Origin of the sequence: Actinomadura vinacea, assembly GCF_039532545.1 — a bacterium.
Lineage (GTDB): Bacteria > Actinomycetota > Actinomycetes > Streptosporangiales > Streptosporangiaceae > Spirillospora > Spirillospora vinacea.
This window is the reverse complement of record NZ_BAAARW010000016.1, coordinates 1-109,296: the sequence shown is the minus strand read 5'-3', so window position 1 is coordinate 109,296 and position 109,296 is coordinate 1. Positions and strand designations below refer to the sequence as shown.

The window sequence follows — 109,296 nt, the reverse complement described above, 5'->3', positions numbered from 1 at the left end:
GCTTACGGACCTTGTGGTCGCGACAGCGGACAAGGACCCGGTGGTGGGCTTGGACGCCGTGGCCCGGATCCGCGCGGAGATGGAGCGGACGGAGGCGGTGCTCGTCCGCCGGGCGCGCAATGCCGGTGCGACATGGGTGGACATCGCCGCCGTCTTGGGGGTTTCCAAACAAGCGGTCCACAAGAAGTACCGGGGTCGTCAGGTGTTCGGCGGCCGATCGTGACGGCGGTGTACGGCGACGGCGGGCTCGCCACGAGGATCGGCGAACTGCTCGGCGCCCGGCACCCTGTGGCGGCCGCCGCCCTGGTCTCCTACCGTGGGGTGACGGCGGCCGGCCGGGGCGCTGACCTCGATGAGGCGGACTTCGAGGTCGGGTCGATCTCGAAGGCGGTCACCGGGCTGCTGTACGCCGACGCGCTGGACCGGGGGGAGATCAGGCATGACTCGACCCTGGGCGAGCTGCTGCCGCTCGGCGATGTCCCCGCCGCGGAAGTGACGCTGGCCTCGCTCAGCACCCATCGGTCGGGGCTGCCCAGGCTGCCCAAGTCGGCGCACCCGCTGCGGCGGACCGTCGCCCTATGGCGGCACGGCACAAATCCTTACGGTGACGACCTCCAGCAGCTCCTCGCCCAAGCCCGAAGCGTGCGAGTGGGCAGGCCACGGACGCGCTACTCCAATTTCGGGTTCGAGCTGCTCGGCCATGCGATCGCCGGTGCGGCCGGAATGCCTTACGCGGATCTCGTGCACGAGCGCATCGCCGGTCCACTGGGACTCGACCGCTTCTACCTGCCCGCGACGGCCGACGAGGTCCGGCCGACCGCCCTCGTCGGCCGCAGCCGACGAGGGCGGCGACGGGAACCGTGGACCGGAGAGGCGATCGGGCCGGCGGGCGGCATCCGAGCCTCCATCTCGGACATGGCCCGCCTCGTGACCGCGCTGCTCGACGGCTCCGTTCCCGGCATGCCCGCCCTCGATCCGGTCGCCCCGTTTGGCAGGGGAGCGCGGATCGGCGCCGGCTGGATCACCATCGATGTCAGAGGGCGTCCGATCACCTGGCACAACGGCGGCACCGGCGGCTTCCGGTCCTGGGTCGGACTCGACCGTGACAACGGCACCGGCGCCGTCATCCTGTCCGCCACCTCGGCCTCGGTCGATCGGCACGGCTTCTCGCTGCTGACCGAGCACACGCGGCAGATGAGCTCCACCAGCCGATAAGGATCAGGCGGGCCGGACGTGGCCGCAAACCGCGCGGGGCTGCTCAGTCGACACCGACGGTCTGTCGCTCGGGCTCGATCACGACCACGACCACGACGCGCTCTTGCCGTCGGGCGAGTACGCGGCGCAGATCGATCTCCCTTTTCAGAGGTGCCCGTGTCATGACAAGGGCGTCCGGCGGTGACCGTCCTGCGGCCTGTCCGCCGCGCAACCAGCCGTGGTGTCGCCGTCGCGGCGGCGCTTGGCGGGCTTCTGGTCGCTCCGGCCATGACGTCGGCCTGTCGGGGCGTCAGTGGCGGCAGGACCTGGGCGGCCAAGGGAGCCGGCGGGTCCTCGAAAGAGGCGGGCCCCGTGGTCGCAACCACGGGGCCGGCCGTTACCGGGGGACCGGCCTGGTAGGCCGGTCCCTGTTGAACACCCCGCAGCCGTCAGGCGGCCCCGCGGGCGCGCTTCTTGGCACGCCGACGGCGGACGACCCTGGCGAGGACGACGCCGTAGAGGATGCCGAGGAAGGTGCCGATGGGGAAACCGCCGACGGCGAGGAGGCCGCCGGCGACGAAGCCGTCGAAGCCGCCCGTGTCCTCGACGGCGTTGGTGACGGCGCTGACGGCGACGACGGCGATGCCGCCGCAGAGGACGGCGGCGCCGGTGTTGGCCAAGACCCTGGCCTTGCCCCTGATGAACCAGCCGTACTCCGCGTCGGCCTCCACGACGGCGAAGGTGCCGCCGAGGATGGCGGCGCCGGCGCCGGCGACGACACCGGTGTAACCGCCGCCGAAGACGCCGCCGATGACGCCGCCGATGACGCCGGCGATGCCACCGAGGACGACGCCGAGCACGACGTCGGGGATAACTAAGTGAGGTTTCATGGGGGTCGGTCTCCTTTTTCATAAGTGCTCGTGCCTTTACACGAGGCTTCCGGAGGTGACCGTCCTGCGGCCTGCCCGCCGCGCAACCGGCCGGCCGGGAGCTTTCGGTGGTGTCGCCGTCGCGGCGGCGCTTGGCGGGCTTCTGGTCGCTCCGGCCATGACGTCGGCCTGTCGGGGCGTCAGTGGCGGCAGGACCTGGGCGGCCAAGGGAGCCGGCGGGTCCTCGAAAGAGGCGGGCCCCGTGGTCGCAACCACGGGGCCGGCCGTTACCGGGGGACCGGCCTGGTAGGCCGGTCCCCTGTCGCACACCCCGCAGCCGTCAGGGCCCCAGGGCGAGCTATTTGTCGCCGCGCTGAAGGCGTCGGCTGACGCGGAGGACGACGATGTTGAAGGCGACACAGCGGACGAGGCCGCCGAAGGCACGGCGGACGAGGCCGCCGAAGGCACCACCGATGAGGCCGCCGATGACGCCGCCGATGTATCCGCCGCCGACGGTGCGGACGATGTTGTGGACGAAAACGTCGCCGCCGCCGACGTCGCCCATGGCGGCGCTGGCGTTGGTGATGGCGCTGGCGGCGACGACGGCCAGGGCGCCACCGAGGACGCAAGCGGCCGTGTTGACGATGGCCTTGGCCTTGCCGCTGACGAGGTCGCCATCGTCCCCGTCGGCGAAGTAGAAGGCGCCGAGGCCGCCGAGGATGGCGGCGGTGGCGCCGGCGAGCATGCCGACGGGACCGTTGCCGATGTAGCCACCGAGGACGCCGCCGACGACACCACCGAGGGCGACACCGGGGGCGACGAGGTTTTGTTTCATGGGGAACTCCTTTGCGTAGGCGCTGTGCCGTTTACACAGGCGTCAGGCGGTGACCGTCCTGAGGCCTGCCTGCCGTGCAACCACCCAGCCAGGAGTTTGCCGGGTGAGGCTCTTCTTCATCGCGGGGCCACCAGCACGCGCCGGCGGAGCCGTGAACCCACAGGCCTGCGAACAACGGCTTCCGCCAGTCTCAACCGCGGATAGGCCCTCCACTCGGGACCGTGCGCTCAGATGAGAAGTAGCTTCGCGTGATAACGGGAACGGCGCAGGGCGGCGGGGGTACGCCCTGGGCGGCTCGGAACTCTTCGGGGAACGGGCTTTTCAGCCCGGGAATTCGAGGTCGGCGGATCCTGTCATTCGAAAGCCGTCGGCGTTGGCTGGTCAGGCTGCAGGCACAACGCGGCATAGCCCAGGCGTCCCGCAGCGGCCGGCTTGATCACCTGAGTACGCGACGTGGGGTTGAGACGTCGGGCCGAAAAGTCCGCCTCGTGACTGGAATGGGTGTACGCAGTCGGGAGGGGTCCCGACCGGAATATCTACAATGGCAGACGGTGGCGGCTTGTCTTCGTACCCGGGAGCATGCGGCTGCGTTTTCGCAGGTCAGGTACTCAACGCTGACGGCAGGGGAAGGTGCGGCACATGCCAGACGACGTCGACTACACCATGAGGGACATGGCTCGCCACGGTGGCGTCGTCCTCAAGTTCGGCGTCGTCGTGCTCGTCGTCGGCCTCGTCCTCGGCCTCATGTACGTGTTCGGCTGGGGGTTCTTCGCCCAGACCACGGCGCCGTGGCGCGGCGCGACCGAGAAGCGGGAGCGGGTCGAGGGCAGCGGGAGTTACCGGATCGCCGCGTACAACCATTTTTTCGACCTCTGCGCCCAAGTGCAGTCCGACGAGGCCTCGGTGCGGAACCTGCGGCGTGAGTTGACATCGAACCCGAAGCCCGGCGATGAGCGTGCGATGCAGATCAACGCGTCGATCACGGCGCTGGAGAACAACCGGGCCGAGAACATCAACCAGTACAACGCCGATGCCGCGAAGAAGTACACCGAGGGGCAGTTTCGGAGCTCGGGGCTGCCGTACCGGCTCGTTTTGAGTACCAAGGAGACACAATGCACGTCGAGTTCACCGTCACCCGCACACACGTGAAGCGCGTCCTCGGCTTGTTGGCCACCGCGGTCGTGACCATGATCGCTCTCGGCAGTTGCACGGACAGCTCCGGCAAGCAGGAGCAGGACCGTACCCTGGGCGGGTACTCGCAACTGGTCGCGCGGCAGCCTAGCCAGACCATGAACTACTCACCGACCCGCAACACGGCCAACTTCTGGATCAATACCTGGAACAAGCCCGGGAAACTGAGCTACGTCTACCTGCAGAACAGTGACGGCGAAATACTCGGCTACTACGTCTTCAAGGGCCTTCCGGTCCCCTACTGCGTCAGCCTCACACCACCTGACCAGGTCAACGGGAGCGGCAACAACTACGGCGTCGTGCGTAAGGCGCCGGCCGTTGACGGTGTTTACTACGGCGAGGGTGACTGCTCCCGCTATTTCGGCATGGATGCGACGACCGGCGCGTACGTCGAGTACACCGCTGGTCTCGGGATCAACGTGCTGCTCTACGACCAGCCACTGCCGAACAACCCGAATGTGAAGCCGCTCGGACGCACCCGGATCGACAAGGACGGCAAGCCGGTCACGCAGTGAACCAGTGCCCCGTCATGCAACGTTGATATCGATCCAGGCGCAGATTACCGAGTCGGGGGTCAAGCCCGCATCGGGGGCTGAGGCTGACAGGCGCAAAAGGCGGTGGAAGCAGGCTTGGGCCCGCTTCCACCGCGAATCGCGATGATATGCGGGTGAGGGAAAACGCTCCTGCGATCGCCCCCGCGCTGGCTCTCCTTTGTCCGATCGGTACCTGACCGTGTTGGCCAGGCGAAGGAGGCCGTCCTGGGCGAACCCCAGGACGGCCTTCACCTTGCGTTCGGGAGCCCGGTACTCCCTGCTCCCGCCCCGCAGGGTTCGCTTCTACTGCGGACCGCATCGTCGCTCCCTCTGAACAGGGCTTTTGGCACTGGACTTCGACCCGGCCGTTCCCGGATGAAGTCCCCGGCCTGCTTTCGGGCCTCCTGGCGGTCCCCGTCCTGCTGGGCGCGCCAAGAACCCCGGTTGCGGCATCACCCTTCTCCCGGACAGTAAAAATCACCTCGAACACGAGGGGTAGGTGTTTGACGCAATCAAAAGAGGCTTAAATGTGCGACAAATTCAGGCGTCTCGTCGCCGAGACTGATCCCGGAATCGTAACCAAGATGCTCGCGGCCGACCCGGCTCTAGTCCACCGACTGCGTGGAGCCGCCACTTCGTCGGAGGCTCCTGCCTTCAGTGGATCGTCAAACCGAATGGTGCGAGTCGGGAATCTCCTGGTGCGTTTCTCTAGTGCGGACCGGGACAGGTTGGATCTGCGGCTTCTTCGTGAGGTTGACGTGTTGTATGCAATACGGCCTCATCTCGGAGAAATGGCAAGCCGCCTCGTGTATGTGGGGCTTGGCTGGTCCGTGCACATGTTCGAGGAGGGGTGTTTGCTGCTCGACATTGCACCGCGAGGTCAACCAGTGCCGCGATTCCTGTTCGCACAGCTCGCTGACTTTTTCAGCGAATTGTCCAAGGTGTCGCACCGTGGTCTTCTGCGGCTTCGCGAATGGCCATCGAACGGCGATACGGCGGCCGTCGGGCGCTGCCTTGGCGCCTATGCGGCGAGGTTCAACAGGCCTGAATTCCGTGACCTCGGCATTCCGGCTGAACCGCTGCGGCCGATTCGCTTCGAAAAACTCACTCGCCGACCGTTCCAGCTTCTTCACGGCGACCTGCACCGCGGGAATGTAATTATTCGCCCCACCGGTTTGGTCGTGGTGGACTGGGAGTTGGCTCTGATCGGGGACGCCGTGTACGACATGGCAACACACCTGCACCTCATGGGCTATTCCGAAGAAGAGGAAGAGGCCATCCTGGGGTCCTGGGTCGAAAGAATGCCACCTTGGTCAATCGCGGGGTGGCAGTCGGATCTGCCGACCTACCGGCAGTTCGGGCGAGTCAAATCAGCGATCGTCGACACCATCCGCGTCATCAAAAAATTCAGAAAGGGGGGAATGTCGCCTGGTGAGGAGGCGGACCTGATCGTTGGGTTGACCTCTACACTGAACGCCGCCGGTTGTTCCATCTGGGGCTGGAAGGCTCCGCTCGCTCCCGACCAAGTGGCCACTATCACTCGGAGGCTCTGTTGAGTCGGTGAGTAGAGTAACGGAGACAAAGGAAACATGCGCTCGCGCTGGCTCGCTGATTAAGGATCATTGGGCCCCGTCCGGCATATCCTGTGGACCATCGCTTGCACATATCTGCGAGCGATGGTCCATTTCTTGATTACCGTACCGACCGCCGTCCGGTCCACACGATCCGCATCAACTGCGCCCTTGGCTAGAAGTTCTTGATGGCCTTGGTAAGCCGCTCAAAATTGTCACGGTGGATGCGGAATTGGGGGCCGTGGGGGTCTTTGCTGTCGCGAATGACAATGAGGTCTGCGGTAGCTGCCATCAACTCTATGCAGGCGCCACCGTTCTCGCCACTCATACTTGGTTTCCGCCACGCGATCCGCATCGGCCTAGAGTCCCTTGATGGCCCGGGCCAGTTGCTGGAAGGTGTTGCGGGGCAGTTGAAGTTGGGGCCCGTCAGGGTCCTTGCTGTCGCGGATGGCGATGGTGGTGGGGAGGTCGGCGACCTCGATGCAGTTGCCGCCGTTTCCGCCGCTGTAGCTGGACTTGCGCCACACGGTGTGTTTCAGCTCCATCTTTCTTCCGCCGTTCTTTGAATCAGATCGATGGACATATTCAACGGTAGGGCGATCGATCGAACGTCCATCAGTGATCTCGATATGGCTGCGAGATCGTCCGGATCACTCATGGTAAGCCCGCGAGCGGACGTCTCTACGTACGCCACCTCTGTGCGGTCCTCCAAGGTTGCGATGGTGAATGATCCGAGTGTACCGAGATGGGCTGTGGCGGGAACGATCTGTACTGTCAGTCGCGGTCCGATGCGGCTGACTAGGTATTCGAGCTGGTCCCGCAAGACCTCGGGGCCGCCCACATCCCGATAGAGGACATTCTCGTCAAGGAGGACTGCCATTGATGGTGACGGTGGTTGCTCCCTGGTGAGGATGCTTTGGCGCTTGATCCGCGCGGCGACCGCCTCCTTGTCGCCGTAGAGCACCGTCGAGGCGTAGGCAGGGGTCTGTAGTAGGCCAGGCAGGACCGTGACCTCGAAGGCGTCCAGGTGGGTGGCCTCGGCCTCGACCGGGGGCCAGTCGAACCAGACGGGGAAGGCAGCGTCGGTGACGAGGTCGTCCCAGAGCTCGACGAGCTCGCCGCCCGCGTTGAGTTCGCGGTCCATCGTCTCGGCGAACTCGCGGGTGCAGCGGGTCTTGCCTGCCTCCACCTGCGAGATGTACTGGCCCGTTACGCCCTTGCCCGCATTGGCCCTTGTGCCTGCGCGTTCCTGAGAGAGGCCCGCTGCTTCACGGAGACGCTTGAACCTCCGGCCGAAGGCTTGCAGGGCCGGTGACACATTGGCGCGCTTCTGTCGAGGGGCCACGGCTTCATCATCTCCCAACTGCTCGAAAGTGGCCAGCAAACCTAGTGCTGTGACCACGTTGAGTTCGGCACCACTAGCTCTACTTACTACGGAGTGTAAGGCTCTGGTCACTTAAATGTCAGTCGAATCACCGAAACGAGGCACGCCTCAGGAGTCGCACCGTGATCGATATTCGTACGGCCGTCGGCGGGGCTGATATTCAAGATCGGGGATGTGCGGGTTCTGACCCTCGAATCCACCGATCGGGCGCCCTCGCGGGCGCGCGGATTTACCGCCACGATCTTCACTGAGTGGGGCATTCGGGATCATTACCTGGCGCGCCTGGTCGTCTCGGAGCTGGTCACCAACGCCTATATGCACGGCGAGGGCGTGATCATTCTTCGGCTCTCGGTCGCCGGGGACGGGCTCCCGCTCGTGGAGGTCTACGACGAGGGGGACGGGCTCCCGGCCGTGCTGCCGGAGAACCATGCAGCCACCAACGGGCGGGGCCTGCCGACGATCGCGGACGTCACGGCCGCCTGGGGTGCGCACCCGGTCGAGGATGGCGGCAAGGTGGTGTGGGCCAAGCTCGCAGGCTGACACGAGCCGACCCCCGGATCTCTGATCCGGGGGTCTTCATATTTGCGGATAAACGTCGGCGCTTTGATTGATCGGTGGCTGAGTGGCGGCGCCTGGATGCGGGCCGCAGGCTGAAGCGTGTATTTACCGCCTGAGTGAAAGGACTCCAAATGCGGTGTTTCACGTCCGGCCGTCTAGTCATGATGGGTGCCGCCGCCGCGTTCGCCGCCGGCATGGTCACCGCTGGTGCTGAGCCTGCTTCCGCCGCTCAATGCCAGGCGGTCAGCGTCATCTCCGCCCGTGGCACCACCGAGCCGCAGGACGGAAGCTTCCTGCAGAAGCCGATGGGAGATCTGATCCTCCGGGAATTCCCGGGCCGGTCGAAGTACACCGAGCTGACCTATCCCGCCTCGATTCCGTTCGACGGCAGTGCGCCGGTGGGTGTCGGCAACCTGATCAACACGCTCAATACCGAGGCGCGGCAGTGCCCGGACCAGAAGTACATCCTGCTGGGCTACTCGCAGGGCGCGGGTGTGGTCGGGGACGCGCTCGCGGCGAGTTCCGCGCGGATCTGGGGTGCGGACAAGGGCACGGTCGGCGCCGCCGCGAGCAGCAGGATCGCCGCCGTCGTGATGTTCGGCGACATCCGCTTCCGGGCGGGGGAACCGTACAACGTCGGCACCTTCGAGCCGGGCAAGCAGTCGGGGGATCCCCCGCCTCGTCCGCTGGGCGCGCTGAGCACCTACGCGTCCCGTATCCAGAACTATTGCGTGAAGGACGACTTCGTCTGCCAGGGCAGCACGGGCAACTTCATCGCGCACCTGGCGTACTTCGTCAACGGAATGCCCTCTCAGGGCGTGCAGTTCGCCGTGGCGAAAGCGCGCGCTTGAGGGCGAGGCGGCGTGCCGGGACCTGCCCGGCACGCCGCTGTCTCAGGTGGACGGTTCGCGCTGGAAGAGGATGAACAGCCAGATCATCGACGGGACGAGGATCAGCGCGCCCACGCCTAGGGCCACGAAGACCGTCTCCAGGACGGCGTCCTGCGCGACTGTGGACTCCAGGTCCAGGCCGCTCATCCCGGCGGCGCCCCACAGCACTGTGACGACCGCCAGGGCGCCGCTCGCGCGTACGGCCAGGTAGGAGCGGCGGACGAGGAGGGCCAGGGAGACCAGGCCGGAGGCGGCCGACACGAGGATCAGCGGGGAGTGCACGCCCAGCGCCGCGGCGCCGGGCAGGGCCAGGACGCCGATCACGGCGCCGGAGATCAGGGCGTAGCCGCGGAAGCGGAGGGAGCTGTCCCGGTCGCCGAGGCGCAGGGCGTCCCAGATCAGGTAGACGGCGGCGAGGTAGGCGCAGAGCGCTGTGGTGAGGGCGCCGCCGTACACGCCGGTGAGGCCGAGCCAGGACGAGCCGCCGGTGGCGATGGTGGCGGCGACGGCGCCCAGGCAGTACGGGGTGAGGATCGAGGAGACGCCGAACGTCCAGGCGTACCAGCCCCGGTCGGGGACGGCCTTGCTGAACACGAAGGTGCTGCCGCGGGCGACGATGCCGAGCGCGGCCAGGGACAGCGGTATCCAGTGGGTGCTCATCACGTCGGCGAACAGGGGCGGGAACGCCGTCCAGGTCATCACCATGACGAAGATCAGCCAGACGTGGTTGGCCTCCCACAGCGGGCCCATGGCGTGCTCGATGACCTCCTTGTCGGAGCGCCGCCGGGAGATGAGGTGCCAGAGGCCGGCGCCGAAGTCGGCGCCGCCGAACAGCAGGTAGGCGGACAGGCCGAGCAGGATCAGGCCGAGGGCGATGTCGCCGTGGCTCATGAGGGGCTCCCGACTTCGCGGCGCATGCGGCGCAGGACGCTGATGGTGGCGACGGTGAGGACGGCGTACACGACCAGGACGACGTAGAGGCCGAAGCGCAGTCCTGGGTTCGGGTTGACGGCTTCCTCGGTGCGCATGACGCCGTAGACGATCCAGGGCTGGCGGCCGACCTCGGTGGTGGTCCAGCCCGCCTCCATGGCGATGGCGGCGGCGACGCCGGCGAGGGCGGCGGCGCGCAGGAACCAGGGGTGCCAGGGCAGGTCGCGGCGGGCCGGGCGGCGGCGCAGCCACCAGGACAGGGCCCACCAGGCGGCCAGGACGAGCAGCGCCGTCCCGATCGCGATCATGATCTCGAAGGAGATCTTGACGACCTCGGCGGGCGGGTGCAGGTCCGCGGGGAAGGAGTCGAGGCCGCGCAGGGTGGCGTTTGCGTCGAACTTCAGCATCAGGGAGAGGGCGTTCGGGATCTCGAGGACCGCGAACCGGAACGGGACGCCGGCCTCGGTGTGCTCGACGCCCTCCATCGCGGCGAACTTGATCGGCTGGTTGTCGTGGACGAACCGGACCGCCCAGTCCCCGACGAGCACCTGCAGGGGCGCGCAGACGGCGCCGAGGGAGAACGGGATCGCGAAGCCGAGCCTGTGGTAGCGGTCGACGCGTCCGGCCTTGCGGTCGCGCAGGAGCGCGACGGCGTAGACGGACGCGACGGTGAAGCCGCAGACCATGAGCGAGGCCAGGATCAGGTGGACGGCCTGCACGGGCGTGGCGGGGTTGAACATCGCGGCGAGCGGGTCGACGTCGGTGACCTTGCCGTTCTCCAGGCGGAAGCCGCGCGGCTGGTTCATCCAGGAGTTCACGGTGACGACGAACGAGGCCGACAGCAGCCCGGCGATGACCACCGGGATGCCGGTGACGAAGTGCGCGCGGGGTGAGAGCCGGTCCCATCCGTACAGGTAGATGCCCATGAAGATGGCCTCGATGAAGAAGGCGATCCCTTCGAGGGCGAACGCGGAGCCGAAGACCTGGCCGTACTTGTCCATGAAGCCGGGCCACAGGGTGCCCATCTCGAACGACAGCACGGTGCCGGAGACGGCGCCGACCGCGAACAGCACGCCGGCGGCCTTCATCCAGCGGCGGGCCAGTTCGGCGTAGACGGTGTCGCCGGTGCGCAGGGATCGCCATTCGGCGAGCAGCGTGATCGCCGGGAGGCCGATCCCGATGGAGGCCAGGATGATGTGGAAGCCGAGGGTGAAGGCCATCTGCTGGCGTGCGGCCATGAAGTCGGCGGGGGTCGCGGCGCCGTTGGCCGCGTCGGTGAGGAGAGCGACGGTGCTCATAGGACAAACTGTAGTACTACGAGCTGTAGTACTACGGCCAGTGGTACTACCCGCCGTGGTGACGTTCCTCTCGATCGAATACCCTGGTCGTCGTGAAGGGTCTGGGAGAGCTTGAACGCACGGTCATGGAGGTCCTCTGGGCAAGGGAGGACTCCGGCGTCGCCGCTGCCACCGCACGCGATGTCAGCCGGGCCCTGGCCGGCGACCGCGATCTGGCGCACACCACCGTGATGACCGTTCTCGACCGGCTGGCCAAGAAGGGCTTCCTCAAGCGCAAGCGGGACGGCCGCGCCTGGCGGTACAGTCCTGTCGCCAGCCGCGAGCGCTACGTCACCGAGCTGATGCTCGGCGCTCTTGCCGAGACCGGCGACCGCGACGCCGCACTGGTGCACTTCGTGCAGTCCGTCTCCGAGGACGAGGCCGCCGTGATCCGTGCGGCGCTCGCGGGCCTAACAGCCGTCAAGGAGCCACCGGCATGACCGGCACCGCCCTGCTCGCACTGATCTCGCTCGGGACCATCGGCGGGGCGCACCTGCTCTCGCGGGCCAGGTGGACCTGGTATGCCCCCCGCACCGGAATCCTGCTCTGGCAGGCCCTCGGCCTCGGCTGGGGCGTCGCCACCATCGGCGCCCTCCTCGGCCTGGCCCTGCTGCCCTACGGCAAGGGCATCCTGCGCGGCCTGCCCGGCCTGGTCCACGACGGGGCCGGCCGGCTCGGCGCCGCGCACCTCGCCGCCCTGCTCGCCGCCGTCAGCCTCACCGCCGTGCTGCTGGCCATGCTCGGGTACGCGGTCGTCCGGGTCGTCCGGGCCCGGCACCGGCACCGGGCGCTGCTCGCGCTGGTCTCCCGCAGCGACTCGGCCGTGCCGAGCGGCACCCTCGTGCTCGACCACCCCACGGCCGCCGCGTACTGCGTTCCGGGCGTGCGCTCGTCCAAGGTCGTGGTGAGCGCCGGGACGCTGGAGCTGCTCGACCCCGACGAGCTGGCCGCGGTGCTGGCGCACGAGCGCGCGCACGCCCGCGAGCGGCACGATCTGGTGCTGCTGCCGTTCACCTCGCTGCGCCAGGTGTTCCCGCAGATCCGGCTGGTCGGACGCTGCCTGGACGCGGTCGAGCTGCTGATCGAGATGGCCGCCGACGACCGGGCCCGGCGGCACCGTCCGCCGCGCGAGCTGGCCACGGCGCTGCTGCGGTTCGCCGCGGCCCGTCCCGCCGCCGCGCCGTCGGGCACGCTCGGCGTCGCCAACCGCGACGACATCCCGGTGATGGCGCGGGTGAACCGGCTGCTCGAACCGGTTCCGGTGGGACGCTCCACCCGGTTCGCGGCGATCATCGCGGTGCCCCTCCTGGCGGGGGTGCCGCTCCTGCTGTACGCGCTGCCGCACTGACGACCGCCGAGCCCCGCGCGAGCGCGCGGGGCTTTCGCATGCCCATTGACCTCGGCGGTGCCGCTCCCTACGCTAACGCGAATCTCCTTCATATCGCGGAGGGCGCCGATGGCCGCACGGGACCGCCGGGCACGGCTCTCGGTCAACGCCGCGTTCGCCGTCCAGGGGCTGTGCTTCGCCTCGCTGGTGACGCGGGTGCCGCAGGTCCAGGACGCGCACGACCTCAGCGACGGGACGCTCGCGCTCGTCCTGCTGCTGGTCCCGCTGATCGCCGGTGCGGGCAGCGTCCTGGCGGGCGTGCTGTTCGCCCGCCTCGGCGCCGCCCCGGTGCTGCGGGTCGCGCAGCCCGGCGTGTGCGCCGCGATGACACTGGTCGGCCTGACCGGCGGCGGGCTGGTCCGGCTGTACGCGGCGGTGGCGCTGTTCGGGTTGTTCGTCGGCGCGGTGGACGCGGCGATGAACGCGCAGGCGGTGGCCGTCGAACGGCGCTACGGGATGAGCCTGCTCACCGGCTTCTACGCGGTGTGGAGCGTCGCCGGGATCCTCGGCGGCCTCTGGGCCGCGCTGGCCAACCGGCTGGACCTGGCACTGCTGCCCGGCTTCGCCGTCCCCGCCGCCCTGGGCGCGGCGGTATCGCTCGCGACCGGGCGCGGGCTGTACCGCAAGGACGAGGAGGCGCCCGAGCCCAGCGCCGAGGAGCTCAAGGCCGCTGCCCGGCGGGTGCCCTGGCGCCCGGTGCTGATCGTGGGCACCGCCCTGGGCCTGTTCTACCTGGCCGACGCCGCCGTTTCGAGCTACAGCGCCAAGTACCTCCAGGACGAGCTGGACGCCGGTGACTTCGCCGCCCCGCTGGGCTACGTGGCGTACCAGGTCGCCATGGTGGCGGCCCGGGCGGCGGCCGACCTCGGGGTGCGGCGGCGCGGGGGCGTCCAGGTCGTCCGGCTGGGCGGGATCGTGGGGGCGGCCGGGCTGGCCTGCGCGGCGGCCGCGCCCAGCGCCCCGGCCGCGATCGCCGCGTTCGCCGTGGCGGGGCTGGGGCTCAGCGTCATCGCCCCGGTGGCGTTCTCGGCCGCCGGACGGGTCGACCCGACCGGGCTCGGGGTCGCGGTGGCGCGGCTGAACGTCTTCAACTACGTCGGGTTCGTGCTAGGCGCGGCGATCGCCGGGGCGCTCGCGCCGATCGGCGGGACGGACGGCCTGCGGCTGGTCTTCGCCGTCCCGGCCGCGCTGACGGCCGTCGTCATCGTGCTGGCGCGCGGGTTCGCGCCGCGGCCGGCGACCGCGGCGCGAACGGCGCCTAGGCGTCCTGAAGCTCCTTCGGCAGGTCCAGGGCCATCCCGTACAGGCGGTCGGCCCGGAGCCTGATCACCACGCGCCGGTCGGCCACCTGCGCCTGGAGGAACCGCTCCTGCTCGGCCGGGTCGATGACGTCCAGCGCCATGGCCAGCAGCTCGCGACCGGCCGCGTCGCCCGGCTCGGTCGTCTCCGCGATCTCGGCCGTGCCCTCGACCACGACGTAGGCCATGTGGTCGGGGCTGGAGACGTGGAGCGCGGCGCGCGGGTCGTTCCGGAGCTGCCGCACCTTCAGCCGGTCCGCGGTGGACGAGATGCGCGCGACCCGTTCGACGGGGTCCCACCGGTACAGGACGGTGGACAGGTGCGGGTGCCCGCTGCGCTTGTTGGCGGCGAGGGCTCCGAAGACCTGTTCGCTCAGCAGGGCGGACAGATCGCCGTCGGTGAGGACCTTGGGACCGGGGCCCCGGCCGGGGCCGTGCTCGTTCTGCTCGTTCATGATGTTCGCTCCTTCAGACGGTCGTGGCGGGAGTGGCGGTCGGCTCGGTCTTCGGTGCCGGCTCCCCGGCCTGGACGCCGGGGCGGCGGAGGACGACGAGCGCGACCAGGAACGCGGCGACCAGCAGCCCGGCGCCGACCTCGTACCCGAGCCGGAAGCCGCCGGTCAGCGCGGCCGCCTCGGACGCGCCGCCGTCCGCCAGCGCGTCGGCGCGGGACGCGGCCAGCGTGGACAGGACCGCGACGCCCAGCGCGACGCCGATCTGCTGCGTGGTGTTGAAGAGCCCGGACACCACTCCGGCGTCGCCGGGACGGGCGCCCGACATGCCCAGCGTGGTGAGCGCGGGCAGGGCCAGGCCGAAGCCGCCCACCAGCAGGATCGGGGGCAGCAGGTCGGTGGCGTAGGCGCCGTCCACCGGTGTCCGGATCAGCAGCAGCCGACCGATGACCAGCAGCGCCAGCCCCGCCAGCAGCACGTTCCGCTCGCCGAAGCGGCCGTTGAGGCGGGCGGAGAGGCCGAGCGAGAGCCCGCCGATCACGACCGCGGCCGGCAGCAGCGCCAGCCCGCTCGCGGTCGCCCCGTAACCGAGGACCTGCTGCATGTAGAGGGCGATGTGGACCTGGAAGCCGAACATCGCGCCCACCGCCAGGAGCTGCACCAGGTTGGCGCCCGCGACGCTACGCGACCGCAGGACCCGCAGCGGCAGCAGCGGCTCGGCGGCGGTGGCCTGCCGCACGACGAACCCGGCGAGCAGCAGCAGCGACACCGCGCCCAGCGCGAGCGTCCGGCCCGAGGTCCAGCCGCCGCGCTCGGCCCCGACGATGGAGTAGACGCCGAGCATCACGCCGGAGGTGGCCAGGACGGCGCCCAGCACGTCGATGCCGCCGCGCAGGCCGGACCCGCGGTCGTCGTTCAGGAGGCGCGGCGCCAGCACGATCGCGGCGACGCCGATCGGCACGTTGATGAAGAAGTTCCAGTTCCAGCTCAGCGCGTCGGTGAGGATCCCGCCGAGCACCTGGCCGATGGACGCGCCGGCCGCGCCGGTGAAGGCGAACGCGCCGATCGCGCGGGCCCGCTCGGCCGGGTCGGTGAACAGCGTCACGATCATGCCCAGGCTGACCGCGGAGGCCAGCGCGCCGCCGACGCCCTGCAGGAACCGCGCGGCGATCAGCATCCCGGGACCGGTGGCGATCCCGCACAGCGCGGAGGCGATGGTGAAGACGGCCAGTCCGGCGACGAACACCCGGCGCCGTCCGGCCAGGTCGCCGAGCCGGCCGCCGAGGAGCAGCAGCCCGCCGAAGGCGATGGTGTAGGCGTTGATCGTCCAGCTGAGGGCGGACGGGGTGAAGCCGAGGTCGGCCTGGATGGCCGGCAGCGCCACCGTCACGATGCTGCCGTCCAGGATGATCATCAGCATTCCCGCGCACAGCACGGCCAGCGCGAGCCAGCGTGAGCGGGGCGCGGCGATATCGGACATGGTCTCTCCTCGTTGGAAGCCGATGGAGAGACCGTAGCAGATAGTTTTGTTAGAGACGATCCTGCTCGGATCTAAATCCTTACACGTTGCGCTGCCGCGCCCGCCGCACCGGGGTCGGGCACTCCACCGGCTCGGCGAGATGCCCGCCGGCCAGCCGGTCCAGCGCACGGACGAAGACCGCCCGCTCGTCCTCCGGCAGCGCCTCGAGCACCTCGCCGTGGACCCGGTCGACGACCTTCCGGGTGCGCTCGGCGATCTCCGCGCCCTCCTTGGTGACCGCGATGATCCGGGCCCGCCGGTCCTTGCCGGACGGGCGCCGCTCGGCGTATCCGGCCTTCTCCAGGGCGTCCATCGTCACGACCATCGTGGTCTTGTCCATGTCGCCGATCTCGGCGAGCTGGATCTGGGTGCGCTCCTCCTCCAGGGCGTGCACCAGCACGCAGTGCATGCGCGGTGTCAGCCCGAACTCGGCGAGCGCGGCCGTCATCCGCGTGTGCAGGACGTGGCTGGTGTGCTGGAGCAGGAACGACAGGTCGGGGACGGTCGCGGGCCGTGTGCGGGTGGTCATGCCCCCACGTTACAACTTCATCCGGAACCGGATTATCTGTCCGATGACCTATCACCCGCACGGGGGAGACGGAGATCGCGAAGCGGTCCGCGCGGGGGAGTCGCCGCGGGCGCCGCGCGGCGAGCATCGGGACACCGGCCCATCCAGGGGCCGGACGATGCCCAGGAGAACGACGATGCCCATCACCAAGCCCGTCACTCTCGCCGCGGCCGTCGCCGTCGCCGCGACCACCGTGGCCGCCGTCGCGGCCGGAACGACCGCGGCCGAGGCCGCCCCCAAGACCGCCCGGGTCACCGGAACCGCCGACGTCCGACTCACCTACTGGCCCGACAAGGACGTCCGCACCTTCTCCTTCGACGCCGTGAGCGCCCCGTTCACCCAGCCCAAGAACGGGGCGCCCGACGGCCTGCCCACCGACGCGCGCGGCACCGTCAAGGTCTCCCACTGGGTCGCCGACGAGAACGTCACCGTCCGGTTCACCGCCGAGGTCGACTGCCTGGCCACCAGCCCGGGCAACGCCGCGCTCACCGCCGTGGTGAAGGAGGCGGACGGGCCGGTCGCGGACTGGGTCGGCAAGCGGCTGGGCTTCAGCGTCCAGCGCGACCGTGTCGGCTTCTCCTGGTCGGTCGTCAACGGCGTCCAGAACGACAAGGGCGAATGGGAGGAGGCCAAGACCGGCACCTGCATGGCCCCGGCCGCCTTCGCGCCCGCCACCCGCGGCGGCTACAAGATCAGGCACGCCGAACTGCAGCCCTTCCCCCAGAAGTGAGGCTGACGCGCGGACGCCTCCCCGGTACCCTGAGGGCATGAAGCTTCACGCGTGCCAGAGCTGGCGGCCGTCCTAGGACGGCCGCTCACCTTCGCACGACCACAAGGGCCGTCCCATCCTTGGGTTCACGCGGTCGCCGCCGAGATCGGGAACGGCGGCGCCGCCCGCCTCAAAAGCGTCGTCACCGAGTCGGTCAACGAGTTCCTGCGGCCGATCCGCGAGCGCCGCGCCGAACTCGACCGCGGCCACCTGCGCCGCGTCCTGGAACGCGGGAACGAACGCGCCAACGCCGTCGCCGAACGCACCCTCGACCAGGTGCGGGCGGTCATGGCCTGATGCCCGCCAGCAGCGCCGCGACCAGGTCGTCCACGTCGCGCTCCGGCTCGGTCCCGCTGAACAGCAGCGACAGGACGGCCTCGTGGCAGACCCCGACGACCATGGCGGCGGCGGCCTCCACCCGGGCGTCCGGCGCGAGCCTGCCCAGCTCGCGTTCGGCGCGCAGGTAGGCCAGCAGCCGGTCGCGCCAGTCCTCGCCGGTCTCGCCCGCCGCGGCGAACCTGGCGAGGACCTCGGGCCGGCCGATCAGCCCGGCCATCGCGGGCAGGATCGCGCGGTGCATCGCCAGCCCGTGCGAAACGTACGCGGCCAGGTTCGCCCGCACCGAACCGGTGCCCGGCTCGGGCAGCGGACCGAGCCCCGCCTCCACCGACCGCACGTGCGCCCGGAACGCCTGGGCGAGCAGCTCCTCCTTGTCGGCGAAATGGTTGTAGAGCACGCCGTCGGCGACCCCGGCCTCCCGCGCGATGCCGCGCACGGTCAGGCCCGCCGTCCCGCCCTCGGAGATCATGCGCTCGGCGGTGGCGATGAGGTGGTCGCGCAGGCTCAGGTCGTCGTCCCGCAGCGCCGCGGCTCGTCTGGGTGACATCACGGTGAATCGTATGCGCGGCCCGCTCAGGGCGCCGTGCGTTCCCAGCCGTCCGGCGGCCCGTCCAGGAGCTCGCCGTTCGTCTCCTTGCTCAACGACGCCGCCGTCGCCAGGGCGTCGTCGCCGTGCACCGCCGCGACGTCGTGCCCCAGGGCGGTGTGCCGGACGATGTGAATGGCGGTGCGCCCGTCCCGGGAGGTGTAGATCGCCTCCGACCACGGGGAATCCTCGCGGGTGAAGAGGACCCGCATGTCCAGGTTCGTGTCCCAGATCCAGGATTCCGCGTCGTCGGCGGCCACCCGCAGCCAGATGACGGGACGGGGGACCGCCCGCTCCGGGACGCCCGCCCGTACCGTCACCCAGTTCTGCTCACCGTCCACGGGCGCGGCGGGACGCAGCGCCCACGCCAGCTCTCCTCGCGGCTCCTCGCGCATCACCATGGGCGGGTTGAGGAGCTCCTTGGCGACCTTCTCGGCGTAGTCGGCGGCCTCCCTGACACCCTCGTCGGCGTGCTCCTGGCATTCGCGGAGCAGCTCGAGGGTCTCCCGCTCGGCCGGGCCGCCGCCGAGCGCCATCATCATCGCGACCAGCGTCCAGGCGCCGTCCGGCAGCGCCCCGCGGACCTGGTCGCGCAGGATCCGCTCCGTCCAGACCTGCTGGAAATGGTCGCCGACGATCTCGCGGAGCGCGACCGCCCGCTCCACCGACCCGGCCCAGATCATCATCGTCTTGACGCCCAGCTCGGGGATCGCGGCCTCGATCAGGAGATCGTCGCCTGCGCCGTAGACGTCCGCGACGGCCTCGGCGCCGAAGCCGCCGTTCCCGATGAAGGCGAAACCGTCGAGCCGTTCCAGCAGCGCGTCGTCCACCTCGGCACCGGGCCGCACCACCAGCCCGCACCGGACCTCGCCGCCGTCCACCACCGTCATCATCGCCCCGGCCTCCATCCAAGATCAGCTGAAGTCGCGCCACCCTAGCGTGCCATCAAGGTCGAAACCGTAGGTTGACAGCTCGCGCAGGAAGGCGCCCGGCTCGACGACCCGGTCGAGGGCGTGCACGCCCGCCGGCATGTCCGGGAGGCTCCGCAGCACCAGCGCCGCCGCCAGCCCCGTCGCCCTGCTCTGGCTGCGGCCGCCGAACGAGACGGTGCGGCCGTCCGGCGCGGTGGCGACGACGGCGAACCGGTCGCCGCCGGCATGGACCCGGGTCAGCACGCCCAGCGCGGCGGCACGTCCCTTCCGCGTCCGCGCGAGCCGCGCCACCGGGCCCGTGAACAGCGCCGTGAGGACGCGGGAGTCCAGGCACAGGCCCGTCCGGACGCCCGCGGCGCCGAGCGAGGGGAACGGGAAGCGGTGGACGGTGCGCCTCCCGAACGGCCCGGGGAACCGCATGCGCCACGACGGTCCGACCTCCCGCAACGCGTCCAGCGTCCATTCGACGGCCGCGCGCCCGTGCCGTTCGCCCGTTCCGAGCAGCACCCCGACGTCGACCTCAGCCCCGCCGCACAGCCGTGCCAGCAGGTTCGTGACGCCCGGTGCCAGGCCCACGCCCAGCACGGCGGTGGCGTCCGCCGATCCGAGGCGCCCGACCCGCGCGAGCACGTCCTCCGAAGCGGACACGTCGACGTAGTGCACGCCCCTTTCCAGGCACGCCTCGGCGACCAGCGCGTTGCCCTCGTCGACGCACATCAGCACGGCATCGGCCCCGTCCAGGGCCCGCCACATCCCGCCGTCGTCGCGCAGATCGACGCGCATCGGGACCGCGCCCGGGACGGCCCGCGCCTTCGCCAGGTCGCGCCCCGCGACCACGATCTCGGGAAACCACACCGCCAGGACCTTGGCCGCCTCCCGTCCCACGGCCCCGTACCCGCCGAAGATCACGACCCGCTTCAGCATCGCGCCGTCACCAGCCACGCCGTGCCGCGCGTCCGGACGGCGCCGTCCCGCTCGAAACCCTCCAGGACCCGCGCCAGGGCCTCGCGCGCCTTCGCCGCCGACTCCGGATCGACGAGGCCGAGGTGGTACTTGACCGGGCCCCAGGCGCCGAGGAACCCGACCGCGTCCGCGACGTCCCGTCCCCAGACCTGCTCGGCCTCCACGTACGTGCTCGTGACGTCCCGGAACCCGGCCTCGCCGAGCACCTCCCCGGTCCTCGCCGGGTCGGCGAACGAGGTCGGGCCGGTCCCGTCCTCGCCGGTCGGAGTCGGCAGGTGCGGGGCCATCGCTCCGAACATCGTGCCCAGGTCGGTGCCCTGGTGCGAGGTCATGCACACGAACGCCAGCCGGCCGCCGTCCCCGAGCGCCGACCGGACGTTGCCGAAGGCCGCGACCGGATCGGCGAAGAACATGATCCCGAACCGGCTGAGCGCCACGTCGAACCCGCCCGGCTCGAAGGGGAAGACCTGCGCGTCCCCCTGCTCGAACCGGACGTTCCCGACGCCCTCCTCGCGCGCCCGCTCCCGGGCCCTTTCCAGCATGGGCAGCGAGAGGTCGACGCCCATCGCCGCCCCGGCCCGCCGGGCCGCCTGGCGGGTGAGCTGGCCGTTGCCGCACCCGATGTCGAGCACCCGGTCCCGCCCGCCGATCCCCGCCGCGTCCAGGACGAACTCGTTGAAACCGCTGTTGACGGCGTCGTAGCGGGCGTCGTGGTCGGCCCAGTGCCGCCCCTCGTACCCGTTCCAGGCCGCCGCCTGCCCCTCGTTCACCACTTGATATGAACACATGTTCATGAACATACGTTCATGTGGGGTCGTCCGTCAACGCCCCGGATCGGCGATGATGAGCGCATGGACCTGGCGGCGCCTCAGACAACGACTGAACCGGTGCTCGGAAGGCGGGCGCTCAATCGGGCGCTGCTGGCACGGCAGATGCTGTTGCGGCGGCACCGGCTGCCCGCGCTGGAAGCGATCGAGCGCCTGGTCGGCCTGCAGTCGCAGGCGCCCAACCCGCCGTACGTCGGCCTGTGGAGCCGCCTGGAGGACTTCGCGTTCGGCGAGCTGGCCGAGCTGACGACCGAGCGGCGGGCGCTGCGGACGGTGCTCATGCGGGGCACCCTGCACCTGGTCAGCGCCCGCGACGCGGCGGCGATCCGCCCGCTGATCCAGCCGGTCCTCGACCGCTACCTGCTGAGCGGGCGGGGCGGCGCGATCAAGAACGTGGACCTGGAGCCCGTACAGGACGCCGCGCGCCGCTTCCTGGAGGAGGAGCCCCGTACCGACAAGGAGCTGCGGGCGATGCTGGCCGAGCGCTGGCCGGACCCCGAGCTGCTCGCCTGGGCCGTCCGCCTCAGGCTCCCGCTGGTCCAGGTGCCGCCGCGCGGCATCTGGGGCGCGAGCGGGATCGCCCGGCACACGACCCTGGAGACCTGGCTGGGCCGTCCACTGGACGCCGAACCGTCGGTGGACGGGCTGGTGCTGCGCTACCTGGCGGCGTTCGGGCCGGCGACCGTCCAGGACGCGCAGCACTGGTCCGGGCTGACCCGCCTTGGCGAGGTGGTGGAACGGCTCGGCGCCGAGCTCGTCACGTTCCGCGATGAGAACGGCCGGACCCTCTACGACCTGCCCGGGGCGCCGCGTCCCGACCCCTCGGTGCCGGCGCCCGTCCGGTACGTCCCGGACTTCGACAACCTGCTGCTCTCGCACGCCGACCGGGCGCGGATCATCACCGCGGAGCACCGCGCGCGGGTCTTCACGGTGAACGGGATCATCCGCGCGACCGTGCTGGTGGACGGCTTCGTCCACGGCATGTGGAAGATGGAGCGGAAGCGCCGCGCGGTGACGCTGCGCGTCGACCTCTTCGCCCCGGCCCCGGAGGCCGAGCTGGTCGAGGAGGGCGAGCGACTGATGGCCGCCGCCCATCCGGACGCCGACTCGCGCGAGGTCGTCGTCTCAGGCGGCGGGTCGTGAGGCCCGCACGTAGGCCAGCATGACCGGCAGGTCGCCCTTGTCATGGACCTGGAATCCGGCTTCGGGGATCAGGTCGCCGAGCAGGTCCTGGGGGCTGTGCCGCATCGCCGGGCCCGACAGGAGCGCTACCAGGCGGGTGAGCAGGGGATTGGCCGGTGGGCGGAATTCGGCGATCAGCAGCCGGCCGCCCGGTCGCAGCACCCGGAACATCTCCCGCATGGCGGTGCCGCGCGCGGCGGACGGCATGTGGTGCACGGCCAGGCTGGACACCACCACGTCGAAGGCGGCGTCGGGCAGTTCGAGCGCCTGGCCCTCTCCCACCAGGTAGGAGCAGTTGCCCGGGGCGCGCCGCCGGGCGTACTCGATCATCGGCGTGGACGGGTCGATGCCGGTCGCCCGCCCGGCCGGGCCGACGACCGGGGCCATGATCCGGGTCAGGTAGCCGGTGCCGCAGCCGACGTCCAGCACCTGGTGGCCCGGCCGTACCCCCGACAGCGCGGCCAGCCGGGTGAAGACCTCCCGGCGGCGCCCGAGGTAGCCGATCTCCGCCATGAGCTCGTAGGCGCGCGGGTGATCGATCGTCCCGCCGGCGTCGGTGTGAGCGTGCAGCAGCCTGCCCAGTCCCATCACAGCTCCTTTCAACAACCTGTTCGGTCGTGAATGATCTGTTCGCCAGGGTCGACAACCGACTTCTGCCCGGCCGGGCGGTGCTGGAACTCCGGGGCGCGTCTCCGCCGCCCCCGGCTCGACGTGCCGGCCTACGCGCCTGACATGCCAGTGGTGCGGGGCGTGAACCGTACGAATGGGATGCGTCGGCCGACCTCGCGGTAATCGTCCACGCCGCCGTCGACCGCGAAGCCCATGAGCTTGCACAGCCGCCGGACCGCGACCGGGTGGCGCGACGCGTACGTCGCCATGATCTCGGCGCCCACGTCGGTCGGGATCGGCGTGGCGGTCGCCTTGAGGATCTTCCCGCCGATCTGGACGGTGACGTCGGGGTCGGTCATGACGTTGCGGTACCAGTCCGCGCGCGGCCCGAACCCGGAGGCCGCCACGTAGCCGTGTTCGTCGCGCTGGACGACCTCGATGACGACCTGGCGCCGCCGGCCCGAGACGCGGCCGGTGTGGGTGAGAAGCATGATGCGGCGTCCCAGCACCGGTCCCAGCCCCATGCGGTACAGCCGGATGGGGAGCCGCCACAGCGTGCGGCGCAGCCCGGTCGGCGGGCCGGTCTTCTTGACGATCTCCAAGGCTCGGTCCTTCCTAGGTGGTGGACTCGCCGAAGATGTCTGGGGTTTGACCGTCCGGGTCCAGTTTGGCCAGGAGGGTCTTGAGGGTCTCCCTCAGCTGGAGGACCTCCTGGCGGGTCAGCGGGTCGAACAGGTGGCGGCGGACTTCCGCCACGTGGCCGGGGGCGGTTTCCTCCAGGAGGGCGAAGCCCGCGTCGGTCAGTTCGGCGATGGTGGTGCGGCGGTCGTTCGGCGGCTTGACGCGGCGGACGCGGCCGGATTCCTCCAGGCGGGCGACGGCGTGTGACAGGCGGCTCGGGGACGAGCGGGTCATCGCGGCCAGCTCGGTCATGGTCATCGCGCGCCCGGGGGCCTCCGACAGCATCGCCAGGATCACGTAGTAGGTGTGCGGCATGCCCGAGTCGCGCTGGAGTTGGCGGTCCAGGGCCTCGGTCAGGAGCCGGGAGGTCCACAGGAACGCGCGCCAGGTCTGCTGCTCTTCGTCGTCCAGCCAGCGGGTCATGGCACCCAGTCTAGCGAATTATTGAATGCTCAAGTATCATGGACTCTTGAACTTTCAATCGTTGGAGGTGCGATGAGCCGGATGCCGGTGCTCTACCTCAGCCACGGGGCGCCGCCCCTGGCCGACGACGCCGTGTGGACGCGCCAGCTGGCCCGCTGGTCCGCCGGGCTGCCCAGGCCCGCCGCGATCCTCATGGTGTCGGCGCACTGGGAGGAGGCGCCGCTCAGCATCGGCGCCACCCGGCCCGTCCCGCTGGTGTACGACTTCTGGGGCTTCGAGCGCCGGTACTACGAAGTCCGGTACGACGCCCCCGGAGCCCCCGAGCTGGCCGACGACCTGCGCAGACTCATCCCCGGGCTGCACCAGGACGAGCAGCGCGGACTCGACCACGGCGCCTACGTCCCGCTGGCCGAGATGTACCCCGAGGCCGACATCCCCGTGCTGCAGATGTCGATGCCCACGCTGGAACCCCAGCGCCTGTACGACCTCGGCCGCGGCCTGGCCCCGCTGCGCGACCAGGGCGTCCTCGTCGTCGGCAGCGGCTTCACCACCCACAATCTGAGCGCGATCGGTCCCAGCCCCGACGCACCCCCGCCCGGGTGGTCGGCCGAGTTCGACGAGTGGGCCGACCAGGCCGTGCGCTCAGGGGACGTGGACGCGCTGCTCGACTTCCGCGCCAAGGCGCCCGCCGCCCAGATCGCGCACCCCCGCACCGAGCACTTCGCCCCGCTGTTCGTCGCGCTGGGCGCCGCCGACGGCGAGGAGCGGCGAGCCGTCATCGACGGCTTCTGGCACGGCCTTGCCAAGCGGTCGTTCCAGCTCTCCTGACTCAGCCCATGTCCGCGAAGCCGGTGCGCCAGGACGGCACCTGCGGCTTCCACCCCAGGCTCAGCGCCTTGGCGTTCGACACCGGACGGCCGATGGTGGCCGCGTGCCGCCCCGCGCCCGGCATGGGCGCGCCCAGGGCCGCGCTGTAGACCGGCAGCCAGTCGGCCGTCATGGCGGGCTCGTCGTCGACGATGTTGACCGGCCCGGCCGGCCAGTCCAGCGCTGCCAGCGCCGCCGAGGCCGCGTCGTCGGCGTGCACGAAGGACGTCCACGACGGCGCCGGGCGCAGGCTGCCCGCGCGCACCCGCTCGGCGATCGCCCCGTCCGGCGCGTACCACGTGCCCGGACCGTAAAGCGCTCCATAGCGGAGCACGACGCCGCGCGGCATCCTCGCGACGGTCTCCTCCAGCGCGCTGATCCCCTCGTACGGGGGCAGCGTGGTGTCCAGCGGGTCGCTCTCCACCGCGGGCCGCTCGCCGGGGACGTAGCACCAGGCGATGCTCTGCGCGATCATCAGCTCCACCCCGGCCTTCCCGGCCGCCTCCACCAGGTTGCGGGTGCCGTGCACGCGCAACTTGGAGTTGGCCGCGAAGTCCTCGTCGGCCAGGTCGGTGAGCTGGTGGATGACCGCGTCCGGCCGCGCGGCGGCGACCACCTTGCGCACCGCCTTCGCGTTGAGCATGTCGACGACCACGGGCCGGGCGTTCTGGTCGGCGATGGACCCGGCGCGCTCGGCATGGCGGGTCGTCCCGGCGACCTCGTGGCCCGCCTGGACGAGCAACGGGACCAGCCGGCGTCCCACCACGCCGGTCGCTCCGGCGACGAGAATCTTCAAGGGGGGTACCTCCACGATTTGCACACCATTGTGGTCGTCCCAACTGGCAGCTTAGGCAGACTTCCGGCGAGTTCGACGTGCACTCGCCGGTTCCAGTGGACCACGGACGGTCATCGATGTCCCACTCTTCGTGGTACAGCCTTCAATCAAATAGCGGCAGCCGCACCTCGAAGAGCGCTCCCCCTTCGGGGGCCTCACCCACCGCGAGCGTACCCCCTTGGGCCCGAACCAGGTCACGCGCTATGGCGAGGCCGAGGCCCGCACCGCCCTCATCGCGTGCGCGGGCGTCGTCCAGACGGACGAATCGCTCGAAGATCCGCTCCCGATCCGCCGCCGGCACACCGGGTCCGTCGTCCTCGACCCGCAGCACCGCCCGCCCGTCCCGCTCCGTCAATGTGAGGAGGACAACACCCGCGGCGTGCCGTTCCGCGTTGTCGAGCAGGTTCCCCAGGACGCGCCCGACCCGCCCGCGGGGACCCGGCGTGCGCGGCTCGGCCGTCACCTCCGCCGTGACCGTGGCGCGCCTCGCCGCTTCCTCGCGGACGAGGTCGGCCAGCTCCACGGGCCGGCCCGACTCGGCCGGGGACGGCCGGTCGCCCGCGTCCAGCCGCGCCAGCAGCAGCAGGTCGGCGGCCAGATGCTGGAGCCGCACGACGTCGTCGGTCAGCCCGGGCAAGTCCAGCAGCTCGGGATGCGCGGTGGCCACCTCCAGCTGCGTCCGCAGCGAAGCGATCGGGCTGCGCAGCTCGTGCGAGGCGTCGGCGACGAAGCCGCGCTGCCGCGCCACCGACTCCTCCAGCGTGGCGAGGGTGGCGTTTGTGGTGGCCGCCAGATCGGCCACCTCGTCCCGCGAGCCCGGCTCCGGGACGCGGCGGGCCAGGTCGCCGGAGGAGGTGATCGCGGCCATCTCGGCGCGGATCGCCTCGACCGGGCGCAGCGCGCGCCGGGTGACCAGCCAGGTGACCGCGGCGACCACGGCCAGCAGGGCGGGCAGGCCGAACAGCATCGCGCGGGCGACCGTCCCGACCGCCTCCCGGCTGGTGGACAGTCCCGCGCCCGCCCGCACCGTCACCGTCTCGCCGCCGGGCGTGGACACCCGCAGGTAGGCGAAGCGGTAGTCGCCGGTGCCGTCGTCGACGGTCGCCGTCCCGGTGGCGTGCCCGATGTCGCGCTCGTCATCGTCGTCGCCGTCCGGCGTGGCGGCGTGGACGGCCCGCAGATCGTCGCCGGCGGCGCGGACGCGGCCACGGGAGTCGATCACCTGGACCGGGTGCTCCTCGGCGTCGGGAAGCTCCAGCCGGTCGTAGGACGTGCCGGCGGCCAGTTGCGCGGCCACCTCGCGCGCGGCCACCTCGGCCTGGAGACCGGCCTGCCCGGCCAGGTTGGCGCGCAGCAGCAGCACCACGGCCAGCCCCGCGACGATCAGCGCGCCCGCGACCACGGCGGTGGCGCCCGCCGTCGTGCGCGCCCGGACCGATCGCACCCCGATCACCTCCGTCCGCCGTCGGCGGCCAGGCGGTAGCCGGCGCCGCGCACGGTGACGATGGAGCGGCGCCCGAACGGCGCGTCGATCTTGCGCCGCAGCGCGCTCACGTACACCTCGACGATGTTCGGGTCGCCGTCGTAGGCGAAGTCCCAGACATGCTCGATGATCTGCGCCTTGGACACCACCTGGCCCGCGTTGGCCGCCAGGTGCTCCAGCACCGCGAACTCCTTGGCGGTCAGCTCCACCTCCGCCTCCCCGCGCCGGGCCCGCCGGGACGCCGGGTCGACGGTCAGGTCGCCCAGCACGATCGCGGGTCGCGCGTCGCCCCGCGCCCGGCAAGGTCACCTCGGTCGAGTTCGAGGACGGCCGTTACTGGGAGGTCGACGTGACCGAATCGGGCGGCGGGCAGCGCGGGCTGAACGTGGACGCCGCCACCGGCAAGATCCTCGCCGACACCGATCACAACGACTGAGCGGGGCTCGCCGACCGCGCCCTGACCACGGTGCGACGAACGGGTTTACGCCGCGCTGTCGCAGAGCAGGCTTCAGCATTGCCAGGGTTCGGCCGACAGAAGGACACCGGGTATGCGGATAAGTCTCGTCCAGGGCGACATCACCGAGCAGGAGGTGGACGCGGTGGTCAACGCGGCCAACTCCACGCTGCTCGGTGGGGGCGGCGTCGACGGCGCCATCCACCGCAAGGGCGGCCCGGAGATCCTGGACGACTGCCGCAAGCTCCGCGCGTCCCACTACGGGGGCGGCCTGCCGACCGGGCAGGCGGTGGCGACCACGGCCGGGCGGCTGCCCGCCCGCTGGGTGATCCACACCGTCGGCCCGGTCTACTCCGCCGCCGAGGACCGTTCCGACCAGCTGGCCTCCTGCTACCGCGAGGCGCTGCGGATCGCCGACGAGCTGGGCATCGAGTCGATCGCGTTCCCTGCGGTGTCGGCGGGGATCTACGGGTGGCCGGTGGACGACGCGGCGCGGATAGCGGTGCACACCGTCCGGTCCACCCCCACGAAAATCAACGACGCCCGGTTCGTGCTGTTCACCCAGGACGCCTACGAGGCATTCGAGCAGGCCATCACAACCTGACTAGCGGTGGCGGGGCGGGACGACGAGCACGGGGCGGCGCGCGTGGTGCAGCACGCGGTGCGACACGCTGCCGAGCAGCAGCGACCCGATCGCCGACAGACCGCGCGAGCCGAGCACGACCAGGGAGGCGTCCAGCTCCTCGGCGACGTCCACGACGGTCGCCCAGACCGGGCCGGCGCCGGGTTCGGCGCGTGCGGTCGCCTCGGGCAGCCCGGCGGCGATCGCCAGGTCGGCGCCCTGCTGCGCCACGCCCGTGGCCTGCCGGTCCTCCTCCAACTGCTCGCCCTCGTCCGGCAGCGGCACCGCCTCCATGGCGATCACCGACGAGGCCAGCCGGGTCAGCGGCGGCTCCCAGACGGTGACCACGACGGCCGGTTCCGGCCGGACGTGGGCCCCCGCGTAGGCGATGGCGGCGCGGGCGTCCTCCGACCCGTCGTAGGCGATGAGGATCGTCATGCCCATGACATGTCCGTGGGCGCCGGAGGCTAACGCCAAAATGCGGTCAACCCCTCGGCGGCCGTCCGCCGCCGGGCGGGCCGGCGAAGGCCTGGGCCACCTCGAGCCAGCGGACGGCGTCCGGGCCATGGGCGGTGACGGCCAGGTCGGCGCGGTTGCGGCGCTGCGTCACCAGCAGGCAGAAGTCCAGCGCGGGCCCGGTGACCGACTGCGCGGCGCCGTCCGGCCCCCAGGTCCACTCCTCGCCGCCCGGCCCGGCCAGCGCCACCCGGAACTCCTCGGCCGGGGGCTCCAGGCGGCGGTTGCGGAACGCGAAGTCGCGGGCCCGGACCCCGATGTGCGCGACGTGCCGCAGCCGCGCCGTCGGCTCCCGGACGGCCTCCAGCGCGTCGGCCACGTCCTGGCCGTGCGCCCAGGTCTCCATGATCCGCGCCGTGGCCATGGACGCCGCGCTCATCGGCGGCCCGAACCAGGGCAGCCGCGTCCCGGACGGCACCGCGGCCAGCGCCGAGATGATCTCGCGACGGCCGGCGCGCCAGCGTTCCAGCAGGTCGGCGGGCTTCTCCGCGGCGCCCGCGGCGGCGCTCTCGTCGACAAGGCGCGCGGTCGCTCCGGCGAGGAGCTCGCCGAACGCGTCCGGATCGGTGGCCGCGACGACGGCCTGCCGGTCCGTCCAGGCCAGGTGGGCGATCTGGTGCGCGATCGTCCAGCCTTCGGCGGGCGTCGGGACGGTCCAGTCGGGCGCCGCGGCCGCCAACTCGTCAAGGGACTCGCCCTCGGCGGTCAGGTCGGCGAGCAGGGAACTCAGGTCCGGCATAGGGCAATGATCTCCTGCGCCGCGGTGTAGTCCGCCTTGCCGTTGGGGAGGCGCAGCGACCGGTCGGTCCGCGCGAACACCTTCGGGATCTTGTAGCGGGCCAGCCGCTCCGCGCACGCGGCCCGCAGGTCGTCGTCGCCGGGCGCGGCCGCGGGCCGCAGCACCGCCACCACCTCCGACCCCCAGCGTTCGCTGGGACGGCCCACGACCAGCGCGTCGGCCACCCCGGGCAGGGCGCGCAGCACCGCCTCGACCTCCTCGGCGAACACCTTCTCGCCACCGGTGTTGATCACGGTCGCCTCGCGGCCGAGCACCTCGACCATGCCGTCCGCCAGCAGCCGGGCGCGGTCGCCCGCGATCACCAGCCGCTCGCCGTCCACCACACGGAAGGTGGCGGCGGAGCGCTCGGCGTCGCCGAGGTAGCCGAGCGGGATCGCGCCGCCCTTGGCCAGCCAGCCCACCTCCGCCTCACCCGGCTCCAGCCGCCGGGTGAGGTCGGCGTTGAGGACGGTCGTCCCGTCCGCGGGCCGGAACGGGCGGTTCCCGGTGCCGCGCCGGGTGACCTGGAAGCCCGACTCGGACGAGCCCAGCACGTCGGTGATCCGGGCGTTGGGCATCCCGGCCAGCAGCCGCCGCTCCACGCCCGGGTCGATCGCCGCCGCGGAGTTGACCATCGTGCGGAGCGCGGTCAGATCGTGGTCGCCGCGCTCCACCGCGTCCGCGAGCGGCCGCGCGAACGCGTCGCCGACCAGCGGCATCCTGGTGGCGCGCTCGCGGGCCGCGGTGGTCAGCAGGTCGTCGGGATCCAGGCCGTCCACCCGGTCGGGGAAGATCACGCACGCCCCGGCGCACCAGCCGCCGAGCGCCGACCAGGTGCCCACGCCGTGCATGAGCGGCGGCCCGATCAGCACTCGGCCGTCGGCCTCGGCGGCCGCCCGCACGGCGGCGCCGAGATCGTCCTCACGGAGGGCGAGCGGACCGGCGATCAGGTCACCGATCCGCCACAGCACGCCCTTGGGCAGGCCGGTGGTTCCGCCGGTGTAGAGGATGTGCAGGTCGTCCGGACAAGGGTGGACGCCGTCCAGAGGTTCTTCGGGAGCCTCGGCCAGGGCGGTCTCGTAGTCGAGCACGCCGGGCGGCGGCTCGTGCCCGGAGTCGTCGGCGACCTGGATGAGCAGCGGCGCCGGGTCGAGCAGGCGCGCCACCCGGCCGATCACGTCGGCGAAACGGGCGTGGTACAGAACGGCCCGGGGCCGGGAGTCGCGGAACAGCTGCGCCAGCTCGTCGTCCACGTACCGGTAGTTGACATTGAACGCGGCCACTCGGGCCTTGTGCGCGCCGAGCAGCCCTTCCAGGTATTCCGGGCCGTTGTGCAGGTAGAGCGCCATATGGTCGTGCGGCGACTCCCAGGGCCGGGCCGCGGCCGGGTCGCCGTGCACCCCCAGGCCGTGGGAGTGCAGGACGTGCGCCAGCCGCCGGGTCCGTTCGGTGACCTCGCGCCAGGTCATCCTGCGGTCCCGCCAGATCAGGCATTCACGGTCGGGCACGGCGGCGGCGATCGCCTCGTGCAGTGTCGCCAGGTCGAGCTGCGCCATCCGGTATTCCTCCCGGGATCGGACACCTGAGAGCACCGTAAAGGACCCCGAACCGAATCCCGTTCACCGGGTGGCGCCAAGCCCGCTGAACCGAACACCGGGGCTTCCGTATGCGGGAGTGCGGCCCACCCGCGACATCTGTCCGAACACCGCAAAGCGGCACATGTCCGACCATTCGGTGAGCGCTGGCGCGCGGCGCCCGTGCCGTCCATGGTGACTCCGCGGTCCCGGGTCGGTGGGGCTTCCCGGGACCGCGGGTTTGAACGTCGTACGGTCGCCCGCTCCCAGGGAGCGCGCCCTCAGCCTTGCCGCCAGGTCCTCGGGGACGTGTAGGCGGAGCCTCCGGGGGCGGGGGAGGCGGGGGGAGGCTCGGCCCCGCCCCCGGAGGAGATCGGCCCTCTGGAAGCAGGGCGCGGGCGTTGTTCCACCGCCGCCTTCCTGGAGCGGCTTGAAGGGATTCCATGGCGGCCCGGATGGCAGCGATGTAGCCTCGAATGGAACCAAGCGCCGACCAGGCCACCTGCGAACGAGAACCCAGCAGCCAGGGCGATCATCCACACAATGCCCTCAATGAGAGCGGTTCCCCAGGGCCTCACGGGGTCGGGCTCCGGTACGAGTGATGCGGCGACAGCCCGTCGGCCTTGTCGTCCTGCTCGCGGATCTTCTCCCTGACCTCTTCCCCGGTGTCGCCGAAGACGTTCCGGGTCAGCCCGGCCCCGCTCTCGGCGGCGGTCAGGGGATGGCGCCGCCAGGCCGTCCAGACCGACTGCCCGCCCCTGTAGGTGATGAACGGCGCTCCCCACCGTCCTGTGGGCTCGGGCATCTCCGGCAGCGGGTCCTGCGGGCTGATGAACGGCACCCTCTCGTTCCGGTAATCCTTCGGAGTCATCTCGTTACTCCCCGTTCTGTGGTCTGCGCCACAGACTGCCCCGCCAAGCCTTAGCTTGTGAAGGTGAATTCAAGAAATTCACCTTCTCCGAGAACAGGAGGGTCCATGTCCGGCAACGCGAGAATTCTCGACCCCGACCGCAACATGTTCGACTGGGCCGCCATTGAGCTGCAGAAACAGTGAAAGGCGCGCGAAGCCAGCCACAGGGACGTCGCCGAGCTCCTCGGAAAGGATCGCTCGTTGATCTCGAAAATCGAGGCAGGTGAATCGAAGCTCCAGGAGAAGGACGCGGACAAGATCGATCGAGCCTGGGAGCTCGGGGACCACCTCGGGCGCATCATCCGGCTGGCCAAATCGCGCCACGACTCCGACTGGGGCGAAAAGATCAACGCCATCGCCGAGGTCGCGACCCAGGCCCGCATCTGGTCGCTCGGCTGGGTGCCCGCGCTCTTCCAGACTTCCGAGTACGCCCGAGCGGCCTTCCTCGCGGCCAAGAGGGCGGATGCAGAGGAGGCGGTCCAGGCACGGATCAGGCGCCAGGAGATGCTCCAGCGGACACCGCCCCCACTCGTGCGCGCCATCATCGACCGTTCCGCCCTGGAACTGCCCGTGGGCGGTCCTGAGGTGCACCGTGCCCAGTTGGAGCGCCTGATCGCTATGGCCGCCGACTTCACGATTCGCGTGGTGGAGTTGAGGGCGGGCCCGCACGACGGCCGCGACGGATCGTTCCTGATCTACACGACTCCGGACGGGCTGGATCACCCGTACACATCGACCGTGGGGCCTGGCAGACTGATCGAAGACCCCGGAGAGATAGCTGGGTACCGTACAAGCTTCGACCGGATCAGCGACAAGGCCCTGAACGAGGTCGATTCGCTGGCCGTGCTCCACAAAATCAGAGAGGGCATCGATGGCTGAGTGGCGTAAGTCGTCGTACACCGACAACGAGCAAGGGGCATGCGTCGAGGTGGCCAAGCTGGAAGCCCGCGTTGGCGTACGTGACTCCAAGGATCCGGCGGGGCCGAAGCTGGCTTTTCCTGCGGAGTCCTTCGCGGGCCTGCTGCGCGAGGTCAAGGCCGGCAAGCTCGACCTGTAGGTCGGTACCGCTCCCTGGCCGCCGTCGCCCGCGTGGCCCGTCGTAACCAGATGGGACGAGCTGCGCGGGCATGTGCCCGGGTTCCGTGTCGACCCGGAGGTCGGACGACCCGAAACCCTCAGACAGCCGTCTGCCTGTGTGGCCCAGATCGGAGTCGGCGCCTGTCTCGGCCGGTGCGCCCGGCCTGAGCCCCGCATGCCCGGTGTCGGGGGCAGCACATGAGCGACGCTGAACTCCTGGAGACGCTTGGCCTGGCGCTCGTCGGCGAGGGCTGGCGCGTCGTTCGGCCTCGGGGAACATCGGTACAGCGGTTATCGGTGAGAACGATCATGGTCGGGGCCGGGTGGACATCGGCGGAGCCTCGTGGCTTTGTCGGTCAGAACCGACCGACACCATTTGTCGATGAGGTTCGACAGCAGGAGAGATCCATACAGCGGCATGTCGGCCGGTTTCGACACCGGTGGTGTGACGACGTGGTTCTGACAGGCGCGGGCCTAGCTTGTGGGGGAAGGGGCCACGCATGCGGCGAGGTCCTCACGTAGTCGGAGCTGCTGCTCCCGGGACAAGGGTGAGAACAGCTGCTTTTCGACGGCGCGGGCGGCCACGCTGGCCTTGCGCAGTATCGTCTGGCCGTCCTGGGTGAGTTCGGTGGGCAGCGCTCGCCCATGGGGTGCCTGATCAGGACGGGTGAGCAGGCCGCGCTCTTGTAGCCGGCGTAGGACGAGGTTCATCGACTGGCGGGTGACGAAGGCGCGGCGGGCGAGTTCGGAGTTGGACAGCCCGGGGTTCTGGCCGAGCAGCTCGAGGCACGCGTATTGGGGAACGGTCAGGTCCAGTGGCCGCAGGGCTTCGTCCATCGCGGTGCGCAGTGAGGCGTGCACCTGTTTGAGGACGTAGCCCACAGATAGCTCTAGATCGCCGACTGTCTCTTGCTCCATGTCAGTAGTCTGACATAACGTGGATGTCAGCATACTGACATGAGGAGCCAAGTCATGAGCGGAAACGTCACGTACTTCGAGGTGCCGAGCAGTGACATCGCGGCGACCCGGCGGTTCTGGGGCTCGCTGTTCGGCTGGACGTTCTACGAGGGCAACTTCCCGGGCTACTCGATGATCCAGGGGCCCGAGCCGATGGGCGGCGCACCGCACGATGATTCGTCGCGACACCCGCGGATCTTCTTCGCCGTCGATGACATCGAAGCCGCTGTCGCTCGGGTGCGCGCACTTGGCGGTACGGCAGAGGAACCCGTGACGATCCCGTCCGGTGCGTACGCCCATTGCACCGATGATCAGGACGTGGAGTTCAGCCTGTCCCAAGAGGCAGGAGACCACGCTTGAGTCGCATCGATACCGGAGAATCAGGTCCACAGGGGTCCCGGCACCTCGTGCGGCCGCTGCTTCCGCTGGCGCTGGCCACCTTCGCGGTCGGTACCGACGCCTTCGTGATGGCCGGGCTCTTGCCGGCCATCGCCGCCGACCTTGACGTGAGCATCCCTGCGGCCGGGCAGTTGGTGACGGTGTTCGCGTTGACACTTGCTGTCGCGGCGCCGGTGTTGAGCTGGCTGCTGAGCCCGCTGGATCGCCGCAAGGCTCTGCAACTGGCGCTGATCGTGTTCGTCCTCGGCAACGTCGCGACCGCGCTCAGCCCGAACTATCCGATCGTGCTGTCAGCTCGGATTCTCGCCGCCCTCGGTGCCGCTACGATCACGGCCTCCGCCTCGAGCGCAGCTGTCGCGATCACGCCCGAAGAACGCCGGGGCCGTGCGATGGCGCTGGTCATCGGTGGATTGACCCTGTCCACCGCGCTGGGCATGCCACTGGGCAACTTGATCGGCAGCGTCGATTGGCGCCTCACACTGTGGGCCGTCGCCGCCCTGGGCGTCGTTGCCGCCATCGGTATCTCGGTGTCGTTGCCCAAGGTGGCGTTGCCTGCGACGAGCCTGACCGCACGTCTGGCTCCGCTGCGCCAGACCAAGGTGCTCATCATCTTGGTGGCGACGCTGCTGGTGATGGCCGGCCACTACGCCGTCTACACCTACATCGGCGCGATGACCGCTGAAGCCACGACAGGATCGTTCCCTCAGGCGCTCACCGTGATCCTGCTCGCCTGGGGTGCCGGAGTCCTGGCCGGCAACTTCCTCTCCGGCTACCTGGTGGACAAGCTTCCAGCGCTTGGAGTCTCGCTCGCCGCACTCGTCGGCGGCACCGTGCTGCTCGCGATCAGCCCGCTCACCGTCAGCCACCTGATCACCGCCACCGTCTGGGCCGCCATCTGGGGAGCCACCGACGGAATGGCGTCGGTGGTGCAGCAACACCGGCTGGTGACGATCGCGCCCGCCTCAGCACCATTGCTCTTTGGCCTCAACTCCTCCGCGATCTACGTCGGCGTCGCGATAGGAGGCGTACTCGGCGGTCTGTCCCAAGACCGGCTCTCGATCACCCTGCTCGGCGTTCCCGCCGCCGTCCTGGCGCTGCTCGCCACCACGGTCACCTTCGCCGAGGGGCGAGCCGACAACCAGACGAAAGTCTCGGCCGTCGAACCCGAGTATTCCCAGTAAGAAATAACCTCGCAGTTCCCGCGTCAACTGGCGGTCCGGCTGCACCCCTTCTCACCTGTGACCTGGTCTTCTCTCTGCTCCCCGATTGCGGGAGCACGGGGACTTCAGGAAGCGTGAAGGTTCCTCTTCGTCGCCGATGTCTTCGCCGAAGTGATGAAGACGAGGGTGACCGTGCCGACTGGGCGACGGGTCAGGCCTTCCCAGCTGACGACGGGCCGGTGTGGCCGCCGTAGGTGGCGATCTTGTATTCGGTCGCCGCCAGCGACAGGGTCAGCTCCTTGAGCTGCCGGCGGATCGTGTCGCGGTGTTCGAGCAGCAGGTCAAGGCGCTCGGGGACGGTGTCGTCGCCCTCGTCGGCCAGCCGCACGTAGTGCTGAAGGTCGCGAATGGCCATCCCGGACAGGCGCATGCGGGTCAGGAACACCAGTCTCCGTACCGCCTCCGCGTCGTAGCTGCGGTGGCCGCTGGCGTCGCGGCCCACCTCGACCAGCCCGATCCGCTCGTAGTAGCGCAGCGTGTGCGGCGACATGTCGAGCAGGTCGGCGACCTCCCTGATGGTCATGGGGTCGGCGGCGGCGCTGACGTCGACGAGGCGGTGGATTACCTCGACCGACATCGGGCCGTCGACCTCGTCGAGGGCGGTGAGCGCCTTCGACATCAGATCGTCGGTGGCCATGGCGACACTCTAGATCGGCCGGGCGGATGCGGTGGCGCCGGGGAAGTCGGCGGCACGCGCGGTAGGGGCCCAGCGTTCGAGCTCCTCCAGGTTCTGCCGGTAGGACCTTCCGATGCGCTCGACCGCCTCACGCCCGAGCGGAAGGCGCAGCGGCAACTCGTCACCGGCGACCAGGTCCACGATGATCTCCGCGGCCCGTACTGGATCGCCCTCCTGAATCCCGTCGGCGCTCGCCATGTCGTTGCGGACGGCCCCCAGCAGCTCGGTGTACGCGGCGCCGGCGTCGGCGAACCCGAGCACGTCGGGCGCGTTGAACGAGGTGCGGAACCGGCTCGGCTCGACGATCATCACCCGGACCCCGAACGGCGCGACCTCGCCGGCCAGCGCCTCCGACCAGCCTTCGAGCGCGAACTTGCCGGCCGAGTACGCGCCGACACCGGGGAAGGAGATGCGCCCGCCCTGGCTGCTCATCTGCACGATCGTGCCCGCCCCCTGCTCGCGAAAGTACGGCAGGACGGCCCGCACGAGCGCCGCCGGACCCAGCAGGTGCAGTTCCAAAGACGCGCGAAGCTCCTCCTCGCCGACCTCCTCGGCCGCGCCGATGACCCCGCGGCCGGCGTTGTTCACCAGCACGTCCACCCGATCGAACCGGTCGACCGCCGACCATACGACGTCCCCGGCGCGCCCGGTGTCACGCACGTCGAGCTCGGCGACCAGCACCTGGTCGCGGTGGGCGTCCGCGAGGTCGGCCACCGACCCGGGCCGCCGCACGACCAGCACCACGTTGTCGCCCCGCCCGACCGCGCACTCGGCGATGGCACGGCCGAAGCCCGCCGACGCGCCGGTGATGATCCATGTCCGCTGAGTCCCTGGTTGAGATGTCATGCCGGCGACGCTAGGAGTTCGAGCGCGCTCGAACGCAAGCGCGGCGTCCGCCGCTGCTCGTCGACGGTCTCCCTGCCGATGCGTTCACTGCCCCCGGTCGGCCTGCCGAGCCGTACGTCGTCCCTTGGTTTCGCCGCGAACCCAAGTCCTCGGGGAGATGTAGGCGATGAGAGGGAACAACCGGCGGGCTTCAATTGGCGTCCAGGAAGGCGGCGAGGTCGGCGGCGACCTCCTGGGGGTGCTCGCCGTTGATCGCGTGTGAGGCGTTCGGGTAGATCTTCACTGTCCCGTTCTGGAGCACACGCTCGGCGACCTTGCGGGAGTCGCCGACGTCGTGCATCACCGACTTGCCGGCCAGGATCGCCAGCACCGGCATCTTCAGACGGCCCAGCGGTCCTTCGCCGATGAGCTTGGGCTGCGGCAGGCGCAGCGTGTAGTTCTTCATCCCGGACTCGATCATGTCCGCCACCGGCACGTCCTCCACGGGGGCGCCGCCGGCGGTGTAGGAGTTGAACGAGTCGCGCCAGGACTTCGGCAGCCACGGCACGGAGGCGGGGATGGCGCGGATCGCCGTGCCGACCGGGATGTTCGAGAACGTGTACGCGGGGTCGATCAGTGTCAGGGTGGCGACGTGCCGCGGTTTGTGGACGGCGAGGTTCGTGGCCGTCCAGCCGCCGATCGACAGCCCGACCACGTGGAAGGACTTCTCCGGCAGTTGGGCGAGCACCTGGTCCAGCCACGCCGCCTGGTCGGTGGCGGAGGTGATCGGCGCCTCCTGCACGCTCTTGCCCGGCTCGCCCAGTAGATCGATCGTGTAGACGTCGCCGAGCTTGAGCAGGTGCGGCAGGTTGTCCGCCCACACCGGCGACGCGGACGCCCGCCCGGGCAGCAGCACCAGCGGCTCGGTCCGGTCGGAGGCGCCCTCGTACCGGTAGGCCCGCACGAATCCGAAACCGGTGCGCACGTCGATCGTCTGGGCGGGCTTCGGCATGTCCGCCATCGCCTTGTCGTAGGCGGCCATGAAGTCCGCGTGGCCCGCGGCGCCGCTCCAGTGCCCCACCGCTGACGGCCTGCGCAGGGCGAAGGCCAGAACGACGACCGCCACGACGAGGATGCCGACCGTGATCTTCAACATGCGGCGCTTCTTCGCGGGCGGCTGCGCCGCTTGCTCGACATCATCCATCGAATCCCTCCTGCTGAACGTCGGTCAGTTTTTTGATCTGTGGTCAGGATACGCGTAGGTGGGGTACCTTCGTCGCATGGCAGCGAGGCGTGCGGCGCCGGGCACCGGGGAGAAGCCGCTCAGCTTCATCGAGCAGGCACGGCGCGGCCAGCTCATCGAGATCACGATCGGCCTGGTGGCCGAGCGCGGATACGCCGCCACGTCGCTGGCGTCGATCGCGCAGGCCGCGGGGATCACCAAGGGTGCGGTGCTCTACCACTTCGCCTCCAAGGACGCGGTCATGGCGGCGGCTCACGCGCACGTGCTGAGCGCGCTCGTGGCCGACGTCGGGGCGGCGGTCGACGCGGCGCCGGCCGACCAGGCTCCGGCCGCCTACGTGCGGCGGATGGTCGGGCACATGGCCGACCGCCCGGACCACGCCCGCGTCCTCATCGAGGCGATGATCAACGACGACCGTCCCGATTCAGGAGCCCGCTGGAAGCCGCTCGCCGCCATCCTCCAGGACGCCCGCAAGGCCCGCGGACAAGATCCGGGGACGGACCCGCGCACGCTCGCGCTCATCGTCGGCGGGGCGATCGACGCGATCATCGGCGAGCGACTGCAGGACGCCGACTATGACGTTGAGGCCGGAGCCGAGTCACTCATCGCGATGCTGGAAGCCGCGACCTTCGCCTGAGTTCGTAACTCTGCACGTCATCAGGGCGCAGAGGCTTGGCATGGCGCGGGTTCGAAGCATTTCGGCACCAGGAATCTACGAAGCCGTCTGCTCAGACGGCGCGGGCGCAGAGGTTGCCGCCGCGGAAGTCCCAGGAGCGGGAGCGGCGGGGCGTCAGTAGTGGTATCGCGCCTGGACGATGATCAACTCGTCGTCGGTCGGCTTGTACACGAGTCGATGCGTGTCATCGATTCTCCGGGACCAGTAGCCCGACAGGTCGCCCTTCAAGGGCTCCGGCTTACCGATGCCCTTGAAGGGATCGCGCATCGTGTCGTCGATCAGCTTGTTGACGCGCTTGACCGTCTTGCGGTCGTTTTCGGCCCAGTAGGTGTAGTCCTCCCAGGCGTGCGACGTGAACGAGATCTTCACGCACGCTCCGCGTCGGGGTCGATCAGTTCATGCCGCTGGGCCTTGCCGACTTCCGCCTGGGCGATGGAGTCGAGCAGGCGCCGGGCGTTCTTCGGGGAGCGCAGCAGGTGCACTGTCTCCGTCCAGGAGTTGAAGTCCTCTTCGGACATCAGGACGGCGTTCCCCCTGCGGGAGGTGATGTGTACCGGAGCGTGGTCCTCATTGACCTGCTCGATCAGTGGGAACAGGTTCTGGCGTGCTTCGCTGGCGGTAATGGACATGGTTGCCGCCCCCTCCCTTGACTCGTACAAGATATCGTACGATAGCGTCCGGGGGCCCTGCGAGGCGGTCCCTCAGACGGCGCGGGCGCAGAGGTTGCCGTCGCGGAAGTCCCAGGAAAGGGAGCCGCTGGGGCAGCGACCGCTGGTGAGCGCGGTGACCTGGAGGACGTGGTCGAACTTCTTCGGGAGGGTGTTCTTACCGCAGTCCCACGAGGTCATCAGACCGTGGCGGGTGATGTAGATGCGGCCCTCCCGCTCGCCTTTCTCGCCCAGGAAGCACTCGCCCACGCGGAACTGCCGCTCCAGGCAGAGGTAGATCCGATCACCGCCGCCGGAGTAGCCCCACTGATCTTCCCCCTCCAGGTCGTCGGCGTCGCACTCGCCGAGGCTGCGGTGCACCCCGGTCACCCGGACGTAGGCGTCGCTCCGGTCGCAGTCGACCACGTTCGGAAGGTCCCTCCACTCCAAGAAGTCGTACGGGTCCGCGTACGCGTCCAGGCAGTCGCCGGACGAGACCTCGTCGAACGCCTCATAGGTGGGATCGGGGGCCGGGGTGCTCGGCTCGGTGGCGGACGGGCGCGGTGAGGACACCTGGGCGGTGGCCGGCGAGTCCGGCTTGTCCTGGTTATTGGCGATCGCCCAGATGAGGGCGACGACCAGCAGGACCCCCACCACCACGGCCGTCCCGGTGTTCTGCGAGGACTTCGGCCCAGGCCGGCCGCGACCAGTGGGAGCAGCGACGGGAGCGGCTTCAGCCTGTCGCCCGACACCCCGTACGCCTCCCGTGCCCGTGATCAGAAATGACTTTTGCACACGGACGGGACCGGAAACAGCGGAAAATTCACTACTTCGCGGACATTGTCGACAGGCTGGGACGGCCCTCGTCGACGCGGAAGGTGCGCAGCGTCAGGAGGCGCGGCGTCTCGGCGGTGCGGATCGACCGGACGGCCTTCATCGTGGCCGTGATCCCCGACGGCGTCACGTCCATCACCACGTAGCCGTGGGCGGCGGAGTTGAAGTACTCCAGGTGCGGGTTGCTGCCGCGCAGCGCCCATGTGAGGTCCGACTCCGGCGGGACGATCAGCCCGCCCTGCCCGAAGGTCGCCATCTCGACGAAGTTCGCCGAGGTCACCGAGCCGCCCAGCAGGCTCACCCCGACCGGCGCCTGGAGCGGGTCGTCGAAGTCGGGCCGCAGGTACCCGGCGCCGAACGAGTGCAGGTCACCGGTGATCGTGACCAGGTTCCGCACCTTCCGGAACGCGCTCAGCAGCCGGGCCCGCTCGGCCGGGAAACCGTCCCACTGGTCGAGGGTGAGGAACACCGAGAAGCGCCCGTCCTGGCGCGCGGCGGGCAGGTCGGGGAACAGCTGCTCGAGGTAGATGTCGATCAGCTTGAGCTGCATGCACATCACCTCGTTCCCCCACACCTTCCAGGTGGCGGTGGACGAGGTCATCTGGTCGGTGAACCAGGCGCGCTGCTCGGCGCCGAGCATGGTCCGCTCCGGGTTCAGCCGTTCGGGGCAGCCCGCGGTCGCGTACATGTCGAGCAGCCCGAGCCCGCACGGCGGCTTGCTGCGGTAGGTGCGCTCGTCGGTCAGGACCAGGTCCATCAGCCCGCCGAAACTCAGCTTCCGGTAGACGGTCAGCGCCCCGGTCGGCCCGCCGGACGGGTCGAAGCGCGCACCCGCCGTCGAGTACTCCGACCAGGCCCGCACGGAGGCCAGCTTCCGCTCCGGCGCGTGGTTGGCGGCCTCGTCCTCGGTGTCGGTGTCGTAGGCGCCGTAGGAGTCGTTGGCGAACTCGTGGTCGTCCCAGATCTGGATCATCGCGAACCGCTCGTGCAGCCGCTGCAGGTCCGGGTCGGAGCGGTAGACCTTGTAGAGCGCGCGGTAGTCGTCCAGGCTCTCGGCGGTGGTCCGGCCGCTCGGCAGCGTGATCTCCCGTATCTGGGCGCCCTGGAAGCCGTCGTCGGCGGTGGTCTCGTAGATGTAGTCGCCGAGGTGGACGACGAAGTCGAGGTCCTCCTCCGCCAGGTGCCGCAGCGCGGTGTAGTGGCCGTTCGTGTAGTCCTGGCAGGAGATGTAGCCGAAGCGCAGGCCGGACAGGGTCGCGCCGGGCGCGGGGAGCGTGCGGAAGCGGCCGGTTCGGCTGGCGGTGCCGCCGACGATGAAGCGGTAGCGGTAGGTCGTCCAGGGGCGCAGCGCCTGCGCCGCGACCCGCACCTTCACGGTGTGGTCGCGGTCGGCCTCGGCGGCGGTGACGCCGCGGACCAGCGGGGTGCCGAAGGACTCGTCGGCGGCGATCTCGTACGCGACCTGCCCGGCCACCTCGGGGGCGACCCTCGTCCACAGGACGGCACCGTCGGGGCTCGGGTCGCCGGACGCCACGCTCTGCGGGAACACCTGCGGCGCCCGGCGGACGCCCCGCACCTGGAAGAGGCGGGCGACCTCGTCCGGCGATCCGGCCGAGGCGGGCACCGCCTCGCCGACCGACCAGGTCACCGCGGCGGCGAACGACAGGCCCAGGAACGTGCGGCGGGACACCTCGGACACGGGGGGCCTCCGGGGGAACTGAGGATCTTGTCCGGTGCAACCCTGACGGTGACGGACGGTGCCCCGGTTGGCAACGGGCGTCCCGAGGGTGACCGGAAGCGGCAAGCGTCGGCGACAATCGCACTGTGGGCCGTACGCATGAGAAACCCCGGGGAGAGGTCACCCGGGGGACCACCGCGCCCAACCGGCTGCGGCGTGTCGATCGGTGGATCGCCGCCACACAGGCCGCCGGGCCGTTGCGGGACGCGCGGCCGCTCGCCGTCGACCTCGGCTACGGGGCGTCTCCCATCACCACCGTCGAGTTCTACGCGCGGCTGCGCGCCGTCTGGCCGGGGCTGGAGGTCGTCGGCATCGAGATCGAACCCGCACGGGTCGCGGCCGGGCAGGCCGTCACGGCGGACGGCGCGTACGCCGGGCTGTCGTTCCGGCGCGGCGGCTTCGAACTCCCCGTCGACCGGCCGCCCGCGCTGGTCCGGGCGTTCAACGTGCTGCGGCAGTACGAGGAGCCGGCCGCCTGGCGCGCCTGGGACGAGCTGTGCGCCCGGCTCGCGCCCGGGGGCGTCCTGATCGAAGGGACCTGCGACGAGATCGGCCGCCGTGCCGTCTGGGTCGCCCTGAGCGCGGACGGCGTCCCCCGGACGATCACGTTCGCCGCCCGCCTCGCCACGCTGGAGCGCCCGTCCGACCTCGCCGAACGCCTCCCCAAGACCCTCATCCACCGCAACGTGCCCGGCGAGCGCGTGCACGCCCTCCTCGCCGACTTCGACCGCTGCTGGGCGATGGCCGCACCGCACTCGGTGTTCGGCCCCCGCGCGCGCTGGATCGAGGCGGTGTCGCTGCTGGCCCGCGCCCATCCGGTGCTCACCCGGCCCCCGTACGGCGGACGGGCGCGCTGGCGGCTGGGCGAGGTCACCCTTCCCTGGTCAGCAGTCGCTCCCGCGGACTCGCCCCGCCCGCGTCGCTGAGGATCTCCACGGTGCCGCGCTCGCCGTCCACCCGCACCCGGTCGCCGGTGCGCAGCCGCATCGTCGCGGTGCCGCAGCCCAGGACCGCGGGGACGGCCAGCTCGCGGGCGACGATCGCGGCGGGCGACAGCGCCGCGCCGACATCGGTGACCACGGCGGCGGCGCGCGGGAACAGCGGGCTCCAGCCGACATTGGCGACGTGCGCGACCAGGACCTCGCCGGTCGCGAGCTCCCCGCCCTCCTCGGGCGTCCGCACGACCCGCGCCGTCCCCTCCACGACACCGGCCACGCCGGGGAACCCCGTGACGGCCGCGCCCGCGGACGGCTCGGGCGGGTATTCCGCCAGCGGCTCGGCCGCGTCGTGGAAGTCGGTGCGGCGCACCCGGCCGCCCGCCCACGCCACCGGGTCGAACCGGCCGCGGATCAGCGCCGGGTACGGGGCCAGCGCCCGGTAGCGCTCGTACGTCCCGCGCCGGACCGACACCTGCTCCAGAGGCCGCGCGTCGCCGTCCAGGACGGCCAGGATCTCGTCGATGGTCAGGAAGAACAGGTCGTCGCGGCGGCCGGTCAGATCCCCGGCCCGCAGCACGAACTCGCGCAGCACCGAGTAGACCCGCACTGCCTCCGAGAACGCCGCCTCGCGGTGGTGCGCCGCCCGCGCCCAGCGCCCGATCCGGCGCCGCGTCGCCGCCACCTTGTCCGGGTGCCGCGACCGGAACCGGTGCCAGGCCGCCCGGCTCGCCTCCCGCCGCGTCCGCAACCGCCCGGCCGCCGCCCGTCCCGACCCGGCCGCCAGCTGCTCCTCCAGCCAGGCCGGGTCCTCGGCCGGGCGGGGCAGCGAGATCTCGAATTCGTGGGGGCCGCGGTGCCCCCACTCCCGCAGGTAGGCCTCCTCGTCCAGCTCGTCCTCGGCCAGCCGCGCCAGCCCGGTCACCGGCCCCAGGACGTCCAGGACGGGCCCGCCCGGCCGGCCCAGCCCGGAGAGCATCGCGTCCGCGTCGTCCTCGCCGGCCAGCCGCTCCAGCTCGCGGCGCATCGCGACGAACGACGGGCCGCCCTCCCGCCGTGCCGCCGCCAGCATGTGGCACGCGTCCACGAACAGCGGCAGCACCTCGTGCCCCCACAGGCGCAGCAGCGCCGCCGGATCGGTCTCCTCCCTGATCCGGGCCCGCAGTGCGGCGCAGCGGCCCGGTGACGACGCCAGGAAGTCGGGGAGCCGCACGCGGGCGGCCCGCACCCGGCGTGCCGTCCGCGCCATCGCCGGCACCAGGTCCCGGACGGCCTCGGCCCTGGACACGGGCAGGCGCGGGATCTCGACGTCGCGCGGCAGCGGGCCGAACGCCTCCTCGAGCACGTCCGTGCCCGCCCCGGGCGAGAAGGCGGTGAGCGTGGCGGCGACGCTCAGGTTCATGTAGAGACGGCCGCCGATGTTGCCGTACGCCCGATGCCCCCGGACGGCGGGCACCGCCATCGACTCGTGCATGAACATCTGCACCAGCGACCACGTGCACGGCGTCATCACGTCCGGGACGGCCTCGCCCATGTTGGCGCTCGACCACAGGTAGTCCGCGTCGAGGCTGTCGTTCCACATCTCCGTGCCGGACGCCGGCTGCCGCGCGCCGCCTCCGTTCGCGGCCGGACGGGCCTGGATGATGTACGGGTAGCCCTTGTACAGGACCCACTCGATGTCCATGGGACGCCCGTACAGCGCCTCGATCCGCTCGCCCAGCCGGGCCAGCGCCGCCGCCTGGTCGGCGTTGAGGACGGGCTCGCGGCGGAACCGGTCCGGCACCGGCTCCTCCAGCGTGCCGCCGCCGATCGGACGCTCGGACGGGACCGTCATCGTCGTCTTGTCCGCGATCCGCCGCCCGACGACGCGGCCGCTGCCCTTCTCCACCACGACCGCGTCAGGGGTGACCCGTCCGGCGACCACCGGCTCGCCCAGGCCCCAGGTCGCGTGCAGCAGGATCCGCCCGGCCCGGCCGCGCTCGCCCTCCTCGTCGGCGGGCGGCACCGTGGACATCAGCCCGGCCGAGTCGGCGTGCACCAGCGACTGCACCAGCACGGCGATCGTGGCCGCGCCGTGGTCGACGCCGTTGCGGGCGCGGTACTCGATGGCGCGGGCGGACCAGAGCGAGGCCCAGCAGCGCCGGACGGCGGTCAGCAGCCCCGCCTCCCCGCGCACCCCCAGCAGGGCGTCGTGCCGTCCGGCGATCGGGGCGTCCGGCAGGTTCCCCGGCGGCGCCGACGGCCGCACCGCCAGCGGATGATCCTGCTCGCCCATCCCCGCGTACGCCCAGCGCAGCGGCCCGGCCACTTCCATCGGCGTCTCGTGCCGCTCGAACAGCGCCGCGATCCGCTGCGCCGCCGCCTCCGCCGTCACCGGCAGGTCGGGCTCGACCCGCGACACCATCGACAGGATCTGCCCGCGCAGGCCGTGGTCGTCCACGAAGTAGTCGTAGGCGCCGGTGGTGACGTGGAAGCCCTCGGGAACCGGCAGCCCCGCCGTGGCCAGCCGCGCCACCTCGGCCCCTCTGCCGCCCACGGCGGCGGGATCGGCTCCGGCGTCATCGAGCGGCAGTACGAAAGTCCGCTGGGTCATGGCGTGCTCCGTCCCCCGAAAGCTCCCCTCGCGTGTCGCATACCCGGGAACGGACGGATGATCCGCGCCCGGCGCCCCGCGGGGCCGGGCTCAGCCGGTGCGGTGGACCTTGTGCGCGGTGGCCTGGACGCGCGGCTGCACGTCGATCCGGTCGATGTTGACGTGCGGCGGACGGGTCACGGCCCAGGCCACGCAGTCGGCGATGTCGTCGGCCACCAGCGGCTCGGGCACGCCCTGGTACGGCGCGGCGGCCTTCTCCTCGTCCCCGCGGAAGCGGACCAGCGAGAACTCCTCGGTCTTCACCAGCCCCGGCGCGATCTCGGTGATCCGCACCGGCTCGGCCACCAGCTCCAGCCGCATGACCTTGTGCACCGCCGCGGCGGCGTGCTTGGCCGCGTTGTACCCGGCGCCGCCCTCGTACGGGACGTGCGCGGCCAGCGAGGTGATGTTGACGACGTGGCCCGCCCCGCTCGCGATCAGCTTGGGCAGCAGCGCCTTGGTGATCCGCAGCAGGCCCAGCACGTTGCTGTCGTACATCGCCTGCCAGTCCGCCGGATCGGACTGGGCGACCGGGTCGAGACCGAGCGCGCCGCCGGCGTTGTTGACCAGCACGTGGCAGTCGGCGACCGCCGCCGCCAGCGCGTCCACCGACGCCTGGTCGGTCACGTCCAGGGTGATCGGCGCCACCCGGCCCGCGCCGGGCACCCCCTCGGTGATCTCCTTGCCGAGGGCCTCCAGGCGGTCCCGCCGCCGGGCCGCCAGGACGACGTTGAACCCCTCGGCGGCCAGCCGCCTGGCCGTGGCCTCCCCGATGCCGCTGCTTGCTCCCGTCACCACTGCCGTCTTACGCATGGGCCAAGCCTTCCAGTCCCGGCGGCCGGCGTTCTACCCGGGGACGCATCACCCCTAACAAAACCCATCGAAAGGTAAAGAACCCCCACATCCGGGGAACACCGCCTCCCATCGGTAGGTTGCACCATCGGAGGTGATGTCGGGTGCCGCGTCGTATCAACCGGGTCGCGACGGTCAGCGTTCACACATCACCGCTCGATCAGCCGGGCACCGGCGACGCGGGCGGGATGAACGTCTACATCGTGGAAGTGGCCAGGCGGCTGGCGGCCCGCGGCGTCGAGGTCGACATCTTCACCCGCGCCACCTCGCGGGCGCTCCCGCCCGTCACCGAACTGGCCCCCGGCGTCCTGGTGCGCAACGTCGTCGCCGGGCCGTTCGAGGAACTGGAGAAGACCGCGCTGCCCCGCCACATGTGCGGCTTCACCTCCGCCGTCCTGCGCGCCGAGGCCGACCACGACCCGGGCCACTACGACCTCGTCCACACCCACTACTGGCTGTCCGCCCAGGCCGGGCAGGCCGCCAAGCTGCGCTGGGGCGTGCCGCTCGTGCACTCCATGCACACCATGGCCAAGGTCAAGAACGCCGCCCTGGCCGACGGCGACGCCCCCGAACCCGAGGAGCGGGTGCTCGGCGAGGAGGAGGCGGTCACCGCCTCCGACCAGCTCGTCGCCAACACCGCCGAGGAGGCACGCGAGCTGATCGACCTCTACGGCGCCGACCCCGCCCGCGTCGCGACCGTCAGCCCCGGCGCCGACCTGTCCCTCTTCCAGCCCGAGACGGCCCTCCCGTCCACGGCCGCCGGCACGGCCCGGCAACGCCTCGGCCTCCCCCCGGACGCCTACGTGCTCCTCTTCGTCGGACGGATCCAGCCGCTCAAGGCCCCCGACGTGCTGCTGCGCGCCGCCGCCCGCATGGTCGCCGACGACCCCGCCCTCCGCGAACGGCTCGTCGTGGCCGTGGTCGGCGGCCCCAGCGGAAGCGCCCGCTGCCGCCCCGACGGGCTCGAGGCGCTCGCCGCCCAACTCGGGATCGGCGACGTCGTGCGGTCCGAGCCGCCCGTCCCGCAGGGCGAGCTGGCCGACTGGTACCGCGCCGCGGACGTCACCGTCGTCCCCTCGCACAGCGAGTCGTTCGGGCTGGTGGCCGTCGAGTCCCAGGCCTGCGGCACCCCGGTCGTGGCGGCCTCGGTCGGCGGGCTGCGCACCGCCGTCCGGGACGGCGAGTCCGGGATCCTGGTCCGCGGCCACGACCCGGCCGACTACGCCGCCGTCCTGCGCCGCCTGCACGCCGAGCCCGCGCACCGCGCCCGGCTCGCCCGGCACGCCGTCCGACACGCGCGCGGCTTCGGCTGGGACGCCACCGTGGACCGCCTCCTGGAGGTGTATACCGGTGCCCTGTCCCATCTCACCCCGGCGGAGGCGACAGCATGACCGAGCGTGTGAGTGAGCCCGGCCAAGACCACACGGCCGTCATCGAGGAGACGCTGCGGGCGTCGGAGCTGGAGTACGAGACCCCGCGGCCCGGAGCGTTCTTCGTCAAGCTCCCCGGGCAGCGCAAGCTGGCGACCATGACCTGGCTGATCATCGGCGACCACAGCCTGCACGTCGAGGCGTTCTTCTGCCGCCGTCCCGACGAGAACCACGCCGAGTTCTACCGCTTCCTGCTGGAGCGCAACGGCCGCATGTACGGCGTCGGCTTCGCCCTGGACGAGATCGGCGACGTCTACCTGGTCGGCCGGGTGCCGCTCGCGTCCATCAGCCCGGACGAGATCGACCGCCTGCTCGGCTGCGTCCTGACCTACTCCGACGAGAACTTCGACAAGGCCCTGGAGCGCGGCTTCAAGTCCTCCATCCAGCGCGAATGGGACTGGCGGGTCAAGCGCGGGGAGAGCCTGGCCAACCTCCGGGCCTTCGCCTCGTTCGCCGACCCGGCCAACCGCACCGCGGACTGACGCTCCGGGAAAGGGCCGATAGGCTTCGGTGCCATGGCGACCTTGGTATTGCTCCGGCATGGCGAAAGCGTGTGGAACGCCGAAGGGCTGTTCACCGGCTGGGTGGACGTCGACCTGTCCACCAAGGGCGAGGGCGAGGCCACCAAGGGCGGTGACCTGCTGCTCGACGCCGACATCACCCCCGACGTCGTGCACACCTCGCTGCTGAAGCGGGCCATCCGCACCGCGAACATCGCGCTGGACGTGGCCGACCTGCTCTGGATCCCGGTGCGCCGCTCCTGGCGGCTCAACGAGCGCCACTACGGCGCGCTGCAGGGCAAGAACAAGGCGCAGACCCGCGAGGAGTTCGGCGAGCAGCAGTTCATGACCTGGCGCCGCTCCTACGACACCCCGCCGCCCCCGATCAAGGACGACGACCCGCTGTCCCAGGTGAACGACCTGCGCTACGCGGGGCTGCCGTCGGAGCTGATCCCGCGCACCGAGTGCCTGGCCGACGTGGTCGACCGGCTGCTGCCGTACTGGTACGACTCGATCGTCCCCGAGCTCTCCGCCGGCCGCACCGTGCTGGTCGCCGCGCACGGCAACTCGCTGCGGGCCATGGTCAAGCACCTGGACGACGTCTCCGACGAGGACATCGTCGGCCTCAACATCCCGACCGGCATCCCGCTGGTGTACGAGCTCGACGACGACTTCGCCCCGCTCAAGCGCGGCGGCGAGTACCTCGACCCGGCCGCCGCCAAGGCCGCCATCGAGGCGGTCAAGAACCAGGGGGCGGGGTCGGCGGCCCCGGCGCCCGCTCCTGCCCCGGAGGGCAAGGCCAAGGGCGGCAGGGGCCGCAGGAAGAAGTAACGGCGGTTCGCACACCTGCCTGAGGCGCAGGGCGGCTCCTGCGAAAGACCGCCCTGCGCCTGCAGGAGCATGCGGTGCCCGAGCGTACCTCGCGCACCTTGGCACATGCCAGGGCGGGGGCCCCGCACGGTCGCGGGGCCCCGCCGGCGCACGTCCGGGCCGATCAGGAGAGGTCGATGATCTCTTCGGGGCGCTGGCCGGTCACCAGGTAGACGACGTTCTCGGCCACGTGCACGGCGTGGTCGGCGAACCGCTCGAAGTACCGTCCGGCCAGGGTGATGTCGACGGCCGGCTCCACCCCGTGCTTCCACTTGGGCGACAGCAGCATGTCGAACAGCTTGCGGTGCAGCCGGTCCATCGCGTCGTCGTCGGCGTCGAGCTCCAGGCCCATCTCGACGTCCTTCGAGGCGATCACGCTGCCCGCCTTGGCGATCATGCGCTCCGCGATCTGGCCCATCTCCAGCACCGTGGCCTGCAGCTCCGGCGGCACGGCCGTCTCGGGGTGCCGGCGCCGTGCGGTCTTGGCGATGTGCACGGCCAGGTCGCCCATCCGCTCCAGGTCACCGCTCATCCGCAGGGTGGTGATGAGGGTGCGCAGGTCGCCGGCCACCGGCTGCTGCCGCGCCATCAGGTCGAAGACGGTCTCCTCGATCTCCGCGTCGATCTTGTTGACGTGCTCGTCGCCGCTGATGACCTCCTCCGACAGCCGCAGGTCGGCGTCCAGCAGCGCGGTCACCGCACGGGCCATCGCGGAGCGGACCAGCCGGGTCATCTCCACCAGCTTGTCGGAAAGGGAGTCGAGCTCCTCGTGGTACGCGTCGCGCAATTTGGTTTCCCCAGGGTGAGATCGAGGGCTATTTGTGGGGTAAATGTAAAATGGAGTGACGAATGGTGCAATAGGGGACGCTTCGGCTGGGCCGTGAGGCGTACACTCCCACGCCACACCCTCTGCGACCGGCATGAACCAACCCGGATAAAGAGGTGAACTTTGGGCGAACGCGCCCACGTTCCCTACCCCCATAGTGCAGGAACGGACCGTGGGGCACTTACGATCCAGGATGTGGAGGTCGAGATTGTCGCAGGCCTGGCCGGGCTTGCCGGGCTCGCGATCGGGCTCGCGACTGGATTGGCGGTGCGCGTGAGCGAGCGAGCCCAACGTGTTGCGACCCCGGCGGCGCCCCAGGGCGGGCTGCCACCGGGCGTCGCGTCGGTGCTCAGTGTGCTCCGCTCCTCCGCCGTCGTCCTGGACGCCGAGGACCTGGTGCTGCGCGCCAGCTCCGCCGCACGCGCGTTCGGCGTGGTCAGCGGCGACCGGCTGGTCGTCGACGAGCTGCTGGCGATGGCCCGGCTGGTGCGCCGCGACGGTGAGATCCGGGAGACCGAGATACAGGTCGGCCGGTCCCGCGGCCGGCACCGCGCCGACGGGCGCTGGTTCGCGGTCCGCGTCGCCCCGCTCGGCACGCACGGGCTCGTCCTGGTACTGGCCGAGGACCTCACCGAGATGCGCCGCGTCGAGGCCATCCGGCGGGACTTCGTGGCCAACGTCAGCCACGAGCTCAAGACCCCGGTGGGCGCGCTGTCGCTGCTGGCCGAGACCGTCGAGGGCGCCGCCGACGACCCCGAGGCGGTACGCCGCTTCGCCGGGCGGATGCAGCACGAGTCGGTGCGGCTGACCAACCTCGTCCAGGATCTGATGACGCTGTCCCGGATCCAGGGCGACGAGCCGCTGCCCGAACTGCACCCCGTCTCCCTGGACGAGATCATCGAGGAGGCGATCGACCGCAGCCAGGTCAAGGCCGCGTCCAAGAACATCGAGGTGACCGGCGGCGGCAAGGCCGGGCAGCGGGTCCGCGGCGACGAGGAGCTGCTGGTCACCGCGCTGCGCAACCTGATCGACAACGCCGTCGCCTACAGCCCGGAGAACACCCGCGTGGTGGTCGCCACCCGGCGCTGCGACGACCTGCATGTCGAGATCAACGTGACCGACCAGGGCATCGGCATCCCCGACGGCGATCTGGAACGGATCTTCGAGCGGTTCTACCGGGTCGATCCGGCCCGCTCCCGGCAGACCGGCGGCACCGGCCTCGGGCTGGCCATCGTCAAGCACGTCACCACCAAGCACGGCGGCGAGGTGACGGTGTGGAGCAAGGAGGGCTCCGGCTCCACGTTCACCATCAGGCTGCCGCTGCTCCAGCCCGCCCGGCCGCCCGACCCCGGCGCCGGCCCCGCGGCGGCGCCGCCGTCCGAGGCGGAGGGCCCCGAGACCGAACCCACGCCGGCGGATCCGCAGGACGGCCCGCCCGGGACCGGTCATGACGACCGTCCCGGCGGCGGCACGTCCGTCTCCTCCCCGACCCCGCCCACTCCCTGAATGTCCCTAAATTCCCCGAAAACCTTGAAGGAACCGGCGCGATGACCAGGCATCCATGAGCATCCCATCCGCGTTCGCGTTCACCGAGTTCGCGTTCATCGAGAGCGACCGGCCCCTAGGGGGAGCCGACAGCGAGACCGCCCGGGAGGCAACACCGTGACCCGTGTGCTCGTCGTGGAAGACGAGGAGTCGTTCAGCGACGCACTGTCGTACAACCTGCGCAAGGAGGGCTTCGAGGTCGCCGTGGCGGCCACCGGCCCCGACGCGCTGGACATCTTCGAGCGCAACGGTGCCGACCTCGTGCTCCTGGACCTCATGCTGCCCGGGCTGCCCGGCACCGAGGTCTGCCGCGAGCTGCGCGCCCGCTCCAACGTCCCGGTCATCATGCTGACCGCCAAGGACAGCGAGGTCGACAAGGTCGTCGGCTTGGAGCTGGGCGCCGACGACTACGTCACCAAGCCGTTCTCCACCCGCGAGCTCATCGCCCGCATGCGCGCGGTGCTGCGCCGCCAGGGCGAGGTGGAGGAGCTGGCCCCGGCGATCCTGGAGGCCGGCCCGGTCCGCATGGACGTCGAGCGGCACGTGGTGAGCGTCGGCGGCGACGGCGTGCAGCTCCCGCTGAAGGAGTTCGAGCTGCTGGAGGTCCTGCTGCGCAACGCGGGCCGGGTGCTGACCCGCATGCAGCTCATCGACCGGGTGTGGGGCGCCGACTACGTGGGCGACACCAAGACCCTGGACGTCCACATCAAGCGGCTCCGCGCCAAGATCGAGCAGACCCCGTCCACGCCGCGGTTCATCGTCACCGTCCGCGGCCTGGGCTACAAGTTCGAGCCCTAAACGGAACGCGGCCCGTACGGCAGGTCGCCGTGCGGGCCGCGTCGCCGCTTGGTGCTCAGTGACCGCCTTCCGGCGCGGGGGCCTCCGAGTTCCCGCCGGCCGGGGGCGTCTCGCCGGACGAGGGCGAGGCACTGGGCGACGCGCTGCCGTGGCCGCCGCCGCTCGGAGTCGAGCCGTGGCCGCCGCCCGGGGCCGCGGGCGTGCCGGAGGTCGCGCCGGGCACCGGGACGCCGGCGGAGACCGCGGTGTAGGAGCCGTACTCGCCCTGCTGCGGCACGACCGGCACGGAGAGCTCGATCCCGCCGGCCTGCTCGAACCGCAGCTGCACCCGGAGGTGCTCGCCGCCGTTCAGCGGGGCCCGCAAGCCCGACAGCACGATCAGCGGGGCGTTGCCGCCCGGCGGCACCGCGGCGGCCGACCCGCTAGGCGAAGCGGACGGGGCCGCCTCCGACCCTTCCGCACGCGCCGTGCCCGTAGCCGACGTCTCCGGCCGCGGCGACCCCGAAGGCTGCTCGCCGGCCTGCCCGCTCGGCTGCTCGCCGGCCTGCCCGCTCGGCTGCCCGCTCGGCTGCTCGCCGGCCTGCCCGCTCGGCTGCCCGCTCGGCTGCTCGCCGGCCTGCCCGCTCGCCTGGCCACTCGGCTGGCCACTCGGCTGCCCGCTCGGCCGGCTACCGGCCTGGCCGCTCGGCTGGGCCGCCGCGGCCTTGCCGACCAACGTCACCGGCGTGCCCTCGCCGGACGGCTGCGCGGCCGGCAGCGTGACCGCGTTACCGGTGATCCGCGCCTGGGTGAAGTCCGGGGAGCTCACGCTCACCAGCCGGTCTCCGCGCCCCTTGACCTGGTTGATGATCGTGGCGTACAGCGGCACCGAGCCGCCCGCCTCGAGCCTCTGGTCGGGCTTGGGACCGAGCAGGAACATGTTCCGGATGTCGACCTGCGGGGTCGCGGCGTTCTTGGGCACCGAGGCGTTCACGCCCTCGGTCAGCTGGGTGGGAGCGGCACTCTGGGGTTCGCTGCCGGCGCCGCAGCCGGAGATCACCGGCGCGATGGCGACGGCGCCCGCGATGGCGAGTGCGACCACTCGACGGCTGTTTCGGGTCACGGCGTCGATCTCCTCGCGAAAGGGGTGAGATTTTGTCAGGTTGGCGAGATACGCCAGGGGAAGCGTAGCGATATCAGACGCGTGATCCGGTTCGGGGGTGCCTTTTGCCGGACCCGCTCAGCTGAGCGACTTGACCTTTTCGGTGAGCTCGGGGCCCGGCTGCGGGGCGTACAGGACGTGCGCCACCACCCCGTCCGGCTGCACCAGCACCGCCGTGAGGCCCGGGGAGCCGGGGGGCCTGCCATAGGTGCCCGCGAGGATGCCCTGGCCGTCGTCGATGATCCTGGGCGTCCCGCCGTGCGCGCTGCCCGCCAGCGCCTGGAGGTCCTTGAGCGTCTCGGCGGCGGGCGCCGGGTCCTTGCGGCGGTCGGCCGCCATCCAGAAGTTCAGCTCGTACTCCCGGGTCCGGGCGGCCAGCTCGGCCACGAGCCGCTCGCACCCGCACGCCGGCGGCACGATCCCGATCACGCCCGGACGCAGCTCGCGCAGCGCGGTCGTCCGGCGCTCGCCGGAGACCTCGGTGACGTTGCCGGCGGGCAGCAGGCCGCCGAGCCGGCCGGGCGCGGCCGAGGGGTGCGGGGCCAGCAGGCTGCCGGTGGGGCGGGGTGCGGGCCGCGGCCCGAACACCGTCATCAGCGCCCCGCTGACCAGCGCCACGAGCAGCGCCCCCGCGATGATCGGGATGGCCACCCCGTACCGGGTGAACGGGCGCAGCAGCCGGCGGGTGCGGTCGCGGCGCCTGCGGCGGCGCTCCTCCCGGTGGTAGGCGACCACGTCGCGGTCGAGCTCGCGTGCGTCGTCGGGCACCACGACGTCGACTCGGGGCAGCCCGTAGTCATCGGGCTCGGGGTCGCCGTCTGGCCTCACGCCGCACCTCACTATCCTCGGATCGCCAGGGTCCAAGAGCTCCGGCCATACCCCTTTTCAGACCTTACGGGCGCTTCGTACCCGCGCGACCCGCCAAGTTCACCTCCAGTATGGGCCGGTTCCCGCGCCTCGGCGGGGGAGGCTGTACTTATGCAACCCCGGCCCAGGGGCTCGCCTGGCGGCTCGCACCTGACCGTGCTTGGCGCGAGCGCGACATCGCTTCGCGATCTGACCGGTGAAGCTCGCCTCCGGCATCGCCCCACCGGCCGGGCAACGCACTCGCGCTACCTGAGGCCACCTCGAGACAGGCCGGGTTCTCCGGAGCCCGCGCGGCCACCGTCACGGGGTGTGGCGAGGGCGTTTCGATCGTGTTTCCATTGTCGAACAAGCCCCAGATGCACCATCCGCGGGCTTTGTCAAGACCCCAATATGTGTCCTGACCTGCGCATATGTCACAAAGGTCGGTACAGTCACCGCCCGGCCCGTGCTACCCTGGTAGTAGCGGAAGGGGTACTTGTCACATGACTTTCCAGGTCGGCGACACCGTCGTCTACCCCCACCACGGGGCTGCTCGGATCGAGGCCATCGAGACTCGCACCATCAAAGGTGAGGAAAAGACCTACCTGGTCTTGAAGGTCGACAAGGGCGACCTGACAGTGCAGGTTCCGGTTGAGAACGTTGAGGACGTGGGCGTCCGGGACGTCGTGGGCCAGGAAGGCTTGGAGAAGGTGTTCGAGGTGCTGCGCGCACCCTACACCGAGGAGCCGACCAACTGGTCGCGGCGTTACAAGGCGAATCTCGAGAAGCTCGCCTCCGGAGATGTCAATAAGGTCGCCGAGGTCGTACGCGACCTGTGGCGGCGCGACAAGGAGCGGGGCCTGTCCGCCGGCGAGAAGCGGATGCTGGCCAAGGCCCGCCAGATACTGGTCAGTGAGCTCGCGCTCGCCGAGAAGACCAACGAGGACAAGGCCGAGGCACTGCTCGACGAGATCCTCACCAGCTGAGTTGAGCACCGGGCTGCCACGGGTGGGCGTCGGAACCGACGTCCACCCGTTTGCGAGCGACCCCGACCGCCCGCTCTGGGTGGCCGGCCTGCACTGGTCCGGAGAAGGTCCCGGGCTGTCCGGCCACTCCGACGGCGATGTCGCCGCCCACGCCGCCTGCGACGCCCTGCTGTCGGCCTGCGGCCTGGGCGACCTGGGCGCCGTCTTCGGCACCGCCGACCCCCGCTGGTCCGGCGCCTCGGGCCCCGACCTCCTGGCCGAGGTCGCCCGTCTCGTCACCGAGTCCGGCCACACCATCGGCAACGTCTCCATCCAGGTCATCGGCAACCGGCCCAAGATCGGCAAACGCCGCGCCGAAGCCGAGAAGACGCTGAGCGAAGCCCTGGGCAACGCCCCCGTAAGCCTCTCAGCCACCACCACCGACGGCCTCGGCCTGACCGGCCGAGGCGAAGGCCTAGCGGCAATAGCCGTAGCTCTGGTCACCTGCTGATCTGGAGGCCACCCCACCAGCCCCCCACGCCTCCCGGTCCCCTGTCGGGGGGTGCGGGGGGCGTAGCCCCCTGCCAAGGGGTGGGTGCCCCCGGAGCGAGCGCTAGCGAGTGGAGGGGGTGCGCGCTGGGGGGTGGCCCCCCAGAAAGACGCTGAATGGGTGGCCGTTCAGGGTTCCCGTTACGTGGGTGGTGCTTTCGGGGCGCAGGGTTTTCCATGTGAGCGTCAGTGTGCTGCTTCTGTCGCGCGAGCGCGTCTGGATTTTGGCGGTCGCCTGGTTTCCGGTGGTGAAGGCGGCCTGACCGGTGACGGCGAGATCGGAGACGAATCTGGTTTGTTCCAGGCGCACCGAAGGGGTGTCCTTCTCCAGGATCAGCCGGCCGCCGCGCAGCCCGGCCTGGTCGGATATCCGGCCGACGATGGCGGCTTCGGGAGCCCGCCGGGTCAACGCGTCGTTGACGGTGGCGAAGGCGGCCGAGACCAGACGGGCATCCTCGCGATCCAGTGGGGAACCGGTCGCTGGGCGGACCTGGGCGAGCGTTCGGGGAAAGGACCCGATCGCGCGATAGGTTTCGGCGCTGCAGCCGGGATCGCGGACGGGGCCGGGGTCGGCGATGAATGAGCGCATCAGGTCGCGCACGCACAGGCTGTACGCGCCGTGGCCGCCGAAGGTGGACAGGTGGCCGCCGAACGGAACGGTGACGGCGGTGCCGCGCGGAAAGCGCCGGGCCACGGCGGTCGCTTCGCGGCTGCCCATGCCCGGGTCCAGCTCTCCGCCGATGACCAGGGCGGGCACGTCCGGGTACGCGGCGCCGGGCGGCACGGGCGGCGACGGTCTCGACGTCGGCCACGGCACGCACCACTGCGGGTAGGAGCCGCCCATGAAACCGAAGACCTCGTCAACGGTGAACGGTGCCACCGGCGGGTTTTCGGCGTACGCCTTGTCCAACTGGCGTTGCCGCTTCTCGGGTGAGGCGAGCCGGTCGAAGGGGAAGGCGAAGTCGTTGCAGGAGAACGGCAGCGCCGCCGTCTCCGCTTCGTTCACCGGCATTCCGGGTCGCTGGAGGAGCGGCAGGATCGGCTCGCTCAAGCGGCGCAGCGGCTTCGGGTCGCCGTTCAGGTAGGCGGCGATCGCCGCGTTGACCTCCCGGCCGAGGACGGCGTCCGCGCCCTTCTTCTGGACGACCTGGGCGAGGGCGGCGAGCGGGACCTTCTCGTCGGGGCTTTCGCGGAGCCGTTCCACCAGGGTTGTCAGCCGGTCATCGGCGGTGCCGGGCAGTGCTCTGCAGGCGGGGGAGGCGTCGCACACCACGTCCAGATCGGCCAGGCCGCGGCCGAGGACATCGGCGCGCAGCGCGGTCCCGTATCCGTCCGCGCGCATCGGGTCGGTGCTGTCGAGCAGGATCGCGGCGAGGTGGCGCGGGAAGCGGGCCGCGAACGCCTGGCCGAACACGGTGCCGTACGAGCCGCCGTAGAACGTCACCTTCGGCACGCCCAGGGCTGCCCGGACCGCGTTCATGTCTTTCACCGACTGGTCGGTGCTGTAGAACCGGCCCCGCTCACCGAGTTGTCCGGCACAGGCCCGGATGGTCTCGGGCTTGCGTACGTCGAGGCCCACGCAGCGGATCGGCGAGGAGTTGCCGGTACCGCGCATGTCCACGATGAGCAGGTTCTGGTGTCGCAGGGCCGGGCCGAGCACCTCCTGGAACACGGCGGCACCGCTGGTGTAGGCGCCGAATCCGCCCGGGTGGACCAGGACGGTTCCGCGTGCGGGCCGGGACAGGTCGGTGCGCGGGACCCAGGCGAAGCCCACTGAGATGCGTTCCGAGCCGGGGTCGTTCCAGTCGAGCGGGACGGAGATCGTCCCTTTGCACTGCTCGGTCGCGTCCGCGCATTCGTGGCGGGAGTCCGCACTCGCCGGGGCGAGGCACAGGCCTGCCCAGGTCGCCGAGGCCGCCACCGCGATCCGCCATCTCATACCGATCTCCTCTTTTGGGAACACCCACGACCTTGGAGGAGCGGCCGATCATGCGCATTGGACCGGGGTGGAGTCTCGGAGGTAGACCTACCTCTACCCGGTCAGGGATCTTCTCGGCCGGGTGGGGTGGGGGAGCTTCGGACGGAGCTCGAGGGCGGGTCCCATTCCCAGATGGGGAGCTCCTCGGAGGTGTCTATGCCGTTCGGGTCGGTGCTCTCCGTGTCCTCTCCCTCTCCTTCGTCTTCGTCTTCGTTCTTGTCCAGGCTGACGAGCGGGAGGGGCGGGGGCTCGGCGGGGCGTGGCGCGGGCACCTCGGGGGGCGCTTCCTCCGCCGGACGGCGGAGTTGCCTGATCATGCGGAGCCACAGCCAGACCGCGATGATCAGCATGATGTGCGGGGCGACCGCGACGCCGGCGCGGACCGGGTCGTCGGGGACGGAGCCGAAGCCCCACAGGGCGTGCTGGACGGCGATCGCGGCCGTGCCCGCCACCAGGAGCAGGAGCAGGGCGCCGCGGAGCCAGCGGGACCACCAGGGGGCGTTGCGGGCGACGATCAGCGACAGGACGGTCATCACGACCAGCGCGTCGGTCATGACCGGATAGGCGGGGGCCCAGCGCCTGCTCGCCCGGCCCGCGAGGGCGAACTCGCGCAGCAGGTCGTAGGTCACCACGAACGCGCCGCCCGCCAGTACGGCGACGACCAGTCCGGCGGCCGTGGTGAGCAGCCGGTGTTGGCGGTTTTCGGCAGGCGGCATTGGAGGCTCCGGGAGGCACGCGGGGGGCTTCAGAGGAAGTTAACCAGGGATGCTCCTAACCTCGCGGTGATCTTCTCGCGCCGCTTACGGTGTTGTGACAGGGGAATACGTCCCGTGGGGAGGCAGCGATGCCGTACTACAGGGTCGTGGGAGAGGTCCCGCGGAAGCGCCACGTGCAGTTCCGCCGTCCCGACGGGGGCCTGTACGCGGAGGAGCTGATGGGCGAGGAGGGGTTCTCGTCCGATTCGAGCCTGCTCTATCACCGGTACCCGCCGACGGCGATCGTGAAGAGCGAGGGCGTGGCGGAGGCGTCCGACGAGCTCGTGGCCAACCATCCGCTGTTGCCGCGCGGGTACCGCACCCAGGATCTGCCCGTGGGCGGTGATCTGGTGCTGGGACGGCAGGTCCTGTTCGGCAATGACGACGTGCGGCTGTCGTTCGTGGCGGGCGCCGGGGTCAGCGACCTGTACCGGAACTCGATGGGCGACGAGGTGGTGTACGTCCAGGAGGGCTCGGCGCGTTTCGAGTCGACCTACGGCGCGCTGGACGTCGGGGAGGGCGACTACGTGGTCGTCCCGACCGGGACGATCCACCGCTGGGTGCCGAGCGCGACGTTGCGGGCGCTGGTGATCGAGGCGCGCGGGCACATCCGGCCGCCCAGGCGCTACCTGTCGCAGTACGGGCAGTTCCTGGAGCACGCCCCGTACAGCGAGCGGGATCTCCGGGGGCCGGGCGCGCCGCTGCTGGTCGAGGACGATCATGTGCCGGTCCTGGTGCGCAACCGGGGCGGGCTGTCGCGGCTGACCTTCCTGCACCACCCGTTCGACGTGGTGGGGTGGGACGGCTGCCTGTACCCGTTCGTCTTCAATATCCGCGATTTCGAGCCGATCGTGAAGCGGACGCACGCGCCGCCGCCCGTCCACCAGACCTTCGAGGGGCCGAACTTCGTGATCTGCTCGTTCTGCCCGCGTCCGCTGGACTTCCACGACGAGGCCGTGCCGATCCCGTACAACCATCACAACGTCGACAGCGATGAGATGATGTTTTACGTCGGCGGCGACTATTCGGCGCGGCGCGGTTCGGGGATCGGCATCGGTTCGATCTCGCTGCATCCGTCGGGGTTCACGCACGGGCCGATGCCGGGCGCGGTGGAGGCCGTCGTGGAGGCGGTCCGCCAGGGGCATGGAGCGACGACGGAGACGGCTGTCATGATCGACACATTCCGGCCACTGCGCCTCGGACCGGCGGCGCGGCGCTGCGAGGATCCCGAATACGCCTGGACGTGGGCGCGAGCGGCCGGATAACGCGCTAGCGTCGTACGAATTTGGCCGTTACAGCGAACAGAGTCGGGTAGTCGCACTTCCATGTCCTTTCCCCCTTCGGTCCTGGAACGGGCGGCCGATCGCAAACTCGGGGACCCGGTGCGGTCCTTCGATGGGCGCGTCGGCCTGAGGCGCGCTCTGGCGTGGACGGGCCTGGCCGTCCTGGCCGGGGTCGTGCCGGCCGCGCTGGCGGTGGTCCTGCTGGCTGCCGGCCGGGCGGTGCCGGGCGTGCTGGCCGTCCTCCTCGCCGTCGTCGGCACGGCGGCGGCAGGGCGGTTCGTGATCCGCCCGGACGAGATGCGCGCCCGGAACCGGGCAGTGTACCTGTTCACCGGCGGGCTGGTCCTGGAGGCGGGCGGCGAGCCCACCGCGTTCGAGTGGGACGACCTGGTGTCGGTCTCGGTGTCCGGGGTGCGGCACGAGGCGGACGGGCGCAGCCGTTTCCGGTTCGTGGTGGTGGCCGCGGACGGGCGGGAGCTGCGGCTGGGCGAGGAGCTGCCGGAGGTGCGCGAGCTGGGGGAGCGCGTGCTCGCGGAGGTGACCGGGCGGACGCTGCCGCGGCTGGTGGAGCGGGTGCGGTCGGGCGAGGTCGTCCGGCTGGGGCCGTTCGCGGTCGGGCCGGACGGCGTCGAGAAGGAGGGCGAGCGCCTGGCGTGGCCGGCGGTGGCCGAGGCGGGCGTCGACAACGGGGTGGTGTTCGTCCGCTCGCACGATGATCTCGCCTCGGTGACGGCGATCGCGGCGCGGGTGCCGAACGCGGTCGCGTTCGTCGAGCTGTGCCGCCACCTGGCGACGGTCGGCGAGGACGAGGACGTCCCCTCGTCAGGGTGATTCGGTGCGCCGTCCTCGGCCGGACGGCGCACCGCGCGGGGGTCAGTGGAAGGCGGGGAGGCCGGTGAGAGCGCGGCCGATGACGAGGGAGTGGACCTCGGAGGTGCCCTCGTAGGTGAGGACCGATTCCAGGTTGGCCGCGTGCCGGATCACCGGGTACTCCAGGGTGATGCCGTTGGCGCCGAGCAGCGTCCGGCAGGTGCGGGCGATGTCGATGGCCTCGCGGACGTTGTTGAGCTTGCCGACGCTGACCTGCTCGGAAGTGATCGTCCCGGCCTCCTTCAGGCGGCCCAGGTGGACGGCCAGCAGCAGGCCCTTGCCGGCCTCCAGCGTCATGTCGGCGAGCTTCTGCTGGGTGAGCTGGTAGGAGGCGAGCGGGCGGTCGAACACCTGGCGTTCGCCGACGTAGTCGAGGGTGGTCTCCAGGCAGTCGAGGGCGGCGCCGATGGCGCCGAACACGATGCCGAAGCGGGCCTCGTTGAGGCAGCTCAGCGGGCCGGACAGGCCGCGCGCCTCCGGCAGCATCGCCGAGGCGGGCAGGCGTACCTCGTCCAGCACCAGTTCGCTGGTCACGCTGGCGCGCAGCGACAGCTTGCGCTCGATGTCGCGGGCCTGGAAGCCGGGGGTGCCGGCGGGGACGAGGAACCCGCGGATGCCGTCGTCGGCACGGGCCCAGACGACGGAGACGTCCGCGACCGAACCGTTGGTGATCCACATCTTGGTGCCCGACAGCACCCAGTCGGAACCGTCGCGGCGGGCCCGGGTCCGCATGCCGGCCGGGTCGGAGCCGAAGTCGGGCTCGGTGAGCCCGAAGCAGCCGATCGCCTCGCCGCGCGCCATCGCGGGGAGCCACTGCCGCTTCTGCTCCTCGCTGCCGTGCTTCCAGATCGCGAACATCGCCAGCGATCCCTGCACCGACACCAGGCTGCGCAGCCCGGAGTCGGCCGCCTCCAGTTCCAGGCAGGCCAGGCCGTAGGCGACGGCGCCCAGGCCCGCGCAGCCGTAGCCGTCCAGGTGCATGCCGAGCACGCCGATGGACCCGAACTGCTTGGCCAGCTCGCGCGCCGGAATGCCTCCCTTCTCGAACCATTCCGGCAGGTGCGGGCGGAGTTCCTTGTCGCAGAGCTTGCGCACGGTGGCGCGGATCTCGCGCTCCTCCTCGCTGAGGAGGCCGTCGATTCCGAACAGGGCGCTGGGGTGGACAGGCTGATGCCGGGGTGTCGTCGTCATACCCCGCATTGTAGATTGGATCCGATATCCGAGATCCAAGGGGGTTGCATGAGCGCCGGTGCACTGGACGGCCTGCTGGTCGCCGACTTCAGCCGGGTGCTGGCCGGGCCGTACGCCACGATGCTGATGGCCGACCTCGGCGCCGACGTGGTCAAGGTCGAGCGGCCCGGCGCGGGCGACGACACCCGCTCGTGGGGCCCGCCGTACGCCGCGGACGGCGACGCCACCTACTTCCTCGCCGTCAACCGCAACAAGCGCTCCATCACCCTCGACCTGCGCGACGCCGCCGGGCTCGACGTCGCCCGCGCCCTCGTCGCCCGCGCGGACGTCGTCATCGAGAACTTCCGCCCCGGCACCATGGACCGGCTCGGCCTCGGCTACGAGCACGCGCGGGAGCTGAACCCGGCGGTCGTCTACTGCTCCATCACCGGCTTCGGCCCCGGCAAGGGCGCCGACCTGCCCGGCTACGACCTCATCGCGCAGGCGGTCGGCGGGCTGATGAGCGTCACCGGCGAACCCGGCGGCGACGGCACCAAGGCGGGCGTCGCGCTCGTCGACGTCATCACCGGCCTGCACGCGTCCATGGGCGTCCTCGCCGCGCTCCGGCACCGCGACCGGACCGGCGAGGGCCAGCGCGTCGAGGTGTCGCTGCTGTCCTCGCTGCTGTCGGCGCTCACCAACCACGCGTCCGCCCACGTCGCCGCCGGGACGGTGCCGAAGGCGATGGGCAACCGGCACCCCAGCATCGTCCCCTACGAGGTGTTCCCGGCCGCCGACCGCGCGATCGTGATCGCCGCCGGCAACGACCGCCAGTTCCGCGCGCTGTGCACCGTCCTGGACCGGGAGGAGCTGGCCGCCGATCCCCGCTACGCCGCCAACGCCGACCGCGTCGCCAACCGCGGGCCGCTCGTCGAGGCGCTTTCCCGGACGCTCCGGACCCGCACCGCCGACGACTGGTTCACCGCGCTCTCCGACGCCGGCGTGCCGTGCGGCCCGATCAACGACCTGGCCGAGGCGTTCGACCTCGGCGCGCGGCTCGGCCTCGCACCCGCGGTCGAGGTGGACGACCCGCGCCGGGACCGTCCGGCCGCCCAGGTCGCCAACCCGATCAGGTTCAGCGCGACCCCGCCCGCGTACCGGCTCGCGCCGCCGCGGCTCGGCGAGGACGACGCCTGGGTCCGTGAGATATTGGGACGATGACCACGCAGCGGACGCGGCCGCCGACGGCGCAGCAGTTCGTCCTGGACGAGCTGCGGCGCGCCATCACCAGCGGCCGGATGCGGCCCGGCGCCGCGATCCGGCAGGACGTGGTCGCCGACGAGCTCGGCGTCAGCCGGGTCCCGCTGCGCGAGGCGCTCAAGACCCTGGAGGGCGAGGGCCTGGTCGCCTACCGGGCGCACCGCGGCTACTTCGTCGAGGAGCTGTCCCTGGACGACCTGCGCGAGGTGTACCGGATCCGCGAGCTGCTGGAGGAGGAGGCGGTCCGCCGCGCCGCCGCCCTGGTGACGCCCGACGACCTCGCCGCGCTCGAACGCGCCGAAGACGAGGTGGAGCGCGCGGCCGCCGCCGGGGACGTGCTGGCGATGGCGGCGGCGAACCGGGCCTTCCACCTGGCGCTCTACGAGTACGCCGGCATGCCCCGCCTCGTCCGGCTCATCCGCATGCTGTGGGACGCCACCGACGCCTACCGCTCGATCTACTACGCCGAGGGCATCAACCGGGAACGCGTCATCGGCGAGCACCGCGCCGCCCTCACCGCACTGCGCGCCCAGGACGCCGACGAGGCCGTCCGCGTCCTGAACGTGCACCGGGCCCACGCCGTCACGGCCCTCGAACATCTCATGGAGGAGACCGCCTGACGGCGGACCGGGTGATCGCGCGCCGAGTCCCGGCGCGGGCGGGGGCTGATCCCATAACCTGGTCATGTGAGCCTGCGCCTATACGACACCAGCGCCCGTAGCGTCCGCACGTTCGAGCCCTTGGAAGAGGGCCGTGTGGGGATGTACGTGTGTGGTGCGACGCCGCAGGCCGCACCGCATATCGGCCATCTCCGCTCGGGCGTCATCTACGACGTGCTGCTGCGCTGGCTGCGCCGGTCCGGGTACGAGGTGACCTTCGCCCGCAACGTGACCGACGTCGACGACAAGATCATCGCGGTGGCGGCGGAGCAGGGCGTGCCGTGGTTCGCGGTGGCGGAGGCCAACCAGCGGGTCTTCACCCAGGGGTACGACCTGCTCGGCTGCCTGCCGCCGACGATCGAGCCGCGCGCGACCGGGCACGTCCCGGAGATGATCACCCTGATCCGGCGGCTGATCGACCGGCGGCACGCCTACGCCGCCGGCGGCGACGTCTACTTCGACGTGCGGTCCTGGGCGGAGGAGTACGGCGCGCTGTCCAACCAGCGGTTGGAGAACATGCGCTCGCAGGGGGAAACGCCCAACGAGGCCCTCAAGCGCGACCCGCTCGACTTCGCGCTCTGGAAGGGCGCCAAGCCGGGGGAGCCGTCCTGGGAGACGCCGTGGGGCGAGGGCCGTCCCGGCTGGCACCTGGAGTGCTCGGCGATGTCGACCAAGTACCTGGGGCCGACGTTCGACATCCACGGCGGCGGCGTCGACCTGATCTTCCCGCACCACGAGAACGAGATCGCGCAGTCCCGCGCGGCCGGTGACGGCTTCGCCCGCTACTGGCTGCACAACGGGCTGCTCACGGTGGACGGCGAGAAGATGAGCAAGTCGGTCGGCAACGTCGTGCTGCTGACCGACCTGCTCGGCAAGGCCCGTCCCGCCGAGATCCGCTACTACCTGGCCGCCGCGCACTACCGGTCGCTGATGGACTACACCGACGCGGCCCTGGCCGAGGCGGTCTCGGCGTACCAGCGGATCGAGGGCTTCGCCACCCGCGCCGCCGAGGTGGCCGGCCCGGTCGCGGAGGCGCCCCGGGCGCCCGAGGCGTTCGTGGCGGCCATGGACGACGATCTCGGCGTGCCGCAGGCCCTGGCGGTCGTCCACGAGACCGTGCGGGACGGCAACAGCGCGCTGGCCTCCGGCGACGAGGCCGCGGTGCTGGAGCGGCTGGCCGAGGTGCGGACGATGACCGGCGCGCTGGGCCTGGACCCGCTCTCGGAGCAGTGGTCGCGGGCCGGGGAGGACGATCTCCGCCCGGTGGTGGGCGCGCTGGTGGGCGTGGCGCTCGAGCAGCGGCAGGCGGCCAGGGCCCGCAAGGACTACGCCGCCGCCGACGCCATCCGCGAAGGGCTCGCCGAGGCCGGGATCCTGGTCGAGGACACCCCGAACGGACCCCGCTGGGAACTCAAGCGCGACTGACTCGGTCAGTCTGCTCTTGCCGGGGGGGCTGAGGGTCGCCCCCTCAGAAAGAAACCGTCCCATTCGTGCGCGGCGCCTAAACTCGGAGGCTTGGGGGCGCCCGGCGCCCTTAGCTGAGACGTGAGCGCGAGGGGCGTACCGAGAATGGCCAAGCGTAAGGGCAAAGGTCCCACTCCCAAGGCGGAGGACCGGCACTGGCATGCCAAGCGGCAGCGTGCCCGCGCGGTGAAGAGCGCCAAGCGGACCGGTACCACGACCGTGGGGCCAGGGGCGCGTTCCAAGGAAGCCGGTGCCGAGCCCGCGCGGACGGGCCGTCCGGCGGGGGCGCGCCGCGCGACGGGTGAGACGCCCGAGCTGGTGACCGGGCGCAACCCGGTGGTCGAGGCGCTGCGGGCGGGCGTGCCGGGCACCGCGCTGTACGTGACGTCCGGCACCGACGAGCGGATCCGCGAGTCGATCCAGCTGGCCGCCGACCGCGGCGTCCCGCTGCTGGAGGCCGGCAAGAACGAGCTCGACCGGCTCACCGACGGGGCCGTCCACCAGGGCATCGCGCTGCAGGTCCGGCCGTACCGGTACGCCCACCCCGACGATCTGCTGAAGGGCGCCGCGCCGCTGATCGTCGCGGTCGACGGGATCACCGACCCGCGCAACCTCGGCGCGATCGTGCGGTCGGCGGCGGCGTTCGGCGCGGACGGGGTGGTGGTGCCCGAGCGCCGCGCGGCCGGGGTGACGGCGGGCGCGTGGAAGGCGTCCGCGGGCACCCTCGCGGCGGTGCCGGTGGCGCAGGCCACCAACCTCGCCCGGCAGCTGAAGGCGTACCAGAAGGCGGGCTGCTTCGTCGCCGGGCTGGACGCCGCCGGCGGTGTCGGGGTCGCCGATCTGGAGCTCGCGTCCGGGCCGTTCGTGCTGGTGGTGGGGTCGGAGGGCAAGGGCCTCGGGCGGCTGGTCGCCGAGACGTGCGACATGCTGGTCACGATCCCGATGCCGGGCCGGGCCGAGTCGCTGAACGCCGGGGTCGCCGCCGGGATCTCGCTGTACGAGATCGCGCGGCTGCGTTCGTCCGGCGCCTGACGCCCGGCCGCCCGACACCGGGAGGCCAACGATCTACTTTCTGTGACTGTTCGATTACGGGTCGTGGGGAATGGAGGGAGGTGGACGCCCGATTCCCCCGAGAGGATCTCCCCGGCATGCACGAGCACGGCCACTCCTTCGGGAAACCGGAGGAGTCGTAGCTTGGTCACAGAACCCCTGATGCGATTCCGCGCGCTCGGCCCCCTCGAAGTGACCGTCTGGGGCCGGCGCGTTCCGATTCGCTCGACCAAGCAGCGGATCCTGCTCGCGTCGCTGCTGCTGAACGTCAACCGGCTCGTCACCGTCGACGAGCTGATCGACCGGCTCTGGACGGACCCGCCCAGCGACGCGCGCGGCACCGCCCAGGTGCATCTGGGCCGGCTGCGACGCACCCTGGGCGGGGCGGACCCGGCGCGGCGGCTGATCCGCACCGACCCGCACGGCTACGTCATCGAGGTCGCCGACGAGGACCTCGACCTGGCCTGGTTCGCCCGCCTCACCGAACGGGCCCGGCGGGAGAGCGACGGGCAGCGCGAGATCGCGCTGCTGCGGGAGGCGCTGGCGCTGTGGCGGGGCCGCCCGCTCAGCAACGTCCCCTCCGACCATGTGCAGCGCATCGACGTGCCCCGGCTGGTCGAGCAGCGGCTGCGCGCCGCCGAGCGGCGGTTCGAGCTGGAGCTGGAGCTCGGCGACGGCGAGGACATGATCGGCGAGCTGCGCGAGCTGGCCAGCGCCGAGCCGTTCCGCGAGCGGCTGTGGGCGCTGCTGATGAAGGCGCTGTACCGGCAGGGCCGGCAGCAGGAGGCGCTGGAGTGCTACCGCGCGTGCGCCACCGTCCTGCGCGAGGAGATCGGCCTCGACCCCGGGCCGGAGCTGCGCGACCTGCACCAGGCGATCCTGCGCCGGTCGGTGGAGCCGCCCGGCGCCCGCCCGCGCCGCGGCGGCGGCCGCGCCCCCGCCGCCCGGTGGGACGCGCGCCCCGGCGCGCCCTGCCAGCTGCCGCCCGAGATCGGCGACTTCGTGGGCCGGACGGCGGAGCTGCGGCAGATCGTCGACCACTTCACCGGCCCGGACCGGCCCGCGACCGTGCCGATCGTCGCCGTGGTCGGCCGGCCCGGCGTCGGCAAGACAGTGCTGGCGTTGAAGGCGGCGCACGCGCTGCGGGAGCGGTTCCCCGGCGGGCAGCTGTACGTCCGGCTCGGCGGTTCGACCGCGCGGCCCCGCGATCCGCGGGACGCGCTCGGCGACCTGCTGGACGGCCTGGGCGAGCGCGGCGGCCCGCGCGGCGATCTGGACGGCCGCGCCGCGATGCTGCGCGAGCGGCTGGCCGACCGGCGGATCCTGCTGGTCGTCGACGACGTCGCCGACGCCGGCCAGGCCGGGGCGGTGCTGCCGGGCACGCGCGGGTGCGGGGTGCTGCTGACCAGCCGGCAGCGGCTCGTCGACCTGCCCGGCGTGGAGCGGGTCCGGCCCGGGCCGTTCACCACGGCCGAGGCGCTGGCCTTCCTGGAACGGCTGGCCGGCGCCGCGCGGATCGCCGGGGAGCGGGCCGTCGCCGAGGAGATCGCCCGGCTGTGCGGGCACCTGCCGCTCGCGCTGCGGATCGTGGGCGCCCGGCTGGCGCTGCGGCCGTCCCAGACCCTCGCCCGGCTGGCCGTGCCGCTGCGGGACGAGAACCGGCGGCTGGACGAGCTGGCCACCCATGACCTCAAGATGCGCGCCGTCCTGGACGGGAGCTACGCCGCGCTGGATCCGCAGGCGCGGGCGCTGCTGCGCCGCCTGGGGGCGCTGCGCGGGGCCGAGTTCGTCGAGAGCACCGCGCTGGCCCTGGGCGGGGGCGACGGTACCCGCGCCCTCGACCGCCTGGTCGAGGCCAACCTCGTCGAGCCGGTCGAGAACGGAGGCTCCGGCGAGTCGCGGTACCGGGTCGACGATCTGGTCGGCATCCACGCCGTCCAGCACCGGGAGGACTGACCGGCGCCCGGAGCGGAGCGGAGGGCGACGGTCAGTCGCCCTTGCCGGGGAGTCTGAGGGGTCGCCCTCTCAGAGAGAAACTGACCGGCCCCGCTTCACGCGCGAGCCCGCCGGCCTGCCGTCGGCGGGCGTTTCGGCATGCCTTCGGGGCGGCGTTCAGGATGCGTCCAGCGAACGCTCGGCCTGCGATCAGCGGGCTGTGAGCGTGCGGTCGGCCGGGGGTCGGTGAGCGGTCGGTGCGGTGTCGGTGGTACTTCGGCGCGCCCACTTAGCGTCGATTGCGGCGGACGGCAGCGATCGTCCGGCCGGGAACGGCATGGGGGAGAGCACTTTGAACCGTTCAGTGGACCATCTCGAAACGACCAAGGTCTGCGCGTGCGACGTGGAGCCCAACCGCAGGCTGGGAGGCGCCACGAGGGTGCTCCTGTCGCCGGGTTCGGCGCTGTCGACGGCGGGCTTCATGGCGCTGCTCGACCTCGCGCCCGGCGAGCACGTCACCGAGCACTACCACCCGTACACCGACGAGCACGTGTACGTCGCCGAGGGCGAGCTCGTCGCCCTGGTCAACGGCGCGGAACTGCGCGTGCGGCCGCGCGAGTCCCTGCTGATCCGCAGAGGCGCCCGGCACCGGTACGAGAACCGCGGGGACCGCCCCACGTCCGCGGTGCTGTTCCTCGGCCCGCTCGCGCCCCGGCCGGACCTCGGGCACGTGGAGACCGAGGCCCCGCCGGACGCGGAGCCGCCGGCCCCGCCGAGCGTGGGGGAGTGGCCGTGAACCGCGGCGTTGCCGTCACCGGTATCGGCGTCCTGACCCCGGGCGCGCCGGGCACGGCCGGGTTCTGGGAGACCGTCTGCGGCGGCGAGCCCACCTTCCGCACGATCACCGCGTTCGACCCGGGCCGGTTTCGCTCCCGGGTCGCGGCGGAGATCGACTTCGAGCCCGCCCGGTACGGGCTGACCCCGCGGCAGCTGCGCCGGATGGACCGGGCCGCCCAGTTCGCCGTCGTCACCGCCCGGGAGGCGGTGGCCGCGAGCGGGCTGGAGCTGAGCGCGCTCGACCCGGGCCGCACCGGCGTGGTCGTCGGCAGCGCCGTCGGCTGCACGGTGTCGCTGGACCGCGAGTACAGCGTGGTCAGCGACAGCGGCCGGCTGGCGGTGGTGGACCCGGCGTACGCCACACCGCACCTGCCCGACTATTTCGTCCCGACGTCGCTGGCCCGCGAGGTCGCCCATGACGCCGGCGCGGAGGGCCCCGCCTGCGTGGTGTCGACCGGCTGCACCTCGGGGCTGGACGCGGTCGCGCACGGGGTGGAGATCATCCGCGAGGGCGGTGCGGACGTCATGCTGGCGGGCGCGACCGACGCCCCGATCTCGCCGATCACGGTGGCCTGCTTCGACGCGATCAAGGCGACCTCGCCGGACAACCACGACCCGGTGGGGGCCTGCCGCCCGTTCGACGGCACCCGGTCGGGCTTCGTGCTCGGCGAGGGCGCGGCGATGCTCGTCCTGGAGGAGCTCGAGGCGGCCCGCGCGCGGGGCGCCCGGGTGCACGCCGAGATCCGCGGGTTCGCCTCGCGGTGCAACGCGTTCCACATGACCGGGTTGCGGCCGGACGGGGCGGAGATGGCGGTCGCGATCGAGGCGGCGCTGGCGGAGGCCCGGGTTCCGGCCGAGGGCATCGACTACATCAACGCGCACGGGTCCGGCACCAAGCAGAACGACCGGCACGAGACGGCCGCGTTCAAGCGCGCCCTCGGCCCGCACGCCTACCACCTGCCGGTCAGCTCCATCAAGTCGGTCATCGGCCACTCGCTCGGCGCGATCGGCGCCATCGAGGTGGCCGCCAGCACGCTGGCGATCGAGCACGATCGCGTGCCGCCGACCGCGAACCTGCGGCACCCCGACCCCGAGTGCGATCTGGACTACGTCCCGCTGACGGCGCGCGAGCTCCGGGTCGACACGGTGCTGACGGTCGGCAGCGGCTTCGGCGGCTTCCAGAGCGCCATGGTGCTCAGCGCGCCCGGGAGGTGGCGGTCGTGAACGACGACCACGCGGTCATCACGGGGCTCGGCGTGGCCTCGCCCAGCGGCCTGGGCACCCGCCGGCACTGGGCCGGGACGCTGTCCGGACGCGTCGCGATCGGGCCGATCACCAGGTTCGACGCGAGCGGCTACCCGGTGCGAATCGCGGGCGAGGTCCCGGGCTTCGAGGCGCGCGAGCACCTGCCGGGGCGGCTGCTGCCGCAGACCGACCACCTCACCCGGCTGGCCCTGGTCGCCGCGGACTGGGCGATCGAGGACTCGGGGCTGGACCCGTCCCGCGAGGAGTCGCTGGACTACGGCGTCGTGACGGCCAACTCGGCCGGCGGTTTCGAGTTCGGCGAGAACGAGCTCCGCAAGCTGTGGGCGATCGGGCCGCACAAGGTCAGCGCGTACCAGTCGTACGCGTGGTTCTACGCGGTCAACACCGGCCAGATCTCCATCCGGCACGGCCTGCGCGGCCCCAGCGGCGTGCTGGTCAGCGGCGACGCCGGCGGGCTGGACGCGATCGGGCAGGCCCGCCGGGTGCTGCGCAAGGGCGCGGACGGCGTGCTCACCGGCGGGTTCGAGGCGGGGCTGTGCTCGTGGGGCTTTACCGCGACGCTGGCCGACCCGCACCTGTCCCACCGTCCCGATCCCGGCACCGCCTACCTGCCGTTCGCCACCGGCGCCGCCGGCCACGTGGTCGGCGAGGGCGGTGCCGTGCTCGTCCTCGAACGCGAGGGCCGGGCCAGGGCGCGCGGCGCGCGACACTGCTACGGGCGCGTCGCCGGGTACGCGGCCACGCTCGACCCGGCGCCCGGCACGGGCCGCCCGCCCACGCTCGGCACCGCCGCCGCGCGGGCCCTCGCCGAGGCCGGCGTCGAACCGGGCCAGATCGACGTGGTGTTCGCCGACGCGGCGGGCGTCCCCGAACTCGACCGCGCCGAGGCCGCCGCCATCGCGGCGCTCTTCGGCGAGCGCGGCGTGCCGGTGACCGCGCCCAAGGCGATGACCGGCCGGCTCTCGGCGGGCGGCGCCGCGGTCGACGTGGCGACCTGCCTGCTGGCCATGCGGGACGGCCTCATCCCGCCCACCGCCGGGATCCGCCCGGACCCGGCGTACCGGCTCGACCTGGTGACCGGGCGGGCGCGGCCCGCGCGGATCGACCGGGCACTGATCCTGGCGCGCGGCGACGGCGGCTTCAACAGCGCGCTCGTGCTCGCCCGCCCCTGCTCCCCACCCGACCCCCAAACCCAGGAGGCGAGATGACCGACGACGGCATCACGCTGCCCGATCTGGTGACCGCGCTGCGCGAATGCGCCGGCGAGGACGAGAACGTCGACCTCGGCGGCGACATCGGCGACCGCACCTTCACCGACCTCGGCTACGACTCCATCGCGCTGCTGGAGACCTCCGCGCGGATGGCCGACCGCTTCGGCCTGGACCTGGACGACGACGTCCTCACCGGGCTGGAGACCCCCACCGAGCTGCTCAGATACCTGAACGAGGCCTTCACGAAGGCCGGGGAGGTGTGACGATGGCCGCTCGTACCGACAACCAGATCCTGATCAACGCGCCCATGGAGCTGGTGTGGGAGCACACCAACGACGTGGCCGGCTGGCCGGACCTGTTCACCGAGTACGCCTCGGCGCAGATCCTCGACCGCGACGAGGACGGCTCGCTCACCTTCCGGCTCACCACCCACCCTGACGCGCAGGGCCGGGTGTGGTCCTGGGTGTCCCGCCGCACGCCCGACCCCGCCACCCGCACCGTGACGGCGCACCGGGTCGAGACCGGCGTGTTCGAGTACATGAACCTCCGCTGGGAGTACCACCAGGAGGCGTCCGGCGTGGTGATGCGCTGGATCCAGGAGTTCGCGATGAAGGCCGACTCCCAGATCCGCGAGGACGACATGCGGGACCACCTCAACAACACCACCGTCGTGCAGATGGCGCACATCAAGAAGGTGCTGGAGAGCCTGTCCCGGGACGGCGCCGAGTACGGCCCCGGCGACCTGCACGCCGAGCGGCTGCTGTACCTGACGTGCGGGATGCGGCTCGCGGCCGTCGTGGCCGCGCTGGCCGAGCTGGGCATCGTCGACCTGGTCGCGGACGGGCCGCACACCGTCGCCTACCTGGCCAACGGCAGCCGGACGAATCCGGACGCCCTGTACCGGCTGCTGCGCTGCGCCGCGTCCGTCGGGATCATGACCGAGCTGCCCGACGGCCGGTTCGAGAGCACCCCGCTGGCGGAGGGCATGCGCGGGGGCCATGCCTACAGCCTGCGGCCGCTGGTGCTCTACAGCGCGCGGCCGTTCGTCACCGGGTCCTACGCGGAGCTGGTGCACAGCGTCCGGACGGGCGAGCCCGCGACCGCGCCGGCGCTCGGCTCGGGCATCGAGCGGTACTTCGAGGACAACCCCGAGGAGGGCACGTCCTACGAGCGCACCATGACCGAGCTGGGCCGGTGGGAGACCGAGCGGCACCTGGACGCCGTCCGGCCCGAGCGGTTCGGCCGCATCGCCGACATCGGCGGCGGTCAGGGGCACTTTCTCGCCGAGGCGCTGCGCCGCGCCCCGAACGCGTCCGGCGTCCTGTTCGAGCGGCCCGGCGCGGCCGCGGCGGCGGGCGAGGTGCTCGCCGAGCACGACGTCGCGAACCGGGTGACCACCGTCGCCGGCGACTTCTTCGCCGATCCGCTCCCGGACGGCTGCGACGCCTACATCCTCAAAGCCGTCCTGCACGACCACCCGGACGATCGGGCCGAGGAGCTGCTGCACTCCGTGCGGAAGGCGATCGGCGACCGGGACGCGCGGCTGTTCGTGGTCGAGCAGGTCGTCGCCGCGGGCAACCGCTGGGACCACGCCAAGTTCCTCGACCTGGACATGCTGGTGATCTTCGGCGGCCGCGAACGCGGCCTGGACGAGTGGCGGCGGCTGTTCGCCAGATGCGGGTTCGAGCTGGTCAACCGGCCCGGCGAGGGCCATTGGACCGTTCTGGAATGCCGTCCCGCCGGAGCCGGAGCCCAGTCCGGCGCCGGGGCGGCCGATCCTGGAGGGCCGCGATGACCGTCCGCACCGACCCGGCGCTGCCCTGGGTGCTGTGCCCGGGCTGCCGCATCCCGCAGTACGCCCACAGGCTGGCCCGTGACCTGGACGTCTGCCCCGGCTGCTCCGCGCACCTGAGAGTGGGCGCGCGGGAGCGGCTGCGGCAGCTCCTGGACCCGGGCACCGCCGTCCCCATCCCCGGAGCCGCGAGCGCGCTGGACGACCCGCTGCGGTTCCACGACACCATGCCCTACCCCGAACGGCTGAGCCGGGCCCGCGAGATGAGCGGGATCGACGAGGCGGTGCTGACCGCGGCCGGCGAGATCGGCGGCCGGCCGGTGGTGGTGGCCGCGATGGACTTCGCCTTCCTCGGCGGCAGCCTGGGCATGGCCGCCGGGCAGCGGCTGTGCGACGCCGCCGCGGCCGCGCTCGACCGGGGCGTGCCGCTGCTCACCGCCACCGCCTCCGGCGGCGCGCGGATGCAGGAGGGGATCTTCTCGCTGCGGCAGATGGCCCGGATCGCGGCGGCGTTCGCGCGCCTGGACGAGGCCGGGATCCTCACCGTGACGCTGGTGACCGACCCGACCTACGGCGGGGTCGCCGCGTCCGTGGCGACCCTGGCCGATGTGATCATCGCCGAGCCGCGGGCGCGGATGGGCTTCGCCGGGCCCAGGGTCGTCCGGCAGATCACCCGGACCGCGCTGCCGCCGGGCTTCCAGACCGCCGAGTCGCTGGCCGCGCGCGGGCTCGTCGACCGGGTGGTGCCGCGGCGGTCGCTGCGGCCGGTGCTGGCGTCGCTGCTCGGCTGCGGCCGCGCGGACGGCCGTCCCATCGGGCGGAACGCGGGCCCGGCCGTCCCGGCCGGGTTGGCGGTGGTGCGGGATCCCGACCTGCTCGCCCCCGTCGACCCCTGGGAACGGGTGAAGCGCGCACGCGACCTGGACCGGTCCACAACGCTCGACCACATCGCGTTCCTCTGCACCGACTTCCAGGAGCTGCACGGCGACCGCACCGGGGCCGACTGCCCGGCGCTGGTCGGCGGGCCGGCCCGGTTCCGCGGCCGGACCGTCGTGATCATGGGGCACCAGAAGGGGCGGACGGCGCGCGAGCTGTCCGGCCGCAACTTCGGCATGGCGACCCCGACCGGCTACCGCAAGGCCGCCCGCCTGGCCGCGCTGGCCGCCAAGCTGCGCTGCCCGCTGATCACGCTGGTGGACACGCCGGGCGCCGACCCCCGGGTCGAGGCCGAGAACGGCGGCCAGGCGGGCGCGATCGCCGCGAACCTGCGGATGATGGCGCGGCTGCCGGTGCCGATCGTCAGCGTCATCACCGGCGAGGGCGGCAGCGGCGGCGCGCTCGCGCTGACCGTCGCCGACCGGCTGCTGATGCTGGAGAACGCGGTGTACTCGGTGATCAGCCCGGAGGGGTGCGCCGCGATCCTGTGGCGCGCCGAGAACGCCGCCCCGGAGGCCGCCGCCGCGCTCCGCCTCGACGCCGCCGGGCTGCTCCGCGCGGGCGCGGTCGACGGGGTCGTCCGGGAGGCCGTGACCGCCGACGGCGAACCCGACCGGGACGCCACGATGCGCGCCGTCGGCGAGGCCATCGAGGCCGAGCTCGACGCGCTCGACGGGATCCCGGCCCTGCAGCTGGTCGAACGGCGGCTGGCGGGCCTGCTCGAATCCGACGGTGCGGTGGCGGCCGCCGCGGCGCCCGTGCTGGCGGCGGCGGTGGGCCCGGACATGAGCCAGGAACGGAGCCCGGAGAGGAACGGTGCGCCGTGCCGATGAACAAGGCGACCAACAGTTCGGTGGACGGCCAGGTGGACGGCCAGGCGGACGGCCAGGTGGAGGGAACCGCCGCCCCTGACGGTCCGGTGGCCGACCCCACCGAGACGCTGGAGAGCGCCTGCCGCAGCGTGCTGGGGCTGATCGAGGCCGTCGCCGCCGGCGAGCCCCGGCGGATCGCCGTCCACGTCGACCGGATCGGGCTGGAGATCGAATGGCCCGGCCGGGACCCGGCGGGGGCGGGCGCGGAGACCGTCCACCAGGCCGCGACGGGCGCCGTGGCGCCGTCCGCGGCCGTCCTGTCCCCGGCCGCCGCGCCCCAGGGCCCCGCGCCGCAGGCCGCCGCGGCGCGCGGTGCGCCCGCGGCGGCCGGGGACGCCCCTGCCGGTGCCGACCACCAGGTCAAGGCCGCCAACGTCGGCACCTTCTACCGCCGCTCGGACCCGTCGGCCGAGCCGTTCGTCGAGGTCGGCGACCGGGTGGAGGCGGGCGGCCAGGTCGGGATCGTGGAGGCGATGAAGCTGATGATCCCGGTCGAGGCCCCGGTGGCGGGCACCGTCACCGCGATCCACGCCGAGGACGGCGCGCCGGTGGAGTACGACCAGCCGCTGCTGTCGATCCGGCCCGTGACGTGAGCGGGGGTGGCCGCATGATGACCCGGGTGCTCGTCGCCAACCGCGGCGAGATCGCAGTGCGCGTGATCCGCGCCTGCCGGGAACTGGGGCTGGACACCGTCGCCGTCCACTCGACCGCCGACGACGGCGCCGCGCACGTGACCGCCGCCGACCGGTCGGTGCGGATCGGGCCGCCACCCGCCGGGCGCAGCTACCTGAGCATCCCCGCGATCCTGGAGGCCGCGCGGATCACCGGCGCCGACACGGTGCACCCCGGCTACGGCCTGCTGTCGGAGGACCCCGACTTCGCCGAGGCGTGCCGGGCCGCCGGGCTCATCTTCGTCGGCCCGTCGGTGGAGGCGCTGCGCATCCTCGGCGACAAGATCAACGCGCGCCGGATCGCCGCCGCGGCCGGGCTCGCCGTGCTGCCCGGCTCCGCCGAGCCGGTCGGCTCGGCCGCGCAGGTCCGGGCGCACGCCGCCCGGACCGGCTACCCGCTGATCCTCAAGGCGGCGGCCGGCGGCGGCGGGCGCGGCATGGAGACCGTGAGCGGACCCGGCGAACTGGCCGCCGCGCTGGCCCGGGTCCGCTCCGCCGCCACCTCGCTCTTCGGCGACGAGCGGGTGTTCGTCGAGCGGTTCCTGCGCAGCGCCCGGCACGTGGAGATCCAGATCCTCGGCGACCGGCACGGCGGCCTCATCCACCTGGGCAGCCGGGACTGCTCGCTGCAGCGCCGCAACCAGAAGATCGTCGAGGAGGCCCCGGCGCCCGCGCTCCCGGACGCGCTGCTCGACAGCATCGCCGCCGACGCGGTGCGCTGCGCGGCCGAGATCGGCTACCAGGGCGCCGGCACGTTCGAGTTCCTGGTCGAGCCGGACGGCGCGTACTGGTTCATCGAGGCCAACTGCCGGATCCAGGTCGAGCACCCGGTCACCGAGATGGTCACGGGGGTCGACCTCGTCCAGGAGCAGCTGCGCGTCGCCGCCGGCGAGCCCCTGATCGCGGGCGGGCCGGGGGACGGGGCCCGGCCGATCCGGGGATGCGCGATCGAGGTCCGGATCAACGCCGAGGACCCCGCCCTCGACTTCCGGCCCGCCCCCGGGCGGCTGGACGAGGTCGCCCTGCCCGCCGGCCCGTTCGTCCGCGTCGACACCCACGTGGACAGCGGGGCGACGGTGCCCGCCGAGTACGACCCGCTGCTGGCCAAGATCGTCGTCTGGGCGCCGGACCGGGCGGGCGCGCTGGCCCGGATGGACCGGGCCCTGGCCGAGTGCCGGATCGGCGGGCCCGGCGTCCGCACCAACCGCGACTTCCTGCGCGGGCTGCTGCGCCACCCGCGGGTGCGCGCGGCCTCGCACGACACCGCGCTGCTGGCCGGGCTCACCGCCGGCGGCGCGGCCGAGCTCATCGCGTCCACCGCCAATGCCCCGACCGGGCAGGGAGGCCCGTCATGACGGAGAACACGACCCGGACCGAGAACACGAGCCAGTCCGACACCGGGGGCGAGCAGTGCCCCGCCTTCCCCTTCGCCTGGCGGGGCGTCGACCCGGCCCCCGAGTACGCGCGGCTGCGCAACGAGCAGCCGATCCTCCGGGTGCGGCTGCCCAGCGGCCACCGGGCATGGCTGGTGACCCGGCACGAGGACGCCCGCCGCGTGTTCACCGACCAGCGGCTCAGCCGGGCCGCCGCCAACGAGGCCACCGGCGACGACTTCGCGGGCATCAACCCGCCGGCCGGTTCCCTGTTCGCGCTGGACCCGCCGGAGCACACCGCGGTCCGCCAGCTGGTGAACAAGACCTTCACCGCGCGCCGGGTGGAGGAGCTGAAACCGCGGATCGCGACGGTGGCCGAACGGCTCGTCGACCGGCTGATGCAGCAGGGCCCGCCCGCCGACCTGGTCGGCGGCTTCGCCCAGCCGCTGTCGATGGGCGTGCTGTGCCACCTGCTCGGCGTGCCCAGCGCCGACCACGGCCGGCTCGTCGAGTGGTCGCACGCGCTGCTGTCGACGGCGGGCAGCGGCGACGAGGTCGCCGCCACCCGCAAGCGGCTCGGCCAGTACGTGGCGGGGCTGATCGAGACCAGGCGGCAGGCGCCCACCGACGACCTGGTCTCGGCCCTGATCGAGGCCGTCGAGCGCGAGCGGGCCGCGCCGCACCAGGCGATCCTGCTGGTCATGGCCATCCTGGTCGGCGGGCACGATGCCATGGCCAACCAGACCGCCAGCACCGCCTACCTGCTGCTGACCCGTCCGGGACTGATCGAGCGGCTGCGCGCCGAGCCGGAGCGGATCCCGGAGGCGGTCGAGGAGTTCCTGCGCTACACCTCGCTGATCGCGGTCGGCGGCTTCCCCCGGATCGCGCTGGAGGACGTCCGCATCGGCGACGTGCGGATCCGCAAGGGCGAGACGGTCATCGCGGCCATCGACTCCGCCAACCGCGACGACACGGTCTTCGCCGACCCCGACGCGCTCAGCGTCGACCGGTGCCCCCGCGGCCACCTGGCCTTCGGGCACGGCACGCACCGGTGCCTGGGCGCCCAGCTCGCCCGCGCCGAGCTGGCCATCGCGATCCGCACGCTGCTGGCCGCCATGCCCGGCATGCGCACGGCGGTGCCGGTCGACCGGCTGGATTGGGACCGCGACTCGATCGGACGCGGCCTGCGCTCCCTCCCCATCACCTGGTGAACCCCGCCAGGCCCCGTCCCACCCGCCCATCCCGAACGAGAGGAGCCGCACATGCGATCACGACCGACCCACCGGGCGCTGATGGTCCGGCTGGTCGAGCCGGACGATCTCGACGCCGTGGCGGCGGCGTTCCACGAGCACGACCGCACCGACCTGCCCGCCCGCATCGGCGTCGCACGCCGGACCCTGCTGCACTACCACGGCCTCTACATGCACCTGGTGGAGGGCGACCGGCACTTCCAGGACAACATGTTCGCCGCGCGCGAGGATCCGCTGTTCCGCGAGATCGACCGCAAGCTCGCCACGCTCCTCACCCCGTTCGACCCCGACCGCCCCAGCATGGCCGAAGCGCAGGCCCAGGAGTTCTACCACTGGTCGAACGACCCGCCGCCCGCGGCCTACCGCCAGCTCCTGGAGATCGAGGTGGAGGTGGGGCGCGGCGAGGAGTTCGAACGGACCTGGAGCGCGATGGCCGACGCGATCGGCCGGCAGCCCGAGAACGCCGGGCAGTCGCTGTCCCGCGACCGCGGCGACGCCCGCACCTTCTACGTCGTGAGCGACTGGACCAGCGAGGAGGCGTTCGACCGCTTCCGCCGCTCCCCCGAGCACGGAGCGCTCGCCGAGGCGATCAGATCGCTCAGCACCAGGATCCGCATGACCGGCATGCACATCCGCGTGCACAAGGACCCAGCGTGAACGAGAACCCGTCCGGCACCGCGGGCCGCCCCGCCGGCCCGCCCTCCCCGAAGGAGTCGCGATGACCGTCCTGACCGAGTTCGACGACGTCAACTATCTGGCGGTGACAGCGGCCGCGGTGATCAGACTGCCGCTCGCCGCCGTCTGGCACTCACCGCTGATGTTCGGCCGCCTTTGGGAGCGGGCCGTCGGCCTCACCCCACAGCAGATGGTCCGCCGTCCGCTGCCCGCCCTGTTCGCCCTCGCCTTCCTGACGTCCCTGGCCGGCGGGACCGTGCTGGCCCTCATCCTCGGCCGGGACGCGGGCGCGGCCACCGGCGCGCTGGCCGGGCTGCTCGTCGGGCTCGGCGTCGCCGGCGGGGCGCTGGTCAGCTCGATGGCGCTCGAGGCGCGCCCGCGCGTGCTGATCGCCCTGGACACGGCGTTCCACGCCGCGGTGTTCACCATCACCGGGGCCGTCATCGGCGGCTGGTGATCCGACCCGGCCGCACCCGGCGGGGGTCGCCGCACGAGGCGACCCCCGCCGCTTTCATGCCGCTGACCAGGGCTTTCGCGTCGGCGAACCGTCGGTGCTTCGTAGGTGCCCGCACCTAGCGTCGGGAGTGACGCGACCACCGGCCGACGCACACGCAACAGGAGGGGCCGGAGATGAGTGGAACGAGCAGTCCGTTCAGTGACGCTGAACGCGAGTACATGCTGGGCAGGGGGGTCGGACGACTCGCCACCCTGGGCCCCGATGGGACGCCCCACGTGCGTCCCGTCGTCTACCGGTTCAACCCGGCCGACGGCACGATCGACATCGGCGGCTCCAAGCTGGCGGCCACCCAGAAGTTCCGCAACGTGCTCAAGAACCCGCGGGCCACGTTCATCGTCGACGACGTGGCGCCCCAGGGCTCGGAGGCGCCGCGGCCCGGACGGGGCCGGGGCGTGGAGGTCCGCGGCCACGCCGAGGTGCTGACCGGGCACGACCGCCTGGCCTCGCACCACAGCGACGAGCTCATCCGGATCCGGCCCGGCCGCGTCATCACCTGGAACCTGTCGGCCGAGCAGTGCGACACGCGAGGGCGGGACGTGCGATGACCGCCGAGAGGACCGCCGAGGGCCCGCCGCTGCTCACCGAGGTGCGGGTGGTCGGGCCGGTGACGCGGGTGCGGATGCTGTCCGGCGAGATCGGCTACCTGGTGACCCGCTTCGAGGAGGCCCAGCAGGTCCTGGCCGATCCGGTGTTCAGCCGCGCGGCGCTCTTCCGTCCCGGGGCGCCCAGGGAGCTGCCGCGCGAGACCGTCGGCACCCCCCGGACGCTGTTCAACATGGACCCGCCCGACCACACCCGGCTCCGGCGCGTGGTCGCCAAGGGCTTCACGCGCAAGCGGATCGACTCCCTGCGGGCCGGCATCGAGACCGTCGTCGACGGCCTGCTGGACGGGATGGCGGAGACCGGGCCGCCGGCGGACCTGGTCGAGGCGCTGTGCGTGCCGCTGCCCGTCACCGAGATCTGCCAGCTGCTCGGCGTGCCGTACGAGGACCGCGCGTCCTTCCGCGCCTGGACCGAGACGGTCATGTCGGTGACCGGCTACACCCAGGAGGAGGTCGGCCGGGCGCGCCAGGATCTGCACCGCTACCTGACCGCACTGGTCGCCGCCAAGCGCGCCGAGCCCGCCGACGACTTCCTGAGCGCCCTCCTGGTCATCCGCGACGAGGAGGACCGGATCAGCGAGGAGGAGCTGGTCAGCCTCGGGATCACGCTGCTGGTCGCCGGGCACGGGACCACCATGAACCAGCTGGGCGGGAGCGTGCACGCGCTGCTGACCCGCCCGGGGATGTACGCCGCGCTGCACCAGGACCCCGGGCTGATCCCCACGGCGGTGGAGGAGCTGCTGCGGCTCGTCCCGGCGGTGACGGTCAGCAGCCCCCGCCTGGCCACCGAGGACGTGGAGCTCGGCGGCGTGCTGGTGCCCGCCGGAAGCGTGGTCGCGCTGTCGGCGATCGCGGCCAACCGCGACCCGGCCGTCTTCGCCGAACCGGAGACGATGGACCTCGCGCGTCCCGACAACCACCACATCACGTTCGGGCACGGCCCGCACTTCTGCGTGGGCACGCAGCTCGCCCGCGCCGAGCTCCAGGTGGCCATCGGCAGCCTGGTGCGCCGCTTCCCGGACCTGAGGCTGGCGGTCGACCCGGCCGAGATCCGCTGGCGGACGAGCGCCCTGATCCAGGGCCCGGTGGAGCTCCCCGTCGCCTGGTAGACGGACCGGAGTACATCGTTCGAGCCACACGGAGATCGTTCGCGCAGAGGAGGGCTACCGGGAAACGGCCCAATAGCGTTCCAGCGTGGGACTTCACCTGGGGAAACGCGTTGATGAGGGCACCGGTCACAGCAGGGGGCGCGCGCTGTGGCCGGTGCCGGCCGTGCTGCTGGCACTGATCGCCCTGGCGGTGCTGGACGCGCGGCCGCCCCGCCCGGCACCGGCCCACGCCCCGCGAACGGAGTTCAGCGCGGCACGGGCACACGAACAGGTGCGGGCGATCTCCGCCGAGCCGCATCCGTCCGGCACCGCGGCCAACGAGCGGGTGCGCGACCATGTGGTGCGCAGGCTCGCCCGGCTCGGGCTGCGTCCCGAGGTGCGGCGCGGCGTCGGACGGCTCCAGGTGTCCGGGCAGCCTCTGACCGGGGCGGCTCAGGTGGACAACATCGTCGCGACCATCCCCGGCACCGATCCGACCGGACGGGTCATCCTGGCCGCGCACTACGACTCCGCGGCCGCCTCGCCAGGCGCCGCCGACGACGGCGCCGGGGTGGCGACGCTGCTGGAGACCGCGCGGGTGTGGCAGGAGACGGCCCGGCGCCCCCGCAACGACCTGGTGTTCCTGTTCACCGACGCCGAGGAGCCGGGGCTGTACGGCGCGGAGGCGTTCGTCCACCAGGACCGCTACCCGGGCAAGCCGACCGTCGTCCTCAACCAGGAGGCCCGCGGGTCCGGCGGCGCGGCGCTGATGTTCCGAACGTCTCCAGGGAACGCCGGACTGGTGGAGGCGTTCGCCGGCGTTCCCCATCCGGCGGGGGACTCGTCCACCGGGGCGCTGTTCTCGCTGCTGCCCAACGACACCGACCTGTCGAGTTTCACCCGCGGCGGCTTCAAGGGCATGGACACCGCGCTGGTCGGCGCGGGCGCCCACTACCATTCCGCCCTCGACAACGCCGAGAACCTGGACCTGCCGAGCCTCCAGCAGATGGGCGCCAACGCGACCGCGCTGTCGCAGTCGCTGGCCCGCACGGACCTCGCCGACCTGAACTCGCGGTCGGACGCGGTGTACTTCCCGATCCCCGGGCTGCTGGTGCGGTACCCGGCGGCGTGGGAGCCCGTCCTGGCGCTGGGGGCCCTCGGACTCACCGTGCTGTGGGCGGTGCTGGCGCGGCGGCGGCGCCTGCTGACGATGCCCGCGCTCGCCGGGGCGACGGCCGGCGGCCTGGTACCGATGATCGGATCGGTGGCGGCCGGGCTGGGGCTCTGGGCGGCCGTGGCGGCGATACGTCCAGCCGACGCGGCCTCGGCGGTGGGGGAGCCGTACCGGCCCGCGTGGCTCCTCGGCGCCGTGCTCGCGCTGGCGATCGCCATCAACGGCGGCTGGTACGCGCTGGTCCGCCGCCGTCTGGGCGTGGCCGCGGCGGCCGTGGGCGGTGCGGGCCTGACCGCGCTGATCGCCGTGCCGCTGGCGTTCACCCTTCCGGGACTGTCCTACCTGTTCACGCTCCCCGCACTGGGCGCCGCCGCGGCCGGTGTGGCCGTCACGCTGACGGACCGGACCGCGGTGAGGGCGGCGGCGTTGACGGTCGGGCTGGCCCCCGCGGCCGTGCTCTGGGGCGGCGGAATCGCGTCCGCCTTCCCAACCGGCGGCGTCTCCGAGACGGTCCCCCTGATCGCCTTGATGCTCAGCCTGGCGGCACTGGTGGCCGCGCCGCTGCTGGACACCGGCGCTCGCCGGACCCCGCTGGCCGCGACGGTGCTCACCTGCGCGCTGGTGGCCGGGCACTTCACCACCGGGTTCGACGCCCGCCGCCCTACGCAGACCATGCTCGCCTACGCACTGGACGCCGACCGCCAGACGGCCACCTGGTTCGCCCCGGCCCAACACCCGCTGGCGCCAGGCGCGCCCCGTCCGACCGACGACCTGCTTCCCTGGCGCGGCAACGAGCGGATGCGCACGGGCCCCGCTCGTCCGGCAGCCCTGCGACCCCCAACGGCCGCAGTGCTGGACGACAGCCGCACCCCCGACGGAACCCGCGTCCTGCGGTTGCGGCTGAACTCCGTCCGCGGTGCCCCCACGATCGGCCTGTTCGTGGACGCCGCCACGACCGTACGGTCGGCGCGGGTCGGGAACCGCGACATGCTCCTCAACAAACGGGAAGGGCGCTGGGACCTGCGCCTACAGGTCATCAACCCGGGCAAGGCCGGGGTGGAGGTGACGCTGCGCCTCCAGGGCAGCGGACGGCTCCGTTTCCGGCTGACCGACCTGTCGTACGACCTGCGCGCCGTCCCCGGCTACCGGCCGCCACCGTCCACGACGATCAACCGATACCCCGAACTGTCCGTTTCCCGGGACTACACCGTTTGATATCGGTTTGCCTATCGGATCTCGCTCAATATCCATATTGGACCCACCAGATGTCTCTCTGGTCTGCTCTGTCCCGTGACCATCGCCCCTCCCGCCCCCGCCCCTCCGGGGCCCGCCGCGGACCCGTCCCGCCGGGTGATCGTGACGATGGTCGCGATCCAGTTCGCGGCCTGCCTCGGCTTCTTCTCCGTGATGGCGCACCTGGTCGCGTACCTCCGGCACGACCTGGGCCTGCTGGCCGGCACGGTCGGGGTGATCCTCGGGGTGCGGGTCGGCCTGCAGTTCGCCCTGCTGATGCCGGTCGGCGCGATCACCGACACGCTCGGCCCGCGCCGCACCGGGGTGATCGCCTGCGCGCTGCGCGCGCCGGGCTTCGTCCTGCTCGGGACCGCCGAGAGCGTGGGCGCGCTGCTCTGCGCCGCCGTCCTCATCGCAGTGGGCGGCGCGCTCTACAACCCCACGGCCCACACCGTGCTGGCCGGTGTCGCCCCCGCCCGCCGTTCCGGCGGCTTCGCCGCCTACGCGGCGACCCAGCACATCGGGACGGTCGTGGCCCCGCCCGTGGGTCTCGCCCTCCTGGCCGTGGGGCCCGGGTTCACGCTCCTGGCCGGAACGGCCGCCGCCATGTGGACGATCGCCGGCGCCCTGTTCCTCCTCCTGCCCAAAGGCGGGAAGGAGCCGTCCACCCCGCGCTTCGGCGAGGTCCTCAGGGGTCTGCGAGGCGTGTTCGGTGACCGCAGGTTCCTGCTCTTCGCGTTGACGACCGCCCCCTCGTCGCTGCTGGCCAACCACATCATGACGGCCGTCCCGAACCTGGGCTTCACCGCCGGCACGGCGACCCTCTGCTTCTCCGTCCTGGCCGCGGTCGCCGCGGCCGCCCAGCCGTTCGTCGCCGCCGGCCACCGGGGAGAGCGCACCTGGGTGTTGCGCCTCGGCCTGCTGTGCGCCGCGGCCGCGTTCCTCGTGCTCGCCTGGCTCGACGGCACGGAGACCGGGCCGCTCATGTTCGCCGCCGTCCTGAACGGCGTGGCGAACGGGCTCGTCCAGCCCTCGATCTTCCAGCACACCGCCCGCCACGCCCCGCTCGAACGCTACGGCGCGTACTACGGCGTCCTGGCCTTCTGCGCCGGCATGTTCTCCTGCGTGGGCGACATGGTGATCGGCCGGGTCTTCGACCTGGGCCCGGCAGGCGCCACCGCGGCCCTCCTGGGCGTGGCCGCCTTCGCCCTGGCCGCCGCCCTGACCACCCGCCGCCCCTGACGAGGCGTCCGTACGCCAGGGGGCTCTGTCGTCTTACAGATCCAGATCCCCGGCCTTGATTCGGGAGACGAGACCAGCAACCGATTTCCTGTCGAAGGTGAGTACAGTCCCGTCTGGGTCGGTACTGTCCCGGACACCTACGGAGAGGGGCAGGTCCGCCAGCTCAACGCACGTTCCGCCCTCTTGACCGCTGTAACTGCTCTTGCGCCAGTTGGCACGCTTCAGGTCCGTCACAGGTTCTCCCATACCTCTCGGATCAGGGCCTCTGAGGCCAAGTCCGTCATGGCTGCCGTCCCGATCATGTCCCACAGCTTCCGTAGTTCCCCAACCTGGGAGCTTAGTTCGACGACTCGGCCGCCGATAGCGGCGCCCTCTACGTATCCAATGTCCGGTTCATCGTCCCTGCTGAAGAGGGTGAACCCTCCGGAGGGGAAGACCTGGGCGTCCTTCGGTACTACCCGGACGTTGATATGCGGCTCGGCTACCAGTTCCAAGAGCTTCCCGAGTTGATCCTTAGTTGTGTCCTGGTTCCCCACAACCTTCAGAACGGCTGTCTCCTGGATCAAGACCACGATCCACGGGGGATCCTCCCGGGTCAGGATCCCCTGTCGTCCCATGCGTGTTGATATCGACTGTTCAAGCTTGCTAGCGCGTTGACCTGGCCTAAGAACCTCTCGTGCGTAGTCCTGCGTCTGGAACAGTCCTGTCACGACGAATGGCTCGTAGACCCGCACGGCGGTGGCCGTCCACTCAAGATCCGCATATGGTCGAAAGAAGACAGGTATGCCCTCTTTGGCCGCCAGCGGCTGTAGTTCCTGAAATTGCTCATCTGTCTCGAAATAGTCATCGGCCCTCTTGGCGAACTCGGGAGACGGTGCCTGTGACGCCGTCTCCACCTTGGAGATCGTGTCGTGTGAATAGTCGAGCTCCTTGGCCAGCTCAGCCTGAGACAGACCCGCCTGATCGCGGAGTTTCCGCAGCTTAGCGCCGAACAAAGCAGCGGCGGACTCGGTCGGGTCGAGTCGCTTCCGGTTGACCACGAGTTGGCTCCGAGATTGTCGAGTTGAGAAAAGTTCGCCCCACTTTCGCGTCTAGTAAACACGCCCCACGATGTGTGTCACAAGACGCTGATGGACGGAGGGGCGACTCATGGCGGAGCCCAAGAAATCGATCTACATCGCATCCGGAGAATCTCTCCCCCCATATAAGCCGCCGACCGGTCGATGGGCAGAGCCGTTCTACTCACAGGACGAGCGTCGTTGGGTGGCCTACCTTCGGCATCCCCTGTCCATGGCCGAGGAGAATGATCGACTCCGTACGAAGGTCAGTGGAGTGACCAAGGAAGAGGTCCTGAAGGAAATGGAGACTCAGGACGAGAAGGCCCGCGAGCTTCAGACGGCTCGCGGCTATCTTTACGGGAACACGCTGTGACTCTCGGAGACGTCTTCTGGGAAGGCGTGTCCTGGGTGCTGGCGCTTGCGGCCGGTTTCACCGTCTTCGGGATTCTGCTGGGTGCCTGGCTCCACTCAAGACTTCACAGCTGTCGTGCCGGTCGACATAAGGCCGGTGCAAGCCCTCCCAGGCACGTGACCCGTGCGACTGACCCTGCACCTCGCGGCTCTGGGAGCGCCCTCACGGGCGGGGTCGAGACAGCCCCGCAGTACTCCCCCGTCCGTGGGGGCTCCACTTACACCTACCCCAGCGGTAGGGGTGATCGATGACGGGGGGTGCGACCACGAGCCGGAGGCGGACGGTTGAAAGAACGGAGCTCCCGGCGGTGATCCGCCGGGAGCTTCCTGAAGGTGTCGCGCTCGTGGGTACCGGCGAGACTCCACACCGTCCCCAAGAGCCCCCGGCCGGGTTCGAACCGGCGACCTGCCGCTTACAAGGCGGCTGCTCTGGCCAGCTGAGCTACGGGGGCCTGCCGGCTCAGACGCCGACGGGGCACACAATACCGTCAGCCGCGGGCGTGGCGCGGCCCCTTATTCGCGGCGGCGGCCTGGGCGTACGGGACGGCGGGAGCCGGGTGAAGTAGATCACAAAGGGCTCGGGCCGGGCAGGTCGCCGATACGGCGGAAGGCCCGTGCCGTCTGGAGCGTCCCCCGATGCGTCGAGCGGCCCGGACCTCGCGATCGGCCCATGGCACAATGTTGGCTCCCGCCTCGGGGCGGGACGAGGGGCCATGCCCCCCGGGGCCGGTGCGCTCGATCCCGCGGGCCTTCCGGGGTGTGGGGCCCCCCACCGACCTGATGCGGCCGCGAGGAGGTACGCCGGCGTGTCTCGTGCAGGACGTGCCCGCCCCTCCGCCAGGATCGCCGCCACCGCCACGGTGGTCACGCTCGCCGCCGCCTTCGTGGTGCCGGCCGCGACGCTCTCCGACGGCGCCGCCGCCGCCGACCGGCGGGCCGCGCCGACCGACCAGATCCGCGCCCGCGAATGGCATCTGAACGCGATGCGCATCCCCCGCGCATGGCGGACGACCAGGGGCGCGGGCATCACCGTCGCGGTGCTCGACACCGGGGTGGACCGCCGCCACCCCGACCTCGCCGGGCGGGTCACCACCGGCCCCGACCTCACCGGCGGGACGCGCCGTCCCGGCAGCCGCTACTGGGGCCTGCACGGCACCTCGATGGCCAGCATCATCGCCGGGCACGGCAACGGCCCCGGCCAGACGCGCGGAGTGATCGGCGTCGCCCCCCAGAGCCGGATCCTGTCGGTCCGGGTGACCTGGGAGAACGACGACCCGCAGCGGCAGAGCGGCGATCAGGTCGGCCGCAACCGGGACGCGGTGGCCCAGGGCATCCGGTACGCCGTCGACCAGGGCGCGCACATCATCAACATGTCCCTCGGCGGCGGGCGGCTGTTCTACGACGGCAACTCCACCGAGGAGAACGCGATCCGGTACGCGCTGAGCAAGGGCGTGGTGCTGATCGCCTCGGCCGGCAACGACGGTGCCGGCCCCAACCGCAACAACTTCCCCGCCGCCTACCGGGGCGTGATCGCCGTCGGCGCGCTCGACCGCCGGCTGCGCGTGTGGAAGGACAGCAACCGGCGGCCGTACGTGGCCGTCTGCGCGCCCGGCGTCGAGATCGTCAGCGCCGACTCCAGCAGCGGCTACGTCCTCGGGACGGGCACCAGCCCCTCGTCGGCCATCGTCGCCGGGGTCGCCGCGCTGATCCGCGCCCGCTACCCCAGGCTCAAGCCGGAGCAGGTGCGGCAGGCGCTGGTGCGCGGCGCCGTCCCGAGCCGGCCGACCGGGTCGTCCACCTGCCAGGGGCCCCTGGACGCGGTCCGCGCCCTCGCCGCGGCGGGCAAGATCAATCAGACCGCGTACGGTCCCGGCGCGCGACCCGCCACCACCGCGGCGTCGCCCGTGCCGTACGCCGAGGCCGCCCCCGAGGACGGTGGCGGGCTGCTGCTGGCCGCCGTTCTGGGCGGGGGCGGCGGACTGGTCGGCATCGGGGTGCTGCTGGCATGGTGGCAGCGCCGCAGGCCCGAGCCCGAATACGACGACTTCGACGACTACGGCCTCGGGACACAGCGCCCGCCCGCGGCGGACCAGGGCGTCCCCCCGGTCAATGCCCCCCTCTGGCAGAGCAACGAGGTCTACTCGGCGCCGCCCGACGTGACACCGCCCTGGCCGGCCCCGCCGCGTCCGACGGGCGAGCCCGGCGCGGGAATCGGGCCGCCCATCCCCGGCGAACTGCGCCCGTTCCTGCAGGGGAACGGCTCTGGAGCGGCGGGGGATTCCACCTTCCTCGACGATGAGGAATGGGAGCGGTTCCGGCGGAACGCGCTCGAAGGCCCCGGGAACCTGGACGCGCCCCCTGCCAGCGGCCCTCGCCCCTACGTACGACCAGCGGACGACCCCGATCCCCGCGAGGACGACTACCGGCCACCCTGGTGGTGAACTGATCAGGGCGGTCCGAGCACCTCGGGGGTGGCCAGAGCGCAGGCGGTCTCGGCGAAGTACCGCTCGGGCACCTGCTCGGCCAGGCCCAGGGTGACGCCCTGGCTGGGGCCGACCATGAGCGCCCTGAGAGCGGTGGCCAGACGCCGCGCCTGCCGCGGCGTCACGGTGCCCCGTGGTGCGATCTCCCGGTGAACAGTGCGGTCAGGCGTTCCTCGTGTGCCCGCACGGACGCGGCGAACCTGGCCTGCAGGTCGGGATCGCGCAGGGCTGGTCGCCTTCGGACGTCGGCTCCCGCCCGGCCACCTCAGCGGCCAGGCAGAGGACCGTTTCGTCTCCTAGGCAGGGCCTACTACGGCGGGCGTAGCCGCGGAGTCTCCGGCCGTACGATGCCGCGGCCCGAACCTGTCGCCGAACATCGACTCATCCACGAAAGAGGAGGTCGATGACCATGCTGACGACGATGGCATTCCACCCCGGGCCGGGGCCATGGCAGGACGGGCCCGGCATGTCGGACGCCCCCGCCTGGTGGCCGGTGTTCCCGCTCACCTTCGGGATGTTCTGGGTGGCGGTGGCGATCGGGGTCTTCTACCTGGTGCGCCGCCGGATCACGGCGAACGCCGCCGCGACGGCCGCCGCGTCCGACCCGACGGCCCGCGCCCGCTCCGTCCTGGCCGAGCGTTTCGCCCAGGGGGAGATCGACGAGGACGAGTACCAGACCCGCCTGTCGGCCCTCCGCTACGACGCATGACCTTCGCCCCTCCGAGGCCGGCCCGCCATGCCGAGGGCCGGCCCCGGAGACACAGGTCGGTGGGGGCGACCCCTCAGGCTCCCCGGCAAGGGCGGACTGAACCGCCGCCTTCCACTCCGCTGGCGCTCCGCTCCAGGCGGCGGGTCAGTCGGCATGTGCCTCTTCGAAGATCCGGTCGACGCGGTCGGCCTCCATGGGGGCGCGGGCGGCGGCGTCGGTGAAGCGGGTGAGGAGGCGGGCGAAGTCGGTGCGCTCGTCCGGGGTCCAGTCGGCCATCAGCTCGTCCAGGTAGGCGCGGCGGGACCGGTCGGCGACCTGCTTGACCCGTGCGCCCGCGGCGGTGAGGCCGAGGTTGGCGCGGCGCGCGTCGACGGGGGACGGGCGGCGCGACACCAGGCCCGCGTCGATGGCGTGGCCGACCAGGCGGCTGGCGGTCGAGGGGTCGATCTCCAGGCGTTCGGCGACGGCGCCGACGGTGACCTCGGCCTCGGCGTTCAGGGCGGCGACCGCGTGCACGACCATGAGGTTCGACAGCTGCAGCGGGCGGGCGCCCGGGCCGGACGAGGTCTGCGCCCGGATCCGCTTCATCAGGTCGGGCTTGGCCCAGACGCGCCGGAGATGGAACAGCGCGAGGGAGATCTCGGCCAGCGCGGGATCGGCCAGCACAGGGTCGGACGGCGCGGGGACGGGCCGCTCGGGGGGCTCCGCGGGCCGCCCGAGCGGCGAGCTGTTCTCCCTGGTCATGCCCATGATCCTCCGTCGGCCGCGGGGCCTGTGCCGGTACGGTACAGGCGTTGACGCATGTACCCTGCATGTGTTCAAACGGAACCCGTCCTTCCGGGGTTCCCGGTCCCTCCGCGCCGTCGGCGACCGCGTTACAGCCCTTCTCCGAGCAGCCCGACCCGTTCCGCGCGAACACCGGACGATGCCCGCGGGGGCGCGTAGCATGGCACCGGCCGAACCCGGACGACCCGGGATTAGTGACCACAGAGGGGACCTCAATGAGCGAGGCGCCAGCCCCCGGCGACGGTCCCCAGCAGGACGGAAGCATGAACGATGGCCCAACTCTGGAACCGGTGACCGAAGGCCTGGAAGACGACGGAGCCTTCCCCGGCGACCTGCTGTCCGAGCGTGACCGCCAGATCCTCGCCTTCGAGCGGCAGTGGTGGAAGTACGCCGGAGCCAAGGAGCAGGCGATCCGCGAGCTGTTCGAGATGTCGGCGACGCGGTACTACCAGCTCCTCAACATCCTCATCGACCGACCCGAGGCGCTCGAGCACGACCCGATGCTGGTGAAGCGCCTGCGCCGGATGCGTACGCAGCGGCAGCGGCAGCGCGCCGCGCGCCGTCTCGGCATCCGGCCCTGAGTGACCAACACTGGTCACGTGAACCCATCGCACCCCCTTACGGCCGCCGGCGCCGGTGGCCTGGACGCCCTCCGCGACGATCCCGCCGGGGCCGTGCTCGGCTTCGACTTCGACGGCACGCTCGCGCCGATCGTGGACGACCCGGCCGCGGCCCGCGCCCATCCCCAGGCGGCCCCCGCACTGGCCCGCCTGGCCCCGAGGGTGGCGGCGCTGGTCGTCATCACCGGCCGGCCCGCCGCAGTCGCCGTGGAGCACGGCGGTTTCGAGGGCATCGACGGGCTCGTGGTGCTGGGCCAGTACGGCCTGGAACGCTGGGTGAACGGCGAGCTGACCGCGCCCGAGCCGCCGCCCGGCGTGGCCGAGGCGCGCGCCAAGCTGCCCGAGATCCTCAAGGCGTCCGGCGCTCCCGCGGAGGTCTATGTCGAGGACAAGGGGCGGGCGCTGGCCGTCCACACCCGGCGCTGCGCCGAGCCCCAGGTGGCGCTGGACCGCCTCCGCAGCCTCATGGACGCCCTGGCCGAACGCACCGGTCTCGTCGTGGAGCCGGGACGGTTCGTCCTGGAGTTGCGGGCGTCCGGCATGGACAAGGGCAGGGCGCTGCGCGGCTTCGTCGACGAGGTGAAGCCCAGTGGCTCGCGCCCGTCCGCTGTGCTCTTCGCCGGGGACGACCTGGGCGACCTGGCCGCGTTCGACACGATCGACGCCCTGCGCGCCGAAGGGGTGCCCGGGGTGAAGGTCTGCAGTGGTTCCACCGAGGTGACCGCCCTGGCCGAGCGCGCCGATCTCGTCGTCGACGGCCCCGACGGTGTGATCGAGTTCCTGGAGACGCTGCTCCCCCTGGAGTAAGGGACTGTCCGGACGGAACAACCGCGCCGCGGGCGATTGGCGTATTTTGCATTACCTTGGGCAGTCGCGCGGGTGAAGATTGCCTTCTGCGTAAGACTGTGCGCCGAGGAAGAGGAGGGTGAGGTGGACACCGAGCCGGGAACACCGCGCCGGCGGCAGCCGGATCCTGCGGCGCCGCAGGTGACGCCGCTCGTTCCTCCCGCGCAGAGCGCCCGTCCGTCCAAGCCGCTCGGATCGCGCGAGACCAGCGGAGTCCAGGTGCGCCTCGGTGCCCGCCGCCGCGGCCGTGAACGGGCTCGGCGCCCGGTGGCCGGGCCCCCGCCCGAGCGGCGCCGGAGGCGGAAGAGGTTCGTCGCCGCCGGGCTGGTGTCGGGCATCGCCGCCGCCGGGCTGGCCGCGGGCGCGATCGTCCTGCTGCCCCGGTCGAACGGCGTGCAGGTCAGCCCCGAGCCGCAGACGGTCGGCGGGAGAACCGGCACGGTCCCGGCACGGGCGCCGCGCACCGGCGCGCCGGTCGAGATCGGCACCGCCGACGGCTCCCGGTACCGGATCGCGGCCGTGCGGGCCGGCCTCGACGACGGGGTGGCGCCGCAGCAGTCGTCGCCGGCGGCACGCTCGGCGGCCCCCTTCATCGAGTACGTCCTGACCAACCCGTCGCGGCAGCGGGTGCTGCTCGACTTCCCCGGGGACGTCTTCGTGCGGCGCGATCTGGTGGCGCCGCGGGCGCGCGGCCGCTGCATGTGGCAGGCCGGGGTGCCAGAGAGCATGTGCACGCCGCCGATCAAAAGCGGGATCGTCCGGACGGTCGCGGGCCGCGGCCCCGAGCCGGGGGACGGCGGCGACAAGTACATGGCGCCAGGCGCGTCCTATCTGGTGCGGGCGACGGTGGACGTGCCGGTGGACCGGCGGGTCAGGCGGGCCGACATGCGGCTGTACATCTGGAAGCAGCTCTACGTGGCCGACCAGCTGGCCAAGGAGGCACCTTTCCCGGGCTGACCCGTGACGTGGAAGAGCCCGGGACCCGTTCGGGGCCCGGGCTCTTCGCCTTGAGGGATCACTCGGCTTCGGGGTCGTCGGCGAGGATGCCGTACAGGCGGCGGCGGGCGTCGTTGACGACGTCCAGCGCGCGGGCCTTCTGGTTCTCGCTGCCGACGGCCATGACCTGGTGCAGCGCCCCCATGAGCTGCCCCACGGCCTCGCGTCCGCGCAGCGCGTTCTCCCCGGCGGCCTCGGTGATCTCCTCCCAGGGGACGGAGGTCTGCCCGGCGACCTCCTCGCGGCCGCTGTCGGTGAGCGCGAACAGCCGCTTGCCGTTCTCTTCCTGGCTGGTGACCCGGCCCTCTTCCTCCAGCAGCTGCAGCGTCGGGTAGACCGAGCCGGGGCTGGGGCGCCAGACGCCGCCGGTGCGCTCGTCGAGTTCCTGGATCATCTCGTAGCCGTGCATGGGCCGCTCGGCCAGCAGGGCCAGCAGGGCGGCGCGGACGTTGCCGCGCCGGGTGCGCCGGCCGCGGCCACCGCGCCCGCGCCCGCCGCGATGGCCGCCGGGGCCGTCCCAGGGGCCGAACGGTTCGCCGCGGCGGGCCCGCTCCTCCGGAGTGATGAATCGTCTTCCGTGCCTCATCGCGTTCTCCTTCTACTGGTGATCGGTTGCGATGCATTAACGATATATCGTCGAATGCTCGCGATGCAACTTTGAAGGCGTGAAGGGTTGACACGGGGCATGCGAAGGCGGCAGGGGAGCGAGGCTCGACCCTGCCGCCGGGGATGTGCTCAGCGGTCCCGCGCCCGGCGCGTGTGGACGATCAGGGGGCGGTGAGCTTGAGGTTGTCCAGGATGTCCTTGGTGGCGTTCCGGTTGCCGGTCTCCTTGACCCGGATCCACGCCCCGAACTTGCCGGTCTTGTCGCGCAGCCCGACCTCCACCACCGTCGGGGTGCCCACCCGGCAGCCGGTGAAGCGGGTGATGGTGCCGGTCAGCGCCTTGTCCGGCGAGGTGTAGTTCTCCGGGTTGGCGCGGGTGCACTGCCCGTGCCGGCTGGCGTTCGGCGGCGGCAGCTTGCCGTTGGCCACGTCGGTGGTCAGGCCGATGAAGACGCCCGGGCTCTTGCCGTCGCCCTTGAAATCCTCGACGTTCGGGGAGGCGCGGAGCACCGGCCGGGCCTGCGGATCGTTCAGCCCGACGCTCGTGGGCGGCCAGGTGGCCTCCTGCCCGCGCGGCCACGCCTTCGGCACCGCCGCCCGGATCTTGCCGCCGGTGTCGGAGACCTGGACGAAGTCCTTGGGCACCGCCGGCTTCTCGGGCTTGGACGGTTCGTCGCCGCCGGACAGCAGCGTCCCCAGGGCCAGCCCGCCGACCAGGGCGACCGACAGGATGATCGCGGCGATGATCATGCTCCTGCGGCCCGCCGCACCCGGGCCCGCGCCGGTGCCGCCACCGGTGCCGCCGGGACGTCCGGGCAGGCCGAGCTTCTTGAGCCGCGCCATCGGCCCCTCGGACGGCTTGCCGCCCGGCTGCGAAGGAGGCTGGAAGCCCGTCGGCGGAGGTCCCTGCCCAGGCCCAGGCCCAGGCCCCGGCCCCTGCCCAGGCCCCGGCGCCGGTCCAGGCCCTGGCCCTTGGCCGGGGCCCATGGGCGGGCCCTGCGTGGGGCCTTGAACAGGGAACGCCGACGTCTTGCCTTCTTCACCCGGCGGCTGCGGCGGCCCTGGAGGATCTGGCGGCTGGGGGAACGAGATGGTGCGGCTGTCGTCGGCCCCGCCCGAAGGGCCGGGAGAGGGCGGGCCGTAACGGCTGGGATGGTCGACGATGGTCTGTTCGTCCAAAGGCCGCGGCGGGGGCGCGACCTCCGAGGTGCGCGTCGCGTCTTCCGGAGTAGGCGGCTCCTCCCGGGTGGAGGGCTCCTGATCCGGATAGGGCGGGGGCGGGTAGCCCTGCGCCGGAGCGACCGACGGCGGCGGAGGGGGCCCGGGCCGGCCATGACTCGCCGGCGGCTGAGGTGGTGGAGGCTCCGGGTGGCTCGGCTGCGGCGCGGCAGGTCCCGGCCCCTGCGCGTAGGAGTACGACGGGTCGGCCGGATAGAACTGGTCCTGGATGGTCTGCGGCGGCTCCTGCACCGCGGGCGGAGGGGCTCCCGGCCCGGGCCCCGCGTTCGACGTCGAAGGCGAGCCGGTCGGCCGGAGCGTCGCCAGAGCCTCCGCGAAGGCCTCGGCGGTCGGCCAGCGCTTCTCCCGCTCGACGTCGAGCGCACGCAGGACGACCTGGTCGAACGCGGGCGTCAGGCCCTCCCGCAGCGAGCTCGGCGCGGTCCGCACCGGCGGCGGGCCGGGCGGCCGTCCCGTGAGCATGTGGTAGATCAGTGCGCCCAGGCCGTACACGTCGGCCCGAACGTCGAGGCCGCCGCCGAACCGGGCCTGCTCGGGCGACATGTACCCCGGCGTGCCGACCGGAAGGGTGAACGCCCCCGAGGCGTGGGCGAGCGCCTTGGCCAGCCCGAGATCGGCGATCAGGAGCCGCTCGCCGCCGTCCGGCGCCGACTGGAACAGCACGTTGGACGGCTTGAGATCGCGGTGGATCACCCCGAGGGCGTTGATGACCTCCACCCCATAGGCGATCTCCTCGGCGAGCACAAGGGCCTCGCCGACCGGAAGTGGCCGTTCGCGCATCCGATCGGCCAGAGTGCCGCGGTCGGCGTACGACATGACGAAGTAGGGGCGGCCGTCCGGAAGCTCGCCGATGTCGTGCACCCGCACCAGCCGCGACGAGTCGGCCCGGCGCAGGATCCGCGCCTCCTCCAGGAAGCGATTGCGCACGTCGAGGTCGTCGATGAGGCTCCCGGACAGCACCTTGATCGCGACCTGGGAGTCGAGGGCTTCGTCGTGGCCCAGCCACACCGAGGCGAACGCGCCCGAGCCGAGGACGCGATCGATTCGGTAACGGCCGACCATAGGAGGGAAGGACACTCCCGTATCATGCCCAACAAACGGGGAGTGTGTGCGAACGAGCATGGGGCGCGGCGATGGCATTCGATGAAAGGACCGAGGAGCTGGCCGTCAAGGCGGCTCAGGGCGACCAAAGCGCCCTCAACGAGCTGCTTGGCAAGATCCAGCCCGACGTGCTGCGGCACAGCTCGCGCTTCCTGCCCTGCAGGCAGGACGCCGAGGAGGCCTGCCAGGACGCGTTGTTGCAGGTGGCGCGGAACATCCACCGGTTCGAGGGGCGGTCGCGGTTCAGCACCTGGCTGCACGTCGTGGTGGCGAACTCCGCACGGTCCACCTACCGGTCCCTGAAGCGGCGGTCGGTGGAGCAGGCCGGCGAGCTGCCCCAGCAGCGACCCGACCCGCGCCGGACCAGCGTGATCGCCGGTTCCCGGGTCGACATCCTCGACGCCATGGAGGACCTGGAGGCGCGCAAGCCCGACCTGATCCAGGCACTGGTGCTGCGCGACGTGTCCCAGCTGGAGTACTCCGAGATCGCCGAGCAGCTCAAGCTGCCGCTGGGAACGGTCAAATCGCGCATCCACGAGGCCCGGAAGCAGGTCCGCCAGACGCTGGGCGAGTCCTACACCTGATCAGGGGCGGTCAAGCAACGGCAAGTCCCGGCCAACCGTGCGTCAGGCGCCGGGCGGAGCGCGGTGCGGTTCGGCCAGCATGCCGTCATGCTCTCGACACTCACGGCAGGCATCGACGTCCTGCCCGGCCGGCCGCTGTTCGTCATCGGATGCCCGCGGTCGGGCACGACGCTGCTGCAACTGATGCTGCACTCCCATCCGCGGATCGCGATCCCCGCCGAGAACCGGTTCCTGCTGGCGGCCTATGCGTCGCGGTGTGACTTCGGTGACCTTGGAGATAGGAACAACAGGCGCGCGCTCGCGGAGTGGATCACCGGCCGGGAGGCCGGCCGGTTCACCGATCTCGGCCTGGACGCCGCGGAGGTGGCCGCGGAGATCGTCGACGGGCCGCCCTCGCTGGGCTCCGCGCTGGACATCGTCTTCCGCGCGTACGCCCGCCGCTTCGGCAAATCCCGCTGGGGCGACAAGCGGCCCGGCTACTTCCAGCATGTGGACGTGCTGCTGCGGATGTTCCCCGACGCCCAGTTCATCCACCTGATCAGGGACGGCCGCGACTGCGTCGCCTCCCTCAAAGCGATGCCCTGGTTCCGGCAGGACGTCTTCCACGCCGTGTCCATGTGGCGGGAGGCGATCGACGTCGGCCGGCGGATGGCTTCGCGACTCGGCCCCGACGTCTACTACGAGCTCCAGTACGAGCGCCTCGTCGCCGACCCGGTCGAGGAACTGACCAGCCTGTGCGCGTTCCTCGGCGAGGACTTCCACTGGGAGATGACCGCCCCCAGTGATGTGGCGCGGCTGCTCATCCCAAAGCAGCACCGCTGGCACGACAGCATCGGCACGCGCCGCGCCGGCACCTGGGCGGGACGGCTGGAGCCCTGGGAGGTCGGCCTCGCGGAGGCGGCGTTCGGCGAGCGGCTCATCGAGTACGGCTACGAACCCAGCGACGAGGCCCGGCGTCCGAACACCGCACAGCTCACCCGGTACGCCCGGACGAGCACGCATCGCAGGCTGGCTCAGCAAAAGGCCGCCCTACGCGACCGCTGGCGCAGCCGCCACGAGCCCAACCCCGTCCACAGCCTCCTACCCGCCGAAGCCCACCCCGCCTACTGCTGACCGACCCTTTCGGACTGACCGTCCCCTGCGGAGGGCCGGTCAGTCGAGGGCGGCAAGCTGGTCGGCGAACCAGCGTTGGGGCGGCAGCGCGGTGGCCGCTGCCGCCAGCCGCTCGCACCGCGCGGCGCGCTCGTCGTCCGGCATCAGGAGGGCCTGGTGCAGCGCCTCAGCGGTCTGCGACACGTCGTAGGGATTCACGAGCAGGGCGTCATCGGCGAGTTCCGCCGCGGCCCCCGCCTCCCGGGACAGCACCAGCGCGCAGCCGCGCTCCGACACGACCGGGCCCTCCTTGGCGACCAGGTTCATTCCGTCGCGGATCGGGTTGACCAGCAGCACGTCCGCCAGGCCGAACGCCGCGAGCGAACGCGGATAGTCGTCGTTCACCTGGAGGATCAGCGGGTCCCAGTCCGGCGTGCCGAACTCCTCGGAGATCCGCGCCGCCATCCGCTCCACGGCCGCCGTGTACGCCCGGTACTCGGGAAGGTCGTACCGGGACGGGTACGCGAACGCCAGGTGCGCGACCCGGCCCCGCCACTCGGGGTGGTTCACCAGCAGCTCCCGGTACGCGGCCAGCCCCCGGACGATGTTCTTCGACAGCTCGGTCCGGTCGATCCGCACGATCAGCCGCCGGTCCCCGACCTGCTCCCGGAGGGCCTGGGCGCGGGCCACGACGTCCGGCTCGGCGGCCCGGCGGCGCAGCGCGGCACCGTCCACACCCAGCCCGTGCACGCCGATGCCGGTGGTGTGGCCGCCGCGGGACACCGTGCGGGCCGCGCGGTCGATCTTGACGCCGGGCAGCAGCGCCGCGCAGCAGTCCACGAACGCCTCGGCCCACCGCTCGCTCAGGAACGCCGCGTGATCGGCGCCCAGGACGCCGTCCAGCACCTGCTCGCCGATGTCGTCCGGCAGCAGCCGGAAGTACTCGGGCGGGGCCCAGGGCGTGTGCGAGAAATGCACGATCTTCAGGTCTGGGCGCCGGTCGCGCAGCATCCGGGGGGCCAGCGACAGGTGGTAGTCCTGGATCGCGGCCTTGGCGCCGGGCGCGGCGTCGCGGGCGAGGGCGTCGGCGAACGCGGCGTTGTAGGCCTCGTACGACTGCCAGTCGCGCCGGGACCGCGCATCGAAGTGCGGGGCGTTCGGGGTGTCGTACAGCAGGTGGTGGACGAACCAGAGCGTCGAGTTCGCCACGGCGTTGTAGGCCCGCTGGAACGTGGCCGCGGGGATGTCGAGCATCCGTACCGCCGCCCCGCCGAGATCGTGCCCTGCCTGGTCGAGGCGGCCGTCCGGGGCGCGGCGCGCGGCCGCGCGGTCGCCGTCACCGAGCGCCGCGCACACCCACAGCACCTCCGGGGCGTCCGCGCCGCCTGTGACACCGGCCAGGCCGGACACCAGCCCGCCGCCCCCGCGCCGCATGGTCAGCGCGCCGTCGTCCGACAGCGAGAACGACACCGGCCCCCGGTTCGACGCCACCAGCACTTGGCTCATACCGGCAGAATCTCAGCTGAGATCCACGCAGATCAAAGTGCCCCGAGGGACACCATCACATACTTGCCCTAGGTTGAGCGGGATGACCTTGGGTACCGGACGCGGATGAGCAAGTCCGAAACCACCAAGACTGTGCTCGTCGCGGGAACGGCCAACCTGATTCTCGCCTTCACCAAGCTGATCGCCGGCGTGCTCGCCGGATCGAGCGCCATGCTCGCCGAGGGCGCGCACTCGGTCGCCGACACCCTCAACCAGGGTTTCCTGCTGGCCTCGCTGCGCCGCAGCGCCCGGCCGGCCAACCGGCGGCACCCCTTCGGGTACGGCAACGAGCGGTACTTCTGGTCGCTGCTGGCCGCCTTCGGGATCTTTGTCGCGGGCGGCGGCTACTCGATCTTCGAGGGAGTGCTGACGATCACCGGCAACGAGGCCGGCGGCGGCGAACACCTCTGGCTGGCCTACGCGGTACTGGCGCTGGCGGCCCTGCTGGAGGGCACCTCCTGGCTGCGCGCGTACGTCCAGGCCCGGCGCGAGACCCGCGAGAACGGGCGCGACCTCGTCGACCACGTACGGCGCACCCCCGACGTGACGTTCAAGGCGGCGCTGTTCGAGGACACCGCCGCGATGATCGGCCTGGCCATCGCCGCGATCGGGCTGACCCTGCGCCAGCTCACCGGCTCCGCGTTCTGGGACGGCCTCGCCTCGATCATGATCGGGCTGCTGCTGGTCGTGGTCGCCATCGCGCTCGGCCGTGACAGCCGCAGCCTGCTGATCGGCCAGTCGGTCGCGGCGGAGACCCAGCGCGAGATCCGCGCCGAGATCGCCTCGTCCCCCGGCGTCACCGGCGTGGACGAGCTGTTCACCATGCACTTCGGCCCGGACGAGCTGCTGGTCGCCGCCAAGGTGCACTTCTCCGACACGATCAGCGCCGACGAGGCCGAGGACACCGCGGGGGAGATCGACCGGCGGCTCCAGGAGCGACTGCCGATCGTCCGGCACGTGTTCCTCGACCCGACCCAGTCCGAGCCCGCGCCCGTCCCGTCCAGCCAGTGCCACCCCACCCCCTGACCTGCCCCTTCGCGCCCCAGGGCCACCCGCCGTCCGGAGGGCGGGCCGAATCCTGGATGATCAAGCCTGGGGCCGGGTAACGTCTCGGTGGGTGAGACCCCCTCGCCCACCAACCGGTCAGATCATGTAAAGTCGGCGCATAGGATCTGATACCGCCCATGCGGTGCCAAGGTTCTGACCGTCTGAGACGTGCACAACTTCATAACGCTCATCCAGAGGGGTGCAGGAAGCGCAGTGGCCAAAGGGCCGGTCTTCCAGCTCAGCCCTCACACAACTTCATAACGCTCAACCAGAGGGGTGCAGGAAGCGCAGTGGCCAAGGGGCCGGTCTTCCAGCTCAGCCCTCATATAACTTCATAACGCTCATCCAGAGGGGTGGAGGGACCGGCCCTGTGAAGCCCCGGCAACCACCTGGTTCGTATGCGCTCGCGATCCTGCGGGGCCGACCGGGAGATGGTGCCAACTCCGGCCTGTGACCAAGGTGGCACAGGGAAGATGGGGAGAGGCCTCGCTCTTATGGCACACACGCCTGCCAGTACCTCCGTGAACCTCGGTCCCGCGACCGCTCTGACCTGCCGCGAGTGCGGGCACAGTCGAGAGCTGGGCCCGTTCTACGCGTGTGCGGAGTGTTTCGGCCCCCTGGAGATCTCCTACGACTTCGGGGGTGTCACCCGCGCCGCGATCGAGGCGGGCCCGCGCAACATCTGGCGCTACCGCGGTCTGCTGCCGGTGCCGGGCAACGTCGCCGAGACGCCGAACACCGAGCCCGGTCTGACCCGTCTGGTCCGGGCCGACCAGCTGGCCGAGTCGCTGGGGCTGGCCCGGCTCTGGGTCAAGGACGACAGCGGCAACCCGACGCACTCGTTCAAGGACCGGGTGGTCGCGGTGGCGCTGGCGGCGGCGCGCGAGCTGGGCTTCAAGGTGCTGGCCTGCCCGTCCACGGGCAACCTGGCCAACGCGGTCGCGGCGGCCGCGGCGCGGGCCGGGATCCGCAGCGCGGTGTTCGTGCCGTCCGACCTGGAGCAGCAGAAGATCATCACGACCGCGGTGTACGGCGGCACGTTCGTCACCGTGGACGGCAATTACGACGACGTGAACCGGCTGGCCTCGGAGATTGCCGGGGAGCAGGAGGACTGGGCGTTCGTCAACGTCAACGTGCGCCCCTACTACGCCGAGGGGTCCAAGACCCTGGGCTACGAGATCGCCGAGCAGCTCGGCTGGCGGCTGCCCGACCAGATCGTCATCCCGGTGGCCTCCGGCTCCCAGCTCACCAAGATCGACAAGGCGTTCCAGGAGCTGATCAAGCTCGGCCTGGTCGAGGACAAGCCGTACCGGGTCTTCGGCGCGCAGGCCGCGGGCTGCGACCCGGTGGCGGCCGCGTTCAAGGCGGGCCACGACGTGGTGCGGCCGGTCAAGCCGGCCACGATCGCCAAGTCGCTGGCGATCGGCAACCCGGCCGACGGACCCTACGTGCTGGACGTGGTGCGGCGCACCGGCGGCGCGGTGGAGGACGTCACCGACGAGCAGGTCGTCGAGGGCATCCGGCTGCTGGCGCGCACCGAGGGCGTCTTCGGCGAGACGGCGGGCGGCGTCACCGTGGCCACCCTCCGCAAGCTGGTGGAGAGCGGCGCGCTGGACCCGTCCGCCGAGACGGTGATCATCAACTCCGGGGACGGGCTCAAGACCCTGGACGCGATCTCCTCCCAGGTGGCGCCGAGCGCGAACATCGCCCCGTCGCTCGAGGCGTTCCGCGCCGCCGATCTCGCCTGAGCCCGTTTTCCCGTTCGATCCGAGCATTCTTGGAGCCAGCAATGAGCACCGTTTCCGTGCGGATCCCGACGATCCTCCGGAACCTCACCGGCGGCGAGTCGGAGGTCAAGGCCGAGGGCGCCACGCTGCGTGCGGTGGTGGCCGACCTGGAGGCGAACCACCCGGGCATCGCGGCCCGCGTCCTGGACGACAACGGCAAGATCCGCCGCTTCGTCAACGTGTACGTGGGCGACGAGGACGTGCGCTTCGCCGACGGCCTGGACACCGCGACGCCCGAGGGCGCCCAGATTTCGATCATCCCGGCCGTCGCCGGCGGCTGAGCCGGGATTCGTCCCATCCCGGGTGTTCTTTCGAGAACACCCGGGAAAAGGGCTTTTGTCCTGCAGGTTCGGGTAAAGGCTCTGCATGGGGACGGCGGCGGAGATCGCGGACGCGGTGCACGGGCATCCGATGGTGACCGCGGTCGAGCCCATCGGTTCCCGGGCGCTCGGCACCGCGACCGAGCTGTCCGACTGGGACTTCGCCGTCACCGCCGAGGACTTCGGAGAGGTGGCCGCCGACCTGCCCGGACTCATCTCCCGGTACCAGCCGCTCGCCGCCCAGTGGGACCCGCTGGGCGACTGCGAGAGCTACCTGCTCATCTTCCCCGGCCCCGTCAAGGTCGATCTCATCTTCCGGGACGTGGCGCGCAGCTGGAGCCCGCCGTGGCGGGCCGGTCCCGACACGCTCGCCGCAATGGATTCGCACTTCTGGGACTGGTCATTGTGGCTGGTGAGTAAGCGCCGTCACGGCATGACCGATCGGGTGCTGGGCGAACTCCTCAGGATGCGCCGCCACCTTCTCGAACCCCTCGGAATCCCTGTCCTTCCGCTCACCTTGGAAGAGGCGGCCGACCGCTTCGTGCGCGCCCGCGACCGGCTGGAGGCGCGCTACGGGTTGCACATATCCCGGCGGCTGGAGGAAGAAGTCCGTCCTCTCGTCAGTGCCCCGCACCGTGACCATTACCGGCCGTCCGGTCTTCCGTCATAAGGGCTGTTGTCTCTATCACCCCGCCTATATGGTCGACCCCGATCACGCCGCATCGACCCCGTCACGGCCCTTCGAAGGGCGGTGGGGACGTGACCGCTGATCGCCGGGCCTCGCGGTAGAAGGGGTGTTGGCCCGAAGCACCAACCGTGGGCACGGCCACGGACGAGCGGCAGGTTTTGCTGATGGCGCAGGGCACAGTCAAATGGTTCAACGCGGACAAGGGCTACGGCTTCATCGCGGTGGACGGCGGCCGGGACGTGTTCGTCCACTACTCGGCCATCGTGATGGACGGCTACCGCAGCCTTGAACAGGGGCAGCGGGTGGAATTCGAGATTACGCAGAGCGACCGGGGTCCGCAGGCGGACTCGGTGCGCGCGATATAAGAGGGAAACGCGCGAGACCCGGCCTCTTCCGGGAGCCGGGTCTTCGCGTCGGGAATCCGCCGGGTCAGTGCCGCACGACCGGTGCCTGCCGGTCGATGTACCGCCCCAGCGTCACGACCATGTCGTCGAAGGCCCGGTCACCGTGCTTGCTCTTGAGCACGCCGAAGAGGTTCTTGCGCGCGGCCTCGCGCAGCATCTCCGTGAGCACGGGGTGGGCGACCTCGCGTCCGGCGGCGAACTCGTCATAGGCGTGCCGGGACGCCCGCAGCAGTTCGGGGTGGGGCGCCGACTCCGCAAGAATCATGCCCGCGGCATCTCTGAGTTCCATGCGCGCAGTTTATGGCCAAGCCCGCCCCGCCGCTTCCGCTTCGCGCCCCCGCGGGACGTCCAGGAGCCGTCGTGGGCTTGTTCGAATTCCTGCGATCGCGGCCTCCATCAGGCCGTTCCATTTCAAGATCACGTACCCGAGTCGCGCCCGTGGCCTGGTCGGGCCATTGAGCGGTGTTCTCCGGACGGGATCCGGAGGCTTTGCTTCGATCTGGATCATGAGAACTCTGGAGACCCCGAGGCTGATCCTGCGTCCCTTGACGCCTGAGGACTTCGAGGACTACGCGGCGATGCTCGCCGATCCGGACGTGGGGCGTTTCCTGTCCGCGGAGGGAAGCATGTCCCGCGAGGATTCATGGCGAAACCTCGCTCTGTTCCTCGGCCATCAGCAGATTCAAGGCTTCTCGAACTTCGCCGTGGTCGAGAAGGACACCGAATGCTTCGTCGGCCGGGTCGGGCCCTGGCAGCCTTTGGGATGGCCGGGGCTGGAGCTCGGATGGTGCCTGGCACGGCGGTTCTGGGGCCGGGGGTACGCGACCGAGGCGGCGAGCATGGCGTTGCGGTACTGCTTCGACGATCTCGGGGCCGCCGAGGTGGTGTCACTGGTAGGCGTGGGGAACACCCGCTCGGCGCGCGTCGCCGAGCGGATCGGCCACCAGTATCGAGGCGACATCGACCTGCGCGGCGTTCGCTGCCACGACTACGGCCAGGCTCGTCCTACGTGACCAGGCATGGCGGGGCACAGGGCGGCGTGCCCCCGATTCGGCTGACCCCGCCGTCACGACAAGGCGGGGACGGCACCTCGACAAGGGCGCAGCACAGTCGTGCCATGACGCGAGTTCAGACGGCCGATGCCGCTCGGCCGACCACTGGGCGCAGGCCGCATCTGCCCGCGTTGGACAGGTTGCGAGGGGCCGCGATCCTCGGGGTGCTGCTGTTCCACACGGGCCTCTGCCGGGCGGTTTCCTCGAGGTGGACCTGTCGCTCGTCGACGGCGCGAACTCGTCGTGGCTGTTCACCGGAGGGCTTTTCGCCCACTCGCTGGCCTCCGCCCTGCTGATCGGGCTGTGTGCGCAGGCGCCGCAGGCGTGGGTCGCCAAGGTCCTTGCCTCGCGGCCACCGCGGTGGTTGGGGCTGATCTCCTACAGCCTGTACCTGCGGCGCAGCACCGTGCGGATCCGCGCGTCGAGCACGGTGGGCTGCGCCGGCTTGATGACGTAGTCGTCCGCGCCCGACTCCCGGCCGCCGACGACGTCGAAGTCGTCGCCACGCGCGGTGAGCATGATCACAGCTACCTCGCTCGCCGCCCGGATACGGCGGCACACCTCGAAGCCGTCGACGCCCAGCAGCATCAGGTCGTCCTCGATCGCCGCTACCCGTCCAGCATGGACAATGCCGGGCCGGCTCGTCGGTGGGGACGGTTTCCTGCGACACAACCGCGACATGGCGGCGGAGGCCCCGGGACACGGCGGCGGCACCGTCGAGCCATGACCAAGACACGAAGTCTCGCCCTCGGGCTGACCGGGCTGCTCCTGCTGACCTCCGCCTGCTCCGGCGAGTCCACCGCGACCGCCGGACCGGGGCTGTCCAAGGTGCTCTTCCTTGGCGACTCCATCGCCCAGGGCGAGGCGCTGCCCCTGACCGCCGCGTTCAAGTCCGGCGGCGTGGGATTCCAGTCGATCGCCGCGGACGGCGGCGGGAACGTCGTCGGACCGTTCTCCGAGAAGAACTGGAAGAAGCTGCCCGGGCAGATCACCTCCGGCAAACCCACCGCGGTCGTCTACCAGCTCACCACCTACGACTGGGGCAGCCGGCAGGAGCAACAGGCCGGCTACGACAAGCTGCTGGCCACGGTGACCGGGGCCGGGGCGAAACTGGTCTTCGTCACCGCGCCACCGATCAAGCCCGACGAGTTCTACAAGCCGCACATGGCCGACCTGAACCGCGCCCCTGACGTCGCCCGAGCGGTCGCGGCGGGTTCCTCGGGCCGGCCGGGCGTGCTCGACGCCGGCGCGGTGTGGGGCAGCACCTACCAGCGGGTCAAGAACGGCAAGGCCGACCGCAGCGCCGACGGCATCCACACCTGCCCGCAGGGTGCCGCCCGCTTCGCCAACTGGCTGCTAGCCGAGCGGGCCAAGCGGTTCCCCGGCTTCAACCCCCGCGCCCGCGAAGGACTGGGCCAACACCGGCTGGTCCGCCGACGACCACTTCAAGGGCTGCTGACCGCGCGGCGGTCGGTACGAGAAGGCGGTTGACCTCAAGCGCGCTTGAGTTTGCACAGTGATCTTCATGAGCGCAACGGATATATCGACACGCGAGGCCGAGATCGAAGCGATCAAGCAGGTGGTCGCCACGGTCGAACACGCCCAGAACAACGAACTCCCCGATGAGTTCGTCGGCCTGTTCCGAGCCGACGCCATCTGGACGACGGGCGGCGGCAAGCGCCTCTTCGGCCGTGAAGCGATCTCGACTTTCACCCACCAAGTGCTCCCCGGCGGGATGCGAGGGTCGACGGTCACGTTCGAGGTGGAACACGTGCTGTTCATCCGTCCGGACGTCGCCGCCGTCAAAGTGCGCCAGGTGTACCAGACGGCCGACGGCCCGGACGTCGGCACGCCGCTTTTCGTCATGGCCAAGGAGGATGGCCAGTGGCGCCTGACCGCTTGCCAGAACACCGGCGTGCTCGACGACGAATGACCGAATCCGCACGCCGGTCTGGGGCTGACGGCCTGGGACATGCGGCGCCGTTCTTCCCGGCGGCCGCGCGGTGTCGGATGCCCCGGGGTCGACCGCGCGCCGAACGATAGTGGCCGGGGGCCGACGATCGATCGGGCGATCAGGTCATCTGGTCGACTTCGCGCACGGCCAGGTTCCAGGGGAAGACGTCCTGCCGGTCGTCACCGCTTCGCGGTTTGTGGGGTTCGAACTCACCGGGGCCCAGCAGGATGCGGATACCTTCGCTCCGCAGCGTCGAAACGCTGTGCTTGAACGCGTGGCGGCCGGCCAGGGCGGTGTTGACGAAAGGCAGGACGACGATCGGGGTGCCCAAGCCCGGGGCTTCGGCCAGGACACCGAGGGCGTAGGTGTCGCTGACGCCGTGGGCCCATTTGTTGATGGTGTTGTAGGTCGCCGGGGCAACGATGATCGCGTCTGCCAAAGGGGCGCGAGGGTCGCCCGGCTTGCGGTACTGACTGCGGACGGGGTGACCGGTTTGGCCTTCCAGGGCTGCGACGTCGATGAAGTCCTGGGATGACGGCGTGGCGATGAGTTGGACGTCCCACCCTCGCCGCTGGGCGAGGATGACGAGTTCGCCGACGTCGGCGGCGGGACCGGCGGCGCAGACGACGATGTTGAGTATGCGGCGGTGGTCGGTCACAGTCAGACCCCGATCTCTGCGGCGGGTGCCGCTTGATGCTGGGCTTCGAACGCCGTCCGTCGGGCGAGCGTATCCCGCCGCGGGATATCCGCCTGGTGACGAGTGCCCCACCCGCAACGGCCGGTCGACGGCGGCGTCGGACGGTCAGGGGATGGTCGCCGCTCCCATTCGAGTGAACCAACAGTGGGCGACTTCTACGACTGACCGGGTCCTTCCCCGAAGACCAGGCGGTGCCCGCGGGCTGTATCCATGTACTCGCGGACTCGGTGGATCAGCCCGTCTCGGAGTTCGAAGACGAAGCAGTAATCGTTGGCGTAGTGGTTGCCGTTGGCGAGCGTCGCCGTCATGGTCTCCTCCACGATCACGCGCTCACCGTCGGCGTGGATCCCGTGAAAGGTGACGGTGACGTCACGCACGAAGAAGCGGGGAAAGTCCTCGGCGAGAAAGCGCACGATCGCCTTCCGGCCGACCATGTGGCTGGCCCCTTCCAGCGCGACGGCGGTCGCGTTCCCTGAGGGCGCCAGCCACTCGGCGTCCTCGGTGAAGACCTCGGATATCCGATCCGCATCATGGCTGGCGAAAGCTTTCCAGGCGCCCAGAACGATGTCCCGGCTGTGCTGTGACATGTCCGCGACCCTAGGCAGGCGCGATCGAGAGGGCTGGCGATTTTACGACGTCATCGCTGGCGCCCCACTGCCCCTGCCGGGGAAGTCGTGCAGCGAAGAGCCGCCTCCATTTCCGTGTCCCAAAGGGGCATTGGACGGCGGAGGTGCGATTCAAGCGATGATGTCCGGATGCGTGAGTATCTGATCCGGGCGGATGAAGACGAGGGCTGGATCGCCGTCCATGTGAACGACCTCGCGCGGATGCTGACTCCCCACGGGTGGGGCGCAGTCGCGATGGAGGGGTGGGGTGACCACCGGCTCCGGCTTGGTGGCACCGAGCTCTCGTTCTCCGGCGAGGCACCCGGTTGGCATGTTGCTTTTGAAGGCGAGATCTCTCCGGAGACGGCCGACGCTGCAATTGAGACGATCGCGCGGCAACTCGCAGAGCACGCCGGACGCTCCGTCTCCTGGTTCAAGCTGTAGGCCTGAGTTCGCTGGGAGGCGGACGGGCAGGAGCGACCCAGACGAGGCCGCGTAATGTCCTGTCGGCAGGGCGTGGTGGGACACGGCGATGAGCGACTCCCCTCAGTTGGTCACACAGCTACTCCAAGCAGTGGTCGCGTACACGTGGTTCTTCGAGACCTGTGATGAGTCCGTTTTGGAGGACGACACGGCGATCAAGCAACAGGAGTACGCCGGTTACCTCCTGAACCAGCTCTCTGACCCGGACAAGCGGCATCTGGTCGACGAGCTTGCGGCCTTGGCGGCGGGTGAGACGGATCCGGCCTACCGGGAGTTCGTGGAGAGGTTCGCCTTCGCCATGGGCCTTGTGGAGTCCGAGAACGGCTGAGGCGGCGGCGCGCCACCGGCGCGAGCGCAGCCACCTCTTGATTACGCGCGGGAGTTGAAAGTTCGGCAATCCGCTGTGTGATGGCGGGCTGGGAGATGCCTCACGTTGATCAGGAGGCAGACCCTCGGCAGGTGCCCGAGCCTGATCAGGCGCGGGCACCGGTGGCGCCTGCCCCGCGCCGCCGACGCCGCTTACGGCAGTGCCGGTCGTGGCTCCTCGGGTTGGTCGTCACCTGTCCGCGGGGCTGCGCCCCTCCAAAGCCGTCGCGCTCGGCCGGGGACCGCGGAAGACAGGCGCTGCCGCACAGTGGATCACAGCGACACATCCCCGGCAGGGCGGGGGCGGCTTCCCCCCAGGTCAGGGCAAGTCTGGCAACCTGGACCAGGTATGCCCTGGTGGGGATGGTCGACGCTTGCACTCGACAGGGTAGAGTGCTAAAAAACGATTGGCACTCTGCTGTGGAGAGTGACAATCCCACAGTCTGGATCGGGGCGACGAGGCCTCAGTCCGGCGGCGGAATGGCAGCCGTCGGGGAGGTCGTCCGTCGCGGGCGTCGACTCGGTCCGTCATGGCCACCCTGTTCCGGGAGGACTGGAGCCTATGGCTGCAAAGATGATCGCGTTCGATGAGGAGGCCCGTCGGGGTC

Annotated in this window: 118 protein-coding genes, 1 tRNA gene, 1 pseudogene and 1 riboswitch (1 of these 121 only partly in view); of the genes and pseudogenes, 68 read left to right on the top strand and 52 right to left on the bottom strand. The window is 71.5% G+C overall.

The annotated features are described in order from the left end of the window. Together ABD340_RS21830 and ABD340_RS21825 are read left to right on the top strand one after the other, a co-directional pair. A protein-coding gene (locus ABD340_RS21830) for a hypothetical protein (RefSeq protein ID WP_344591147.1) crosses the window boundary here: on the top strand, positions 1–223 show its 3' portion. It extends 14 nt beyond the left edge of the window; 223 of the gene's 237 nt are visible here — the last part of the coding sequence; the start codon falls outside the window, past its left edge; its stop codon occupies positions 221–223. Continuing rightward, a complete protein-coding gene (locus tag ABD340_RS21825; protein WP_344591146.1) occupies positions 220–1,215 on the top strand; it encodes a serine hydrolase domain-containing protein in 996 nt (331 codons plus the stop codon). Before ABD340_RS21830 ends, ABD340_RS21825 begins: the two co-directional genes overlap by 4 nt. A 428-nt stretch (positions 1,216–1,643) precedes the next feature. Here the strand turns inward: ABD340_RS21825 and ABD340_RS21820 are convergent, their stop codons facing one another. Then, positions 1,644–2,084, bottom strand: coding sequence for a hypothetical protein (locus ABD340_RS21820; protein ID WP_344591144.1), 441 nt, complete (start codon positions 2,082–2,084; stop codon positions 1,644–1,646). Between the two features lie 337 nt (positions 2,085–2,421). Beyond that, the gene (locus tag ABD340_RS21815; protein ID WP_344591142.1) at positions 2,422–2,898 is read right to left on the bottom strand and encodes a hypothetical protein; all 477 of its coding nucleotides are present in this window, start codon (positions 2,896–2,898) and stop codon (positions 2,422–2,424) included. Positions 2,899–3,537: 639 nt separating this feature from the next. Here ABD340_RS21815 and ABD340_RS21810 point away from each other — a divergent pair. The 3 genes from ABD340_RS21810 (at position 3,538) to ABD340_RS21800 (ending at position 6,178) form a co-directional block, all read left to right on the top strand. After that, the gene (locus ABD340_RS21810) at positions 3,538–4,047 is read left to right on the top strand and encodes a hypothetical protein (RefSeq protein WP_344591141.1); all 510 of its coding nucleotides are present in this window, start codon (positions 3,538–3,540) and stop codon (positions 4,045–4,047) included. Beyond that, a complete protein-coding gene (locus tag ABD340_RS21805; RefSeq protein WP_344591140.1) occupies positions 4,011–4,604 on the top strand; it encodes a hypothetical protein in 594 nt (197 codons plus the stop codon). Before ABD340_RS21810 ends, ABD340_RS21805 begins: the two co-directional genes overlap by 37 nt. A gap of 545 nt (positions 4,605–5,149) precedes the next feature. Further along, positions 5,150–6,178: a phosphotransferase family protein gene (locus ABD340_RS21800; protein WP_344591139.1), complete on the top strand. Its 1,029-nt coding sequence runs from the start codon at positions 5,150–5,152 to the stop codon at positions 6,176–6,178. A 190-nt stretch (positions 6,179–6,368) separates the two neighbouring features. Here ABD340_RS21800 and ABD340_RS21795 read toward each other — a convergent pair whose 3' ends face one another. Genes ABD340_RS21795 through ABD340_RS21785 form a run of 3 tightly spaced genes read right to left on the bottom strand, consistent with a single transcriptional unit; the run spans position 6,369 to position 7,577 of the window. Beyond that, entirely contained in the window at positions 6,369–6,548 is a 180-nt protein-coding gene (locus tag ABD340_RS21795) for a DUF397 domain-containing protein (RefSeq protein WP_344591137.1), read from the bottom strand. 4 nt (positions 6,549–6,552) lie between these two features. Beyond that, positions 6,553–6,738: a DUF397 domain-containing protein gene (locus tag ABD340_RS21790; protein WP_344591135.1), complete on the bottom strand. Its 186-nt coding sequence runs from the start codon at positions 6,736–6,738 to the stop codon at positions 6,553–6,555. Then, positions 6,729–7,577, bottom strand: a complete 849-nt coding sequence (locus tag ABD340_RS21785) for a helix-turn-helix domain-containing protein (protein ID WP_344591134.1) — start codon at positions 7,575–7,577, stop codon at positions 6,729–6,731. Before ABD340_RS21785 ends, ABD340_RS21790 begins: the two co-directional genes overlap by 10 nt. Positions 7,578–7,751: 174 nt before the next feature. On the opposite strand from ABD340_RS21785, the gene ABD340_RS21780 reads away from it, so the two are divergent. Further along, on the top strand, positions 7,752–8,117 hold the full coding sequence (locus ABD340_RS21780; RefSeq protein WP_344591133.1) for an ATP-binding protein: 366 nt from the start codon (positions 7,752–7,754) through the stop codon (positions 8,115–8,117). Between the two features lie 149 nt (positions 8,118–8,266). Then, positions 8,267–8,986: a cutinase family protein gene (locus ABD340_RS21775; RefSeq protein ID WP_344591132.1), complete on the top strand. Its 720-nt coding sequence runs from the start codon at positions 8,267–8,269 to the stop codon at positions 8,984–8,986. 42 nt (positions 8,987–9,028) lie between these two features. Here the strand turns inward: ABD340_RS21775 and ABD340_RS21770 are convergent, their stop codons facing one another. Together ABD340_RS21770 and ABD340_RS21765 are read right to left on the bottom strand one after the other, a co-directional pair. Beyond that, the gene (locus tag ABD340_RS21770; protein ID WP_344591130.1) at positions 9,029–9,916 is read right to left on the bottom strand and encodes a cytochrome d ubiquinol oxidase subunit II; all 888 of its coding nucleotides are present in this window, start codon (positions 9,914–9,916) and stop codon (positions 9,029–9,031) included. Beyond that, positions 9,913–11,253 (bottom strand): cytochrome ubiquinol oxidase subunit I, encoded by a 1,341-nt coding sequence (locus tag ABD340_RS21765; protein WP_344591129.1) that lies wholly within the window; start codon positions 11,251–11,253, stop codon positions 9,913–9,915. Before ABD340_RS21765 ends, ABD340_RS21770 begins: the two co-directional genes overlap by 4 nt. Positions 11,254–11,345: 92 nt before the next feature. Between ABD340_RS21765 and ABD340_RS21760 the strand changes: the two genes are divergently transcribed. The 3 genes from ABD340_RS21760 (at position 11,346) to ABD340_RS21750 (ending at position 14,005) form a co-directional block, all read left to right on the top strand. After that, entirely contained in the window at positions 11,346–11,732 is a 387-nt protein-coding gene (locus ABD340_RS21760; RefSeq protein ID WP_344591127.1) for a BlaI/MecI/CopY family transcriptional regulator, read from the top strand. Continuing rightward, complete coding sequence (locus ABD340_RS21755) at positions 11,729–12,640, top strand: M56 family metallopeptidase (RefSeq protein ID WP_344591126.1); 912 nt, start codon at positions 11,729–11,731, stop codon at positions 12,638–12,640. The genes ABD340_RS21760 and ABD340_RS21755 overlap by 4 nt, the downstream gene beginning before the upstream one ends. A 108-nt stretch (positions 12,641–12,748) precedes the next feature. Further along, on the top strand, positions 12,749–14,005 hold the full coding sequence (locus ABD340_RS21750) for an MFS transporter (RefSeq protein ID WP_344591125.1): 1,257 nt from the start codon (positions 12,749–12,751) through the stop codon (positions 14,003–14,005). Here the strand turns inward: ABD340_RS21750 and ABD340_RS21745 are convergent. The 3 genes from ABD340_RS21745 to ABD340_RS21735 form a co-directional block, all read right to left on the bottom strand. Beyond that, entirely contained in the window at positions 13,938–14,432 is a 495-nt protein-coding gene (locus ABD340_RS21745; protein ID WP_344591124.1) for a TIGR03618 family F420-dependent PPOX class oxidoreductase, read from the bottom strand. The genes ABD340_RS21750 and ABD340_RS21745 overlap by 68 nt on opposite strands. Positions 14,433–14,445: 13 nt before the next feature. Beyond that, on the bottom strand, positions 14,446–15,909 hold the full coding sequence (locus tag ABD340_RS21740) for an MFS transporter (RefSeq protein WP_344591122.1): 1,464 nt from the start codon (positions 15,907–15,909) through the stop codon (positions 14,446–14,448). 79 nt (positions 15,910–15,988) lie between these two features. Then, complete coding sequence (locus tag ABD340_RS21735) at positions 15,989–16,477, bottom strand: MarR family winged helix-turn-helix transcriptional regulator (protein WP_344591121.1); 489 nt, start codon at positions 16,475–16,477, stop codon at positions 15,989–15,991. Positions 16,478–16,652: 175 nt separating this feature from the next. Here ABD340_RS21735 and ABD340_RS21730 point away from each other — a divergent pair, with 175 nt between their 5' ends. Next, complete coding sequence (locus tag ABD340_RS21730; RefSeq protein WP_344591120.1) at positions 16,653–17,246, top strand: hypothetical protein; 594 nt, start codon at positions 16,653–16,655, stop codon at positions 17,244–17,246. 51 nt (positions 17,247–17,297) lie between these two features. After that, positions 17,298–17,582, top strand: a complete 285-nt coding sequence (locus tag ABD340_RS21725) for a hypothetical protein (protein WP_344591119.1) — start codon at positions 17,298–17,300, stop codon at positions 17,580–17,582. Here the strand turns inward: ABD340_RS21725 and ABD340_RS21720 are convergent. From ABD340_RS21720 to ABD340_RS21705, 4 genes are read right to left on the bottom strand one after another with little or no spacing between them, the layout of a single operon-like run. Beyond that, a complete protein-coding gene (locus tag ABD340_RS21720) occupies positions 17,572–18,171 on the bottom strand; it encodes a TetR/AcrR family transcriptional regulator (protein WP_344591117.1) in 600 nt (199 codons plus the stop codon). The two genes, ABD340_RS21725 and ABD340_RS21720, sit on opposite strands and share 11 nt — an antisense overlap. 26 nt (positions 18,172–18,197) lie before the next feature. Beyond that, complete coding sequence (locus tag ABD340_RS21715; protein WP_344591116.1) at positions 18,198–19,103, bottom strand: hypothetical protein; 906 nt, start codon at positions 19,101–19,103, stop codon at positions 18,198–18,200. Between the two features lie 21 nt (positions 19,104–19,124). Next, positions 19,125–20,066: a saccharopine dehydrogenase NADP-binding domain-containing protein gene (locus tag ABD340_RS21710; RefSeq protein ID WP_344591115.1), complete on the bottom strand. Its 942-nt coding sequence runs from the start codon at positions 20,064–20,066 to the stop codon at positions 19,125–19,127. Beyond that, positions 20,060–20,893 carry a class I SAM-dependent methyltransferase gene (locus ABD340_RS21705; protein ID WP_344591114.1) on the bottom strand — a complete coding sequence of 278 codons (834 nt, stop codon included), beginning with the start codon at positions 20,891–20,893 and terminating at the stop codon, positions 20,060–20,062. Before ABD340_RS21705 ends, ABD340_RS21710 begins: the two co-directional genes overlap by 7 nt. A gap of 99 nt (positions 20,894–20,992) precedes the next feature. Between ABD340_RS21705 and ABD340_RS21700 the strand changes: the two genes are divergently transcribed. After that, on the top strand, positions 20,993–22,075 hold the full coding sequence (locus ABD340_RS21700; RefSeq protein ID WP_344591112.1) for a winged helix DNA-binding domain-containing protein: 1,083 nt from the start codon (positions 20,993–20,995) through the stop codon (positions 22,073–22,075). Here the strand turns inward: ABD340_RS21700 and ABD340_RS21695 are convergent. The 3 genes from ABD340_RS21695 to ABD340_RS21685 all read right to left on the bottom strand — a co-directional run bounded on the left by ABD340_RS21695 (position 22,058) and on the right by ABD340_RS21685 (position 23,827). Continuing rightward, the gene (locus tag ABD340_RS21695; protein ID WP_344591110.1) at positions 22,058–22,702 is read right to left on the bottom strand and encodes a class I SAM-dependent methyltransferase; all 645 of its coding nucleotides are present in this window, start codon (positions 22,700–22,702) and stop codon (positions 22,058–22,060) included. The genes ABD340_RS21700 and ABD340_RS21695 overlap by 18 nt on opposite strands. Positions 22,703–22,833: 131 nt before the next feature. Beyond that, a complete protein-coding gene (locus ABD340_RS21690; protein ID WP_344591108.1) occupies positions 22,834–23,325 on the bottom strand; it encodes a nitroreductase family deazaflavin-dependent oxidoreductase in 492 nt (163 codons plus the stop codon). Positions 23,326–23,338: 13 nt separating this feature from the next. Further along, entirely contained in the window at positions 23,339–23,827 is a 489-nt protein-coding gene (locus ABD340_RS21685) for a MarR family winged helix-turn-helix transcriptional regulator (protein ID WP_344591106.1), read from the bottom strand. 72 nt (positions 23,828–23,899) lie between these two features. On the opposite strand from ABD340_RS21685, the gene ABD340_RS21680 reads away from it, so the two are divergent. Further along, entirely contained in the window at positions 23,900–24,655 is a 756-nt protein-coding gene (locus ABD340_RS21680; RefSeq protein WP_344591105.1) for a dioxygenase family protein, read from the top strand. 1 nt (position 24,656) lies between these two features. On the opposite strand, the gene ABD340_RS21675 is transcribed toward ABD340_RS21680, so the two are convergent. The 3 genes from ABD340_RS21675 to ABD340_RS21665 all read right to left on the bottom strand — a co-directional run bounded on the left by ABD340_RS21675 (position 24,657) and on the right by ABD340_RS21665 (position 27,281). After that, on the bottom strand, positions 24,657–25,490 hold the full coding sequence (locus ABD340_RS21675) for an NAD-dependent epimerase/dehydratase family protein (protein ID WP_344591103.1): 834 nt from the start codon (positions 25,488–25,490) through the stop codon (positions 24,657–24,659). A gap of 142 nt (positions 25,491–25,632) precedes the next feature. Then, the gene (locus ABD340_RS21670; RefSeq protein WP_344591102.1) at positions 25,633–26,973 is read right to left on the bottom strand and encodes a sensor histidine kinase; all 1,341 of its coding nucleotides are present in this window, start codon (positions 26,971–26,973) and stop codon (positions 25,633–25,635) included. Positions 26,974–26,978: 5 nt separating this feature from the next. After that, complete coding sequence (locus ABD340_RS21665; RefSeq protein WP_344591101.1) at positions 26,979–27,281, bottom strand: winged helix-turn-helix domain-containing protein; 303 nt, start codon at positions 27,279–27,281, stop codon at positions 26,979–26,981. Positions 27,282–27,560: 279 nt separating this feature from the next. On the opposite strand from ABD340_RS21665, the gene ABD340_RS21660 reads away from it, so the two are divergent. Then, positions 27,561–28,070 (top strand): O-acetyl-ADP-ribose deacetylase, encoded by a 510-nt coding sequence (locus ABD340_RS21660; RefSeq protein ID WP_344591099.1) that lies wholly within the window; start codon positions 27,561–27,563, stop codon positions 28,068–28,070. Here ABD340_RS21660 and ABD340_RS21655 read toward each other — a convergent pair whose 3' ends face one another. The 4 genes from ABD340_RS21655 to ABD340_RS21640 all read right to left on the bottom strand — a co-directional run bounded on the left by ABD340_RS21655 (position 28,071) and on the right by ABD340_RS21640 (position 31,827). Beyond that, complete coding sequence (locus ABD340_RS21655; protein ID WP_344591097.1) at positions 28,071–28,532, bottom strand: universal stress protein; 462 nt, start codon at positions 28,530–28,532, stop codon at positions 28,071–28,073. 40 nt (positions 28,533–28,572) lie between these two features. Continuing rightward, complete coding sequence (locus ABD340_RS21650; protein WP_344591096.1) at positions 28,573–29,343, bottom strand: TIGR03084 family metal-binding protein; 771 nt, start codon at positions 29,341–29,343, stop codon at positions 28,573–28,575. After that, positions 29,331–30,938, bottom strand: a complete 1,608-nt coding sequence (locus ABD340_RS21645) for an AMP-binding protein (RefSeq protein ID WP_344591094.1) — start codon at positions 30,936–30,938, stop codon at positions 29,331–29,333. Before ABD340_RS21645 ends, ABD340_RS21650 begins: the two co-directional genes overlap by 13 nt. A gap of 592 nt (positions 30,939–31,530) precedes the next feature. Next, entirely contained in the window at positions 31,531–31,827 is a 297-nt protein-coding gene (locus ABD340_RS21640) for a hypothetical protein (protein ID WP_344591093.1), read from the bottom strand. Positions 31,828–32,067: 240 nt separating this feature from the next. Between ABD340_RS21640 and ABD340_RS21635 the strand changes: the two genes are divergently transcribed. Both ABD340_RS21635 and ABD340_RS21630 read left to right on the top strand, forming a co-directional pair. Then, entirely contained in the window at positions 32,068–32,745 is a 678-nt protein-coding gene (locus ABD340_RS21635) for a DUF5753 domain-containing protein (RefSeq protein ID WP_344591091.1), read from the top strand. Then, positions 32,738–32,923: a DUF397 domain-containing protein gene (locus ABD340_RS21630; protein ID WP_344591089.1), complete on the top strand. Its 186-nt coding sequence runs from the start codon at positions 32,738–32,740 to the stop codon at positions 32,921–32,923. Before ABD340_RS21635 ends, ABD340_RS21630 begins: the two co-directional genes overlap by 8 nt. 494 nt (positions 32,924–33,417) lie before the next feature. Here ABD340_RS21630 and ABD340_RS21625 read toward each other — a convergent pair whose 3' ends face one another. Then, positions 33,418–33,861: a MarR family winged helix-turn-helix transcriptional regulator gene (locus ABD340_RS21625; protein WP_344591087.1), complete on the bottom strand. Its 444-nt coding sequence runs from the start codon at positions 33,859–33,861 to the stop codon at positions 33,418–33,420. 54 nt (positions 33,862–33,915) lie between these two features. Here ABD340_RS21625 and ABD340_RS21620 point away from each other — a divergent pair, with 54 nt between their 5' ends. Beyond that, a complete protein-coding gene (locus tag ABD340_RS21620) occupies positions 33,916–34,260 on the top strand; it encodes a VOC family protein (protein ID WP_344591086.1) in 345 nt (114 codons plus the stop codon). Continuing rightward, the gene (locus tag ABD340_RS21615) at positions 34,257–35,480 is read left to right on the top strand and encodes an MFS transporter (RefSeq protein ID WP_344591084.1); all 1,224 of its coding nucleotides are present in this window, start codon (positions 34,257–34,259) and stop codon (positions 35,478–35,480) included. The genes ABD340_RS21620 and ABD340_RS21615 overlap by 4 nt, the downstream gene beginning before the upstream one ends. A gap of 190 nt (positions 35,481–35,670) precedes the next feature. Here the strand turns inward: ABD340_RS21615 and ABD340_RS21610 are convergent, their stop codons facing one another. From ABD340_RS21610 to ABD340_RS21600, 3 genes are all read right to left on the bottom strand, one after another. Continuing rightward, positions 35,671–36,156, bottom strand: coding sequence for a MerR family transcriptional regulator (locus tag ABD340_RS21610; RefSeq protein ID WP_344591083.1), 486 nt, complete (start codon positions 36,154–36,156; stop codon positions 35,671–35,673). A gap of 9 nt (positions 36,157–36,165) precedes the next feature. Then, entirely contained in the window at positions 36,166–37,041 is an 876-nt protein-coding gene (locus ABD340_RS21605; protein ID WP_344591081.1) for an SDR family NAD(P)-dependent oxidoreductase, read from the bottom strand. Between the two features lie 190 nt (positions 37,042–37,231). Then, positions 37,232–38,224 (bottom strand): alpha/beta fold hydrolase, encoded by a 993-nt coding sequence (locus ABD340_RS21600; protein WP_344591080.1) that lies wholly within the window; start codon positions 38,222–38,224, stop codon positions 37,232–37,234. A 76-nt stretch (positions 38,225–38,300) separates the two neighbouring features. On the opposite strand from ABD340_RS21600, the gene ABD340_RS21595 reads away from it, so the two are divergent. Then, positions 38,301–38,900 carry a TetR/AcrR family transcriptional regulator gene (locus ABD340_RS21595; RefSeq protein ID WP_344591079.1) on the top strand — a complete coding sequence of 200 codons (600 nt, stop codon included), beginning with the start codon at positions 38,301–38,303 and terminating at the stop codon, positions 38,898–38,900. A gap of 153 nt (positions 38,901–39,053) precedes the next feature. Here ABD340_RS21595 and ABD340_RS21590 read toward each other — a convergent pair whose 3' ends face one another. From ABD340_RS21590 to ABD340_RS21575, 4 genes are all read right to left on the bottom strand, one after another. Then, complete coding sequence (locus tag ABD340_RS21590; RefSeq protein ID WP_344591078.1) at positions 39,054–39,308, bottom strand: Txe/YoeB family addiction module toxin; 255 nt, start codon at positions 39,306–39,308, stop codon at positions 39,054–39,056. Further along, positions 39,305–39,568, bottom strand: a complete 264-nt coding sequence (locus tag ABD340_RS21585; protein WP_344591076.1) for a type II toxin-antitoxin system Phd/YefM family antitoxin — start codon at positions 39,566–39,568, stop codon at positions 39,305–39,307. The genes ABD340_RS21590 and ABD340_RS21585 overlap by 4 nt, the downstream gene beginning before the upstream one ends. 72 nt (positions 39,569–39,640) lie before the next feature. Further along, on the bottom strand, positions 39,641–40,246 hold the full coding sequence (locus ABD340_RS21580; protein ID WP_344591075.1) for a hypothetical protein: 606 nt from the start codon (positions 40,244–40,246) through the stop codon (positions 39,641–39,643). A 166-nt stretch (positions 40,247–40,412) separates the two neighbouring features. Beyond that, complete coding sequence (locus ABD340_RS21575) at positions 40,413–42,119, bottom strand: alkaline phosphatase D family protein (RefSeq protein WP_344591074.1); 1,707 nt, start codon at positions 42,117–42,119, stop codon at positions 40,413–40,415. A 125-nt stretch (positions 42,120–42,244) separates the two neighbouring features. On the opposite strand from ABD340_RS21575, the gene ABD340_RS21570 reads away from it, so the two are divergent. Beyond that, positions 42,245–43,084 (top strand): class I SAM-dependent methyltransferase, encoded by an 840-nt coding sequence (locus ABD340_RS21570; protein ID WP_344591073.1) that lies wholly within the window; start codon positions 42,245–42,247, stop codon positions 43,082–43,084. Here ABD340_RS21570 and ABD340_RS21565 read toward each other — a convergent pair. Next, positions 43,029–45,686, bottom strand: coding sequence for a PEP/pyruvate-binding domain-containing protein (locus ABD340_RS21565; RefSeq protein WP_344591072.1), 2,658 nt, complete (start codon positions 45,684–45,686; stop codon positions 43,029–43,031). The genes ABD340_RS21570 and ABD340_RS21565 overlap by 56 nt on opposite strands. A 90-nt stretch (positions 45,687–45,776) precedes the next feature. Next, positions 45,777–46,538, bottom strand: coding sequence for an SDR family NAD(P)-dependent oxidoreductase (locus tag ABD340_RS21560; RefSeq protein WP_344591071.1), 762 nt, complete (start codon positions 46,536–46,538; stop codon positions 45,777–45,779). A 143-nt stretch (positions 46,539–46,681) separates the two neighbouring features. Here ABD340_RS21560 and mshA point away from each other — a divergent pair, with 143 nt between their 5' ends. From mshA to ABD340_RS21545, 3 genes are read left to right on the top strand one after another with little or no spacing between them, the layout of a single operon-like run. After that, positions 46,682–47,968 carry a D-inositol-3-phosphate glycosyltransferase gene (mshA, locus tag ABD340_RS21555; protein ID WP_344591069.1) on the top strand — a complete coding sequence of 429 codons (1,287 nt, stop codon included), beginning with the start codon at positions 46,682–46,684 and terminating at the stop codon, positions 47,966–47,968. Then, entirely contained in the window at positions 47,965–48,489 is a 525-nt protein-coding gene (locus ABD340_RS21550) for a type III secretion system chaperone family protein (protein WP_344591068.1), read from the top strand. The genes mshA and ABD340_RS21550 overlap by 4 nt, the downstream gene beginning before the upstream one ends. A gap of 33 nt (positions 48,490–48,522) precedes the next feature. Beyond that, complete coding sequence (locus ABD340_RS21545) at positions 48,523–49,338, top strand: phosphoglyceromutase (protein WP_344591067.1); 816 nt, start codon at positions 48,523–48,525, stop codon at positions 49,336–49,338. A 163-nt stretch (positions 49,339–49,501) separates the two neighbouring features. Here ABD340_RS21545 and phoU read toward each other — a convergent pair whose 3' ends face one another. Then, positions 49,502–50,164: a phosphate signaling complex protein PhoU gene (phoU, locus tag ABD340_RS21540; protein ID WP_344591065.1), complete on the bottom strand. Its 663-nt coding sequence runs from the start codon at positions 50,162–50,164 to the stop codon at positions 49,502–49,504. 234 nt (positions 50,165–50,398) lie between these two features. Between phoU and ABD340_RS21535 the strand changes: the two genes are divergently transcribed. Both ABD340_RS21535 and ABD340_RS21530 read left to right on the top strand, forming a co-directional pair. Then, positions 50,399–51,709 carry a sensor histidine kinase gene (locus tag ABD340_RS21535; protein ID WP_344591064.1) on the top strand — a complete coding sequence of 437 codons (1,311 nt, stop codon included), beginning with the start codon at positions 50,399–50,401 and terminating at the stop codon, positions 51,707–51,709. Positions 51,710–51,874: 165 nt separating this feature from the next. Continuing rightward, positions 51,875–52,546: a response regulator gene (locus tag ABD340_RS21530; RefSeq protein WP_486303564.1), complete on the top strand. Its 672-nt coding sequence runs from the start codon at positions 51,875–51,877 to the stop codon at positions 52,544–52,546. Between the two features lie 55 nt (positions 52,547–52,601). Here ABD340_RS21530 and ABD340_RS21525 read toward each other — a convergent pair whose 3' ends face one another. Then, positions 52,602–53,648, bottom strand: a complete 1,047-nt coding sequence (locus ABD340_RS21525; protein ID WP_344591062.1) for a hypothetical protein — start codon at positions 53,646–53,648, stop codon at positions 52,602–52,604. Between the two features lie 117 nt (positions 53,649–53,765). Further along, a complete protein-coding gene (locus ABD340_RS21520; RefSeq protein WP_344591060.1) occupies positions 53,766–54,515 on the bottom strand; it encodes a hypothetical protein in 750 nt (249 codons plus the stop codon). A 521-nt stretch (positions 54,516–55,036) separates the two neighbouring features. Between ABD340_RS21520 and ABD340_RS21515 the strand changes: the two genes are divergently transcribed. Together ABD340_RS21515 and ispF are read left to right on the top strand one after the other, a co-directional pair. Then, a complete protein-coding gene (locus ABD340_RS21515; protein ID WP_285701713.1) occupies positions 55,037–55,519 on the top strand; it encodes a CarD family transcriptional regulator in 483 nt (160 codons plus the stop codon). 22 nt (positions 55,520–55,541) lie between these two features. Next, entirely contained in the window at positions 55,542–56,009 is a 468-nt protein-coding gene (gene ispF / locus ABD340_RS21510) for a 2-C-methyl-D-erythritol 2,4-cyclodiphosphate synthase (RefSeq protein WP_344591058.1), read from the top strand. A 102-nt stretch (positions 56,010–56,111) separates the two neighbouring features. Here ispF and ABD340_RS21505 read toward each other — a convergent pair whose 3' ends face one another. Further along, positions 56,112–57,986 (bottom strand): alpha/beta fold hydrolase, encoded by a 1,875-nt coding sequence (locus tag ABD340_RS21505; RefSeq protein WP_344591057.1) that lies wholly within the window; start codon positions 57,984–57,986, stop codon positions 56,112–56,114. A gap of 101 nt (positions 57,987–58,087) precedes the next feature. Next, on the bottom strand, positions 58,088–58,741 hold the full coding sequence (locus tag ABD340_RS21500) for a DUF2637 domain-containing protein (RefSeq protein ID WP_344591056.1): 654 nt from the start codon (positions 58,739–58,741) through the stop codon (positions 58,088–58,090). Positions 58,742–58,869: 128 nt separating this feature from the next. Here ABD340_RS21500 and ABD340_RS21495 point away from each other — a divergent pair, with 128 nt between their 5' ends. Beyond that, positions 58,870–60,045 (top strand): homogentisate 1,2-dioxygenase, encoded by a 1,176-nt coding sequence (locus ABD340_RS21495; protein WP_344591055.1) that lies wholly within the window; start codon positions 58,870–58,872, stop codon positions 60,043–60,045. Between the two features lie 60 nt (positions 60,046–60,105). Next, positions 60,106–60,894, top strand: a complete 789-nt coding sequence (locus tag ABD340_RS21490; RefSeq protein ID WP_344591054.1) for a DUF6585 family protein — start codon at positions 60,106–60,108, stop codon at positions 60,892–60,894. Between the two features lie 42 nt (positions 60,895–60,936). On the opposite strand, the gene ABD340_RS21485 is transcribed toward ABD340_RS21490, so the two are convergent. Then, a complete protein-coding gene (locus ABD340_RS21485) occupies positions 60,937–62,124 on the bottom strand; it encodes an acyl-CoA dehydrogenase family protein (protein ID WP_344591053.1) in 1,188 nt (395 codons plus the stop codon). 48 nt (positions 62,125–62,172) lie between these two features. On the opposite strand from ABD340_RS21485, the gene ABD340_RS21480 reads away from it, so the two are divergent. The 20 genes from ABD340_RS21480 (at position 62,173) to ABD340_RS21385 (ending at position 85,210) form a co-directional block, all read left to right on the top strand. After that, positions 62,173–63,324 carry a CaiB/BaiF CoA transferase family protein gene (locus tag ABD340_RS21480; RefSeq protein ID WP_344591052.1) on the top strand — a complete coding sequence of 384 codons (1,152 nt, stop codon included), beginning with the start codon at positions 62,173–62,175 and terminating at the stop codon, positions 63,322–63,324. After that, positions 63,321–63,983, top strand: coding sequence for a GntR family transcriptional regulator (locus tag ABD340_RS21475; protein WP_344591051.1), 663 nt, complete (start codon positions 63,321–63,323; stop codon positions 63,981–63,983). The genes ABD340_RS21480 and ABD340_RS21475 overlap by 4 nt, the downstream gene beginning before the upstream one ends. A 66-nt stretch (positions 63,984–64,049) precedes the next feature. Continuing rightward, positions 64,050–65,447: a cysteine--tRNA ligase gene (cysS, locus tag ABD340_RS21470; protein WP_344591050.1), complete on the top strand. Its 1,398-nt coding sequence runs from the start codon at positions 64,050–64,052 to the stop codon at positions 65,445–65,447. Positions 65,448–65,591: 144 nt separating this feature from the next. Further along, on the top strand, positions 65,592–66,518 hold the full coding sequence (rlmB, locus tag ABD340_RS21465; RefSeq protein ID WP_344591048.1) for a 23S rRNA (guanosine(2251)-2'-O)-methyltransferase RlmB: 927 nt from the start codon (positions 65,592–65,594) through the stop codon (positions 66,516–66,518). Positions 66,519–66,680: 162 nt separating this feature from the next. Next, positions 66,681–68,492, top strand: coding sequence for an AfsR/SARP family transcriptional regulator (locus tag ABD340_RS21460; protein ID WP_344591046.1), 1,812 nt, complete (start codon positions 66,681–66,683; stop codon positions 68,490–68,492). A 331-nt stretch (positions 68,493–68,823) separates the two neighbouring features. After that, complete coding sequence (locus tag ABD340_RS21455; protein WP_344591045.1) at positions 68,824–69,267, top strand: cupin domain-containing protein; 444 nt, start codon at positions 68,824–68,826, stop codon at positions 69,265–69,267. Further along, positions 69,264–70,532 carry a beta-ketoacyl-[acyl-carrier-protein] synthase family protein gene (locus tag ABD340_RS21450; protein ID WP_344591044.1) on the top strand — a complete coding sequence of 423 codons (1,269 nt, stop codon included), beginning with the start codon at positions 69,264–69,266 and terminating at the stop codon, positions 70,530–70,532. The genes ABD340_RS21455 and ABD340_RS21450 overlap by 4 nt, the downstream gene beginning before the upstream one ends. Then, positions 70,529–71,782 carry a ketosynthase chain-length factor gene (locus ABD340_RS21445; protein WP_344591042.1) on the top strand — a complete coding sequence of 418 codons (1,254 nt, stop codon included), beginning with the start codon at positions 70,529–70,531 and terminating at the stop codon, positions 71,780–71,782. The genes ABD340_RS21450 and ABD340_RS21445 overlap by 4 nt, the downstream gene beginning before the upstream one ends. Beyond that, positions 71,779–72,048 carry an acyl carrier protein gene (locus ABD340_RS21440; RefSeq protein WP_344591040.1) on the top strand — a complete coding sequence of 90 codons (270 nt, stop codon included), beginning with the start codon at positions 71,779–71,781 and terminating at the stop codon, positions 72,046–72,048. Before ABD340_RS21445 ends, ABD340_RS21440 begins: the two co-directional genes overlap by 4 nt. Before the next feature lie 2 nt (positions 72,049–72,050). Further along, on the top strand, positions 72,051–73,580 hold the full coding sequence (locus tag ABD340_RS21435) for a methyltransferase (RefSeq protein WP_344591039.1): 1,530 nt from the start codon (positions 72,051–72,053) through the stop codon (positions 73,578–73,580). Further along, positions 73,577–75,346, top strand: coding sequence for a carboxyl transferase domain-containing protein (locus tag ABD340_RS21430; protein ID WP_344591037.1), 1,770 nt, complete (start codon positions 73,577–73,579; stop codon positions 75,344–75,346). Before ABD340_RS21435 ends, ABD340_RS21430 begins: the two co-directional genes overlap by 4 nt. Next, positions 75,343–75,978 carry an acetyl-CoA carboxylase biotin carboxyl carrier protein gene (locus tag ABD340_RS21425; protein ID WP_344591660.1) on the top strand — a complete coding sequence of 212 codons (636 nt, stop codon included), beginning with the start codon at positions 75,343–75,345 and terminating at the stop codon, positions 75,976–75,978. The genes ABD340_RS21430 and ABD340_RS21425 overlap by 4 nt, the downstream gene beginning before the upstream one ends. A gap of 14 nt (positions 75,979–75,992) precedes the next feature. Further along, entirely contained in the window at positions 75,993–77,411 is a 1,419-nt protein-coding gene (locus ABD340_RS21420; RefSeq protein WP_344591036.1) for an acetyl-CoA carboxylase biotin carboxylase subunit, read from the top strand. Then, complete coding sequence (locus ABD340_RS21415; protein WP_344591034.1) at positions 77,408–78,640, top strand: cytochrome P450; 1,233 nt, start codon at positions 77,408–77,410, stop codon at positions 78,638–78,640. Before ABD340_RS21420 ends, ABD340_RS21415 begins: the two co-directional genes overlap by 4 nt. Positions 78,641–78,691: 51 nt before the next feature. Continuing rightward, entirely contained in the window at positions 78,692–79,336 is a 645-nt protein-coding gene (locus tag ABD340_RS21410) for a TcmI family type II polyketide cyclase (protein WP_344591033.1), read from the top strand. 61 nt (positions 79,337–79,397) lie between these two features. After that, positions 79,398–79,811, top strand: coding sequence for a DUF1761 domain-containing protein (locus ABD340_RS21405; protein ID WP_344591031.1), 414 nt, complete (start codon positions 79,398–79,400; stop codon positions 79,809–79,811). A gap of 173 nt (positions 79,812–79,984) precedes the next feature. Further along, the gene (locus ABD340_RS21400; protein WP_344591030.1) at positions 79,985–80,416 is read left to right on the top strand and encodes a PPOX class F420-dependent oxidoreductase; all 432 of its coding nucleotides are present in this window, start codon (positions 79,985–79,987) and stop codon (positions 80,414–80,416) included. After that, positions 80,413–81,582, top strand: a complete 1,170-nt coding sequence (locus ABD340_RS21395) for a cytochrome P450 (RefSeq protein WP_344591029.1) — start codon at positions 80,413–80,415, stop codon at positions 81,580–81,582. The genes ABD340_RS21400 and ABD340_RS21395 overlap by 4 nt, the downstream gene beginning before the upstream one ends. 85 nt (positions 81,583–81,667) lie before the next feature. Further along, the gene (locus ABD340_RS21390; RefSeq protein ID WP_344591028.1) at positions 81,668–83,950 is read left to right on the top strand and encodes a M20/M25/M40 family metallo-hydrolase; all 2,283 of its coding nucleotides are present in this window, start codon (positions 81,668–81,670) and stop codon (positions 83,948–83,950) included. A gap of 75 nt (positions 83,951–84,025) precedes the next feature. After that, entirely contained in the window at positions 84,026–85,210 is a 1,185-nt protein-coding gene (locus ABD340_RS21385) for an MFS transporter (RefSeq protein WP_344591026.1), read from the top strand. 33 nt (positions 85,211–85,243) lie between these two features. On the opposite strand, the gene ABD340_RS21380 is transcribed toward ABD340_RS21385, so the two are convergent. Both ABD340_RS21380 and ABD340_RS21375 read right to left on the bottom strand, forming a co-directional pair. Continuing rightward, a complete protein-coding gene (locus tag ABD340_RS21380) occupies positions 85,244–85,456 on the bottom strand; it encodes a DUF397 domain-containing protein (protein WP_344591024.1) in 213 nt (70 codons plus the stop codon). Then, positions 85,441–86,250 (bottom strand): helix-turn-helix domain-containing protein, encoded by an 810-nt coding sequence (locus ABD340_RS21375; protein WP_344591022.1) that lies wholly within the window; start codon positions 86,248–86,250, stop codon positions 85,441–85,443. Before ABD340_RS21375 ends, ABD340_RS21380 begins: the two co-directional genes overlap by 16 nt. 109 nt (positions 86,251–86,359) lie before the next feature. On the opposite strand from ABD340_RS21375, the gene ABD340_RS21370 reads away from it, so the two are divergent. Further along, positions 86,360–86,641: a hypothetical protein gene (locus tag ABD340_RS21370; RefSeq protein WP_344591021.1), complete on the top strand. Its 282-nt coding sequence runs from the start codon at positions 86,360–86,362 to the stop codon at positions 86,639–86,641. A 416-nt stretch (positions 86,642–87,057) separates the two neighbouring features. Here the strand turns inward: ABD340_RS21370 and ABD340_RS21365 are convergent. Next, a tRNA-Thr gene (locus ABD340_RS21365) sits at positions 87,058–87,131 on the bottom strand. Between the two features lie 354 nt (positions 87,132–87,485). Between ABD340_RS21365 and ABD340_RS21360 the strand changes: the two genes are divergently transcribed. Beyond that, positions 87,486–89,120 carry a S8 family peptidase gene (locus ABD340_RS21360; protein WP_344591020.1) on the top strand — a complete coding sequence of 545 codons (1,635 nt, stop codon included), beginning with the start codon at positions 87,486–87,488 and terminating at the stop codon, positions 89,118–89,120. Between the two features lie 5 nt (positions 89,121–89,125). Here ABD340_RS21360 and ABD340_RS21355 read toward each other — a convergent pair whose 3' ends face one another. Further along, the gene (locus ABD340_RS21355) at positions 89,126–89,287 is read right to left on the bottom strand and encodes a hypothetical protein (protein ID WP_344591018.1); all 162 of its coding nucleotides are present in this window, start codon (positions 89,285–89,287) and stop codon (positions 89,126–89,128) included. Between the two features lie 278 nt (positions 89,288–89,565). On the opposite strand from ABD340_RS21355, the gene ABD340_RS21350 reads away from it, so the two are divergent. Beyond that, on the top strand, positions 89,566–89,871 hold the full coding sequence (locus ABD340_RS21350; protein ID WP_344591016.1) for an SHOCT domain-containing protein: 306 nt from the start codon (positions 89,566–89,568) through the stop codon (positions 89,869–89,871). Between the two features lie 144 nt (positions 89,872–90,015). Here ABD340_RS21350 and ABD340_RS21345 read toward each other — a convergent pair whose 3' ends face one another. Beyond that, complete coding sequence (locus ABD340_RS21345) at positions 90,016–90,615, bottom strand: MarR family winged helix-turn-helix transcriptional regulator (RefSeq protein WP_344591015.1); 600 nt, start codon at positions 90,613–90,615, stop codon at positions 90,016–90,018. A 305-nt stretch (positions 90,616–90,920) separates the two neighbouring features. On the opposite strand from ABD340_RS21345, the gene ABD340_RS21340 reads away from it, so the two are divergent. The 3 genes from ABD340_RS21340 to ABD340_RS21330 all read left to right on the top strand — a co-directional run bounded on the left by ABD340_RS21340 (position 90,921) and on the right by ABD340_RS21330 (position 93,080). Further along, positions 90,921–91,238 (top strand): DUF3263 domain-containing protein, encoded by a 318-nt coding sequence (locus ABD340_RS21340; RefSeq protein WP_344591014.1) that lies wholly within the window; start codon positions 90,921–90,923, stop codon positions 91,236–91,238. Positions 91,239–91,256: 18 nt separating this feature from the next. Then, positions 91,257–92,084 (top strand): trehalose-phosphatase, encoded by an 828-nt coding sequence (gene otsB / locus ABD340_RS21335; RefSeq protein WP_344591012.1) that lies wholly within the window; start codon positions 91,257–91,259, stop codon positions 92,082–92,084. Between the two features lie 123 nt (positions 92,085–92,207). Further along, complete coding sequence (locus tag ABD340_RS21330) at positions 92,208–93,080, top strand: hypothetical protein (RefSeq protein WP_344591010.1); 873 nt, start codon at positions 92,208–92,210, stop codon at positions 93,078–93,080. Between the two features lie 58 nt (positions 93,081–93,138). On the opposite strand, the gene ABD340_RS21325 is transcribed toward ABD340_RS21330, so the two are convergent. Together ABD340_RS21325 and ABD340_RS21320 are read right to left on the bottom strand one after the other, a co-directional pair. Continuing rightward, positions 93,139–93,705, bottom strand: a complete 567-nt coding sequence (locus ABD340_RS21325) for a PadR family transcriptional regulator (RefSeq protein WP_344591009.1) — start codon at positions 93,703–93,705, stop codon at positions 93,139–93,141. A 181-nt stretch (positions 93,706–93,886) separates the two neighbouring features. Further along, positions 93,887–96,040: a serine/threonine-protein kinase gene (locus ABD340_RS21320; RefSeq protein ID WP_344591008.1), complete on the bottom strand. Its 2,154-nt coding sequence runs from the start codon at positions 96,038–96,040 to the stop codon at positions 93,887–93,889. Between the two features lie 56 nt (positions 96,041–96,096). Between ABD340_RS21320 and ABD340_RS21315 the strand changes: the two genes are divergently transcribed. Both ABD340_RS21315 and ABD340_RS21310 read left to right on the top strand, forming a co-directional pair. Continuing rightward, positions 96,097–96,648, top strand: coding sequence for an RNA polymerase sigma factor (locus ABD340_RS21315; RefSeq protein WP_344591006.1), 552 nt, complete (start codon positions 96,097–96,099; stop codon positions 96,646–96,648). An 87-nt stretch (positions 96,649–96,735) separates the two neighbouring features. Continuing rightward, positions 96,736–97,761, top strand: a complete 1,026-nt coding sequence (locus ABD340_RS21310; RefSeq protein ID WP_344591005.1) for a sulfotransferase family protein — start codon at positions 96,736–96,738, stop codon at positions 97,759–97,761. A 39-nt stretch (positions 97,762–97,800) separates the two neighbouring features. Here ABD340_RS21310 and ABD340_RS21305 read toward each other — a convergent pair whose 3' ends face one another. Next, entirely contained in the window at positions 97,801–99,246 is a 1,446-nt protein-coding gene (locus ABD340_RS21305; RefSeq protein WP_344591004.1) for an alpha,alpha-trehalose-phosphate synthase (UDP-forming), read from the bottom strand. A 105-nt stretch (positions 99,247–99,351) separates the two neighbouring features. Between ABD340_RS21305 and ABD340_RS21300 the strand changes: the two genes are divergently transcribed. The 5 genes from ABD340_RS21300 to ABD340_RS21280 all read left to right on the top strand — a co-directional run bounded on the left by ABD340_RS21300 (position 99,352) and on the right by ABD340_RS21280 (position 103,492). Beyond that, entirely contained in the window at positions 99,352–100,311 is a 960-nt protein-coding gene (locus ABD340_RS21300; RefSeq protein WP_344591003.1) for a cation diffusion facilitator family transporter, read from the top strand. Positions 100,312–100,670: 359 nt separating this feature from the next. After that, positions 100,671–100,812: riboswitch (SAM riboswitch) on the top strand. Between the two features lie 14 nt (positions 100,813–100,826). After that, entirely contained in the window at positions 100,827–102,080 is a 1,254-nt protein-coding gene (thrC, locus tag ABD340_RS21295; protein WP_344591002.1) for a threonine synthase, read from the top strand. 41 nt (positions 102,081–102,121) lie between these two features. Continuing rightward, complete coding sequence (locus tag ABD340_RS21290; RefSeq protein WP_344591000.1) at positions 102,122–102,400, top strand: MoaD/ThiS family protein; 279 nt, start codon at positions 102,122–102,124, stop codon at positions 102,398–102,400. An 85-nt stretch (positions 102,401–102,485) separates the two neighbouring features. Continuing rightward, the gene (locus tag ABD340_RS21285) at positions 102,486–103,109 is read left to right on the top strand and encodes a hypothetical protein (RefSeq protein WP_344590999.1); all 624 of its coding nucleotides are present in this window, start codon (positions 102,486–102,488) and stop codon (positions 103,107–103,109) included. A gap of 182 nt (positions 103,110–103,291) precedes the next feature. After that, a complete protein-coding gene (locus ABD340_RS21280; RefSeq protein ID WP_344591659.1) occupies positions 103,292–103,492 on the top strand; it encodes a cold-shock protein in 201 nt (66 codons plus the stop codon). Between the two features lie 64 nt (positions 103,493–103,556). Here ABD340_RS21280 and ABD340_RS21275 read toward each other — a convergent pair whose 3' ends face one another. Continuing rightward, entirely contained in the window at positions 103,557–103,820 is a 264-nt protein-coding gene (locus ABD340_RS21275) for a hypothetical protein (RefSeq protein ID WP_344590997.1), read from the bottom strand. Between the two features lie 217 nt (positions 103,821–104,037). Here ABD340_RS21275 and ABD340_RS21270 point away from each other — a divergent pair, with 217 nt between their 5' ends. Beyond that, positions 104,038–104,544, top strand: a complete 507-nt coding sequence (locus ABD340_RS21270) for a GNAT family N-acetyltransferase (RefSeq protein WP_344590996.1) — start codon at positions 104,038–104,040, stop codon at positions 104,542–104,544. A 432-nt stretch (positions 104,545–104,976) separates the two neighbouring features. Here the strand turns inward: ABD340_RS21270 and ABD340_RS21265 are convergent. Next, positions 104,977–105,177 (bottom strand): annotated as a pseudogene (locus ABD340_RS21265) (response regulator); the annotation flags it as partial. A gap of 129 nt (positions 105,178–105,306) precedes the next feature. Between ABD340_RS21265 and ABD340_RS21260 the strand changes: the two are divergent. After that, a complete protein-coding gene (locus tag ABD340_RS21260) occupies positions 105,307–106,074 on the top strand; it encodes an SGNH/GDSL hydrolase family protein (RefSeq protein WP_344590994.1) in 768 nt (255 codons plus the stop codon). Positions 106,075–106,108: 34 nt separating this feature from the next. Continuing rightward, complete coding sequence (locus tag ABD340_RS21255) at positions 106,109–106,516, top strand: SgcJ/EcaC family oxidoreductase (RefSeq protein ID WP_344590993.1); 408 nt, start codon at positions 106,109–106,111, stop codon at positions 106,514–106,516. Positions 106,517–106,655: 139 nt separating this feature from the next. On the opposite strand, the gene ABD340_RS21250 is transcribed toward ABD340_RS21255, so the two are convergent. Both ABD340_RS21250 and ABD340_RS21245 read right to left on the bottom strand, forming a co-directional pair. Further along, positions 106,656–107,195: a flavoprotein gene (locus tag ABD340_RS21250; RefSeq protein ID WP_344590992.1), complete on the bottom strand. Its 540-nt coding sequence runs from the start codon at positions 107,193–107,195 to the stop codon at positions 106,656–106,658. Positions 107,196–107,389: 194 nt separating this feature from the next. Beyond that, positions 107,390–107,821: a nuclear transport factor 2 family protein gene (locus ABD340_RS21245; RefSeq protein ID WP_344590991.1), complete on the bottom strand. Its 432-nt coding sequence runs from the start codon at positions 107,819–107,821 to the stop codon at positions 107,390–107,392. A gap of 168 nt (positions 107,822–107,989) precedes the next feature. Here ABD340_RS21245 and ABD340_RS21240 point away from each other — a divergent pair, with 168 nt between their 5' ends. Beyond that, positions 107,990–108,283, top strand: coding sequence for a hypothetical protein (locus ABD340_RS21240; RefSeq protein WP_344590989.1), 294 nt, complete (start codon positions 107,990–107,992; stop codon positions 108,281–108,283). A gap of 88 nt (positions 108,284–108,371) precedes the next feature. Then, positions 108,372–108,650, top strand: coding sequence for a hypothetical protein (locus tag ABD340_RS21235; RefSeq protein ID WP_344590988.1), 279 nt, complete (start codon positions 108,372–108,374; stop codon positions 108,648–108,650). The last annotated feature ends 646 nt before the right edge of the window (positions 108,651–109,296 follow it).

Excerpts from the sequence above, each read along its gene's own strand:
- ABD340_RS21610 (WP_344591083.1), bottom strand. The coding sequence starts at position 36,156 with ATGGCCACCGACGATCTGATGTCGAAGGCGCTCACCGCCCTCGACGAG.
- ABD340_RS21245 (WP_344590991.1), bottom strand. The coding sequence starts at position 107,821 with ATGTCACAGCACAGCCGGGACATCGTTCTGGGCGCCTGGAAAGCTTTC.
- ABD340_RS21585 (WP_344591076.1), bottom strand. The coding sequence starts at position 39,568 with ATGTCCATTACCGCCAGCGAAGCACGCCAGAACCTGTTCCCACTGATC.
- ABD340_RS21560 (WP_344591071.1), bottom strand. The coding sequence starts at position 46,538 with ATGCGTAAGACGGCAGTGGTGACGGGAGCAAGCAGCGGCATCGGGGAG.
- ABD340_RS21370 (WP_344591021.1), top strand. The coding sequence starts at position 86,360 with ATGGCGGAGCCCAAGAAATCGATCTACATCGCATCCGGAGAATCTCTC.
- ABD340_RS21600 (WP_344591080.1), bottom strand. The coding sequence starts at position 38,224 with ATGGATGATGTCGAGCAAGCGGCGCAGCCGCCCGCGAAGAAGCGCCGC.
- ABD340_RS21305 (WP_344591004.1), bottom strand. The coding sequence starts at position 99,246 with ATGAGCCAAGTGCTGGTGGCGTCGAACCGGGGGCCGGTGTCGTTCTCG.
- ABD340_RS21755 (WP_344591126.1), top strand. The coding sequence starts at position 11,729 with ATGACCGGCACCGCCCTGCTCGCACTGATCTCGCTCGGGACCATCGGC.
- ABD340_RS21420 (WP_344591036.1), top strand. The coding sequence starts at position 75,993 with ATGATGACCCGGGTGCTCGTCGCCAACCGCGGCGAGATCGCAGTGCGC.
- ABD340_RS21765 (WP_344591129.1), bottom strand. The coding sequence starts at position 11,253 with ATGAGCACCGTCGCTCTCCTCACCGACGCGGCCAACGGCGCCGCGACC.
- ABD340_RS21630 (WP_344591089.1), top strand. The coding sequence starts at position 32,738 with ATGGCTGAGTGGCGTAAGTCGTCGTACACCGACAACGAGCAAGGGGCA.
- ABD340_RS21345 (WP_344591015.1), bottom strand. The coding sequence starts at position 90,615 with ATGACCAGGGAGAACAGCTCGCCGCTCGGGCGGCCCGCGGAGCCCCCC.
- ABD340_RS21625 (WP_344591087.1), bottom strand. The coding sequence starts at position 33,861 with ATGGAGCAAGAGACAGTCGGCGATCTAGAGCTATCTGTGGGCTACGTC.
- rlmB (WP_344591048.1), top strand. The coding sequence starts at position 65,592 with ATGGCCAAGCGTAAGGGCAAAGGTCCCACTCCCAAGGCGGAGGACCGG.
- ABD340_RS21640 (WP_344591093.1), bottom strand. The coding sequence starts at position 31,827 with ATGACTCCGAAGGATTACCGGAACGAGAGGGTGCCGTTCATCAGCCCG.
- ABD340_RS21745 (WP_344591124.1), bottom strand. The coding sequence starts at position 14,432 with ATGAACGAGCAGAACGAGCACGGCCCCGGCCGGGGCCCCGGTCCCAAG.
- ABD340_RS21820 (WP_344591144.1), bottom strand. The coding sequence starts at position 2,084 with ATGAAACCTCACTTAGTTATCCCCGACGTCGTGCTCGGCGTCGTCCTC.
- ABD340_RS21730 (WP_344591120.1), top strand. The coding sequence starts at position 16,653 with ATGCCCATCACCAAGCCCGTCACTCTCGCCGCGGCCGTCGCCGTCGCC.
- ABD340_RS21505 (WP_344591057.1), bottom strand. The coding sequence starts at position 57,986 with ATGAGATGGCGGATCGCGGTGGCGGCCTCGGCGACCTGGGCAGGCCTG.
- ABD340_RS21740 (WP_344591122.1), bottom strand. The coding sequence starts at position 15,909 with ATGTCCGATATCGCCGCGCCCCGCTCACGCTGGCTCGCGCTGGCCGTG.
- ABD340_RS21705 (WP_344591114.1), bottom strand. The coding sequence starts at position 20,893 with ATGTGTTCATATCAAGTGGTGAACGAGGGGCAGGCGGCGGCCTGGAAC.
- ABD340_RS21260 (WP_344590994.1), top strand. The coding sequence starts at position 105,307 with ATGACCAAGACACGAAGTCTCGCCCTCGGGCTGACCGGGCTGCTCCTG.
- ABD340_RS21280 (WP_344591659.1), top strand. The coding sequence starts at position 103,292 with ATGGCGCAGGGCACAGTCAAATGGTTCAACGCGGACAAGGGCTACGGC.
- ABD340_RS21490 (WP_344591054.1), top strand. The coding sequence starts at position 60,106 with ATGTCCTTTCCCCCTTCGGTCCTGGAACGGGCGGCCGATCGCAAACTC.
- ABD340_RS21720 (WP_344591117.1), bottom strand. The coding sequence starts at position 18,171 with ATGTCACCCAGACGAGCCGCGGCGCTGCGGGACGACGACCTGAGCCTG.
- ABD340_RS21550 (WP_344591068.1), top strand. The coding sequence starts at position 47,965 with ATGACCGAGCGTGTGAGTGAGCCCGGCCAAGACCACACGGCCGTCATC.
- ABD340_RS21495 (WP_344591055.1), top strand. The coding sequence starts at position 58,870 with ATGCCGTACTACAGGGTCGTGGGAGAGGTCCCGCGGAAGCGCCACGTG.
- ABD340_RS21325 (WP_344591009.1), bottom strand. The coding sequence starts at position 93,705 with ATGAGGCACGGAAGACGATTCATCACTCCGGAGGAGCGGGCCCGCCGC.
- ABD340_RS21695 (WP_344591110.1), bottom strand. The coding sequence starts at position 22,702 with ATGGGACTGGGCAGGCTGCTGCACGCTCACACCGACGCCGGCGGGACG.
- thrC (WP_344591002.1), top strand. The coding sequence starts at position 100,827 with ATGGCACACACGCCTGCCAGTACCTCCGTGAACCTCGGTCCCGCGACC.
- ABD340_RS21435 (WP_344591039.1), top strand. The coding sequence starts at position 72,051 with ATGGCCGCTCGTACCGACAACCAGATCCTGATCAACGCGCCCATGGAG.
- ABD340_RS21410 (WP_344591033.1), top strand. The coding sequence starts at position 78,692 with ATGCGATCACGACCGACCCACCGGGCGCTGATGGTCCGGCTGGTCGAG.
- ABD340_RS21750 (WP_344591125.1), top strand. The coding sequence starts at position 12,749 with ATGGCCGCACGGGACCGCCGGGCACGGCTCTCGGTCAACGCCGCGTTC.
- ABD340_RS21565 (WP_344591072.1), bottom strand. The coding sequence starts at position 45,686 with ATGACCCAGCGGACTTTCGTACTGCCGCTCGATGACGCCGGAGCCGAT.
- ABD340_RS21685 (WP_344591106.1), bottom strand. The coding sequence starts at position 23,827 with ATGACCCGCTGGCTGGACGACGAAGAGCAGCAGACCTGGCGCGCGTTC.
- ABD340_RS21770 (WP_344591130.1), bottom strand. The coding sequence starts at position 9,916 with ATGAGCCACGGCGACATCGCCCTCGGCCTGATCCTGCTCGGCCTGTCC.
- ABD340_RS21810 (WP_344591141.1), top strand. The coding sequence starts at position 3,538 with ATGCCAGACGACGTCGACTACACCATGAGGGACATGGCTCGCCACGGT.
- ABD340_RS21655 (WP_344591097.1), bottom strand. The coding sequence starts at position 28,532 with ATGGGCATGACGATCCTCATCGCCTACGACGGGTCGGAGGACGCCCGC.
- ABD340_RS21395 (WP_344591029.1), top strand. The coding sequence starts at position 80,413 with ATGACCGCCGAGAGGACCGCCGAGGGCCCGCCGCTGCTCACCGAGGTG.
- ABD340_RS21800 (WP_344591139.1), top strand. The coding sequence starts at position 5,150 with ATGTGCGACAAATTCAGGCGTCTCGTCGCCGAGACTGATCCCGGAATC.
- ABD340_RS21790 (WP_344591135.1), bottom strand. The coding sequence starts at position 6,738 with ATGGAGCTGAAACACACCGTGTGGCGCAAGTCCAGCTACAGCGGCGGA.
- ABD340_RS21270 (WP_344590996.1), top strand. The coding sequence starts at position 104,038 with ATGAGAACTCTGGAGACCCCGAGGCTGATCCTGCGTCCCTTGACGCCT.
- ABD340_RS21405 (WP_344591031.1), top strand. The coding sequence starts at position 79,398 with ATGACCGTCCTGACCGAGTTCGACGACGTCAACTATCTGGCGGTGACA.
- ABD340_RS21485 (WP_344591053.1), bottom strand. The coding sequence starts at position 62,124 with ATGACGACGACACCCCGGCATCAGCCTGTCCACCCCAGCGCCCTGTTC.
- ABD340_RS21680 (WP_344591105.1), top strand. The coding sequence starts at position 23,900 with ATGAGCCGGATGCCGGTGCTCTACCTCAGCCACGGGGCGCCGCCCCTG.
- ABD340_RS21350 (WP_344591016.1), top strand. The coding sequence starts at position 89,566 with ATGACCATGCTGACGACGATGGCATTCCACCCCGGGCCGGGGCCATGG.
- ABD340_RS21430 (WP_344591037.1), top strand. The coding sequence starts at position 73,577 with ATGACCGTCCGCACCGACCCGGCGCTGCCCTGGGTGCTGTGCCCGGGC.
- ABD340_RS21300 (WP_344591003.1), top strand. The coding sequence starts at position 99,352 with ATGAGCAAGTCCGAAACCACCAAGACTGTGCTCGTCGCGGGAACGGCC.
- ABD340_RS21775 (WP_344591132.1), top strand. The coding sequence starts at position 8,267 with ATGCGGTGTTTCACGTCCGGCCGTCTAGTCATGATGGGTGCCGCCGCC.
- ABD340_RS21290 (WP_344591000.1), top strand. The coding sequence starts at position 102,122 with ATGAGCACCGTTTCCGTGCGGATCCCGACGATCCTCCGGAACCTCACC.
- ABD340_RS21795 (WP_344591137.1), bottom strand. The coding sequence starts at position 6,548 with ATGCGGATCGCGTGGCGGAAACCAAGTATGAGTGGCGAGAACGGTGGC.
- ABD340_RS21315 (WP_344591006.1), top strand. The coding sequence starts at position 96,097 with ATGGCATTCGATGAAAGGACCGAGGAGCTGGCCGTCAAGGCGGCTCAG.
- ABD340_RS21715 (WP_344591116.1), bottom strand. The coding sequence starts at position 19,103 with ATGATGACGGTGGTGGACGGCGGCGAGGTCCGGTGCGGGCTGGTGGTG.
- ABD340_RS21240 (WP_344590989.1), top strand. The coding sequence starts at position 107,990 with ATGCGTGAGTATCTGATCCGGGCGGATGAAGACGAGGGCTGGATCGCC.
- ABD340_RS21480 (WP_344591052.1), top strand. The coding sequence starts at position 62,173 with ATGAGCGCCGGTGCACTGGACGGCCTGCTGGTCGCCGACTTCAGCCGG.
- ABD340_RS21620 (WP_344591086.1), top strand. The coding sequence starts at position 33,916 with ATGAGCGGAAACGTCACGTACTTCGAGGTGCCGAGCAGTGACATCGCG.
- ABD340_RS21310 (WP_344591005.1), top strand. The coding sequence starts at position 96,736 with ATGCTCTCGACACTCACGGCAGGCATCGACGTCCTGCCCGGCCGGCCG.
- ABD340_RS21275 (WP_344590997.1), bottom strand. The coding sequence starts at position 103,820 with ATGGAACTCAGAGATGCCGCGGGCATGATTCTTGCGGAGTCGGCGCCC.
- ABD340_RS21735 (WP_344591121.1), bottom strand. The coding sequence starts at position 16,477 with ATGACCACCCGCACACGGCCCGCGACCGTCCCCGACCTGTCGTTCCTG.
- ABD340_RS21710 (WP_344591115.1), bottom strand. The coding sequence starts at position 20,066 with ATGCTGAAGCGGGTCGTGATCTTCGGCGGGTACGGGGCCGTGGGACGG.
- ABD340_RS21285 (WP_344590999.1), top strand. The coding sequence starts at position 102,486 with ATGGGGACGGCGGCGGAGATCGCGGACGCGGTGCACGGGCATCCGATG.
- ABD340_RS21815 (WP_344591142.1), bottom strand. The coding sequence starts at position 2,898 with ATGAAACAAAACCTCGTCGCCCCCGGTGTCGCCCTCGGTGGTGTCGTC.
- ABD340_RS21440 (WP_344591040.1), top strand. The coding sequence starts at position 71,779 with ATGACCGACGACGGCATCACGCTGCCCGATCTGGTGACCGCGCTGCGC.
- ABD340_RS21415 (WP_344591034.1), top strand. The coding sequence starts at position 77,408 with ATGACGGAGAACACGACCCGGACCGAGAACACGAGCCAGTCCGACACC.
- ABD340_RS21605 (WP_344591081.1), bottom strand. The coding sequence starts at position 37,041 with ATGACATCTCAACCAGGGACTCAGCGGACATGGATCATCACCGGCGCG.
- ABD340_RS21425 (WP_344591660.1), top strand. The coding sequence starts at position 75,343 with ATGAACAAGGCGACCAACAGTTCGGTGGACGGCCAGGTGGACGGCCAG.
- ABD340_RS21235 (WP_344590988.1), top strand. The coding sequence starts at position 108,372 with ATGAGCGACTCCCCTCAGTTGGTCACACAGCTACTCCAAGCAGTGGTC.
- ABD340_RS21380 (WP_344591024.1), bottom strand. The coding sequence starts at position 85,456 with ATGGGAGAACCTGTGACGGACCTGAAGCGTGCCAACTGGCGCAAGAGC.
- ABD340_RS21255 (WP_344590993.1), top strand. The coding sequence starts at position 106,109 with ATGAGCGCAACGGATATATCGACACGCGAGGCCGAGATCGAAGCGATC.
- ABD340_RS21595 (WP_344591079.1), top strand. The coding sequence starts at position 38,301 with ATGGCAGCGAGGCGTGCGGCGCCGGGCACCGGGGAGAAGCCGCTCAGC.
- ABD340_RS21400 (WP_344591030.1), top strand. The coding sequence starts at position 79,985 with ATGAGTGGAACGAGCAGTCCGTTCAGTGACGCTGAACGCGAGTACATG.
- ABD340_RS21660 (WP_344591099.1), top strand. The coding sequence starts at position 27,561 with ATGCGGATAAGTCTCGTCCAGGGCGACATCACCGAGCAGGAGGTGGAC.
- ABD340_RS21475 (WP_344591051.1), top strand. The coding sequence starts at position 63,321 with ATGACCACGCAGCGGACGCGGCCGCCGACGGCGCAGCAGTTCGTCCTG.
- ABD340_RS21515 (WP_285701713.1), top strand. The coding sequence starts at position 55,037 with ATGACTTTCCAGGTCGGCGACACCGTCGTCTACCCCCACCACGGGGCT.
- ABD340_RS21805 (WP_344591140.1), top strand. The coding sequence starts at position 4,011 with ATGCACGTCGAGTTCACCGTCACCCGCACACACGTGAAGCGCGTCCTC.
- ABD340_RS21500 (WP_344591056.1), bottom strand. The coding sequence starts at position 58,741 with ATGCCGCCTGCCGAAAACCGCCAACACCGGCTGCTCACCACGGCCGCC.
- ABD340_RS21650 (WP_344591096.1), bottom strand. The coding sequence starts at position 29,343 with ATGCCGGACCTGAGTTCCCTGCTCGCCGACCTGACCGCCGAGGGCGAG.
- ABD340_RS21340 (WP_344591014.1), top strand. The coding sequence starts at position 90,921 with ATGAACGATGGCCCAACTCTGGAACCGGTGACCGAAGGCCTGGAAGAC.
- ABD340_RS21645 (WP_344591094.1), bottom strand. The coding sequence starts at position 30,938 with ATGGCGCAGCTCGACCTGGCGACACTGCACGAGGCGATCGCCGCCGCC.
- ABD340_RS21545 (WP_344591067.1), top strand. The coding sequence starts at position 48,523 with ATGGCGACCTTGGTATTGCTCCGGCATGGCGAAAGCGTGTGGAACGCC.